The sequence below is a fragment of the Prosthecobacter gellanilyticus genome (genome assembly GCF_007992435.1).
Classification (GTDB): domain Bacteria; phylum Verrucomicrobiota; class Verrucomicrobiia; order Verrucomicrobiales; family Verrucomicrobiaceae; genus Prosthecobacter; species Prosthecobacter gellanilyticus.
In genome coordinates this window covers 1-115,343 of record NZ_BKAG01000017.1, presented here as the reverse complement: position 1 = coordinate 115,343, position 115,343 = coordinate 1, and the positions used below count along the sequence as shown (strand labels likewise).

The 115,343-nt window shown below is 61.1% G+C and carries 77 protein-coding genes and 1 tRNA gene (1 of these 78 running past the window's edge); 61 read left to right on the top strand and 17 right to left on the bottom strand.

From position 1 onward, the window contains the following. Positions 1–1,893, top strand: partial view of a DUF1549 and DUF1553 domain-containing protein gene (locus tag BGE01nite_RS13495; RefSeq protein ID WP_146851001.1) — the 3' portion only. Its footprint begins 318 nt before the window's first position; only the last 1,893 of its 2,211 coding nucleotides appear in the window; its start codon lies beyond the left edge, outside the window; it ends in the stop codon at positions 1,891–1,893. 19 nt (positions 1,894–1,912) lie between these two features. Here the strand turns inward: BGE01nite_RS13495 and BGE01nite_RS13490 are convergent, their stop codons facing one another. Next, a complete protein-coding gene (locus BGE01nite_RS13490) occupies positions 1,913–3,055 on the bottom strand; it encodes a thiolase family protein (RefSeq protein WP_146851000.1) in 1,143 nt (380 codons plus the stop codon). Next, on the bottom strand, positions 3,052–4,512 hold the full coding sequence (locus BGE01nite_RS13485) for an acyl CoA:acetate/3-ketoacid CoA transferase (protein WP_146850999.1): 1,461 nt from the start codon (positions 4,510–4,512) through the stop codon (positions 3,052–3,054). Before BGE01nite_RS13485 ends, BGE01nite_RS13490 begins: the two co-directional genes overlap by 4 nt. A gap of 221 nt (positions 4,513–4,733) precedes the next feature. Here BGE01nite_RS13485 and BGE01nite_RS13480 point away from each other — a divergent pair, with 221 nt between their 5' ends. From BGE01nite_RS13480 to BGE01nite_RS13415, 14 genes are all read left to right on the top strand, one after another. Continuing rightward, positions 4,734–5,867 (top strand): hypothetical protein, encoded by a 1,134-nt coding sequence (locus BGE01nite_RS13480; protein WP_146850998.1) that lies wholly within the window; start codon positions 4,734–4,736, stop codon positions 5,865–5,867. A gap of 11 nt (positions 5,868–5,878) precedes the next feature. Then, positions 5,879–6,766, top strand: a complete 888-nt coding sequence (locus BGE01nite_RS13475; RefSeq protein ID WP_170266776.1) for an MBL fold metallo-hydrolase — start codon at positions 5,879–5,881, stop codon at positions 6,764–6,766. Positions 6,767–6,947: 181 nt separating this feature from the next. After that, positions 6,948–7,259 carry a quaternary ammonium compound efflux SMR transporter SugE gene (gene sugE / locus BGE01nite_RS13470; RefSeq protein ID WP_146850996.1) on the top strand — a complete coding sequence of 104 codons (312 nt, stop codon included), beginning with the start codon at positions 6,948–6,950 and terminating at the stop codon, positions 7,257–7,259. Positions 7,260–7,335: 76 nt separating this feature from the next. After that, positions 7,336–7,965, top strand: coding sequence for a hypothetical protein (locus BGE01nite_RS13465; RefSeq protein ID WP_170266775.1), 630 nt, complete (start codon positions 7,336–7,338; stop codon positions 7,963–7,965). Between the two features lie 594 nt (positions 7,966–8,559). Then, positions 8,560–8,964, top strand: a complete 405-nt coding sequence (locus BGE01nite_RS13460; RefSeq protein ID WP_146850994.1) for a zinc-ribbon domain-containing protein — start codon at positions 8,560–8,562, stop codon at positions 8,962–8,964. Between the two features lie 10 nt (positions 8,965–8,974). Next, a complete protein-coding gene (locus tag BGE01nite_RS13455) occupies positions 8,975–9,265 on the top strand; it encodes a hypothetical protein (RefSeq protein WP_146850993.1) in 291 nt (96 codons plus the stop codon). Positions 9,266–9,297: 32 nt separating this feature from the next. After that, positions 9,298–9,867: an SMI1/KNR4 family protein gene (locus BGE01nite_RS13450; RefSeq protein WP_170266774.1), complete on the top strand. Its 570-nt coding sequence runs from the start codon at positions 9,298–9,300 to the stop codon at positions 9,865–9,867. A gap of 72 nt (positions 9,868–9,939) precedes the next feature. After that, positions 9,940–10,878: an ROK family protein gene (locus BGE01nite_RS13445; RefSeq protein ID WP_146850991.1), complete on the top strand. Its 939-nt coding sequence runs from the start codon at positions 9,940–9,942 to the stop codon at positions 10,876–10,878. A gap of 327 nt (positions 10,879–11,205) precedes the next feature. After that, the gene (locus tag BGE01nite_RS13440; protein ID WP_146850990.1) at positions 11,206–11,361 is read left to right on the top strand and encodes a small basic protein; all 156 of its coding nucleotides are present in this window, start codon (positions 11,206–11,208) and stop codon (positions 11,359–11,361) included. Between the two features lie 44 nt (positions 11,362–11,405). Beyond that, positions 11,406–12,848, top strand: coding sequence for a pseudouridine synthase (locus BGE01nite_RS13435; protein WP_146850989.1), 1,443 nt, complete (start codon positions 11,406–11,408; stop codon positions 12,846–12,848). A 393-nt stretch (positions 12,849–13,241) separates the two neighbouring features. Further along, entirely contained in the window at positions 13,242–13,919 is a 678-nt protein-coding gene (locus tag BGE01nite_RS13430) for a DUF4240 domain-containing protein (protein ID WP_146850988.1), read from the top strand. Between the two features lie 170 nt (positions 13,920–14,089). Continuing rightward, positions 14,090–15,085, top strand: a complete 996-nt coding sequence (locus BGE01nite_RS13425; RefSeq protein ID WP_146850987.1) for a mevalonate kinase family protein — start codon at positions 14,090–14,092, stop codon at positions 15,083–15,085. 90 nt (positions 15,086–15,175) lie between these two features. Then, positions 15,176–15,847, top strand: coding sequence for a preprotein translocase subunit SecG (gene secG, locus BGE01nite_RS29710; RefSeq protein WP_146850986.1), 672 nt, complete (start codon positions 15,176–15,178; stop codon positions 15,845–15,847). Positions 15,848–15,933: 86 nt separating this feature from the next. Continuing rightward, positions 15,934–16,770 carry a M23 family metallopeptidase gene (locus tag BGE01nite_RS13415; RefSeq protein WP_170266773.1) on the top strand — a complete coding sequence of 279 codons (837 nt, stop codon included), beginning with the start codon at positions 15,934–15,936 and terminating at the stop codon, positions 16,768–16,770. A 108-nt stretch (positions 16,771–16,878) separates the two neighbouring features. Here the strand turns inward: BGE01nite_RS13415 and BGE01nite_RS13410 are convergent, their stop codons facing one another. Both BGE01nite_RS13410 and BGE01nite_RS13405 read right to left on the bottom strand, forming a co-directional pair. Continuing rightward, positions 16,879–17,583, bottom strand: coding sequence for a thermonuclease family protein (locus tag BGE01nite_RS13410; protein ID WP_146850984.1), 705 nt, complete (start codon positions 17,581–17,583; stop codon positions 16,879–16,881). Between the two features lie 215 nt (positions 17,584–17,798). Continuing rightward, positions 17,799–19,031, bottom strand: a complete 1,233-nt coding sequence (locus BGE01nite_RS13405; RefSeq protein WP_146850983.1) for a S16 family serine protease — start codon at positions 19,029–19,031, stop codon at positions 17,799–17,801. Between the two features lie 141 nt (positions 19,032–19,172). Here BGE01nite_RS13405 and pyrE point away from each other — a divergent pair, with 141 nt between their 5' ends. The 7 genes from pyrE (at position 19,173) to pyk (ending at position 27,972) form a co-directional block, all read left to right on the top strand. Further along, complete coding sequence (pyrE, locus tag BGE01nite_RS13400) at positions 19,173–19,742, top strand: orotate phosphoribosyltransferase (RefSeq protein WP_146850982.1); 570 nt, start codon at positions 19,173–19,175, stop codon at positions 19,740–19,742. An 81-nt stretch (positions 19,743–19,823) separates the two neighbouring features. Then, positions 19,824–20,390: a hypothetical protein gene (locus BGE01nite_RS13395; RefSeq protein ID WP_146850981.1), complete on the top strand. Its 567-nt coding sequence runs from the start codon at positions 19,824–19,826 to the stop codon at positions 20,388–20,390. 45 nt (positions 20,391–20,435) lie between these two features. After that, positions 20,436–23,540, top strand: a complete 3,105-nt coding sequence (locus BGE01nite_RS13390; protein WP_146850980.1) for a hypothetical protein — start codon at positions 20,436–20,438, stop codon at positions 23,538–23,540. An 80-nt stretch (positions 23,541–23,620) separates the two neighbouring features. After that, entirely contained in the window at positions 23,621–24,001 is a 381-nt protein-coding gene (locus BGE01nite_RS13385) for a molybdenum cofactor biosynthesis protein MoaE (RefSeq protein ID WP_146850979.1), read from the top strand. A 228-nt stretch (positions 24,002–24,229) separates the two neighbouring features. Beyond that, complete coding sequence (locus BGE01nite_RS13380) at positions 24,230–25,327, top strand: aminopeptidase (RefSeq protein ID WP_146850978.1); 1,098 nt, start codon at positions 24,230–24,232, stop codon at positions 25,325–25,327. Positions 25,328–25,355: 28 nt separating this feature from the next. Then, entirely contained in the window at positions 25,356–26,408 is a 1,053-nt protein-coding gene (locus BGE01nite_RS13375) for a Gfo/Idh/MocA family protein (RefSeq protein WP_146850977.1), read from the top strand. 154 nt (positions 26,409–26,562) lie between these two features. Then, positions 26,563–27,972: a pyruvate kinase gene (gene pyk, locus BGE01nite_RS13370; RefSeq protein ID WP_146850976.1), complete on the top strand. Its 1,410-nt coding sequence runs from the start codon at positions 26,563–26,565 to the stop codon at positions 27,970–27,972. Here pyk and BGE01nite_RS13365 read toward each other — a convergent pair whose 3' ends face one another. Together BGE01nite_RS13365 and BGE01nite_RS13360 are read right to left on the bottom strand one after the other, a co-directional pair. Then, the gene (locus tag BGE01nite_RS13365; RefSeq protein ID WP_146850975.1) at positions 27,973–28,590 is read right to left on the bottom strand and encodes a hypothetical protein; all 618 of its coding nucleotides are present in this window, start codon (positions 28,588–28,590) and stop codon (positions 27,973–27,975) included. It lies immediately after the preceding gene. 43 nt (positions 28,591–28,633) lie between these two features. Further along, positions 28,634–29,398 carry an AAA family ATPase gene (locus BGE01nite_RS13360; RefSeq protein WP_146850974.1) on the bottom strand — a complete coding sequence of 255 codons (765 nt, stop codon included), beginning with the start codon at positions 29,396–29,398 and terminating at the stop codon, positions 28,634–28,636. Between the two features lie 187 nt (positions 29,399–29,585). Between BGE01nite_RS13360 and BGE01nite_RS13355 the strand changes: the two genes are divergently transcribed. The 5 genes from BGE01nite_RS13355 (at position 29,586) to BGE01nite_RS13335 (ending at position 34,074) form a co-directional block, all read left to right on the top strand. Then, complete coding sequence (locus BGE01nite_RS13355; RefSeq protein WP_146850973.1) at positions 29,586–30,647, top strand: HD domain-containing protein; 1,062 nt, start codon at positions 29,586–29,588, stop codon at positions 30,645–30,647. 128 nt (positions 30,648–30,775) lie between these two features. Beyond that, positions 30,776–31,513, top strand: coding sequence for a TerC family protein (locus BGE01nite_RS13350; RefSeq protein ID WP_146851037.1), 738 nt, complete (start codon positions 30,776–30,778; stop codon positions 31,511–31,513). Between the two features lie 194 nt (positions 31,514–31,707). Then, on the top strand, positions 31,708–32,298 hold the full coding sequence (locus tag BGE01nite_RS13345) for a hypothetical protein (RefSeq protein WP_146850972.1): 591 nt from the start codon (positions 31,708–31,710) through the stop codon (positions 32,296–32,298). Positions 32,299–32,328: 30 nt separating this feature from the next. Next, entirely contained in the window at positions 32,329–32,628 is a 300-nt protein-coding gene (locus BGE01nite_RS13340; protein WP_146850971.1) for a HigA family addiction module antitoxin, read from the top strand. 93 nt (positions 32,629–32,721) lie between these two features. Beyond that, complete coding sequence (locus tag BGE01nite_RS13335; protein WP_146850970.1) at positions 32,722–34,074, top strand: neutral/alkaline non-lysosomal ceramidase N-terminal domain-containing protein; 1,353 nt, start codon at positions 32,722–32,724, stop codon at positions 34,072–34,074. Here the strand turns inward: BGE01nite_RS13335 and BGE01nite_RS13330 are convergent. Beyond that, a complete protein-coding gene (locus BGE01nite_RS13330) occupies positions 34,037–34,708 on the bottom strand; it encodes a GNAT family N-acetyltransferase (RefSeq protein WP_146850969.1) in 672 nt (223 codons plus the stop codon). The two genes, BGE01nite_RS13335 and BGE01nite_RS13330, sit on opposite strands and share 38 nt — an antisense overlap. A gap of 81 nt (positions 34,709–34,789) precedes the next feature. On the opposite strand from BGE01nite_RS13330, the gene BGE01nite_RS13325 reads away from it, so the two are divergent. From BGE01nite_RS13325 to BGE01nite_RS13315, 3 genes are all read left to right on the top strand, one after another. Further along, on the top strand, positions 34,790–38,341 hold the full coding sequence (locus tag BGE01nite_RS13325; RefSeq protein ID WP_146850968.1) for an immunoglobulin domain-containing protein: 3,552 nt from the start codon (positions 34,790–34,792) through the stop codon (positions 38,339–38,341). Between the two features lie 62 nt (positions 38,342–38,403). Further along, positions 38,404–39,861, top strand: a complete 1,458-nt coding sequence (locus tag BGE01nite_RS13320) for a sulfatase (protein WP_146850967.1) — start codon at positions 38,404–38,406, stop codon at positions 39,859–39,861. A gap of 138 nt (positions 39,862–39,999) precedes the next feature. After that, entirely contained in the window at positions 40,000–40,941 is a 942-nt protein-coding gene (locus BGE01nite_RS13315; RefSeq protein ID WP_146850966.1) for a hypothetical protein, read from the top strand. A 6-nt stretch (positions 40,942–40,947) separates the two neighbouring features. Here BGE01nite_RS13315 and BGE01nite_RS13310 read toward each other — a convergent pair whose 3' ends face one another. Continuing rightward, the gene (locus BGE01nite_RS13310; protein WP_146850965.1) at positions 40,948–41,781 is read right to left on the bottom strand and encodes a hypothetical protein; all 834 of its coding nucleotides are present in this window, start codon (positions 41,779–41,781) and stop codon (positions 40,948–40,950) included. Between the two features lie 206 nt (positions 41,782–41,987). Between BGE01nite_RS13310 and BGE01nite_RS13305 the strand changes: the two genes are divergently transcribed. Beyond that, positions 41,988–43,325 carry a hypothetical protein gene (locus BGE01nite_RS13305; protein ID WP_146850964.1) on the top strand — a complete coding sequence of 446 codons (1,338 nt, stop codon included), beginning with the start codon at positions 41,988–41,990 and terminating at the stop codon, positions 43,323–43,325. Between the two features lie 383 nt (positions 43,326–43,708). Beyond that, positions 43,709–50,899: a S8 family serine peptidase gene (locus BGE01nite_RS13300; protein ID WP_146850963.1), complete on the top strand. Its 7,191-nt coding sequence runs from the start codon at positions 43,709–43,711 to the stop codon at positions 50,897–50,899. An 18-nt stretch (positions 50,900–50,917) separates the two neighbouring features. Here the strand turns inward: BGE01nite_RS13300 and BGE01nite_RS13295 are convergent, their stop codons facing one another. Then, positions 50,918–51,658: an RNA polymerase sigma factor gene (locus BGE01nite_RS13295; RefSeq protein ID WP_146850962.1), complete on the bottom strand. Its 741-nt coding sequence runs from the start codon at positions 51,656–51,658 to the stop codon at positions 50,918–50,920. Positions 51,659–51,771: 113 nt separating this feature from the next. On the opposite strand from BGE01nite_RS13295, the gene BGE01nite_RS13290 reads away from it, so the two are divergent. From BGE01nite_RS13290 to BGE01nite_RS13225, 15 genes are all read left to right on the top strand, one after another. Then, positions 51,772–60,708 carry a choice-of-anchor D domain-containing protein gene (locus BGE01nite_RS13290; protein WP_146850961.1) on the top strand — a complete coding sequence of 2,979 codons (8,937 nt, stop codon included), beginning with the start codon at positions 51,772–51,774 and terminating at the stop codon, positions 60,706–60,708. Between the two features lie 111 nt (positions 60,709–60,819). Further along, positions 60,820–61,455: a hypothetical protein gene (locus BGE01nite_RS13285; RefSeq protein WP_146850960.1), complete on the top strand. Its 636-nt coding sequence runs from the start codon at positions 60,820–60,822 to the stop codon at positions 61,453–61,455. Between the two features lie 15 nt (positions 61,456–61,470). Beyond that, the gene (locus BGE01nite_RS13280; protein ID WP_146850959.1) at positions 61,471–64,158 is read left to right on the top strand and encodes a serine/threonine protein kinase; all 2,688 of its coding nucleotides are present in this window, start codon (positions 61,471–61,473) and stop codon (positions 64,156–64,158) included. Positions 64,159–64,276: 118 nt separating this feature from the next. Then, a complete protein-coding gene (locus BGE01nite_RS13275) occupies positions 64,277–69,901 on the top strand; it encodes a PQQ-dependent sugar dehydrogenase (RefSeq protein WP_146850958.1) in 5,625 nt (1,874 codons plus the stop codon). A gap of 83 nt (positions 69,902–69,984) precedes the next feature. Further along, the gene (locus BGE01nite_RS13270) at positions 69,985–70,581 is read left to right on the top strand and encodes a group I truncated hemoglobin (protein WP_146850957.1); all 597 of its coding nucleotides are present in this window, start codon (positions 69,985–69,987) and stop codon (positions 70,579–70,581) included. Between the two features lie 154 nt (positions 70,582–70,735). Then, positions 70,736–70,933 (top strand): hypothetical protein, encoded by a 198-nt coding sequence (locus BGE01nite_RS13265; RefSeq protein ID WP_146850956.1) that lies wholly within the window; start codon positions 70,736–70,738, stop codon positions 70,931–70,933. Next, the gene (gene ccoN, locus BGE01nite_RS13260; protein WP_146850955.1) at positions 70,911–73,301 is read left to right on the top strand and encodes a cytochrome-c oxidase, cbb3-type subunit I; all 2,391 of its coding nucleotides are present in this window, start codon (positions 70,911–70,913) and stop codon (positions 73,299–73,301) included. Before BGE01nite_RS13265 ends, ccoN begins: the two co-directional genes overlap by 23 nt. A 5-nt stretch (positions 73,302–73,306) precedes the next feature. Next, positions 73,307–73,459, top strand: coding sequence for a hypothetical protein (locus BGE01nite_RS28990; protein ID WP_170266772.1), 153 nt, complete (start codon positions 73,307–73,309; stop codon positions 73,457–73,459). Positions 73,460–73,468: 9 nt separating this feature from the next. After that, positions 73,469–74,071 carry a cbb3-type cytochrome c oxidase N-terminal domain-containing protein gene (locus tag BGE01nite_RS13255; protein WP_146850954.1) on the top strand — a complete coding sequence of 201 codons (603 nt, stop codon included), beginning with the start codon at positions 73,469–73,471 and terminating at the stop codon, positions 74,069–74,071. Positions 74,072–74,080: 9 nt separating this feature from the next. Continuing rightward, positions 74,081–75,514, top strand: coding sequence for a cytochrome c oxidase accessory protein CcoG (gene ccoG / locus BGE01nite_RS13250; protein ID WP_146850953.1), 1,434 nt, complete (start codon positions 74,081–74,083; stop codon positions 75,512–75,514). Beyond that, the gene (locus BGE01nite_RS13245; RefSeq protein ID WP_146850952.1) at positions 75,489–75,674 is read left to right on the top strand and encodes a hypothetical protein; all 186 of its coding nucleotides are present in this window, start codon (positions 75,489–75,491) and stop codon (positions 75,672–75,674) included. Before ccoG ends, BGE01nite_RS13245 begins: the two co-directional genes overlap by 26 nt. After that, positions 75,671–76,363, top strand: coding sequence for a sulfite exporter TauE/SafE family protein (locus BGE01nite_RS13240; protein WP_146850951.1), 693 nt, complete (start codon positions 75,671–75,673; stop codon positions 76,361–76,363). Before BGE01nite_RS13245 ends, BGE01nite_RS13240 begins: the two co-directional genes overlap by 4 nt. Positions 76,364–76,373: 10 nt before the next feature. After that, positions 76,374–78,719, top strand: a complete 2,346-nt coding sequence (locus BGE01nite_RS13235) for a heavy metal translocating P-type ATPase metal-binding domain-containing protein (RefSeq protein WP_146850950.1) — start codon at positions 76,374–76,376, stop codon at positions 78,717–78,719. Beyond that, a complete protein-coding gene (locus BGE01nite_RS13230; protein WP_146850949.1) occupies positions 78,716–79,786 on the top strand; it encodes a sensor histidine kinase in 1,071 nt (356 codons plus the stop codon). The genes BGE01nite_RS13235 and BGE01nite_RS13230 overlap by 4 nt, the downstream gene beginning before the upstream one ends. Next, positions 79,783–80,439 (top strand): response regulator, encoded by a 657-nt coding sequence (locus BGE01nite_RS13225; protein WP_146850948.1) that lies wholly within the window; start codon positions 79,783–79,785, stop codon positions 80,437–80,439. Before BGE01nite_RS13230 ends, BGE01nite_RS13225 begins: the two co-directional genes overlap by 4 nt. A 58-nt stretch (positions 80,440–80,497) precedes the next feature. On the opposite strand, the gene BGE01nite_RS13220 is transcribed toward BGE01nite_RS13225, so the two are convergent. Further along, a complete protein-coding gene (locus BGE01nite_RS13220) occupies positions 80,498–81,382 on the bottom strand; it encodes a universal stress protein (RefSeq protein ID WP_146850947.1) in 885 nt (294 codons plus the stop codon). Between the two features lie 222 nt (positions 81,383–81,604). On the opposite strand from BGE01nite_RS13220, the gene BGE01nite_RS13215 reads away from it, so the two are divergent. From BGE01nite_RS13215 to BGE01nite_RS13190, 6 genes are all read left to right on the top strand, one after another. Beyond that, on the top strand, positions 81,605–82,420 hold the full coding sequence (locus BGE01nite_RS13215; protein WP_146850946.1) for a helix-turn-helix domain-containing protein: 816 nt from the start codon (positions 81,605–81,607) through the stop codon (positions 82,418–82,420). A gap of 191 nt (positions 82,421–82,611) precedes the next feature. Beyond that, on the top strand, positions 82,612–90,990 hold the full coding sequence (locus tag BGE01nite_RS13210) for an alpha-amylase family glycosyl hydrolase (protein WP_146850945.1): 8,379 nt from the start codon (positions 82,612–82,614) through the stop codon (positions 90,988–90,990). Between the two features lie 810 nt (positions 90,991–91,800). Next, positions 91,801–95,469: a hypothetical protein gene (locus BGE01nite_RS13205; protein ID WP_146850944.1), complete on the top strand. Its 3,669-nt coding sequence runs from the start codon at positions 91,801–91,803 to the stop codon at positions 95,467–95,469. Positions 95,470–95,583: 114 nt separating this feature from the next. Continuing rightward, a complete protein-coding gene (locus BGE01nite_RS13200) occupies positions 95,584–96,342 on the top strand; it encodes a PEP-CTERM sorting domain-containing protein (RefSeq protein ID WP_146850943.1) in 759 nt (252 codons plus the stop codon). Positions 96,343–96,499: 157 nt separating this feature from the next. Continuing rightward, positions 96,500–97,759 carry an NADH dehydrogenase (quinone) subunit D gene (nuoD, locus tag BGE01nite_RS13195; RefSeq protein WP_146850942.1) on the top strand — a complete coding sequence of 420 codons (1,260 nt, stop codon included), beginning with the start codon at positions 96,500–96,502 and terminating at the stop codon, positions 97,757–97,759. A gap of 40 nt (positions 97,760–97,799) precedes the next feature. Next, positions 97,800–98,303, top strand: coding sequence for an NADH-quinone oxidoreductase subunit NuoE family protein (locus BGE01nite_RS13190; RefSeq protein ID WP_146850941.1), 504 nt, complete (start codon positions 97,800–97,802; stop codon positions 98,301–98,303). Between the two features lie 257 nt (positions 98,304–98,560). On the opposite strand, the gene BGE01nite_RS13185 is transcribed toward BGE01nite_RS13190, so the two are convergent. Then, entirely contained in the window at positions 98,561–99,202 is a 642-nt protein-coding gene (locus BGE01nite_RS13185) for a type II secretion system protein (protein ID WP_146850940.1), read from the bottom strand. Between the two features lie 293 nt (positions 99,203–99,495). On the opposite strand from BGE01nite_RS13185, the gene ppdK reads away from it, so the two are divergent. From ppdK to panC, 4 genes are all read left to right on the top strand, one after another. Beyond that, entirely contained in the window at positions 99,496–102,480 is a 2,985-nt protein-coding gene (gene ppdK, locus BGE01nite_RS13180; RefSeq protein WP_146850939.1) for a pyruvate, phosphate dikinase, read from the top strand. Between the two features lie 196 nt (positions 102,481–102,676). Then, a complete protein-coding gene (locus BGE01nite_RS13175) occupies positions 102,677–103,570 on the top strand; it encodes an ABC transporter ATP-binding protein (RefSeq protein WP_170266771.1) in 894 nt (297 codons plus the stop codon). Beyond that, positions 103,567–104,415, top strand: a complete 849-nt coding sequence (locus BGE01nite_RS13170; RefSeq protein WP_146850937.1) for an ABC transporter permease — start codon at positions 103,567–103,569, stop codon at positions 104,413–104,415. The genes BGE01nite_RS13175 and BGE01nite_RS13170 overlap by 4 nt, the downstream gene beginning before the upstream one ends. After that, the gene (panC, locus tag BGE01nite_RS13165) at positions 104,412–105,257 is read left to right on the top strand and encodes a pantoate--beta-alanine ligase (protein ID WP_146850936.1); all 846 of its coding nucleotides are present in this window, start codon (positions 104,412–104,414) and stop codon (positions 105,255–105,257) included. Before BGE01nite_RS13170 ends, panC begins: the two co-directional genes overlap by 4 nt. 9 nt (positions 105,258–105,266) lie before the next feature. On the opposite strand, the gene BGE01nite_RS13160 is transcribed toward panC, so the two are convergent. From BGE01nite_RS13160 to BGE01nite_RS13145, 4 genes are read right to left on the bottom strand one after another with little or no spacing between them, the layout of a single operon-like run. Next, positions 105,267–106,139 (bottom strand): hypothetical protein, encoded by an 873-nt coding sequence (locus BGE01nite_RS13160; protein WP_146850935.1) that lies wholly within the window; start codon positions 106,137–106,139, stop codon positions 105,267–105,269. Positions 106,140–106,192: 53 nt separating this feature from the next. Further along, complete coding sequence (locus BGE01nite_RS13155; protein WP_146850934.1) at positions 106,193–107,698, bottom strand: sialate O-acetylesterase; 1,506 nt, start codon at positions 107,696–107,698, stop codon at positions 106,193–106,195. Positions 107,699–107,752: 54 nt separating this feature from the next. Continuing rightward, positions 107,753–109,492, bottom strand: a complete 1,740-nt coding sequence (locus BGE01nite_RS13150; RefSeq protein ID WP_146850933.1) for an ABC transporter ATP-binding protein — start codon at positions 109,490–109,492, stop codon at positions 107,753–107,755. Between the two features lie 48 nt (positions 109,493–109,540). Then, positions 109,541–110,422 carry a hypothetical protein gene (locus tag BGE01nite_RS13145; protein WP_146850932.1) on the bottom strand — a complete coding sequence of 294 codons (882 nt, stop codon included), beginning with the start codon at positions 110,420–110,422 and terminating at the stop codon, positions 109,541–109,543. Positions 110,423–110,521: 99 nt separating this feature from the next. On the opposite strand from BGE01nite_RS13145, the gene BGE01nite_RS13140 reads away from it, so the two are divergent. Both BGE01nite_RS13140 and BGE01nite_RS13135 read left to right on the top strand, forming a co-directional pair. Continuing rightward, the gene (locus BGE01nite_RS13140) at positions 110,522–111,148 is read left to right on the top strand and encodes a DUF2238 domain-containing protein (RefSeq protein ID WP_146850931.1); all 627 of its coding nucleotides are present in this window, start codon (positions 110,522–110,524) and stop codon (positions 111,146–111,148) included. Between the two features lie 65 nt (positions 111,149–111,213). Further along, positions 111,214–112,482 (top strand): Gfo/Idh/MocA family protein, encoded by a 1,269-nt coding sequence (locus BGE01nite_RS13135; RefSeq protein ID WP_146850930.1) that lies wholly within the window; start codon positions 111,214–111,216, stop codon positions 112,480–112,482. On the opposite strand, the gene BGE01nite_RS13130 is transcribed toward BGE01nite_RS13135, so the two are convergent. Both BGE01nite_RS13130 and BGE01nite_RS13125 read right to left on the bottom strand, forming a co-directional pair. Next, positions 112,479–113,225, bottom strand: a complete 747-nt coding sequence (locus BGE01nite_RS13130) for an HAD family hydrolase (RefSeq protein WP_146850929.1) — start codon at positions 113,223–113,225, stop codon at positions 112,479–112,481. The genes BGE01nite_RS13135 and BGE01nite_RS13130 overlap by 4 nt on opposite strands. Before the next feature lie 70 nt (positions 113,226–113,295). After that, positions 113,296–114,714, bottom strand: a complete 1,419-nt coding sequence (locus tag BGE01nite_RS13125) for a sulfatase-like hydrolase/transferase (protein WP_246145722.1) — start codon at positions 114,712–114,714, stop codon at positions 113,296–113,298. Positions 114,715–114,819: 105 nt separating this feature from the next. Between BGE01nite_RS13125 and BGE01nite_RS13120 the strand changes: the two genes are divergently transcribed. Both BGE01nite_RS13120 and BGE01nite_RS13115 read left to right on the top strand, forming a co-directional pair. Then, positions 114,820–114,896 (top strand) — tRNA-Met (locus BGE01nite_RS13120). 88 nt (positions 114,897–114,984) lie between these two features. Continuing rightward, a complete protein-coding gene (locus tag BGE01nite_RS13115; protein WP_308741216.1) occupies positions 114,985–115,335 on the top strand; it encodes a GIY-YIG nuclease family protein in 351 nt (116 codons plus the stop codon). The last annotated feature ends 8 nt before the right edge of the window (positions 115,336–115,343 follow it).

Sequence of the window (115,343 nt, the reverse complement as noted above, 5' to 3'; positions counted from 1 at the left end):
CCGAAAGGCTGGGAATATCAGGTGCTGCGGGACTGGATCGCCGCCGGCATGCCGCGCGCGAGCGAGAAGGATCTGCGCGTGACGAAGCTCGAGGTCACACCGCGTGAGCAGATCATCGATGAACCGCAGAGCGAGGTGCAGCTCAAGGCTGTGATCACGATGAGTGATGGCACGCAGCGTGATGTCACGGAACGCGTGGTTTATGAGCCACTGCAGAACGGTCTGATCGAGGTCTCACGGAATGGCTTGGTGAAACGCTTGCAGTTCGGCGAGCCGGGTGTGCTGGTGCGCTATCTGCAGCACAACGTGCCGGTGCGCCTGACCTTTGTGCGCAGCTCTCCGCAGTTCGTCTGGACCGCGCCGCGCCGATACAACTATGTGGATGCGCACATCTTCTCGAAGCTGAAGACGCTGCGCATCAACCCGAGCGATGACTGCGGTGATGAGGTTTTTATGCGTCGTGCGTATCTGGATCTGCTGGGCATCGTGCCGAAGGTGGATGAGGCGATGACGTTTGTGGCGGACAAGACTCCGGACAAGAGGGCTCGTTTGATCGACCGGCTGCTTGTGCGGCAGGAGTTCGCGGATTTCTGGGCGCTGAAATGGTCGGATGTGCTGAAGGTGGAAGGTCGCACGCTGGATGAACAAGGCATGAAAGCCTTCCATGGCTGGATTCGCGATGCCATCGCCCGCAACAGGCCAATGAACGAGTTCGTCAGCGAGATGATCTCCTCACGTGGGAGCACCTATCATGAGCCTGCGTCGAACTTTTACCGTGCCAACCGCACGCCGCAGGCCCGTGCCGTGGCGGCGGCGCAGGTCTTCCTGGGCACGCGGCTGCAATGCGCGGAGTGCCACAACCATCCCTTCGACCGCTGGACGCAGGATGACTACTACAGCTGGTCCGCGATCTTCAGCCAGGTGGACTACAAGATCCTGGATAACAAACGACGTGACAAGAACGACAAGCATGAGTTCAAGGGCGAGCAGGTGGTGTTTCTCAATCCGAAACTGAATGTGCAAAACCCGCGCACAGGGGATCAGGCGCGGCCGCGTTTCCTCGGTGCGGACATGCCAAAGCTCGCGGACAAGCAGGATGAGTTGCAGGCCGCCGCTGCCTGGCTCACGAGCCCCGCCAATCCGCTCTTTGCCAAGGCCCAGGTCAACCGTGTGTGGTATCATCTCATGGGCAAAGGGCTTGTGGATCCGGTGGATGACTTCCGCCTCACCAATCCGGCGAGCCATCCGCGACTGCTGGATGAGCTGACCGAGGACTTTGTGCGCAGCGGCTTCAATCTGAAGCATCTCGTCCGCACCATCATGCTGAGCCGCACCTATCAGCTCGACAGCGCACCGAACGCCACCAATGCGGCGGATGAGGCGAACTACTCCCATGCGCTGCCACGTCGCCTGACCGCCGAGCAGCTCTTTGATTCACTGCACAACGCCATGTGGGTGCGACCTTCTTTTGATGGTGCTGAACCAGGCACCCGCGCCGGTCAGATGGCAGGCCCGAAAGGTGGGCGAGGCAGTCCTGATCCGATGTCGCCCGAGGCTTTTCTCATTCAGTTCGGCAAGCCCAAGCGTGAGCTGAGCTGCGAGTGTGAGCGTGCGAATGACACCACGATCGGCCAGATTTTCCAGTTCATGAGCGGGCCGGTGGTGGGACGTGTGATTCGTGACAAATACAACCGTCTGCAGCACCTGGCCAAGATCGAGAACCCTGCGCAGATCGTACGTGATCTTTACTGGTCGCTGCTGACTCGTGCACCGACGGCGGATGAAGCGAAGGTGATGGAGTCTCTGCTCACCTCTTCTCAAGACAAACGCGGCACGCTGGAGGACATCACCTGGTCCCTGGTGAATGCGAAGGAGTTTGTGCTGAGGCGATAAGCGACGAGGTCGCCTTGGCTCATGACCGTTCGACGGCCATGGCGATGCCCATGCCTCCGCCGATGCAGAGGCTGGCGATGCCGCGGCGGTAACCTTTGTCTTCCATGAGGTGCAGGAGGGTGACGAGGACGCGGGCGCCGCTGGCGCCGATGGGGTGGCCGAGGGCGATGGCGCCGCCGCGCTGGTTGAGCTTCGCAAGGTCGAGGTCCAGCTCGCGGGCGCAGCCGAGGACTTGGACGGCGAAGGCTTCGTTGATCTCGATGGCATCGACCTCGTCCAGCTTCCAACCGGTGAGCTGGATGAGCTTTTGGATGGCTCCGACGGGGCCGAGACCCATGACGGCGGGATCACAACCGACCACGGCGGTGGCGATGATGCGGGCGCGTGAGGTGAGGCCGTGTTGTTTGACAGCTTCATCACTGGCGAGCAGGACCATGGCGGCACCATCGTTGATGCCGGAGGCATTGCCCGGGGTGACGGTGCCGTCTTTGCGGAAGGCGGGTTTGAGTTTGGCGAGGGAGTCGACGGTGGTGTCGGCACGTGGATGTTCATCGGCGGTGACCTGGCCGATGGGGATGATCTCGCGGGCGAAGGCATCGCGACTGGCGGCGACGCGGGCCTGGCTTTCGGCGGCGAAAGCGTCCTGCTCCTGACGGGTGATCTTGTGCTTGTCGGCGATGCGTTCGGCGGTTTCGCCCATGCCGATTTTCAGCAGGGGATCACTGAGGCCATCGACAAACATGGCGTCCTGCATGGAGAGATCTCCGAGCTTTTTACCGAAGCGTGCATCCATGACGTAATGCGGAGCGCGGCTCATGTTTTCCACACCACCGGCGAGGATGAGATGGCTCTCGCCACTGCGGATGGCATCAGCACCGAGGGCGGCGGCTTTGAGAGATGAACCGCAGGCGATGTTGACGGTGTAAGCGGGGACTTGCTGAGGCAGCCCGAGCTTTAAGCCGACCTGACGCGCCACATTCATGCCGCTGCCTGCCTGGAGCACCTGGCCGAGGATCACTTGATCAATGTGGTTGCGTAATTCGTTAGGTGTCACGGCCTCGGCGATGGCGAGGCCGAGGTCGGCGGCGGAGACCTCTTTCAACCCGCCTCCGAAGCGGCCGATGGGGGAGCGTTGGGCGTGGATGATGTGGACAGGATTCATGAGAGGGAAGAGGGGCGCAGGGCGACTTGGGGAGCGAACTGCATTTGATCGAGAACGTCTTTTTGCACGTCGAAGCCGGGCATGACTTCGATGAGGCGGAGGCCGGTGGAGGCGAGCTCAAAGACGGCGCGCTCGGTGACGTAGAGGACCTGCTGACCGCGTGAGACGGCGGTGGGACCGTGGAAGCAGACGTGCTGGATCTCGCGCACGAACTTGGGCTGACCTTTGGCGAGGAAGGTGCAGCAGAAGATGAGGCGGCGCGCGCTGTGGGCGATGTTCACGAAGCCGCCGACACCGGCGAAACGGCCGGCGAAGCTGGTGACGTTCACACTGCCCTGGGCATCCACCTCCACCGCGCCGAGCACGCCGATATCGAGACCGCCGCCATCATAGAAATCAAACTGCGCGGGCTGATCAATGACTGCTTCGGGGAAGTGGCTGCAGCCAAAGCTGAGGCCGGAGGCTGGCACGCCGCCGGTGGGGCCGCTTTCCACGGTAAGGGTGAACTCGTGCAGCCGGCCGGTCTCCGCCGCGACCATTGCCACACTTTCAGGTAGGCCGATGCCGAGGTTCACGATGTCCCCCTCGCGGATCTCTTTTAAAGCGCGGGTGCCGATGACCTTGCGCTCGGACTCTGCCATGGCGGGAAGTTCAAAGGTCAGGTTGCTCGAGACGACGAACTCCTCATTGAAGACCTCGCCAAAAGTCTGGTCATGTTGCAGGCCGCCGCTGGTGACGATGTAGTCCACCAGGATGCCGGGCACGCGCACGGCCTTGGGGTCGGGGAGGACGTCCACCACGCTCTCCACCTGGGCGATGACGATGCCGTCGTGGTTCTTTGCGGCCTGGGCGATGGGCAGCACCTCGCTGATCAGGCCCTCACACTCCATGCTGAGATTTCCGCGCGCATCGGCATGGGTGGCGCGGATGAGGCCGACATGGACGGGCACGGATTTGTAGCGCAGCCAGGTCTGGCCATCGATCTCCACGCGCTCCACGAGTGGTTCGGTGGTGCGCGCATTCATGCGGCCGCCGGTTTGCGCGGGATCAATGAAAGTGTTCAGACCGACCTGGGTGAACAGGCCGGGGCGTTTGGCGGCGATCTCCCGCAGCAGCACGCTGAGCACGCCCTGGGGCAGATTGTAGGCCTCGATCTCGTTCGCGAGCGCCAGGGTGCCGAGCTTCGGCGCGAGGTTCCAGTGGCCGCCGATCACGCGTTTCACCAGGCCGGCGTAGGCGAGGTGGTTCAGGCCGCGCTCGCAGCGGTCGCCCTGGCCGGCGCAGTAGTAGAGGGTGAGGTCATTCGGCGTGCCGGTTTGCAAAAAGCGGCGCTCCAGGGCAGAGGTGAGCATCTCCGGATGGCCCGCGCCCACGAAACCGCCCACGGCGACCGTCGATCCACTGGGGATGGCGGCGATGGCTTCGTCAGCAGTGGCGAGGATGGCTGGGGCGCGCATGAGGTGGGGCGGATGGAGAAAACGTGCATCATGGCGGGGTGGGCGGTGGCTGGTCAAGAAACAGCGCGAGGTTTGCGGAGGAGGCCAGGGGGGAAGGACGCGCAGATGCCAGACATCCCCGTTGCTTCCGGGCCGGTTGGAGGCACCTTGCGGGCGCTTTGACACTTACCAGGGACAGGGAATTTCAAATCGGGCTCGCAGGATCCTTTGTGATTCATGTGGTGGCTCTGCTTTTCCTGGCGTGGTTGTTTAACAGCGAGGCGGGGAGACGGCTGTTTGGTGTGGCGGAGGAGATGGTGAAGCCACCGGAGCCTGAGCCCGAAGTGGTGATGATCTTTCCAGAGCAGGTGCTGCCGCCACCGCTGCAGGTGAAACCTCCGCCGAAAGCCTACATCCGCACCACTCAAAACGAAGCCTCCACGGTGAAGCCGGCGAACTCGATGTTTGAGTCGGACCGCAACACCATCGCGGCGAGCAAGCTGCCGACGAAGGCGGATGCCACGCTGATGATGCCGACGACGGAGGGCACCGCGCCGAACAAGATGGAACTGGCGAGCCGTGATCATCGCGACGGCGAGTTGAAGAATGACGCGGTGGCCCCCTCCCCACCGCCGACGGCCACGCCGCTGAACATGCGGCCTCCAGCGCCGCTGACGCCGCCGAGCATCCTGAAACCCCAGCCTGAGGCACAACCCTCGGCCCCACAGCCGAAACAGGTGGCGAAAGCGGAGCCGAATGATGACTCGATGCTGAAGAAGATGATGGAGGAGCTGGACAAGGAGAGCGCCCGTCTGGAGACCGACCGCCTGCCGATTGAGGTGCGCAAGCCGGATGCGAAAGACGCGCCGGAGACTGCCGCGGTGAAGCCCCAGGTGCGTGTGCCAGAGGACGTGCCTCCCATGCCGCCGGCACCCAAGGCTGTCCCGGTGACGGATGAGGTGCAGGCCACGGCTGGAAAGCCGGAGGAGAATGCCTTCAGCCCCTTCACCCGCATGGGCAAGAATGATGGTGCCATCAGTCGCGAAGGTGAAAATGCGGTGGATGCCTCTGCCACGCCGCGCGGCATCTACATGAAGCAGGTGACGGGGGCGGTGGAGCAGAAATGGCACCGCTATGTGCGGCTGGCGCGTGACTCGGTGACCTTCGGGCGGGTGCGCTTCCGCTTCTATGTGGACAAGCGCGGGGAGCCGCAGGATCTGCGTATTTTGTCTGATGCTCGTGATGCGGATCCGCGCATGCGGGAGATCACGCTGCGCGCCATTTTGGACGCGGACATTCCGCCGATCCCTGCCGAGTTGATTCCGGAGCTTGAGGACGGGCGTATGAAGATCGAATACGAAGCCATTGTTTACTGACCGTTCTGACCGTGCGCATTCATACTCTCGACCTGCTGTTTCAAAATACCCCCGGCCTCATCGCGGCTTATGTCATCGAGTCGGGTGATGAGCTGACGCTGATTGAAACGGGGCCTGGGTCCACTCTGGAGACGCTGCGCGCGGGCATTCACGGGCTGGGTCTGGACGAGAAGAAGGTCAGGCATGTCTTGGTGACGCATGTGCATCTGGATCATGCGGGCGCGGCGGGCTGGTGGGCGCTGCAGGGCGCGCAGGTTTACTGCCATGCGAACGCGGCGCGGCACCTCATCAATCCTTCCAAGCTCATCGCGAGTGCGCGGATGATTTATCAGGAGCGCATGGACAGCCTGTGGGGCCCGATGCTGCCTGCGCCTGCGGACAAGGTGACCGTGCTGAATGATGGTGATCGCGTGCGTGTCGGCGAGGTCGAGGTCATCGGCTGGGACACGCCAGGGCATGCGCGGCATCATCTGGCGTTCATCATCGGCAACGTTTGCTTCACCGGCGATGTGGCCGGGATGCGGCTGCCGGGGACGGAGTATCTTTCGGTCACGGCGGCGCCGCCGCAGTTTGAGCCGGTGCCTTACGTGGCCTCGGTGGAGCGTTTGGCCGCGGCGGGGTTTGAGAAGCTTTACCTCACGCACTTTGGCGAGGTGACGGACGTGTCCGATCATTTGTTAGGCTATCGCCAGCGGATTCAGGATGTGCATGAGGCGGTGAAGGCGGATCATGCGGCGGGTGCAGATGAGGCGGAGATCCGCCGCCGGTATGCCGAGCGTGAGCATGCGCTGGCGGTGTCACTCGGCATCAGTGAGGCGGATTGGGTGCGCCTGGAGGCTGGCAACAACACGGCGATGTGCGCGGACGGGGTGAGGCTGTGTGTGGAGAAGGGGATGTGAGGGGCTTTCCCGAACCGTTGTTGTAGAATGATTAAGGTAGAAAGATTTCAGAAGGTGGAGGGGCTGGGTTTGGGTTGACTCAAGGCGATTTGCGGGCAGTGTGTTTCACCCGCGCAGTGGACGACCTCGGCGTGCTTTTTCCCAACTCAGGGACGGCCCTGAACTAAAACTACAAGCACGTATGTCATGGATTCTTCTCGTCATCGCCGGTCTCTTTGAGATCGCCTGGGCCGTGGGCCTCAAATACACGGATGGTTTCACGCGGCTGTGGCCGACGGTGGGCACGGTGGTCGCACTTATTGTTAGTGTGGTGCTGCTTGGTGCGGCGTCGAAGTCATTACCGATCGGCAGTGCTTATGCGGTGTGGACGGGGATCGGCGCCGTGGGCACGGTGCTGTGCGGCATTGCCTTCATGGGAGATCCGGCGACGCCGATGCGGCTGGTTTGCGTGGGGCTGATCATCCTGGGGATTGTGGGGATCAAGATGTCTTGAGGCCTGGCTTTGATGGTCCTCCAGCAAAGAGTTTGCGACCTCTCATGCAGGCTGGGGTTGGACGCGGCTCAGGCACATGCCGCGACTGATCATGAACACGACCAAGACGACCCGCAGGTTCATCTCTTCACTCACTGCCGGGGTCATGATGACCCTGGCTTTCTCTGTCCACGCCGAGCCGAAGGCCCTGCCTGCGGGAACTCAGCGCGTGCCGGTGGTTTTCTCCGGAGGGCATGAGACGGAAGGCGTGGATCACGGACGTCCGGTGAAGCTCATCGCGGCGGCACTCGGCGTGAAGGACGAGGTGTTTCGTGATGCGTTCAGCAACGTTCATCCTGCTGGTCCTGGCAGCGGCGGACCCACCGGCGAGGAGGCGCGGCGTAACAAGAAGGTGCTCATGGATGCCCTGGGCAAGCACGGCATCACGAACGAGAGGCTGGATGAGGTCTCGAACTTTTATCGTTATCCACCAGGCCGTGGGAATCTGTGGAAGACGAAGCCCGCCGAGGCGAATGCGCTGGTGAAGGATGGCAAGGTCGTGGGTTATGAGATCGTCAGTGGTGGCGCGGGTTACACGACTCCGCCGGTGGTGTCTGTGCCGGGTGTCTCGGGCGCGTCCGCGCAGGTGACCCTGTCTTTTGGCAAGGATTTTGACACGAACGGTTCGGTTTCTGCCATCGCGATTCCGAAGGCGGAGGCGAAGTGAGGGTGGGTTCGTCGTTCGCGACTTTCTGCGGTGTGTGCGCCTGTGGATGCTCTTGTCCGAGGAAGGCACTGTGAGCGCGTGAGAGCGGTGTCGACGAGGCGCGGCTGCTGTCACCCATGTGCTTGGGAGTTTCTGTCACCCATGTGATTGGAACATACCGCGCATTGGGCAACTCCTACGGAGTTGATTTTCAGAAAGCGATTCAACGCGACTGACCAGGGGTTGCGCTCGCTATCGCTTGCTTCACCCCTGGCTATTCATGGTGAACCACTCCGTGGTTCAAGGCCGAGACATCAGTGTGAGCGGCTCGAAGGACTGACGCACACTTGTGAGTAAGGCTCACTCTCTGCCACTGCACTCCGGGATGCTGCCGCGACTTCGACGTGGTTGTTGTCGCAAAAAATGATGGTCAGAGGCGAGGTGTTCGCGGTAGAAGAAGGGACCGTGAAATCTGAGTGCTGCTGATAACGAGCAAACCTGTCTCCCATCTGTGCTGCTGGGCGTGTTCAACAGGGTTGCTGGTTGTCATGGGCCGGGTTTGTTTTCATCCGTCAAGACACGCAGCGCACAGCCAAACTCTCACACACTCACGTCATGATCATCTGGGGCTCCAAAGCCAAGCAGAAGGAGATCGGTTCCGGTCAGTTCTATTGTCCACAATGCCGGCAGCAGTCGGCCTATGCGCACCTCCGTGTGTCGCAGTACTTCACGCTCTACTTCATCCCGCTGTTTCCGATGGAGACGCTGGGCGAGGGAGTTTGCTGCCGCTCGTGCGCCAGCGAGTTTAACATAAGCGTGCTTTCCTTCACGCCTGAGCAGATCGAGACCGCGATGCAGCCGTGGCTCTGCGGCAAATGCGGCAACCGCAATCCGCAGCCCGAGATCGCCTGCCTCGGCTGCCGGACTCCGAGATCGCTGGCAGCAACCGCCGCGCCTCCGCCTCTGCCTGCCGTGCCCCACGCCCTGCCGGATGATGACAGCCGATATCAGCCGAGGTAAGGTGGCCTGAATGAGTCTGCGAGCATCGTGGAAGCGAACCAAGGCGCATCTAGCTGATGCGCGCAGGGAGCTTCCTGCTCACCCTTTATCAGGTGAAGAGGGCGGTTCAGATTCTGGGTTTCAGGAGTTCATCGATCACAACGAGCTCGAGCTCGCACTTGATGAACTTGAGGGCATGGCGACCACCAATGCGACGACAACACACTTTTGGGTCAGCCTTCGTGCGGCTGCGGAGGAGATGCAGCTTGATCGGCATCGAGATCGTTACGACAAAATCATTGATCGAATGATCGACAAGTAAATATGAGTTCAAGTGCGCGGAATACCCCAGGCATGACGTGGCAAGGTGACGTCATTAATGACGTGGAGTTGTTAGGCGAGCTGCCCTCCAGTCTTGTTCGTGTTCTCCGTGAGGTGAATGGGTTCATTCTTCACGGGGGTGCGCTGCACATTCGCGGAGCCAGCATGACGCCGGAGTGGCATTCACTGCGCGCGGCGATGCAGGGGCCTGCGGCGTTTCACGGGCTTTATGAGGGTGTGCATGCTGATGACATCCCTTTTGGTCAGGACTTGTTTGGCGACCAGTTCCTGCTTCGTGACGAGGCTGTTCTCAAGCTGTCCGCCGAGAGCGGGGAGGTGGAGTCCATGGCAGACAGTCTCGATGACTTCTTCCGCCAGACTCTTGAAGACTTGGAGGGGTTTCTGAATGTGGACCTCAAGCATGTCATGCAGCCTGGCCAGCTGCTGCTCGCGTATCCGCCTTTTGTTTTTGCTGAGTCAGGTGCGGGGGCGTCCCTGAAACCTGTGAGTGCCGGGGAGGTGATTCTCTTCCATGCGGACCTGGCCCGCCAGATCCGGGATGTGCCGGAGGGTGGCCAGATTGAGATCAAGTGGGGCGCCTGATGAAGGGCCCGGCAGGTGTTTGCCCTTGCACGTGAGGCCTCGCCGCGCATTCTCCGCGCCCTTTTACTGACCATGTCTGATTCTCCTCGCACTTCTGTTGGCATTGATTTTGGCGGCACGTTTGTGAAGCTCGGCGTCTGCCGTGGCGGAGACCTCCTGGAGACGGATGAGCCGATCCCGACGGCGGACTTCAACGGGCCAGCGGCGCTGATCGGCGAGATGGCGGCGCGTGTGGCGAAGCTGCAGCAGAAGTATCCGGACATCTGCGCGATCGGCGTGGGTGTGCCAGGGCTGGTGGACTTTGAGCACGGGTTCGTGCACATCCTGACGAACGTTCCAGGGTGGAAGCATGTGCCGCTGAAGGCGATCTTGGGCGAGCGCACTGGTTTGCCGGTGGTCGTCGAGAACGACGCGAACGCGATGGCCTGGGCAGAGTTCCGCTATGGTGCGGGCCGCGGACTGCAGAATGTGGTGGCCCTGACGATGGGCACGGGCATCGGCGGTGGTCTGGTGCTGAATGGCAAGATGTATCGCGGCACGGGCTGCGCGGCGGGAGAGATCGGCCAGATGAGCATCGACTGCGATGGCAAGGCGGGTCACTACGGCAACCTGGGCGCCCTGGAGAAGTACACGGGCAACAAGGAGATCGCCGAGCATGCGGTGCAGCGCTATGCGGAGGCGCACATCACGAAGACTCTCGAGGAATGCACGCCGAAGAAGATCGCCGAAGCTGCGAAGGCGGGCGACGACATCGCGCGGCAGGTCTGGGACGAGGTGGCAGACTGGCTGGGCACGGCCATCTCCAGCATCGCCTGGCTGCTGAACCCGGATGCGTTTGTGATCGGCGGCGGTGTGGCGCAGGCCGGTGACCTGATTTTTGATCCGCTGAAGCGGAAGGTGCAGTCCATGCTGAGCACGGTGGTGTGGGAGCGCCTGCAGATCCTGCCAGCGAAGTACAGCAACGAGGCCGGGATCATCGGCAACGCGGCTTTGGCGGCGGATGCAGTGTGAGGCCGGTCCTGGGTGAAACTGGGTCCTGCGTCGTGCGGGGCTTTTTTTACAGGATTAACAGGATGCAGGATTAACAAGGAGAGTGGTTCCTGTTCATCTGGCAATGGGTGGTTTCGCGGCCTGGGCCAAGGACAGGAAGGACGACGTTGAGTGTGAACGCCGGGCGTTGAGCGGTGGCGACGTCTTTTGGGACGAGCGAGCTAAAGCCACGCTCATCCTACGTGGATGAGGCAGCCTATCCTTGAATGAACAAAGCCCTTGCGCTTCGGAGGGGGGGCGTCTATTCTTCCGGCCCCCTTTTTCAACCCCTCTCTCTTTTATTTAGCCATGTCGCAACATCGCAGCCTCAAATCGTCCGGCGGTTCCGTCGGCACCAAGCGTAGCGTTCTGAAGCGCGGTGAGCGCATCAAGCTCATGAAAGCCCGCGGTCAGTGGAAGGAAGGTCGCCTGCCGACCGGCCTGCCGAAGACCAAGTCCGAGTAACCCTTTACTAAAAGCCCGGTGGGAGGTCCTGCCGGGCACTTGTTGTGCGTCTTAACCGCTTCCTCAGCCAGTGTGGCCTAGGCTCACGCCGTGGCTGTGAGCAGATCGTCCTTGAAGGTCGTGTGACCATCAATGGCAAGATTGTGAAGGAGCTGGGCACCCAGGTGAACCCAGGAGATGAGGTCAGCGTGGATGGCAAGGCCACCCGCACCGAGTCACCCATCGTCATTGCGCTGAACAAGCCGAAGGGCTACATTTGCAGCCGCGCGGATGAGCGGGATCGCATGACGATCTACGCCTTGCTGCCGAGACAGCTGCAGACCCTGCATCATGTGGGCCGGCTGGACAAGGAGAGCGAAGGCCTGCTGCTGATGACGAATCGCGGTGACCTCTCCCACCACCTGATCCACCCGAGCAAGGGTGCGGAGAAGGAATACGAGGTGGTGGTGGACAAGCCGGTGGACCAGAATGTGATGGCGACGCTGGTGAAAGGCATGATGACCGAGGAAGGTCACGCCAAGGCTGAGCGCGCCTGGATGCAGACGGAATACCGCTGCCATCTGGTGCTGAAGCAGGGCCTGAAGAGGCAGATCCGCCTGATGTTTTACCAGCTGGGCTTTGAAGTGGAGCGCCTGACGCGCACACGCATCGGCTGGCTGGAGCTGAAAGGGCTGCCGAAAGGCAGCTGGAAGCAGCTGACCGAGGCGGAGGTGCAGCGCTTCTTCACGGAAGCTGGCACCACGGGCCGCACCAAGCCGGTCGGTGAGACGAAGCCCCGCGCCAAGTCTGCCAAAAAAGGCGAGGACGACGGTGATGATGGATTTTCTTCCGCGCCTGCACGGCGTGGACGTCCTGCGACGAAGCGCCCTTCCAGGGCTGGTTTCGGCAAGGGCGGTTTTGGCAAAGGCCGCGGCAAGAGTGAAGGAACCCAGCCCTCCAGCGGTCGTCTGGTCGGTCGTGCCCGCTATGCCCGCGCAGCTGCTGCTGAACGTGGTGGCGAGCGCCCGACGCCTCCGCCTTCTGAAGGTCGTGGTTCACGATCCAAGCCACCGCGCGGTGGTTTCAGAGGTCGCGATGAATCGTTTGAGCGTCCCTCGGGACCTGGACCTGGGCCGCGCCGTCCAAGATTTGAGAGTGATGAGCCTGCCTCTTTTGAAGATTCAGGGCCGCCAAGGCGCTCTGGGTTTGGTGGGCGTGGCCGTTCAGGTCCGCCTGATCGTTCGGGGCCTCCCCGGCGCTCGGGATCGGGCTCTGGTCCGGCACGTCGTCCGCGCTTTGGTGGAGGCGGTGGTGAAGATGATTTTTCCCAAGGTTCAGAGGGGCCACGCCGTTCTTCCTTTGGCGGTGATCGTCGTTCGTCGGGTCCGTCATCGGATCGCTCGGGACCGCCGCGGAGGTCAGGTCCTCCGGGACGCTCTGGGCCGCCGAAACGTGGTGGTTCAGGTCCGAAGAAGCCGGGTGGACGTGGTCCGCGCGGGAAGTTCTGAGGAATCCAGGTGGATCCAAGCAGATCCAGGGTGTTTTTGAAGGCTCAGCGGATAGGGCTTATAGGTCTGATGGGACGGATGAAGGTGGATCGCGGTAGATCCAGGTGGATCAGGGCTGGATTTTGGTGAGGGGGACGTGGGCGGGCATTCTGAGAAGGGCCTACGGAACACACGGGAAATAGAATACTCGATCCGAGTGAATCCGACTGGATCCGATCTGTTGGATGACGGGGGTATCGTCGAGATGGCGAGGCGGGCTCAACTTTCGGAGAAAGTTGGCCACTTTGGGTGATCCAGGTGGATCAAGATTTTAGTATGGACCGACTAAGTGCCATCTGACACGGTTCCGGGAGGGTTTTCAAAAAAGCCGCGCCTCACCATCCCGCCCATACCATGACCGAAGAAGAGTTTTGGCAGATCATTGACTGGAACGTCAGTCTTCAACCTCCCGGCAAGGCGGAGGTCGACACCCGCAAGATTGAGGATCACCTGACAACCTTACCCTACGAGTGCATTGTATGGTTTCAGGCCTGGATGGAGAAAGCGCATGCAAGGGCCAGCACTCGAAGGATCGCCGGCGCGGCCTGGTTGGTGAACGGTGGTTGTAGTGACGACTCCTTTGAGGACTTTGTGGCTTGGCTGATTTCCAAGGGAAGCCAAGCCTATTATTCGGTGCTGCGAGACGCCGAGTCCCTGGTTGAAGTTGGCTATGACGAGGACCCGGATTTTCTCAGGCACTCTTATCAAGCGGCAGAAAGGATCGGTCGCACGCTGGACGGGGTTGAACTGGACCTGGAGTTGTTTGAGATGGCGGATCCGGATTTGAGAGATCCTGGCGCTGAGCCTAGTGAGGATGATTTTGATGATTCGGAGGCGCTGGCTGCCTGCTACCCAAGGTTGTGGCAGCACTGCCTTGAGCAGGACGCCAGGGTCAAGTCACAGAAGGAAAACGCGGCCCCTGCCGATTCGGACCCGATGAAGGGCATCGTCAAACTGGACAGCCATCCTGACGCCATCACCTATGAGGAAGCGGTGTCCATGCGTGAAAGGATGCGAAGGCCTCGGGGCTAGGGCAGTGGCTCTACGGCTTGCCTGGGTCTCCGGCAGGTTAACCGTGACAGCCAATCTTCTTGCGCCGATATGCCGGAGTCGTAGCTTTCCGGCCCGGCTAGTTATTCGCCAGATTCCAGGTCTCTTTGTTGTTTGGGCTTTGGATTCGTCATTCTCCCGCTCTCTCCCACATGCTCATCCGCAAGAAAGCTCATGCCCGCGCCGGCTTGGTCGGCAATCCGTCTGACGGCTATTTTGGCAAGACGATCTCGTTCATCATCCGGAACTTCGGGGCGGAGGTGACGCTGTTTGAGTCGCCGGAACTGACGATCGAGCCGAATGAGCGTGACCACTCGGTGTTTGGGAGCATCGAGGCGCTGGCACGTGATGTGCGCCAGCATGGTTACTACGGCGGCATCCGCCTGCTGAAGGCGAGCGTGAAGCGCTTCTTTGAGCACTGCGTGAAGCACAATCTGCCGCTGCACGGACGGAATTTTACTTTGCGCTACTCGAGCAACATCCCGCCGCAGGTGGGGATGGCGGGGAGCAGTGCGATCATCACGGCGTGCTGGCGGGCTTTGATCGAGTTTTACCAGGTGGAGATCCCGAAGCATCTGCTGCCGAGCCTGGTGCTGAGTGTGGAGAATGATGAGCTATGCATCCCCGCAGGTCTGCAAGACCGGGTGATCCAGGGGTATGAGGGGGTGGTCTTCATGGACTTCAACCGAGCCCATGTGGAGAAGCTGGGCTACGGCATCTATGAGGAGCTGGACCCGGCTTTGCTGCCGAATGTGTACGTGGCCTACACGACGAAGCTGAGCGAGGGCACGGAGGTCTTTCACAATGACATCCGCGGGCGCTGGAACCGGGGCGAGCGCGACATTGTGAGCGCGATGTACCAGTGGGCGAATCTGGCCCAGCGGGTGCGGGACATGCTGGTGGCGGGGCGCGGGCATGAGATCGGGCCGCTGCTGAATGAGAATTTTGACCTGCGCCGGAGGCTGTACAAGATCAGCCAGGGGAACATCGACATGGTGGAGGCGGCGCGAGATTGTGGCGCGAGCGCGAAGTTCACCGGCAGCGGCGGAGCCATCGTGGGCACGTATGAGGATGACAGCATGTTTGAGAAGATGAAGGCGGCTCTGGAGCCGCTGAGCGTGGCGGTGATCAAGCCGCAGGTGCTTTGAGGGGGCTGAGGGGGAGCTTAGGGTCAGCCCTGAAACGGCCTGAGAAGCTGCTTGCCAAATGGGGGTCCTCCCCCATATTCGGCCCCCCTTATGGACATCCTGATCGGAATTCTCACGGTGGTCGAAGTCATCGTCTGCCTCCTCCTCATTCTCATTGTACTCATGCAGCGCCCCCGCCAGGAGGGGCTCGGTGCCTCGTTCGGTGACTCTGCCATGACCCAGCTTGTGGGTGCTCAGACGACGAACGTGCTGCAGCGCGGCACGGTGTATCTGGCTGTGGCTCTCTTTGTGCTCACCCTCTCGCTGGCCGTGCTGACGACCCGCAAGCAGAACACCCGCGCGACCAAAGTCTTTGATGAGCCGCCTCCGGCTCCTGCTGCTCCAGCAGTTCCGGCTCCAGGAGCATCTCCGATCCAGGTGACCCCGGGCGCAGCGGTTACTCCGGGCGCTCCGACCATTCAGGTCACACCGGCTCCTGCTCCCGGCACGGCCACTCCGGCCACGTCTGCTCCAGCGATCAAAGTGACGCCTGCCGCTTCTCCTGCCGCGCCGGTGCCTGCGGTGCCAGCTCCTGCTGCTCCGACGATCGAAGTGAAGCCTTCCGTGCCTGCCCCGGCTCCTGCGGCACCAGCACCAGCCGCTGCCCCGGCGCCAGCCCCGGCTGCCCCAGCCGTGACCCCTGCTCCGGCCCCGGCGACCGCTCCTGCTGCTCCGGCTCCTGCTGCTCCGGCTCCTGCTGACGCACCGAAGAGCAATCCGTGATTGCCTACTGCCCCAGCCTGAGCGATTAGGTTGGGGTTCCTTCGACCAACCGACTTCCAGCCATGACCGGTGGACCATCCTTGCCAATGCCCCTATACCGGACTGGTTTTGGGATTTTGGCGGTGTGGTGTCTGATGGGCCTCAGCGGCCTGCATGCGGCAGGCGGCACCATCCGCTGCCTGCTGGCGGACGGCTTTGACTTCCCAGTCGGGAAACCGAATGCGGACGGCTACTACAAGTTCCGCGGCTACTGGCCCAACGGCCACCTTGGTGAAGACTGGAACGGCAAGGGGGGTGGCGACAGCGACCTCGGTGCGCCGATTTATGCCACGGCACGCGGTGTGGTGATGATCTCTGAGAACATCGGCGCGGGCTGGGGAAACTGCATCGTGGTGCGTCACGCGTATCGTGAAAGCACAGGACAGATCGCCATGGTGGACAGCCAGTATGGTCACCTGCACCAGCGCATCGCGAAAGTGGGGCAGCTGGTCGAGAAGGGCCAGCTCATCGGCACCATGGGCAGCAACAACGGCATGTATGCGGTGCACCTGCACTTTGAGATGCGGAAGAACCTGCGCATCGGCATGAACCGCAGCCAGTTCGCCCGTGACAACACGAACTATTACAGCCCCACGGACTTCATCAACAAGCACCGTGTGCTCCAGGGTGGCCTAACCAAGTATCCGATTCCGACCGGTCTCTTCGCTCCCTATGGCCGCGCGCTGGCGGATGCCCGCAGCGATGGTGGTGCGCCGGTACAGGTGCCGACGCTGCCCACGGCGCCGACGGCACCGATAGTGCCCGCATCGCGCCCGAACCTGCCCGCCAGCGGACCTGCGGATGATGACGAGGACTTCTGGAGCAAGCTGCGCGACCGCCTGAAGCAGGGAAAGCTGACTCCGGGTGTGCCGCCGGAGAATTGAATCTGGCAGACCAAACCGTTTGCGATGGTTTGCCATAGTTGGCCGTTGTTTTAAAACAACTGCAAACCACCGCGAACAATCGCCAGCCACTGCAAACGGCATCCTTTCCTACTTCGCAGAAGGCACGGACTTTGACTTGGCCCAGATGCCGGCTTTGCCCTGGCGGGCTTTTTCATCGAGCTTCTTGAGCTCGGCGAGGTAGGTGGCCTGGTCACGGCGATCATCGGGAAGCTCGGTCATCACACTGCCCACACGGGCATAGCCACGGCGAACCAGAAGATCGGCGAGATACACGGGACCCTGGGGTTGCTGCACCAGGACCACGGCGTAGTAGCGCACGGTGTTAGGCACGCGCTCCCAGCGGGTCAGGACGTTGAAGTGATTGTCCTTCAAGAGCTGGGTGACATAGAGCGCCGCGTCCTGGCCTGTGCTGGTCACGTCATGCTCCGAAGCCTGGAACCAGCGTCCCTGCTCGGCGACACGCTGCGGATGATCCATGGTGGTCTCCAGCGCATCCACGTAGTAGAGCACGAAGACATACTCCTCGCTGCCATGCTTCACGCGCAGGGTATCTGCCTCGTTGGCGCTGCTTTCCACCAGGGCAGGGGAGGTGAGGATCTCAAACTTGGTCACGGGTGCCCTGGGCACGCCGCCTTCATCGGCCGTGGTCTGTCCAGGTACGCCTGCCACCGGGATCTTCCTGGCAGCGACAGGTTTGCCCTGCTTCCCGCGCATGATGACACCCGCGAGCACCACCACCAGGAGGAGCATGAAGGTGATGGCGAGGTTCAGCAGGGCGGTGCGGAAAGGCATGAGTCAGGAAAGCGCCAAATGTCCGGGAAACGGCGCGAGGCTCAAGTCATTATAACGCCGTGTCAGGCGCTGATAGATCGGACAATCAGACAGAAAGCAAAGGGCCCGCCTTGGACGAATAGTTCATCAGTGGGACATCAATGGCCACCCTATTTCCGCTCTCAGTTCGAAGGACGTTTCCTCCGTGAGTGTCGGAAGCAATGCCTCGGTGCCGATCAGAGCCCGAGTTCTTCGACCACCTGGGGATCACTCATCAGGGCTTTCTTGGCCGTCTCGATGGAGCTGCCAGTGGCGTTGACATTCTGGATGAAGCTCTGGAGACCTGCTCCCGAACGGGCGGGGTTCATGAGCTGGGCGCGCACCACATCACCAAATTTGAGCATGGAATCCACATAGGGCCAGACGCGGTTGTCGAGCTTGGGGCGGAGGTTGCGGAGGGTGTTCAGGGTCGTGCGCATCTCGTCCTCCTGCATGGCCAGCCCGCCGCCGCGTGCGACATCGCTTTTCAGAGCCTCGAGCAAGCCCCGGCCGTTGCTGTCCACGGTCTGGATGGATCCGGCGAGGGAAAGTGTCTTGGGTGCGCGGCCCTGCACGTGCATGAGCAGGTGCTTGGCACTGAGGCAGTGCGGAGCTTTTTGCACCACGGCCTGGAGTCTTGCCTGGCCCTGGGCGCTTCTCAGGGTGCTCAGCGCGGCACGTGGGTCACGCAGGCAGACATCGCGTATGATGGCGAACTCTGAGACGGCAGGGCCGATCACGGCATCACGCTCCTGGGAGGCCAGGGCCACTGCCTCATCGAAGGATTTGATGGAGAACACGCAGATCTTCAGCAGCGGCATGGGACCGTCCATGGTGAGCACATCCATCACGGAGGCCTCGTTCTTCGCGGGCACGGCCACCAGCTTGCAGGAACCCCTCGTGGCACCGCGGATCTTCGCGGCCACACCACCGATGGGCTGGACGCTGCCGTCCGCATTCATGTCACCCGTGACCGCGAACTCTGGATCCCAGGTCTTTCCGGTGATGGCGGACTCCATGAGCAAACCGCAGGCGACGGCTGCGGAGGGGCCATCCTTCCCGCTGTACTTCTCCTCAAACGAGATCTCGAGGTCGAAGGCCTGTGGCCTTGCGGGGTGCCTGATGGACATGAACTTCTGCACCTCCTTCAGCGCGGTCTGCATGTCCTCACCCACACTCTGGCTGAAGCGTGTGTCACCGTACCCTGAGACGGAGGTGGCATTCATTTTTGAGGCCTGTCCGGCCTCTAGGCCTGAGGCCAGTGGCATGACCAGCAGACCATTGACGAAGGTCTGCTTCAGCTTGAAGTCGAGCGGGCTCCCATCAGGCGCGGTCTGCGCCTGGAGGCTGCCGAAAGTGAGGCCCAGGAGAGGGTAGAGGAGTTTGGTCAAGGTGCGTACAGTGCCGTAGGCGCCAGAGATGCTTTCCATAGTCAGGTTCTGTATGGAAGGCACCGGGTTCAAAGTCAATTCATTGGGGCATGGACCCCGTGGAATATCCGTCACATTGCCGCTGCTGAAACATGGACCGCGCTTGCTTCCGGCTGACCTTCCGCTAAACCGGGAGCTGCCATGTCCCTCGAATCCGACCGCGCCGAACTCGCCCAGATCCTCCGCACCAAGTCCGTGAAAACGGGCAAATTTACCCTCGCCTCCGGGAAGGAGAGCGATCTGTATGTCGACTGCCGTGTGACCACGCTGGATGCCCGTGGTGCCGTGCTGGTGGGGCGTGTGCTGCATGACCTGCTGCGCAAGGAAGAGACCGCGCGCGGTCTCAGCATCGGCTCTCTGGGCGGTCTGACGATGGGCGCGGACCCCATCACCCTCGCGGTGGCCATTTCCTCCAGTCTCGCCGGTGAGGAAAAGCCGGTGCAGGCCTTCGTGGTGCGCAAGGAGCCGAAGGGCCATGGCCGCGGCAAGCGCATCGAGGGTAATTTCACGCCGGACCAGCCGGTGGTGGTGGTGGATGACGTGATCACCACGGGAGACTCCACGCTGAAGGCCATCCAGGCCATTGAGGAGGAAGGTGGCAAGGTGGCCTTCGCGCTCATTCTGGTGGACCGCCAGGAAGGCGGACGGCAGAACATCGAGAGCAAGGGTTACCCGGTCGTGGCCGCCTACACGCGTGCCGATCTGGTGTGATTTCGGGGCTTCGGCCCTCTCTTGGAAGCCTCACCATAAAGCTTGCCGCAGTGCCCCGTTGTGGTGCATGATGCGCGGCTCGTGAGGTTTCTTTTCCATTTCCTGCTGATGATCATGCTCAGTGCGCTGGCTGGCGCCGCCTGGGTGGCGCATCGGCCTGCACCCATCAAGCTGTCTGAGGCCGCGAAGGCAGGCGCCAAGCCGCGGGATTTGGTGGATGAACTCAAGCAGGCCGCCATCAAGGGCTCCGGCACTGTGGAGATCCATGAAGGCGAGCTGAACCGCCACCTGAGCCGTGTGCTGACGGGCAGGGTGGCACCCGCGCTCGGCCAGTCCGTGAAGTTTGACCGCTTGAATGTCGACTTTGAGCCGGAGGTGGCGCATGTGACCCTCCTCTGGAGCGTGCTGGGTCATGCCAGTACCGCCACGGTGGATCTCAAGGTGGACCGCCTGGAAAAGGTGTTTCGCGTGGAGGTGGTGGGCGGAGCTTATGGCCACCTCGCCGTGCCGCGTGGTTTTCTGCGTCCCCTGGCACCTGCCCTGCGGGGACTGAGTGATGCGCTGCACGATGAGATCCAGGCTCTGTTTCAGATGAATGAAGTGACCTTCGCCCAAAACAAACTGGTGCTCGATCCGCGCTTCCCCTGATTTCCGTCCACCGTTCACGTCCTGTCCTTTCCCTCTGATTTGCGCATGTCCAGCCGCATCCTTCATGTCCTCACCCTTCTTCTCGCTGCTCTTTCGGGAGCTGCGATGGCGCAGGAGAAGCTTCCCCTGCTCACCCCGCCTGCGGCCCCTGCCGCCAAGGGTGATGCAGCACCCGCGCCTCCCGTGGCTCCGCCCATGCCAGGGCAGCTGCAGGCCGAGCCCGCAGCGGCTCCGAGCCGCATCCCGGATCTGCCGGTGAAGCCCGCCGTGGTCCCGCCGACCACACTGAGCTCGAACAAGGGCATTCATTCCACCAGCAGCAGCGGCCAGTTCATCGTGCATGGAAATGACCTGCCTCTGCGCAGCGCCTTTTCCAGCCGTTGTGAGGAGATCCATCACGAGCTGCGCCAGCTCCTGCGTGACCAGCAGCCCTGGGCGCTGCCGGTGGTGGTCCTGCTGAATTCGGGTGATTCAGCGCGCAAGGCGGACAAGGCCGTTTCGATGACGCTTTCGGAGATCACGCATGGTGGCTTTCACATCCAGGTCACCGTGAACCTGCGCCCGGACCTGCGGCCCACAGACTTCCGCGCGGAGATCGTGCGCGCCCTTCTCGCAGAGCGCGTGCTGCGTCATCAGAAAGGTGGTGCCAAGCGCACCTCCGTGCTGCCTGACTGGGTCTTCACCGGGGTGATGGAAGCCTTGGACTACCGCAAGCAGGCGCGCCCGAGCACGCTCTTCGCAGCCATCTTCAAGTCGGGAAAAATCTTTGGCATCGAGGAGATCATCGAGGCCTCGCCCACGCAGATGGATGCGCTCTCGCGGACCATTTACCAAACTTCTTGTTGCGCGCTGGTGCTCGCCCTGCTGGACCAGCCGGAAGGTGGCGCGCGGCTGAACCGCTTCCTCTCCTCCATCGCCGGTGATGCGCGGCCTGAGCGTGAGTTGTTAGACCAGGCTTTCCCGAGCTTCACCACCAGCCCGGCCAGCCTGAACAAATGGTGGGCGCTGCAGCTCGCCAATCTCTCGCGCCCGGGAGTCTCGGAGCCCCTGAGCCCGGATGCCACGCTGGCTGCGCTGGAGGAAGCACTGACCTTCCATTATCAAGCCAAGGCCGCCGAGGTGCCGCAGCCGCGTGTCCGTCCAGTCGTGGCGAAGGTCAAGCTGACCCCGAGCGAGCCAGCGGTCGTCTCCACCCCCAAGCCTGGGGAGGGCACGCCTCCTGTGCTGGTGTCCGAGGCCACCCCCGACGCGGAGAAGAAGCGCGGCTTTTTCAGCCGACTGAACCCCTTCTCGCATCGCAAGAGTGATGAAGAGACCATGATCGAGTCCGCCATCGAGGAAGCAGCCAAGGAAGAGGCAAAGAGCCGTGTCGAGGAAGAATCAAAGGTGGTGGACAAACCGGTCGAGGTCGCGGCGAATGTCACCCTTCCAGAGGCAGAAGGCCCGCGTGCGGAAACAGGCGAGGAGCGCAAACCGTTGTTCAATCGTTGGTTCGGCAATGGCCGGAAGAAGCCGGAAGGAGACGTCACCCCGGTGGAGGAAAAAACGGAAGCCGCACCCAAGGTGGAGGAGCGGCCCAAGGCTGCCTCCAGGGGGAATGAAAAGCCGGTCGTGGAAGATGCTCCTCCTGCGCCCGCCGAGGAATCCGAGAAGCGTTCCAAGCTCAATCCCCTGAACTGGTTCCGGGGTGACAAGAAGAAGGAAGAAGATCCTTCAAAGATTGAGGAGCCTGCCAAGGAGAAGAAGGGCAGGACCGAGGGCGAGTCAGGCGAACAAGCCGGTGAGCAGACCCCCGGAAGCGTCTCCAGCCTTCAGCAGGACTGGCAGCTGACGTCAGGCCAGCCATTGGTCGCCATGGTGTTCCAGGAAGCTGCCGTGAGTGAGGAGGCGCCGAAGAAAAAGAAACGTGTGTTCGGCATTTTTGGCGGAGGCAAGAAGCCTGCGGAAGAGCCGAAGAACGAGCCTGCTCCCGAACCGAAGAAGGAGGAGGCCAAGCCTGCGCCCAAAAAAGAAACCAAGGAAGAGTCCAAAGAAAAGGCCAAGGCACCTGAACCCAAGCCCGAGCCAGCCGCGGAGAAAAAGCCTGACTCCAAGAAGCCGGCAGAGGCCCCGCCCCCTGCGGCAGAGATGCCGCCGGCTGAAACCGTGAAGTTCGCGGAACCTGCGGCGACTCCCGAGAAGCGCCGGGGCCTGCGCGGTCTCTTTGGCGGTGGTGAAAAGAAGCCTGCGGAAGAGCCTAAACCTGCCGAACCCGCTCCTGCACCTGTGCCTGCGCCCATGGCCGCTGAAGCCAAACCTGCGGAGAAGCCGGCCCAGAAACCCAAGGAGCCTGCGGAAGCGGCTCCCAAACCCGAGGCACCTAAACCTGCGGACATGCCTGCCGAGGCCAAGCCTGTGGCTGAGGGTGAAAAGACCAAGCATGAACCCATGCGCATCCGGCCGCTCTTTGGCGGCAAGAAAAAGGAGGAAGGTATCATGCCAGGCGAGAAGCCTGAGGAGGCACCGAAGGCTGAAGTCATGACGACTGAGACTAAGCCTGAGGAGACCAAACCGTCTGCCGAAAAGCCGAAGCCCAAGCCAGTGGCCAAGGAGGAGGCAAAACCCGAGATGCCCAAGCCAGAGCCCACCTCCGAGCCGAAGACGGAAGAACCCAAGATGCCCGTGGCCAAGGAAGAGGCCCCAAAGCCCAAGCCTGCCGCGCCAGCCAAGAAGCCTGAGGACAGCGAGCCAACCGTGGCTGCCGCTGTGCCGATCGAGGACTATGCCGCGATCATGAAGCGCCCGGACCGCAAGGAAATCCTCCAGCGCAATCTGGTGGCCCTTCAGGCCCTCCAGCAGCGCAGCGCGGTGCTCTTCCGCCCGATCGTGGTCGACTACACCGCCCTCGTCGGCGAACTTGTGGACGGCAAGACCAAGAACATGGACGAGCGCCTGCTCAAGCTTCGTGAGCGCACTCAAAATGCGCTGGATCAGAGCAAGGCCATCCGTGACCAGCTCGACCTTCATGAGGCGAACAGCTCCCCGGCGATGTCCGGCTCCTTTGAGGACTACCTGCACCTGCCTGAGACCATCCAGAAGGAGCTGCCCCCGCGTCAGGATGCCATCTCGAAATACCTCGACGCTCTCGACCGCGAGTTCTCGAAGCAGTGAGACCTAACAAGGGTTCATGCGGATCATCGGATGCGTGCGGTCTGGCATGCATCGCGTGATGACAAAGCCCCCACGGATGTATGTTTCTCCTTTCCCACGATCCCATTCCTGCGGAGCAAACCCCCGCCTTCGCCTCAGGTGAGGGCGCAGAGGTGCGCTTTCTGGGAACCGTGCGTGATCTTGAAGACGGCCGTCTCATCACCGGGATCGACTACAGCGTCTATCTGCCCATGGCGGAAAAGATGCTCGCGGAGCTGATCACCCAAGGGCGGCAGGATCACGGCCCACATGAGGTTTTCATCCAGCATCGTCTGGGTTTGGTGGCCGCAGCAGAGCCGAGCATCCTCATCCGAGTCCGCAGCAAGCACAGCGCGGAATCCTTTGATCTGTGCCGGTGGTATCTGAAAGAGGTGAAGACCCGCGTGCCGATCTGGAAGCGGCCCGTCTTTGCGGGTGAATGACAGGCCTCTGCATTCTGCGCAATTGAACACATGCGAGGGGAGGAGAGAGCCCAAGACTGCTGCCTAGCGCGCGATCGAGGGACGGGACTCAAGCGAGCCTAACAGGCGAGCATTTCCAAGAGGCCGTCTGCTTCACTCGCCCGGTCTCCGAACTTTTGAGCGGAATCAAAGAGGTCTTCATCATAAAAACCTGTTTACCATCCCGTCCCTTGCTCGTTATAAGCATCCATGCACGACCCACGCATCGACCAGCTCGCACGCACCCTCGTCCGCTACTCGACCCAAGTGAAAAAGGGCGACTTCGTGTGGATCGATTGTTTTGACGTGCCCGGCTACGTGGCCCAGGCCCTCATTCGCGCTGTGGTGGATGCCAAGGCGCATCCGCTGGTGCATCTCCATGACACCTCGGTGACTCGTGAGATGATGATGCATGCCGCAGACGTGCAGTATGACCTCATTGGCCAGCACCAGCTCGAGCTGATGAAGAAGATGGACTGCTACATCGCGGTGCGCGGCAGCAACAACATCACCGAAAACAGTGATGTGCCCGCGGAACGCATGAAGCTGGTCATGTCCAAACTGCGTCCGCTGCAGAACGAGCGCGTGAACAACACCCGCTGGTGTGTGCTGCGCTGGCCCACCTCCGCCATGGCCCAGCAGGCCGGTATGAGCACGCAGGGCTTTGAGGACTTCTTCTTCCGCGTCTGCCTGCTGGACTACGCCGCGCTCATTCCCTCCATGAATGCCCTCAAGAAGCTCATGGACAAGACCAAGGACGTCCACATCAAGGGCCCCGGCACGGATCTGCGCTTCAGCCTGAAAGGCTTGAAGGCCATCGCCTGCGGCGGTCGTCATAACATTCCGGATGGCGAGGTCTTCAGCGCGCCGGTGAAGGACAGCGTGGAGGGCGTGATCAGCTACAACGCGCCGACCATCTACCAGGGCATCGCGTTTGACAGCGTGAAGCTCGAGTTCTCCAAGGGCAAGATCGTCAAGGCCACCGCCAACAACACGGAGGCGATTAACAAGATCTTCGACAGCGATGACGGTGCTCGCTTCATCGGTGAGTTCGCCATCGCCTTCAATCGTGAGATCAAGGAGCCGATGCGTGACATCCTGTTTGATGAGAAGATCGCCGGCAGCTTCCACTTCACCCCGGGCCAGGCTTATGAAGGCCCCGCTGACAATGGCAACCGCAGCCAGGTGCACTGGGACCTCGTCTGCATCCAGCGCCCTGACTATGGCGGCGGGGAGATCTGGTTTGATGGTCAGCTCATCCGCAAGGATGGGAAATTCCTCCTGCCTGAGTTGAAGCCTCTGAATTGAAGACGCCTTCCGGCCGTCCCTGTGGTCCATGAGAGTCAAGATTTCCAACCTGAAGCTCCGCCTCGCGGCCGCCTGCGCGACCACGCTGCTGCTCCTCTCCACCTGTGCCATGGCTGATAACATCCGCATCGGGCTCATCGGACTCGACACCTCTCATTCAGAGCAGTTCACGCTTCGTCTGAATGATCCGGCGAACCCGAATCATGTGCCGGGCGCGCGCGTGGTCGCTGCCTTCGCCGGTGGCAGCCCGGACCTGCCGGAGAGCGCCACACGTATCGAAGGCTTCACGGCCACACTGCGTGACAAGTATGGCGTGAAGATCCTCCCCACTATCGCGGAAGTCTGCGCGGCCTCGGATGCGCTCATGATCCTCAGCGTGGATGGTCGTCCGCATCTGGATCAAGCGCGTGAGGTCATCACCAGCGGCAAACCCTTCTTTCTCGACAAGCCCGTGGCCGCCAGCCTCAAGGATGCTGTGGAGATCTACAAGCTCGCAGACGTGGCCAAGGTGCCCATCTTCAGTTCCTCCGCCACACGGTGGTGGCCCGGTGTCGTCGAAGTGGCGAATGCGGAGAAGGTCCCTGCACGTGCGGTGCTGGCTTATGGCCCCGCTCCCTTGCTGCCGCACCACCCGGATCTCTTCTTCTACGGCATTCATTCCACGGAATCTCTTTTCACCGTCATGGGCAGTGGCTGCCTTAGTGTCGAGCGCACTTCGGCACCCGACGTGTCCGTGGTCACCGGTTTGTGGGAAGGCGGCCGGCTCGGCACCTTGTATGCCCTGCACACGCTGCCCATGGGCTCCACCAACTACAAGCTCATCCGCTTCGGCCAGGAGAAGATCACTGAGCAGGCCAGCCAGGGCGACTACACGCCCATGCTGCGGGAGATCATCAAGTTCTTCCAGACCAAGCAGCCGCCTGTCACGACCAAACAAACTTTGGAAATCTACGCCTTCATGGAAGCCGCCCAGGAGAGCAAGCGCCAGAACGGCAAGGTCGTCAGCCTGCGGGACATGCTGCAGAAAGCCGGCGCCCCTGATGAGTGGCTGCCTGCCCCGCTGCCGAAAAAATCATCGTAGTGGAGGTTACTGGGACGGCGAACCCCGAGATCACGCTGGCGGGGTGTTTTTAAGAGCGCACTTCTCCCTCTCACACTGGCCCGTTGCCTGCTTGTGACTGCATTGCGTCTTGAGAAACCCGGCATTCGGGGCAAGGCGTGACGCCAACCTCCCCATGCGTAAAACTAAAATTCTTTGCACCCTCGGCCCGGCGACTGAAAGCGCGGCCGTCATCTCCACTCTGATCACCAAGGGTGCGGACATCCTGCGCCTGAACATGAGCCACGCCTCCCACGACTGGGTGCGCATGGTCTACGGCCGTGTGCGCGAGGCTGCGGTGAATGCCGGCCGCGAGATCGCCGTGCTCATGGACCTTACCGGTCCCAGCATCCGCACCGGTGATGTGGAGCAGCCCTGGCAGCTCAAGGTGGGTGATGAAGTCGAGTTCCGCTGCACCCCCGATTTCCAGCCCACGAAGCAGTATTCCTGCACCGTGAACTACCCGGAGCTCGGCAAGGACCTGAAGCCCGGAGACATCATCCTCATCGATGGCGGCATGATCCAAGTCAAAGCCACCGCCGTGACCCCGAAATACGTCCTCGGCACCGTGCTGACCCAGGGTGAGATGAAAAGCCGCCGCCACATCAACCTTCCTGGTGTGGATGTGCGCCTGCCCCCTCTGACCAAGAAAGACTACGCGGATCTCGATCTCGGCGTGGAACTCGGCGTGGACTACTTCGCGCTCAGCTTTGCCCGTGAGCCCGGGCACATCCAGCATCTGAACCTCCTGCTTGAGCAAAAGGGCAGCAAAGCACGTGTCATCGCCAAGATCGAAAACCAGCAGGCGCTCAAGAACATCGACACGCTCGTCGAGGCCAGCGGTGGCATCATGATCGCCCGTGGTGACCTCGGCAGCGAGTGCCCCATCGAGGACCTTCCTTTGATCCAGCGCCAGATCGTCGAGCGCTGCTCCTTCCATGGCCGCAAGGTCATCGTGGCCACGCAGATGCTCGAAAGCATGATCGAAAACCCCGTGCCCACCCGCGCGGAAGTCACGGACATCTTCAATGCCGTCATTGAGCAGGTGGACTGCGTCATGCTCAGCGGCGAGACCAGCGTCGGTCGCTATCCCGACAAGTGCGTGGAGATTTTGGACAACGTCATCCGCCGCATTGAGGACAAATATCCCTCTGGCCGTTTCGCCAGTGATGCCCCGCTGAAGACGAACAAGCACAAGACGGTGAAAGCCGCCATCCTGCTGGCGAACAGCATCCCCGGATCCAAGCTGCTAGTCTTCACCCTGCGCGGTGTCATGGCGCATTTGCTCGCGCATCAGCGTCCGGAGTTCGCGCCCATCTTTGCCTTCACGCCGAAGCTTCACGTCAGCCGCGCCCTCGTCAGCGCCCGCGGTGTGCAGCCCTACGTCATGGAGTTCGCCGAGGGCCAGCCCGACAAATCCATCCGCGATGCCATCGCCATGCTCTACCAGCACGGCCTTGTGAAGCAGGGCGACCCCCTCGTCATCCTCAGTGATGCCCTCTATGACGGCACCAATGTCGATGCCATCCTGCTCCAGGAAGCGTGATCACCTCACCAAGCCTGCGGGCAGTTCCTTCAGCCGCTCGATGCCCGTGACCTCGTGGAAGAACCACGGCTTCCCGCTGGCCTTCTTGTAGATGATGGTGCGGCTGGCGTATTTGGCACCATCATGCTCCTTCCAGTTGGAGAAGCGGTAGATGTCGCCACGCCAGTCGAGCCGGTGCAGCAGCTTGGTCTGTTTATCGAAGTAGAAGTCCATCGCCGGTGTCACGGATCCGCTGACCTTGAGACCGAGGCAGGTCTTGCCCTCGTCGGTCAGATCCGGGATGACCTCCACCTTCGACTCTGGCGCGGCAAAAATGCCGAGCGTCCAGGCCCAGACATCAAACTTGGCTGGCTCATCCTCACGCTCCTTCTTGCCCAGCCACCAGTACTTCGGCGGCTCGATCACCGAGATGCGGGTGGAGCGCTTCTTGCCCTCGGCAGGCTCGGGCGTGTCACCGAAATGAAAGATCTCCTCGATTTGGAACAGCGTGAGCAGCTTGTCCCTGCCACCCGCTGCGGCAATCACCTCATCCACGACCGGCTTGGGATCCGCAGCGCTCTGCGCGGATAGAGACAGGACAAGGCTGAACAGCAAAGAGGGAATGAGGAAGCGAGTCATGAGAGGCACAGCACCAACGCCAACTCCTCATCAAATATGTCGGTCAATCATCTCTTGGCCTGTCCGCGAACAAGCGTTTCATCATGCTGTGCCGGTCGTTCATGAACAGCCGCGTGATCTGAAAATGATCCGTGTCCTCATATTCCACGCGCTCAAACCCATCCGGACCAAACTGGTAGATCCACGCTTCTGGGTAGGCCATGAGGATGGGTGAATGCGTGGCAATGACAAACTGCGAATACTCACTGACCAGATCATGCATGCGCGCCAGAAGAGAAAGCTGCCGCTGCGGTGAGAGCGCTGCCTCAGGCTCGTCAAAAACATACACCCCGTTGCCACCGAGCCGGTGATTCAACGTGGCCAGGAAAGCCTCGCCATGAGACTGCTCGTGCAGGCTCTTGCCACCGTAGCTCCAGGTGCCGTACTTCTCCTCATCGAGCAGCGTGGCAAAATTATAGTAGCTCTCCGCACGCAGAAAGAAGCCATCCATCGGCCGCAGATGCGTGCGCGATAGTGTCAACGCCGAGCTCAATGGGGAGCGATACACATGCTGGGCCAGATTCGTGTTCCTTGTGCCGCCATCGATGCTGAACCCAAGCTTCTCCGCGATCGACTCGATCAACGTGGATTTCCCCGAGCCATTCTCCCCGACCAGAAAAGTGACCTTCGGATGAAACAGCAGCTCCTTCTCCCGAAGCTGCCGGATGGCAGGCACCTGGAAGTGATAAGGCCCATTCACTCCCGCCTCACCATCCAGCCTGATCGAATGCAGGAAGTGCGAGATGCCTGGGACGGATAGACGGGCCATGAGCGCAGTAAAACCAACCTTGCCCGAAGAACAAGATGAACAAGAACATCTAATCCTGTGAATCCTGTCCCCTTGTAAATCCTGTAAAAAGACCCCGATCTACCTCCAACCTCGAATCCACAAGCGAACCAACCGCCCGACAAGGTTCGCCTTGCATGACCCACCCCCTTCCGCTTTCACTTGCCGCATGGAATCAGACCTGCCCGACCTCATCACGATCACGCAACTGCGCCAGATCGCCGGGCCCACGCCGCAGCCTTACCGCATCCAGGTGCAGGTGGACAACCGCAACGAGAAACTCACCTCCGGCGGAAGCCCGTTCTTTGAGATCAAGCTCGCCGATGGTGGCGACTCCCTCCTCTGGCGGCTCTTCGACAGCAACCCCATCTTCGATGAAGCCCGCAGCCTCACTCGCGGCTCCTTCGTCGAGATCACCGCGCAGTGGGTGGACACCGGCAAGTACGGCATCGAGCCCCGACACCCGCGCCTCCGCCCGCTGACCGAGGAAGAAAAAGGCACCCTGCTCGGTGGCGATCCTGATCTCCTCGCACGCCAGCGCATCGACTACGCGGACATCGAGCGTTTCGTCGCCGCCATCCGTGACCCACGTTTGCGCGGTGTCTCCAGCCTCTTCCTGGAAAAGCATGGTGAGCGCTTTCGTCGCACCGCAGCTGCCCGCGAGAACCATCACGCACGTCGCGGCGGCCTGGTGGAGCATGTCGCGCAGATGATGCGCAGTGCCCTGGCCATCGCCAGCACCTATCCAACTTTGAATCAAGACCTGCTCGTCGCCGGCGTGCTGTTTCATGACTGCGGCAAGCTTTGGGAGAACTCCTACCCCGAAAGCAGCTTCGCCATGCCCTACCATCTGCATGGCGAGATGCTCGGCCACATCACCCTCGGTCTGGAGCTCATGAACAAGCTCTGGCGTGATCTCCTTGAGCGCCCTGAAGCCACTGCCTGGGCCACTCTGGAGCCTGCCAATGAGCACGTTCGCCTGCACCTGCTGCACCTCATCGCCTCGCATCATGGCGAGTATCAGTACGGCTCTCCTGTGCTGCCGAAAACACCCGAAGCCCTCGTCCTCCATCATGTGGACAACATCGATGCCAAGATGGAGATGTTCCGCCGTGGTTATGAGAACTCCCGCGAGCTTGCCCCCGGCATCTTCGAGCGCTTCCGCCCCTGGCCCGTGAATGTCGTCGCACCGCTGTCCTCCGTGCCCCCGGCATCGCCCGCGACTGAGTAAAGCAAAACCGGATTCCAAAATCCGCCGGATTTGAGAAGCCGCATCACCTTGCCAGCCCGTATTCCAGTCCTAGTCTCCGCGCCTCCATGACCGACTTCTTTCCGATTCTCGCCGCCAGCGCCTTCGATATCTCCTGGATCAACAGCCCGGAGGCCTGGATCGCCTTGGCGACACTGACCGTGATGGAGATCGTGCTCGGCATCGATAACATCGTCTTCATCTCCATCCTGGTGGACAAGCTGCCCGTGGCCGAGCGACCGCGCGCACGCTTCCTCGGCCTGGCCTTCGCCATGGTCACCCGCATCCTGCTGCTGCTCAGCATCACCTGGGTCATGCAGTTGAAGGAGCCTCTCTTCAGCGTCATGAGCCACGCCATCTCCGGCAAGGACCTCATCCTCATCCTCGGCGGTCTCTTCCTGCTCTGGAAGAGCACCAAGGAGCTTCACCACAAGGTCGAAGGCCATGAGGACGACAGCCCCGATGTCAAAAAGGGCCGCGCAAAGCTCGGTGTCATCCTGGTGCAGATCGCCATCCTGGACATCGTCTTCTCGCTCGACTCCGTCATCACTGCCGTCGGCATGGTGGACCATGTGCTGGTCATGATCGTCGCCGTCATGGTCGCCGTGGGTTTCATGATGATTTTCGCCGGATCCGTGAGCAACTTCATCAGTCGTCACCCGACCGTCAAAGTGCTCGCCCTTTCCTTCCTCCTGCTCATCGGCACCACGCTCATGGCCGAAGGCTTTCACTTCCATTTCGAGAAAGGTTTTGTCTACTTCGCCATGGCCTTCTCCGTTTTCGTCGAGATGCTGAACATCCGCATGAAGACCAAGTCCGACAAGGAAATTCTCACCGGCGACAACTGATCCTTGGTTAGGCAAAAGGCCCCGAAGTCGCGATAGCGTCCTGGAGTGCGGTGGCAGAGACGCACGGGCCGCCGTGCGTCGTCGACACCGCTCTCGTGCGCACGAAATGCCACCCCCCATCAAGGCACTTCCTGCGCACACAGTGCCATCACGACACACTTGTCCTCCACGCCAAAAACCCTCATCCTCCCCTCATGATGAGACGCACCACGCTCCTCGGCGGACTCGCCCTCCTGCTGGCACCAGGTCGGGTGCTGGGCTTCTGGAAAAAGAAGGCCCGCGCCTGCCTGCCCTCTGGTGGCACCGTCGCCATCCCCTCAGGCTATCTGGCCGTCGCCCCAGGCAAGAATCACAGCCGCGCCTCCATCGCCGCACTCGTCGCCTACCGAAACTACCGCTCCACCGCCGCCGGCACGAATGAGTGCGATGGCGTGCTCGTCATCGCCTCCGCCAAGGATCACAAGAGCCTCGAAACTTTCGAGCAAGAAGCACACGTGGCCCTCACCAACAGCTGGTCCTACTCCAGCCTGAAACCCGGCTGGTTCGGTGGCAAGCACGAGAGCTACGCCAAGACAAAAGTGGAAGGTCCCTCCGGCCCCGAACTTCAACAGCAACTCACCGTTCACCTCGTCGGCTTCTGGGATGTCTATGACGAGCCCGCCCACCTGTACGCCGTGAACCACCAGAGCGGCCTCCTGATTGCCTTCTGGATCTTTGATTCCCAAGGCGGCATCGCGAAAGCACGGAAACTGGCGGATGAGATTGCGGGTTCGTTTGCTGTATAAATGTGGCATACTGTCCAAGCCACGAACGCCATGAAAAAGCACCGCCCCATTCATCCAGGCGAAATCCTGCGCGAAGATTTCCTCATGCCGCTTGGCCTGTCCGAATACCGCCTTGCCAAGGATATCGGGGTTCCTCCTCGTCGCATCAATGAGATCGTGAAGGGAAAGCGTTCCGTGACGGCGGACACCGCACTGCGTCTCTCTCGTTACTTTGCATGGCCTGCCGAGGTCTGGCTGAACCTTCAAGGTCACTATGACCAGCATACAGCCGAGGCCCAGATGAAGCCCGCGCTGGCCCGCATTAAACCGTGCGCCCTGCTGGCGGCGTAATATAGGGCCGCAACTCATTCCAAGCCTAACAGTATCTTTTTCGCACCGAGAGGTATGCAAAAGACCTCGTCGTGGAGACGACTTTCTTCGCGCATGAAACTGCTCCTGCCTTTTCTCTTCGTGGCTGCCGTCATCGCCTTCGCGGCGGACAAGCCTGCACTGCTTTGGAAAGCTGGCGCGGCGAGTGCCAAGATCACGCCTGAAGGCCCCATGTGGATGGCGGGCTATGCCTCACGCACCAAACCGTCCGAAGGCGTGGAGCTGGATCTGTATGCGAAAGCGCTAGTGATCGAGGACCACGCAGGCGGCAAGTTCGCGCTCATCACCATGGACCTCATCGGCGTGCCGAGAAACGTGCGCCTGCATGTGGCGGAGCAGGTGCAGAAGCAGTTCGGCATTCCACCGGAACGCCTCGCCATCAATGCCAGCCACACCCACAGCGGTCCTGAACTCAGAACCAGCAGCGTGCATGGCACCGATGATCCCGCGAAGCGTGAAGCAGAAGCTGCTGCCTACACCAGCAAACTCCAGGACACCCTCGTCAGCCTCGTCGGCGAAGCCTCGAAGAAAGCGGTGCCGGCCACGCTGCACTACAGCAAGGCTCGCTGTGGCGTCTCCATGAACCGGCGCACACCCAATGGCAGCGGCGGTTGGAACAACTTCCCGAATCCTGATGGCCCTGTCGATCAGAGCGTCCCTGTCTTGAAAGCCGCGGATGCCGACGGCAAAGACATTGGTATCGTTTTTGGTTACGCCTGCCACTGCACCACGCTCGGACATCAGAAGTTCAGCGGCGACTACGCGGGCTATGCCCAGCAGGCCCTCGAGGCTGCGCATCCAGGCGCGGTCGCCATGTTCATGAACGGCTGCAGCGGCGATCAGAACCCCTACCCACGCCGCACCATGGAATTGGCGCAGACGCATGGGAAAAGCCTCGCCACCTCTGTGGAAGCTGCTTTGACCACCAACATGATCCCTCTCAGCGGCAGCATCCGCGCCGCGTATCGGGAGATCCCGCTGGCCTATGACGCCGCGCCTACTCGTGATCAACTTTTGGAGAAGCAGAAGACCGGCAACACGCTCGACAAAGCCCACGCCGGCCGCGTGCTCGAGCGCCTCGACCGCGAAGGCAAGCTGCCCACCGACTATCCCTATCCCGTCCAGGTCCTACGTGTCGGCGACCAGCTCACCTGGGTCACCCTGGCCGGCGAGGTCGTGGTGGACTATTCATTGCGGCTGAAGTCCGAGATCAAAGACCCCATCGTCTGGATCAGTGCTTACACGAACGATGTGCCCAGTTACGTCCCGAGCCTCCGTGTGTGGAAGGAAGGCGGCTACGAAGGGGGCGATGCCATGAAATGGGGCACCCATCCCACGCGCTGGAGCGCGAAGGTCGAAGACCAGATCATCAGCACTGTGCATGAGCTTCGGCAGACTCTGCCGTGAGCTCCCGCAAAGACGGAGCCCCTTCCTCATACAGCCAGCGCTCCATGGCCGCGCCGATGCGTAACCAGTCATGGTCCAGCATGGCAAACCAGGCCGTGTCGCGGTTCTCGCCCTTGATGACCATGTGCTGATGGAAGATGCCCTCAAAGCGGAAGCCCAAGCGCAGGGCCGCCGCGCGGCTGCGCTCATTGCGCGAGTCACACTTCCACTCCATGCGGCGATAACCCAGATCCTGGAAGCAGTGCCGGATTAACAAATAGTTTGCTTCCGTGTTCGCCTTGGTGCGCTGGAAGTCTGGTGCGTACCAGATGCAGCCCAGCTCCGCCACGCCATGCTTCGGCGTGATGCGCATGAGCGAGATGCTGCCCATGCGGCGGGCTGAGGCATTGTCCACCACGGTAAAAGCCACCACATCGGGCTGGCCCTGCCATTGCCGCAGCCAGTCCGCCATCGCGGCGGCATCCGCAAAGGGCCCTGCTGGCATGTAGCGCCAGATGTCTCCCGCAGCGGAGGCGGCGAAGAGGTCCTCCACATCGGTCTCGATGTTCAGCGGCTTCAAGGTGATGAACTGGCCGGCCAAAGTGTGGCCGGACGGTCCAGGCCAGCCATGACTGGGAAAGGAGGTCGTAGGCATCCTATCAAGATAGGCAGGGTCTATTGTTCAGTCATCTGGATTAAAGTTGTCAGAAAAGTGTCTCCGCTGCCAAAAGGAAGCATGAAGAGTCTCCCCACCCGGCTCCTGCCCACCCTCGGCCTCGTCCTGCTCCTTGGCAGTCAGGCTTTGCCTTCCCGGGCGGCGGAAGCCCTGCCAGACGAGCAGCAAATCACCGAGATTCAGGCGGGGGAAGGTCTTGGCACCTCCATCGCCATGCAGTCCAATGAGGTCTTCCTGGGCGCCCCCTACTATTCGAATGCCCGTGGTCGCGTGCAGGTGGGACAGCGCACGAACGGAGTGTGGAGCGCCAGCCAGACCCTCGAGTCCCCCAACCCCACCGTTTACAGCTATTTCGGTCTGGACGTGGCCGTGTCGGCTGGCTGGCTGGCTGTGTCGGACGTTTCCTTGCGTGACACCAGAGGGTTTGATGTGGGGCGGGTGCACCTCTTCCGCCGGATCCAGGGCACCTCCTGGCAGCTGGCACAGACCCTCACGGCCCCGGCGCGTCCGCCCTATGAGGAGACCGATGGATCCACCGCGTTCCAGATGCGGTTCGGCGCCGCTCTGGAGATGCACGGGAGCCGGCTGGTCGTTCAGGATGATAACCTGGCCGATGGAATGGTGACCACGACGCTGCGCATCTACCGTCTGGTTTTCAATACCTGGGAACCGGAGGCCGTGATCCAAAACGTCTCCACCCGGCCTGAGTATCAGATCCCCATGCCGATGCGCCTGCATGACAACAAGCTGGCACTCGGGGATCCTTGGTGGACGAACAAACTCGGCTGGAACACCGGCCGCGTGCAGATCTTCCGCTTCACGGGCACGGCGAAGAAGGGCAAGTGGGACCTCGACCAGGTGATGGAGCCAGGAGAGCTCTCAGACTCCAGCGGACTGGGTGCCGCCCTAGGGTTCACCGGCTTCAGTGGCGAAGAGATCATGATGGGTTCTTCCAAGGGCTTCTGGACCTCGGAGTGGGATGGCAAGCGCTGGAGCAAAGCCCGGCATGTGTCCGTGCCAGATGACCAGCGACCGCCCTACATGCCAGGAACGCCTGACATGGCCATGTACGATTCCAACATCGCCATCGGAAACCTCGGTGCCCTGGAGTTCTGCTGGCGGGGGCCTGAGGGCTGGGTGCGGGACCAGTCACGGCGTGTGCCCAATGCCCATGGTCTGGCCCTCACGCAGGACACCGTGGCCTTCTGGCGGAACCACCCCACGGGCCAGCCGCGCTCGGTGTCCTTCCTGCCGCTTTTGGAAATGTCCGTCTGGTTGGGAAGAGCACGCTCCAACAGCGACTCCACAGGCCGCGAGGCCGTTCCCTCAGGCACCTCCCTCCGCTGGCAGGCCTGGGCAGATGGACAGGTCCTGCCGCTGGAGGTGGATCTTCCCGCCCAGGCTGCCACGGCCCGCACCGCCCGCCTGAGCGGACCTGCGGCAGCGCTATTCAGCATCACTCCGCTGGACAATGGAGCCACCAAGACCTCACGCTTTGAGGTGCGTCCGCTCGGCCTGCTGCCTGCAGGTGATCAGACCTTCACCATCCACTTCGAATGGTTCGCCGCCAGTGAGTACACCGTGGATGTCACCTGGGAGCAGTCCTCCCACGGACAGGCCATCGTTTCCTTGCCTGCTGGCAAGGTTCAAAAGCTCGGCCAGCGCTTGATCCTGAGTCCGGTGATCAAGGGATTCACCGCACCCACCTTCATCTGGAAACGTGATGGCAAAGTCCTGGCTGATCAGACGGGCGCCGCGCTGGACATCGCCTCCGCCAAACCCGAGCACGCAGGGGCCTATGAGCTGGAGGTCCGGGGCTCCCAGGAGGGCGCACGCGTCGCCGGGCCTTGCCTTGTGGCCGTCTTCGAGCCCGTGGATGAGGCAATGACCGTGGCCGATGAGCAGACCGTGCAGCTCAAAACGAAGCTCTGGGGGCCGGCCCGCGTTCAGTGGCACAAAAGTCCCTCCTTTGATGATCCGACCAGTCCCTTTGTAGCAGGTGTCTACCAGCCCACGCTGACCATCATCCGCGGACGTTACATCGGCCCTGAACTCCGGGAGGAACTGATCGCCACGGTGGATCTCCTGGGTCCTGAGGGACAGTCCATTTACAACGGTGGCATGATCGCCCGCTACACCGTGCTTTCCGTGGACAGGCTGCCGCGCATCACGCCATCCCATCAGATGGACTGGGCCGTGGGAGACGAGATCCTCGATCCCTCCCCGCCGGTGAATCCCACTTATGCCAAAGACCAGACCGGCAACGCGAATGCCTGGCCGGGCAGCCGTCTCACCGCGAGCGGATTGCCTCCAGGCATCCGGCTGGAAGAAATGGGCTCGCTGACCGGCACCTTTACCAAGGCCGGCGTGTACAAGGTCACGTGGCAGCTCACGGATGCCCGCGGCTTGAAGAGCGCTCCCGTGACCTCCGTGTTCAGAGTCGGCCAGCCGCTGCGCATCGTGGAGCCGGGGCTGTTTGCAGGCCGTGTGACCGGCACAGAATCTCTGCAACACTTCAAGTTAGGTGGCATGGTGGAGATCAAGACCACGGAGAAGGGCTGCTTCTCCGGTGTGCTGCGCATCGGCGCTGACACGCGCCAGTTCGCCGGCAAGCTGGCGCCTAATCCAGACTCCCCGGAAGTGTATGAAAAGGTCATCATTCTGCCAGCTTTGCGCGGCACGGGGAAAAGCAGGCTGACCCTGATCACATCCCCTGCCGACGGAGTCTTCCAGGCCCGCCTGGGATTCAGCCTTCCCGGCGCTGGAGATGACGAAGAAGAGACTCTGGACAGCTTCCTTTATTTCCGCAGCTGTGATGTCACCGCAGCATCCTACAGCCCGGACACCTTTGGCCGCTACAATCTGCTGCTCACTCCGCAGCCTGCCTCCGAGCACGAGTCTCCCACAGGCACCAGCTTCATGTCCATGTGCCTCAAGACGACCTTGTGCGCCCACGTGGTCGGCACGCTGTCAGATGGCACCGGGTTCACCTTCTCCTCACCGGTCATGCCGGCAGAAAGCCCCATCCCGTTCTATTTTCACGATGCTTCACGCTGCAGCACACTCGCTGGAGAAGTGCAGCTGAACGCCATGATCTCACCCATCGCGCAAATGGCCGCCCGATGGATGCAGGCAGCCAAGCCCGTCTCCAAAAACTACCCGGCAGGCTTCATGGCAGATCTCACGGGCGAAGGTTCTCTCTACATCCCGCCACCACCGGGATTGATGCTCTTCAGCAATGTGCCGGATGCACCTGGCAACGCCATCTTCCAGACCGACTTCATCGAAAGCCATCTGCTGCGCCTCACGACGAATCACCGCGCCATCCCGCACACCACCGCCGCGCCGAACCGCCTCTGCAGGATCGACTTCTACCCGCCCACAGGCTTCTTCACCGGTCAGTTCGTGATGAATGAATGGGAAAATGAAATCGGCTCTCCACTGCCCCCGCGCAAAGTGGACTTCCGCGGCATGGTCACGCCCATGTGGAGTGTGGGCCGCGGCTTCTGCTGCTTCCCACGCGTGCAGGCCGGAGGTCCGCCGCTGCAGGTTTCCACGCCTGGCAGCGAGCCACCGCTTTCGCAGGATGTGCGCATCTTCGGAAATCCGTAAGCCGGGTTGAGTTGTTTTCGTGCAACAAGCGCGGCGTTGGTGCGTTTCAGCGCGCCCACGCCATGAAATTCGTCCGCCTGCTTCTCGCTGCCGCCAGCCTTGGCGCCGCTGCCCACGCTGCCACCACGCCTAACATCGTCTTCATTCTCGCGGATGATCTCGGCTACACGGACGTGGGCGCCTTTGGCACGAAGTACTACGAGACGCCGAACATCGACAAGCTCGCCTCGCAGGGCATGAAGCTCACCAGCCATCACCACTGCCAGAACTGCCAGCCCACGCGTGCCGCGCTCATGTCCGGCCAATACGCGCCGCGCACGGGAGTCTACACCGTCGGTGGCATCGGCCGTTTCGAGTGGGAGCAGCGTCCGCTGCGCCCGGTGGACAACATCACTGAACTGCCTCTGGAGAAGGTCACCCTCGCGCAGACTTTGAAGAAAGCGGGTTATGCCACCGGCATGTTCGGCAAATGGCACCTGGGCGAGGACGCGGAGCATCACCCCGCCAAGCGCGGCTTTGATGAGGCCATCGTCAGCGCCGGCAAGCACTACGACTTCAAGACCAATCCGAAGACTGAGGTGCCCAAGGATGCTTATCTCGCGGATTTCCTCACGGACAAGGCCGTGGACTTCATCCAGCGTCATAAGAGCGAGCGCTTCTTCCTCTACCTGCCGCACTTCGGCGTGCATTCACCTTATCAGGCCAAGCCGGAGCTCATCGCCAGGTTCAAGGACAAGCCAGCAGTCGGTGGTCACAACAATCCCACCTACGCGGCGATGATCGCCAGCGTAGATGAAAGCGTCGGCCGCGTGATGGCAGAGCTGGACAAGCAAGGCCTCGCTGAAAACACCGTGCTCATCTTTTCCTCGGACAATGGCGGTGTGGGTGGTTATACCCGTGAAGGCATCAAGAAGGGCGGAGACACCACGGACAACACCCCTTTGCGCAGCGGCAAAGGCAGCCTCTATGAAGGCGGCACCCGCGTGCCCTTCATCGTCCGCTGGCCCGGTGTGACCGCCGCAGGCAGCAGCACGGACACGCCCACCACCCATGTCGATATTTACCCCACCTTCAGCGAGATCGCCGGAGCCGCCGCCCCTGAAGGCCAGCCGCTGGATGGTGAAAGCCTCGCCCCTCTTTTCCACGATGCCAAAGCTCCGCTGAAGCGTCAGGCTATCTACCAGCACTTTCCCGGTTACCTCGGCGCTGGCGACAACACCTGGCGCACCACTCCCGTGGGCACCATGATCGCGGGATCTTGGAAGCTCATGGAGTTCTTTGAAGACCACCACCTCGAGCTCTACAACCTCAGTGATGACATCGGCGAGACCAAGAACCTCGCCACTACCAATCCCGACAAAGCCAAGGAACTGCACACCCAGATGCTCGCCTGGCGCGAATCCATCGGCGCCAAGATGCCCACCGCCAACACTCCCCAAGAACCCGCTGCTGCCAAGAAGGGCGAGGGGAAGGGAAAGGGTAAAGGCAAAGGGAAGAAGAAAATGAAGGCCGAGGAATAGCACACCGTGGACACCGCTCTTGTGCGGGCCTGGCATCTTCGTAGTTTGGAGCGTTCCATGCGCACACGGAGGTGTCGTGCTGGAGCGCCTCCTTCTGCATTCGCCACCACGCTTCGCGCCTTCTCAATACCCTCTCTCATGCCTATGTTCCGATTTGTGGTGATCTGCTGGGTGCTGTTCGTGAGCTTGCATGATGCCTCCGCTGCGGACATGCGCGGCATGTGGGTTTACAAGACGAGGGACATCGCGGCCTCGGCTGAGGCGAGCGAGCAGCTCTTCACCTTCTGTGAGAAGCGGCACATCACGGACCTCTTCTGGCAAGTGCATTTTGCGAAGAAGGAGGGAGACGTGCGTGTGCTGGAGGATGCCGAAGCATGGCGCTCGTTTCTGAAGCGGGCTCATGCGCATTCGCTGCGTGTGCATGCGCTGTTTGGTGATCCCGCGCATGCCTTGAAGTCCAGGCATGGTGTGGTGCTTGGCAGCATTGACGGAGTCCTTTCCTTCAACAAGGAGTCGTCAGCGGATTCACGGTTTGATGGCGTGCATCTCGACATCGAGCCTCATGGTCTCGCGCGCTGGAAGCTGGCGGATGTCTCGCAGAAATGTGATCTGCTCACCCAGTTCGTCGAGGTGAATCATGCGGTCGTGAAGAAACTCCAGGCAGCCGATGCGAAGCTGATCCTGGGTGTGGATATTGTCTTCTGGCTGGACAAGGCCAACGCAGACGGCTCAGCCGCTTATCCCGTGACGTTCAATGGCGTAACCAAGGATCCAGCAAAGCATCTGCTGGATGTGGTCGATCATGTGGCCATCATGAGCTACCGGGGCAAGGCAGAGGGGCGCAATGGCATCATCCCGCTCGTTTCGAAAACCATCGCATCGGCAGATGCGACGAAGGCCAAGGTTTTCGTCGGTGTGAAGATGGCGGACATCGGCCCGAAGATGGAGGGCTTCTTTGGGCAGACCGAAACGCAGATGATGAAGGCTGTGGCACCGATCGATGAGACCTATCGCTCTCATGCCAGCTACGCAGGCCTGGCCTTCTTCACGTACGAGGCCTACAAGACGATGAAGCCTTGAGGCGCTTCAGGCGATGGGCAGCGTGGAATCGCTCTTGCAGTAGTCATCGTGAATCACGCGGACAGCCTCGGCATCGGGATGAACCGCCGAGCTGCCGAGTTCCTCGATGAAGCGGCAGGAGGCGAAGCTCGCGGCGTGCCGATCGTAGCCTGCCACCCATTCTTCACGGATCTTTGTCTGCTCAGGCGTGAAGGGCCACTGCCTCGGCAGCCTGTTCTCGGGCCTGTAACCAGCCCGCCAGTATTTCGGGCTCACCCGGGCGCGGAAGCAGGACTGCAGGGCGCAGAGCATGGTGAACTGGTGATCCGAGTGCAGTGAATGCAAAGCTTGTTGGGCGGCTTCACTGCCGGGTTCAAACACGTCGTGCATGGCCAGGAGGCGGTAACCTGCGGGTGTTTCATACACGCGCAGATGCCACGCAGGGTTGCTGGCCACAAACTCATGGATGATTTGCAGGGCATGCTGGCGTGCATACGCCTCCCCTTCAGGGCGCGCTCGTTTGTTCCGGCTGTTCGTGATCCTGAGCAGGAGCCATGGGCCGCCGATCACGATGGCTGCGGCGAGCAGGATGGAGTGAAGCCAAAAGCCGGCGGCAATGCCAGCGATCACAAAGGCAAGACATCCCCCTGCGGAAAAGCTGTGCGGCGGAACCCAATGCGCATCCACATCGGCAAAGAAGACATTCGGTGTGTTCAGGCACAGCGAACCGTAGCTGTTGCGCGTGATGGCCATGTCCCCATGCCGGGCGACGACTTCCTCGCAGATTGGCACGCCTTTCTCTCCATAGGCCCAGCGGCCTTCCTGTCGCCGCAGCTTTTCACCACTGAGGATGCGCTCCATCGCATCACGCGTTCGTTCATGCGCATGAGCCTGGGCGGCGTCTGGCTTTCATCAGACCATCCCCAGCGTTTGACGGTAACCTGCCGCTCCTGCGTCTTGTGCTGCAGACGTGCCTCGGCCCAGAAGTAAGGGATGGTCATGCGCGCCAGCGTGTCGCGTGCGCATGGTTTGTCAAAGTTCCTTCCACCAGCCTGCGTAGATAGGTGATGCGATGGTTCCTCCTTGTTTTCCTGGGCTTCATGAATGCGGCTTCTGCCGCCTGGCAGGCCGGTGTGGCGAAGGTGGACATCACGCCGAAAGAGCCGGTGCCTCTGGCTGGCTATGGCGGGAAGACCCGCCTGTCCCAGCGGGTGGAGCACCCCATCTGGTTGAAGGCGCTGGCCTTGCGCGATGACACAGGCGCCACCTCCGTGCTGGTCACGGCGGACCTGGTGGGCTTGAGCGCAAAGATGGTTAGCCGAATCGCGAGGCAGGCCTTGGAAAAACACAAGATCCCAAGAGAGAGGCTGATCCTGAACACCTCGCACAATCACTCCTGTCCCGTGACGGAAGACGTGCTGTGGCTCTACTATGAGTTCACGCCGGAGGAAGCGGCGATGAAAGATCGCTACACCGCGATGGTGTATGCGAAGTATGACGAGGTGATTGGCACGGCGATCGCAAATCTCGCACCCGCGGAGCTGGCCTTTGAGCAGGGGCTGGCCGGTGTGGCGGTGAACCGCAGGCGCTCAAGGGGTGCGGAGAGCCGCGCCATGGGCGGCCAGGTGGACCAGGACGTGCCGGTCATCACCGTGAGGAGCGGAAATGAGCTGCGTGGTCTTGTTTTTGGTTATTCCTGCCACACCACGGCGCTCGGCGGCTTGAGCATCAATGGCGACTACGCGGGCTTTGCGCAGCTTGAGCTGGAGAAGTCCTTCCCGGGGAGTGTGGCCATGTTTGTGCAGAACTGTGGTGGCGATGCGAACCCGCTGCCGCGCATTCGCGGCAAGGACATGGAGGCCACCCAGCTCGCGGGCATGTATGGGCACATCCTGGCGGAAGCCGTGAGACAGGTCGTGGCGGCGAAGATGATCCCGCTCACCGGTCCGCTGAAAGCCGCGATGGGCGAGACGAAACTGTCTCTGAAGGAGGGTCTGCCGCTTGAGGAGTTGAAGCAGCGCCTGCCAAACCTCACCGGCATGCCGAAACGCGAGTTCGAGCACTTCGTCCGCCAATATGAGACGCTGGGCTCATTGCCAGATCATGTGCCGTATCCGGTGCAGGTCTGGAACCTCGGGCCGGAGCTCACCTTCATCGCCCTCACCGGTGAGACCGTGGTGGATTACTCCCTGAAGTTTAAAGGCTCCCATGGCTGGAACAACACCTGGGTTTTTGGCTACAACAACGACCTGCTCAGCTATGTGCCTTCTCTCCGGGTGCTCAGGGAGGGTGGCTACGAGGGCATCACCGGCATGTACGAGTATGGGCACCGGGCATCCTACACGGAGACGGTGGAGGATCAGATCACCCGGCAGGTGGAGGAACTGCTGGGGAAGGTGCGATGAGGCGCTGGGCGCTACGTGGCCTGGAATGATGAAGCAAAGCCGGCACTTTCGGAGGATTGTGCCGCCATTGTTTCGCGTTCAGAGAGTTGATGTGGTAAATGGACCGGAATTCGCTGCCCCGATGGCGGATCTGGTCTGAGAATCGCCTGGAAATCTGTAACTTCGTCCGCCGTTTTCGGTAGACAGTCATTGCTTTGAATACCGTGATCCGCTGCTCCCGAAAATGGTTCCAATCTGTTGTGCTTTTGGCACTTGCGGGACTTTCGTGGTTTGCAGCCAGGGAGGAAAAAACGACCTCCACCCAGCCTTCTCAGGCAGTGAAACCGGCTTTGACAGTCGTAGCTCCTGCGCGGAGCTCTAGGGAGGCCACCCCACCGGTGACGATGCCCGTTTCCCAGGCCGCACCTTCCGGACTGGACGAAGTGCCGGGTTTTGGAGGGATTGCCCGTCATGGAAAATGGGTTGAAGCCCATGCATCGGGCTTTGAACAGCGCTCCTGGGAGCCGCACCTGGAAAAGGCGCTCAAGCTCCCCCGTGGCGTGACCCTGGTGCGGAGGTCGGAGACCTATCGCATCACCGATTTCCCGTTCGAGATGATCCGGCTGGACCGTGTTTATCGCAGTGACCAGTTGCCTGAGCCCGCCTCGGTGAACGGCCAGCCCGAACCTGGAAAGGCGGCCCCAGAGCCGGTGTGGGAGAATGCCATGGTGGCTGATCACCTGATGGTCAGGGTGCAGGAGGGGGTGACGGAGGCGGAACTGAAGGCGGCTCTGCCCAAAGACTATCGCATCCGGCAGGCGGTCGTGGCTTCGGAGGAACTTTACCTGGTGGAAGTGCCGGCGAAGGGGCGCGCTGCGCTGGAGAGTGCGGTCGCACGGCTGGAAGCGCTCAGTGACGTAGTCTTGCGTGCCGAGCCGGACTTCCTGACCACGACGACGGCCACGGAGCCGAATGATCCCTTCTACGCAGGCGGTGCCAACCCCATGTGGCATCTGCCCAAGGTGCAGGCCCCATCCACCTGGGATGTGATCAAGGAGCCGCGCAATGCCCAGGAAGCCGCGACGGTGGTGGTGGCCGTGCTGGACACAGGAGTGGACTACGACCATCCGGATCTGGCGGAGAACATTTGGAACAATCCCTTCGAGACTGGGAGCGGCAAGGAGACCAACAATGTGGACGATGACCTCAGCGGTTTCCGTGATGACTGGCGCGGCTGGGATTTCATCTCCGCTCCCAACGACAACAACCCCATGGACGATGTGGGTCATGGCACGCATGTGGCAGGCATCATCGGCGCCGTGGGTAACAACAATGTGGGAACCACGGGTGCCTGCTGGAAGGTCAAGATCCTGCCACTACGCATCATCCGCAAAAATGGCGCGGGCACCTACGGCACTTACAGCGCGGCCGTGGCGGCGATGAACTACATCAAGCGTCTGAACCGCAACACGCGCCAGGTGGCCGTGGCGAACCATTCCTGGGGTGGCGCAGGCTTCAGCAAGGAGATGCTGGACGCGATCAATAACGCCACCAAGACGACCGATCCCAAGCCCGTCGGCCTCATGGGCACAGCGGCGTTGAAGTCGAATGAAGTCGTGCTGACCCCGAAGGACAAGAACGTGATCTTCCTGACGGAACTGCTGAAGATCCGCTCGGGCATGGCCATCACGGGCGCCGGTATTCCGGCCAACACGCAGGTGACCATCGTGCGCGGCGATCGCATCTTTTTGAGCAACTTCCCCACCAAGGCGCTGAACAAGCTGGCGCTGACTTTTGACAATCCATCGAGGCCGAAACCCTATGGTGTGCTGCATGTGGCTGCGGCGGGGAACAGCAAAAAGAACAACGACCTGATCCCGGTCTATCCCGCCTGTATTCCCAGCGGCTTTGTGCTGAGCGTGGGGGCCAGTGACCTGAATGATGTGCCTTCCAGCTGGAGCACGACCGCAGGCACGAACTTCGGCCCGCAGACCGTGGACATCTTTGCCCCGGGCACGAACATCCTCAGCACCTACTGGATTCCACTGAACTCGGCGCCACCTCCAGGGTATGTTCCGGTCGCAGACGCCACCGGGCTGCAGGCCATCCTCGAGGAGCATTCGGAGGATTCAGACGGCACTCTGACCACGCTCGCCCTGCCCGGCGCGCCTAACCAAGGATACCTTTCGCGCAATGGTACCAGCATGGCGGCACCGCTCGCCTCCGGTGCCGCGGCACTGCTCACCATGTGGCAGCCGGATGTCAAAGATCCGCGGCAGGTGCGCCAGATCATCGTGGACCAGGCGCAGCCTTCACCCGCTCTTGCGGGCAAGTGCGCCAGCGGTGGACGTCTGGACATGGCGCGCATGGTGGACAAGCTTTACCAGCCTCTCCTGGTGGACTCCGGCGGCAGCACCGGTGGTGTGGGCACTGCGAGTGGTGCCTTGTCCATGGGCGTGAGTCTCTCCGGCCAGGTGGCGAAGGGGGACGCCTTCACACTGGCCATCAAAGAGGGCCAGGTGCTGGCCTGGGGCTGGGGTTACTACGGCCAGGTTCCCGGTGCCGAGACCGCCACTGCGCAGGGGTATGCCAGCGCCACGCCGGTAGTGGTGCCCGGATCCGAAGATGCCGTGATGGTGGCTGCCACGGGAAACACGGCCTTCATGCTGAAGAACGATGGCACGGTCTGGGCCTGGGGTGGGAATAGCGACGGCCTGCTGGCCAGCGGCGGCACGGATCTCCTGGCGCATCCGGTGCCGACGCAAATCATGGGCCTGTGGTCCACACCAACGCCGGAACCTCAGGCGGCGTGGATTTCCGCTGGTGGTCTGCCCGGCAGCTCGCATGTGACGGTGGTGAATGTGGACGGCACCGTGTGGACCTGGGGCCGCAATGAGCGCGGACAGCTCGGTGACGCCACGCAAACAGACCGCTTCACGCCGGTGCAGGTCACCGGTTTCACGGACGCGGTGATGAGTGCTTCCGGAAGCCGCTATTCCATCGCCATGAAGAGTGATGGCACGGTGTGGCAGTGGGGCCACCGCATCGGAGCTGCTGAGACCGCGCTGCCAAACCTGGCTCCCGTGCAGGTGCCCGGCCTAACCAATGGTAGCTACATCGCCGCCGGTTATCAAACCGCCTACGCTGTGCTGGAGAATGGCGAGATGTGGTGGTGGGGCGCCTTTGATGGCGATGAAACGCAGACGGGCTACCCGGCCACCTCCCAGCCGCCGGTTCTCTACAGTGAAGTCAGTGACATGGTGGCCGTTTCCGCAGGGAATGGATTTGCCATCGGAGTGGACGGCATCGGACGTCTGTTCAGCTGGGGCCGCAATGACATGGGCCAGCTCGGCACCGGTGTGCCTTACTCAAAGAGCCGCCCGCAGGAGGTTCCTGGCATGGGTGAGGATGGTATTGGCGCGATGGCCACCGGACGTGAGTCCAGCGTGGTGCTGCTGAGTTCTGGAGAACTGCTGACCTGGGGCCGGAACCAGCGCGGCGAGCTTGGCGGAGGTCGTCTCGATGAATCCCTTCTGCCGATCCAGGTGCCTGGCATCTCGGGCGTGGCTTTGGCGCGTGCGGGCCGCACTCCGGCAGCGGCGGTGAAACTGTTTAATGGCTCCTGGCTGGCCTGGGGTTTCGCAGGTGCCGGACCTCTCTCACAACTGCCTGCGGCTTTCACGGCAGCGAATGGTTTTGTGGATCTGCAGGGCTCGTGGAACCGGAATTTTGTGGTCGCCATGAAGTCTGGCGGCACGCTGGTTTCCTGGGGGCAGGACAATACCTGGGGTGAGTTTGGCAATGGCACGACCGGCCTTCCTACCGGTGGTGTGGCTCCCGGCCCGGCGAATCCAGTCACGGTTCAGAATGTCGCGGGCGCGACCTTTTTCTCGGTGAGTCCCGGTGCTCATGCGCCACCTCCTGGAAGTCCGGAATGGCCCTATGAGTTGTCCCAGCACTGCCTGGCTGTGAATGCAGACGGCACCGTGCGTGCCTGGGGCCGGAATCATCGCGGCCAGCTCGGGGATGGGACGGTTGTCACACGCACAAAACCAGTCGCCGTGCCAGGTCTCACGGGTGTGGTCATGGTGGCGGCAGGTGGCGCGCACAGCCTGGCTCTGCGCAATGATGGTTCCGTCTGGGCCTGGGGTGCCAACCACTATGCGCAGCTGGGTGACGGCACGCTGGCTTCACGCTCATCACCGGTGCGCGTGACTGGCCTAACAGAAGTTGTGCAAATTCGCTCCGGTGGCGAGGCCAATGCCGCGCTGCGGGCGAATGGTTCTGTCTGGGTTTGGGGCCTGGGCGGTGGCATCACCAGCCCGGTGGCGAATGGTCCGACGGTGATGGTTCCCACGCAGGTTCCGGGTTTGCCGCCACTGCGCCGCATCGAGGTGAATGGTGATGTGGTGATGGGCCTGGATGCGCAGGGCAATGTCTGGGGCTGGAGCCTGTATGCAGGCCTGCTCGGCCGTTTCAGCAACAGTGCCCTCAGCTCCAGCACGCCGGCGCGTGTGGAAGGCATCTCACAGATCACGGATCTCTCCGTCGGCGTGGGCGGTGTGCTGGCCGTGCGCGCAGACGGCACGCTCTGGGCCTGGGGCAATGGTGAAAACGGACTGCTGGGCGATGGCAGCGCATGGTCCATTTTGCCGCAATATGTGTTAGGCTTCGGCGCCACCACGGAGAAGATCCTTTCCACCCTCGGCTCCGCAGATGCGCAGAACTCGTGGTTGCTCAAATACTTCACCAACCCCGATGAACTGCGCGATCCGGCCTTCACCGATGACACGGCTGATCCGGACGAAGACCGTCTGGCAAACCTCGTGGAGTATGCGTTGAACCTCGACCCGACCCAGGTGTCCCTGGACAACATCCCAACCCCTTTCATTGAGAAAATCCAGGAGGAAGTCGGCGTGGATCCCGAGGGTGAATCCGGCACCTTTGAAGTGACCGCCAGCCTCCTGAAGGGGCGTGATTATCTGGGCCTGGAGGTGCCTCGCCAGGGCATCCGGCGTGACGTGCAATACTTCGTCGAGGTGTCCACGGACCTGGTGAACTGGACCAGCGGAGATCCGCACACGATCACCGTTTCCAACACCTCCGGCCTTTTGAAGGTCTTTTCCACCATTCCGCTCACGGATGATGTGGACGCTCCTCAAACCCTGCCCCGGGGTGTGCCGGTGCAGTTCATCCGTCTGCGCGTGCAGCGAACAGGACCGGGCGGAGTCTCCGTGACCGGCCCTGCCTTCGGTTCCGATCTGCAGGAGGTGAAGCAGGCCGCGTTCGCGCTCGGCTCTTCCATCGTCTCTGAAGGTGATGGCGCAGTGCAGGTGAAGGTGACGATCAAGCCGGTGCCTGACACAGACGTCGTCATTCCCGTCACGCTCAGTGGCTCGGCCATTCACGGCACTGGCAAGGACTACACGGCGAACCCCATGAGCGTGACCTTTGCGGCAGGGCAGGGGGAGACCTTTTTCACGCTGAACCTTCTTCAGGACATCGTGCCGGAACCGGTGAAAAACATCAGCATCACGCTTGGCAGATCCACCAGCACCTCGGTGGCCCTGGGCCTGCCTGGGAGCCATGTGATCACGCTTTTGGATGACGAGACCAAGCCACGCATCACCCTGCAGCCGGAGCCGCGTTTGATCGCCCGGGCATCGCCTCTCACCCTGACCTCAGGCTTCACCGGTTCGCCACCGCCTGCATTGCAATGGCTGCTCAATGGCAAGGCGGCAGGTGCCGCCAAGGCTGCCCAGCTCACCGTGGCGAAGTCGGATCTGGCGAACGCAGGCAGCTACAGCCTGCGCGCCTCGAACAGTCTCGGCACCGTGCATAGCGAGACAGTGCCGGTGGGCATTGTGGACACGACCGCGAAGGTGCTGGACTTCAAGCCTGCGGCCACCACGACGCTGACCGTGCCCACAGCGGGTCCGGGATTGCTGCATCGCTGGCACAAGGATGGGCAGCCGATCTCGGATGGTGGCATCTACACCGGCACAGGCACCGCCTCCTTGAAGCTCACCCGGATGAATGCGGGCGACTCCGGCTTGTATAAATGCGTGGTCACCATGGGCGAGCTCACGATGGACAGCGGCGTGCACACGGTGCGTGTCATGGATCTGGCACCGGAGATCATCGAACCCGTGGTGCTGGACCCAAACCGCGTGGTGATTGGCAGCAAGTATGGACCGGTGGCACTGCCGATGAACCCGGACCTCAATCGCGCGGGTAACTCCTTCACCGCGAAGAACCTGCCTCCTGGCCTAACCATCGATGCCAAGACGGGTGTCATCAGCGGACGTCCGACGAAAGCCCAGGGGGCGGCGTATGGCGTGCAGTTCACCGCCAGAAACCTGGTGAACTCTGACACCGCCACGGGCAGCATCACCGTGCTTCCATTGCCGTCGGGCCTGGACGGAGTGTATGAGGGCTATGTGGAGCGCCATCCTGGGACGAACCAAAACCTGGGAGGAAGGCTCAATCTTGTGGTGACCACGGGAGGCGTGTGCACGGGTAAATTTGTCCACGGCACCACGGCTCTCAGCTTCACGGTTCCCGTGGAGGTCGAGCCTGACAGCGCGCAAGGAACGGTCACCGTCAATCTGACGCCGAAAGGCCTGCCGGCGCTGACTCTGAACCTCGTCCTGGATTCATCCGTGCAGACATTGGTGGATTCCACTCTGGTGGTCGGTGCCGAGTCTGCTCCGGTGCATGGCTGGCGTCTGCGAGCAGCGGGACTGGCCTCTTACACGGGTTACTACACCCTGGCTTTGAACCAGCCTGGAACGATCAGCGGCCAGCCGCGCGGCGCGGGGTACGCGAGTTTCACGGTCGATGCGAAAGGCGCCTTGAAGATGACCGGCAAGCTGGCGGACAATGTGGGTCTGACGAGCGCAACCTCCGTGGGAGAGCATGGCGAGGTGCTGGTGCATCAGGCCGTGGCCGGTGGTGATGTGATCCTCGGCGGGCTGACGATCACGCCCGGCACCGCGGTGGACTTCAGTGATACCGCGATCGCGGGCGGCCTGACGTGGTCACGCGCTGTGCAAAAGGCGGCGGAGAGGATTTATCAGCCAGGGTTCGGTCCTCTGCAGGTCACGTGCTTCGGTGGCCGCTACCTCGAGCCGCTGCCGGTGGCCACGTCACGTGTCATGGGACTGGGAGCTGGAACGAACAATGCCAGCCTAACCTATGGTTATGCCGATTTTGGGACACCTGAGAAGAAGCCGGACAGCGCCGTGACCCTTCTGGTGAAGAGCGCGGTGCAGCTGCCGCCGGTGGCAGACCCGGCCCGCAAGTTCACGCTCGTCGTCACACCGAAGACAGGTTTCTTTAAAGGTGATCTCACGCTGGTGGATCCAAATGTCACGGCTGCCGGCAATGTCACGCGCAAGAGCACCTATGAAGGATTTATAGTTAGGCAACCGAACGGCCTGCTGCGCGGTCATGGCTTCTTCATCCTGGAGGACCTGCCGGTGATCGGACCGCCGAAGACCACGCCGACAACCTCACCGAAGAAATCCGGACGTGTGTGGTTCCGGCACACGACGGACACCGTGAACGCAGACGGTTTTATGGAAGCCCCCTGATCCTCTTTCCTTATGATCTCAAGCAAACAGCCCCATCAGGTAAGCCAGCTCGGCGCGCACGTCGCCGTCGCTGGAGACCGTGGCTGCCACCTGCTCGAGGAGGAGGTCACGGTAGCGCTTGCGCATCCGGTGCAGAGACACGCGCACGGTGCCCACATCGATTCCCAGGTTTGCCGCGGCCTGGGCATGCCCGGTCCAGCGCTCTCCCTCCGCCAGGGCAGGGGAGAGATGGTCAAAGAGCTCGACCTTTCCTGCCTCCAGGTAGCTCGCACGGAGCTTCTGGCGCGTGGTTTCGAGAAGGGTGAGAGCCCACTTGCGCTCATAAGCCTGCTCCGGCGTGGCATCTGTGGCCGGGGGATCGTTCAGGTACCGGCCTTCGGCATCTTTGAGATCCAGGGAGAGGGTGGAGGAGCCTCCGCCGCGTTTTTGCGCCTGCTTCCGCTGCTCCTGATGCTGCATGATGTTGCGCATCACCGTGAGCAGAAAGGTGCGCAGCCTGCCACGCAGCGGATCCGCGGACTTCAGGTGATCTCCCTCGATGAGATGGGCAAAGCAGTCCTGCACGACGTCACGCGCCTCGTCCTCATTCTTGCCAAAGCGGCGCGCGAAGACATACAGCGGATACCAGTAGGTGCCGCAGATCGTGGAGAGCGCCGCCTGATGCTGCGCCGTGGGCGCGCCGTCCTGCATCTGGCTGATCAGCGTCCACCGCGTGGACGGAAAGACGCTTTGGGAAGTGGGGGGCGCAGGCGCGGACATGCGTCTCCTTTTCCGCAAACCTGTGCCCCGAGTCAAGATTTGTGCCTGCTGCCGGTAACATCGCCCCCGGCTTCCGCTAGAACTTCCCGCACCCGCTTTTCGAATTTGAATTGATGTCCAGCCACTCTCCCAGCTCCTGCTCCTTGGTGTTCCATCGTCTGACCCGGTGGCTGGGGCTGCTCGCGCTCATGTGGAGCGCAGGCATGGCCACGGCGCAGAGCCTGCCCGGAGATGCGGACCTGGGGTTCAACCCTGATGTGAATGACGACATCTGGGCCATGGCCACGCAGGCGGATGGGAAGATCATCATCGGCGGTTATTTCACCAGTGTGGGCGGAGTGCCGCGCAATCATATCGCCCGTTTGCATGCCGACGGTACCCTGGACAGCAGCTTCAATCCCAATGTGAATGGCCTGGTGACCAGCATCGCCGTGCAGGCGGATGGGAAGATCATCATCGGTGGCGAGTTCGCCACGGTAGGCGGCACATCACGGCCGAACCTGGCGAGACTGCAGGCCAACGGCAGCCTGGAGACGGCCTTCAACCTGAATGTCGTGGGGGGGCACGTTCACAGCCTCGCGATTCAGAAGGACGGCAAGATCCTGGTGGGTGGTAATTTCACGTCCATGGACAGCCTGCCGCGCAACATGCTGGCGCGAGTGACCCCGGAAGGTGAGGTCGACATGACCTTCAGTCCGCAGATCGAGTGCAGCCTTCCGGAACCGACAATCCGCTCCATCATGATCCAGGCGGATGGCAAGATCCTGGTGGGAGGAAATTTTGATGAGGTGGGTGGTTTCGGCCAGGCCCACATCGCCCGGCTGGAGCAGACCTATGGCCAGATGGACTTCACTTTCCTGCCCACTGTCAATGGCGGCCTGACCTCCATGCTGCTGCAGGCGGATGGCATGGTGGTGATCGCGGGCGTGTTCACGGACATTGATGGCAATCCCTTCCAGGGACTGGCCCGGCTGGATTCGGACGGATTCAGTGATGGCACCTTCCTCGGCGAGGTGGATGGCGTGGTCTATGCCATGACCCAGCAGGTGGATGGCAAGCTCATCCTCGGAGGTAACTTCACGCATGCGACTGGAGGCACGAGCCGCAATGGCATTGCGCGTCTTCTGACCACCGGTGGTTTGGACAGCACCTTTGATCCGAACGCAGACGGAGATGTGTTTGCGCTGGCTCTTCAGGCGGACGGCAAACTGCTGGTCGGGGGTGATTTTGCCACGCTGGACGGCCAGACGCGAAACCGCATGGCGCGCGTGCACAATGACGCGGTGACCGGAGCTGTGGCCGCCACCAGCGCCAGCCGTGTCGAGTGGCAGCGCGGTGGCAGCGGGCCCGAGGTCAGCGAGGTCGTCTTTGAAGTGAGCAAGGATGGCGGCACCGTGTATCAGTCGCTTGGGCAAGCCGTGCGCATCGTCAACGGCTGGGAACTGACGGGGGCCAGCCTGCCCGCAAACGGATTCGTCCGCGCACGCGGCCGGACGATCGATGGTGGCAATGGCTCCACAGGCTTCGTGCAGGCCGTGGCAGGATTCCCCGTGCCGGGATCTCTGGACCTGGCCTTTGCTCCCGCCATCAACACCCAGGTGCTGGCGATGGCCGTGCAGGCGGATGGCAAGATTCTCGTGGGCGGCACCTTCACGCAGATCAATGGAACCACTCGAAGCTATCTGGCCCGTCTTTTGAAGGATGGAACGCTGGACGGCAGCTTCATGAACAACAGCACAGGGCCTGACAACGCGGTGGGCAGGCTGGCTGTGCAGCCTGATGGCAAGATTCTCATCACCGGCTCCTTCCAAAACTTCAACGGCCAGCCGTGCGCGCAGATCATCCGCTTGAATGCGGATGGTACGCCGGACTCCTCGTTCAATGTGGGAAGCGGCCCGGCAGGCTTTGGAGACATCACGGTCATCCTGCCGCTGCCGAACGGCAAGGTGATGCTCGGTGGTTATTTCGATGCCTTCAACGGCCAGCCTGACAGCGGCGCGGTGCGTCTGAATGCGAACGGCAGCGTGGACACAAGCTTCGTCGTCAACGTGGGTGGCGATGTGTATGCACTGGCCGTGCAGCCGGATGGCAAGGTCATCATCGGTGGAGATTTCAGCACGGTGAACAGCCAGAGCGCGAACGGCATCGCCCGCCTGGATGCCAGCGGCGCGCTGGACTCTGGTTTCAATGTTGGTTCAGGCGCCAACGGGCTGGTGTTCGCTGTGGCACTGCAGGCGGATGGCAAGGTGGTGATGACAGGCACCTTCAGCGCCGTGAACGGGCAGTCCCGTCCCAAGATCGCGCGCTTGAACGCCAGCGGCACCGTGGAAAGCCTCGCGACTTTTGACCCAGGCATCGGTCCGGCTGGCACCACGTATGGAGGAGCCATGGAGTGCCTCGCCCTGCAGACGGATGGCAAGATCCTGATCGCGGGTGACCTGACCTATGTCAACGGCGAGTCGCGCAATGGCATCGCGAGACTGAACAGCGACGGCTCCGTGGAAGACACGGATACTTTTGACACAGGCACCGGTGTCGCGGCCACTCTGGGAGTCGGCACGCTGACGCTGGATGCAGAGGGTGGCATCCTCATCAGCGGTGCGATCACGGGCGTGAATGATGTGGCCCGCAGCGGGATGGCCCGGCTGGTGAATCACACCGCCACCCAGACACTCAGCGCGCCCAGCGCCTCCACCGTGCGCTGGCTGCGCGGTGGCACCGCGCAGGAGACAGCAGGTGTGACCTTTGAGCTTTCCACCAATGCCGGCTCCTCATGGACGGCGCTCGGACAGGGCAGCCGCGCCGCGGGTGGCTGGGAGCTCACGGGTCTCTCACTGCCAGCCAACGGCGTTCTACGTGCACGCGCGATCTTGCAGAGCGGCATTCGTGGCGGCAGCGCGGGCATCGTGGAAACCTTCGCCACCTTTGGCGCGGTGCCGCTGCCAGGCATCGCTGTCTATGATGGCAACAGCACCAGCCCGGCGGCGCAGCGCGGGGATAATGCCAATCCGGTGAACGTGGCCGCCACCCTAGGATCGGCAGGAGCCACACGCACCTTCACCATCGCGAACACCGGTACCTCGCCGCTGTTGATTTCGAGCGTCAATTTTGAAGGCGTCAACACGACTGATTTCAGCGTGACGGTGCCACCTTCTTCAAGCGTGGCCGCAGGCAGCTCGACCGTCATGCAGATTCGTTTCGCGCCGACGTCCTCCGGCTTGAAGACAGCCACGGCACGCATTCAGAGCAATGTGATCGGCTCCGCCAATCCGTTTGAAATTCCGCTGCGCGGCACCGGCCTCGCCGGGTCTCTGGGAGACAGCTTTGCCAACCGGTTGAACCTCGGCAGCCTGTCCCCCGTCTCGATCAATGGCTCCAACAGCACGGCCACACTGGAGGACGGTGAGAAGACCTTTGGCGGTCTCATGGATGCCACGGTGTGGGCGGAATGGACGGCACCTGCCACAGGCTGGTACACGGTGCACACGGCGGGAAGCCGGCTGGACACGGTGATCGCCCTTTACTCTGGCGGACCTGCCCTGGGGAACCTGACGGTGATGGGATTCAATGACTACAGCCAGCGCTACCTCACGGACTACAATCAGTTCGGTCAGCAGTTTGGTGTGTCACGCCTGGTGTTTCGCGCGCAGTCCGGGGTGAGTTATAAAATCGCCGTGGGGGGCAGCCGCCACGGCTACGAGACCAATCGCGGCACCTTTGTCCTGAACATCGAGCCTGAGCCCGAGCCAGTGATCCGTGTGACCTCGGCGGACTTCCAGCAGCCTTCGGTGAATGTCAGCACTGCAGCGCAGACGGTGACCCTGGATGTGACGGTGGAGTCCAATGGGGATCTCTTCACCTCGGGTACCATGTCTGCCTATGTGGAGGATGGCATCCAAAGCAATACTGGGAGGCAGATGTTCCTGGCGTACACTCCGCTTGATCGCATCTCCGGCACGGCCACGAACGGAGTCTATCGCAAGAGCACCAGTCTTCCGCGCTACCTGCCTGCGGGCCCTTGGGTGGCCACGGTCACGACGTATGACATGGCCAATCTCCAGACATGGACTCCGCAGGGGGACGACCTGGTTCAGGACTACTTTCTGATTCCTCCGCCCTCGTCGGGGCGTGTGGACGTCACCAACCCTGGATCTGCAGACACGGAGGGTCCTCAGGTGCTCGGTGTCACTGGCTTCCCGCCTGTGGTGAATGTGACCAGTGGAGATGTGACCTTTGATGTGGACATCACCTTCACGGACAATCTTTCGGGCCTGGGCTCCCTCCGCATTGACGCGGCGCCCGCCATCACCTTCTACAGTGTCGGCCTGACCTCCGCAGGTCCGGGCAGCCTGATTTCAGGCAATGCGCTCAGCGGTGTCTGGCGGCAGCCAGTGCGGGTTTCCGAGGAGACCACCTCCGGCACTTATTATGTGGACATCAACCCCACGGACCTGGCGCTCAACCAGTCTCACTTCACGGACAAACCAGACTACTACACGGACGCGCAGCCCATCCCGCCAGAGCCTGCCGCGCTGACTTTCCAGGTCATCGGCAAGGTGCCGCAGATCACTGTGCAAGGTCCGAATGGCACGCCGCTGACCGATGGCGGTTCTGTGGTGACTCTGCCCGCCACCGCCCCAGCGCGGACCACCGCCAGCTATGATTTCTCCGGCACGCTGCTGGGTGACGAGTTTGATATGGTCTCCAATACCGGTGGCGGCACCCTGCGCCAGTCAGGCGGCGCCTTGGAGTTCTTCTCCGCGGCTCCTGGAGCCACGAAGGCGATCCTCAAGCACCGCACGTTCAAGCCGCGTTATGACCAGAGCTGGAGCATCGAGGCCAACGCCACCATTCCAGCCTCCCTGACAGTGCCCACCAGCGGCAGCCCCTACGTTGACAATGGAGTGCTGGTGACCTTCACCACGCCGGCCGGAGACACCTATCTCTTCGCCTCTGCGCTCAGCATGGAGCCAGGTCGCAACTACATCGCTCTCTATTCCGTGACAGACAGCGAGGGCAACGAGTATGAGATGTCCCAAGATGCGCAGATCAACACCACGGACGTGTCCGGAGTGGTGCGTGTGCGGTTTGATGCGACTACGAAGCATCTCACCGCGGAGTGCGGCACGAAAACTCTGCTGACTCTCGATCTTTCCACCGCCGGTTGGGGCATGACAGCGGCAGATACCTTCAATGTGGGTCTGGGCGTGGGCACGTTGGGTGTGGCCATCCCCTCTTCGAGTCCCGTGACGCTGGACGATTTCAAAGCGACTCTCATCAGTCCTGCCACTCCTACCTCCACCTTCACCATCTCCAATTTCAACGAGGCGGAGATCTACGGGCTGGAGGTCAGCAAAACCGGACCAAACGCGGCGGACTTCATCGTGGAGGATGTCAGCTCAAGCTTCATGATGACCGGGGGCTCGCTGCAAATGGGAGACTCCGTGACCTTTGCCGTGCGCGTGGCACCCGGGGCTGCAGGGACCCGTTCCGCCACGCTCCACATCGCCAGCAATGATCCGGACGAGAGTCCTTTTGACATCCCCATCACCAGCACCGGCACGGCGCAGTCTCCCACGGCGCTGACGCTGGATGCACGCTCAGTCACCCGCACCTCGGGCACGCTGCGCGGTCTGGCGAATCCGAACGGTGCCGCCACCACGGTGACCTTTGAATATGGAACAACTGTTGGTTATGGAACGACGGTCGCGGCCACACCCGGTTCCATCGCCAGCAACGGCAGTGACACGATTGTATCGGCCGCGCTCTCCAGCCTGGTGCCGGGAACCACCTACCACTACCGCGTGAAGGCGGTGAGCACACAGGGCACCACCCTGGGTGCTGACCGCACCTTCACCACACCGCTGAACGTGGCGGGCGAGGTGGACGGCAGTTTCGGCCCGATGGTGAATGGAGAGGTGATCGGCGCCGCCGTGCAGCCGGATGGCAAGGTGATCATCACGGGGGATTTCAGCCAGGTGAACAGCGTGGCGCGTCCTGGCATCGCGCGCTTGAATGCGAATGGCACGCTGGACAACGGATTCAATCCCATCGTGGACATCGGTATTGAAGTGGCGGTGATCCAGCCGGATGGTAAAATATTGTTAGGCGGCTTTTTCACCACGGTGAATGGACAGACGCGCAACCGCATCGCCCGGCTGAATGCCGACGGCACTCTTGACGCGGCCTTCAATTTCAATGTGAACGGCCCTGTGCTGGCCATCGTGCCAATGTTGGACGGCCGGATCTTCATCGGTGGATCTTTCACCCAGGTCAACGGGCAGGCGCGGCCGAACCTGGCCCGGCTTCATACGGACGGCACCGTCGGCAATTTTAACACCGCGACACATGGGCTGACCCTCGACAACGAGGTTCACGGCATCTCCCTGCAGCCGGATGGCAAAATCCTGGTGGCGGGTGGATTCACCAATGCTGGCACCAGCAAGCGCGTGGCGCGGTTCAATGACGACGCCTCTCTCGACACGAGCTTCGTGACGGATGTGGATGACAATGTGCGTGCGATGGTGCTGCAGCCGGACGGCAAGGTGCTCATCGGCGGTGACTTCACTTCCGTGAGCGGAAACAATCGAAACTACCTCGCAAGGTTGCTGACGACCGGCGCGCCTGACACCACCTTTGTTCCGCAGATCACTTCCAGCATCGACGGTTACGTGGAGGGCATTGCCCTCCAGGCAGATGGGAAGATGCTCGTTGCCGGGCCTTTCAGTGACATCGATGCCCAAGCCTGGGGGCATGTGGCTCGTCTGTTGGCAGATGGCCATCTGGACACGAGCTTCGGAAATCCGGGGGTCAGCCATCTTCCGACGGGTGTCACCCTCAGGCCAAATGGAGCCGTGCTTGTCGGCGGGAGCTTCGGCCTCTGGGGTGTCGGCCAGCTGAGCAATGATGCCGCTACCAGCGCGCTTTCCATCAGCAGTGCCAGCCGTGTCCAGTGGCTGCGCGGTGGTTCGGCACCGGAGGCTTCGACGGTCACTTTCGAAGTGTCCACAAACGGAGGCTCAAGCTGGGTGCCGCTGGGAAATGGCACACGTATCACCGGAGGCTGGGAGTGCACGGGACTAACGCTTCCGGGCAGCGGACGCCTGCGCGCACGTGCACGGACGCATGGAGCCTACCATTCGAACTCCTCCAGCCTGATCGAGTCTGCGCTCAACTTCAGCGGCCTGCCTGCTCCGGAGATCGCGGTCTATGACGGTGCTGTCACGCCTGCCAATGAACGTCAGGACAACGTGCTGCTGGACCTCGGGCCACAAATCGTGGGCGCCGGGCACACGCGCACCTTCACCATTCGCAATTCGGGATCAGACGTTCTCAGCGGCATTGGTGTGAGCCTAACAGGAAGTGGTGATTTCACCATCACCTCCCCAGGTGCCACGAGCCTCGCCGCCGGAGCCACCACAAGTTTCACGGTCACCTTCACGCCGGCCACGCCAGGCATGCAATCGCAGACAGCGATCATCACCAGCAATGACGTGGATGAAGCCTCCTTTGAGATTCCCCTCTCAGGTCATGGGCAGATCCCGCCCTCCATCACGCTGCATCCGGCCTCGGTCATGCGCGGGCTCGGCCTGCCATTTAGTCTCACGGGCGCGGCCACGGGGACGGCGGTGCAGCTTCAATGGCTGTGCAATGGCAGCCCGGTGGGTGGTGCCGCCGCAGGCACGCTTTCCATCGCGGCTGCGTCCATCGGTCACGCAGGCGAGTGGCAGCTGCGTGCCAGCAATGGTGTCGGCACAGCGGTGAGCCAGGTGGCCCACGTGGGCGTGGTGGATCTCTCCACCCGCACGCAGAGCATCGCTGCCGGTGGAACGCTGATCCTGCAGGTACCTGCCGCGGCACCGCATGCGACGTATCGTTGGTTACGCGGGGGTGTGGCCATCCCGCGCGGCATCAATCCTGAATCACAGCTCATTCTTCCCGGCATCGCCAGTGATCAGGCAGGCTTGTACAGCCTGCAGGTCACCATGCCGGATCCGCAAAACACCGCCACGCCGCTCGTGATGACCAGCGGTGCGGTCACGGTGCTGGTGACGGGCGGCGGCAGTGGTGGCGGAGCCGGACTTGGCGCCTTGAGCAAACCGGTCGTGGCCAGCTTCGATCCCGAACCCTGGATCTCCGGTGCCGAGGTGCGTTCGCGCGTCGCGGCTTCGAACTCACCCACTCGCTACTCCGTCAAGGGACTGCCACCCGGCGTGAGATGGGATGCGCGCACAGGTGTGATCTCCGGCCGGCCCACAGCCCTTCTTCAGGCGCCGAAAAGCTATGCCCTCACTATCACGGCCACCAATGCGGCAGGTACCTCCGCCCCCTTGGAGGCAAGCGTGATTGTCCAGCCCTTGCCAGGCTTCACCGCTGGGAGCTTCCATGGTCTGGTGAGCCGTCATGAGGCTGTGAATGCAGGTCACGGCGGACGCTTCCAGCTCATGGTTTCACCCTTGGGCGCGCTGACTGGCAGGCTCGCCCTGGGTGCGGCCACACACGCTTTTTCCGGCAAAATTGATTCGCCAGAGATCGGCAAGGATGCCACCGCCACGGTGGTGATTCCCCGGGCTCGTTCGCAAACCGCGCTGACACTCAAGTTCACGATCAGCCGACTCACCGGAGAGCTGACGGGCAGCATCGGTGGAAGCGCGGACGTGACCGCTGCAGTGCAGGCCTGGCATCAGAGCACGGACGCGGCTCCTCTGGCAGGCATTTATCCCCTTGTGCTGACACCTGCGGCGGAAGTGGCGGGGGATGCACGCTTCCCGCAGACCACGGGCAGCCTTCGTCTCACCGTCAGCCGCGCCGGCACTGCCTCCTGGGCTGGACGTCTGGCAGACGGCAGCGGCTCAGTGGGCAGCAGCGGGCTGACAGTCCGCGGCAGTGTGCCAGTCTCGACCTTTAACATGGTGTATCGGAACAGCCTGCAGGGCTGGCTTCAGCTGGAAGCAGAGCCGCGCAGCTGCTCGGGCGCTCTGGACTGGCTGCGCCTTTCGGCCAAGCGCAGCTTCCCCCTCCACACGCTGGAGGCCACGATCCGCGACTGATCTTGTGCGCCGCCTGCGAGCAGGCTGGAAAAAAGTTCCGCCATCCTGTAACAAGGGCCCAGATTCCAGTTAGACCTTCTTTGTTCTCCGGATTTCGCTCTCTCTCCCATCATGCGTCGCTCATTGTCACTCCTTGTCCTGCTGGCCCTGGCAGGCTGCCAAACCGCGCCCGTGGGGGATCCCACGGAGCTCGATGGTCCCATGTTTGGCGCGAAGAAGGAGACGAGCTTTTACATGATGCCCGAGAAGGGAGATCTGCGCCTGCGTGACATCGCCACGGTCGCGCGCGTGATTCGCAAGCATCGCACGCTGGCTGCAGCGGAAAAGGAACTGCTGCGCCGCTCTGCGCAGATGCAGTTCAACGGCCTCATCGCCCTGGAGATCCAGCGTTTGGAGCCGAAGTATGAGCCGCTGAAAGCCGCAGCACGCCGCAGCCTGCCGCCGGAGCAGGCTCGCAAGAAAGTGGCGGAGATCGAGCGCGACCAGCAGCGTGAGGCGCTGAAAAACATCGCCGCGCGCATGGGTGAGAACATCGCGGTGCCCGTCTCCAGTGGCGCGAACAAATCCCTCATGGCCTTTGCCAGTGTGGATGAGGGCCGTCTCGAGATCGCGGATGCTCTCTATGAGGTGGATGTGCCGGTGGCGAAGCTGCCCGCGAAGTCTGCCATCTCCGGTCCGAAGGGCGAGGTCGCCGCGCTGCTCTCGGATGACGTCATCGATCTTCCATCCTCTCCGGGCAATCCCTGATCATCCTCGCTGCTCATGGACGAAGACACCTTCACCACACGCATCATTCCGAAGACACCTGCTCCGGTGGAGAAGGATGCGGCGGCGCTTTTTGGCATCGGTCTGGAAGATGAGCTGCCGATGGATGATGACAGCACGATCATCGTCTCCAAGCCCACTCCGACGGTCATGCCGAGGCTCTCGGAAGGTCCGGGTGACTACATCGGCCGTTACTGTCTGGTGAAAAAGCTCGGCGAGGGTGGCTTCGGCTTTGTGTGGAAGGCGGAGCAGTATGAGCCGATCCGCCGCGAGGTGGCGCTGAAGGTGATCAAGGCGGGGATGGACAGCCAGGAGATCATTGCGCGCTTTGACACAGAGCGCCAGGCACTGGCGCTGATGGACCATCCGAACATCGCGCGCGTGCTGGATGCAGGTGCCACGGACTCAGGCAGGCCCTACTTTGTGATGGAGCTGGTGAAGGGGCCGCCCATCACTGACTACTGCAATGAGAAGCGCCTCACGCTGCGCCAGCGGTTGGAGCTCTTCATCCCCATCTGCCAGGCCGTGCAGCATGCGCATCAGAAGTCCATCCTTCATCGTGACTTGAAGCCTTCGAACATCCTGGTGTCGGAGATCGACGAACGTCCGGTGCCGATGGTGATCGACTTCGGCATCGCGAAGGCGCTGGGCACCAATGGCACGGACCAGTTTTCCAAGGACATGATCCAGACGCAGGCGGGTGTGATCATCGGCACGCCGCAGTACATGAGCCCGGAGCAGGCGGGCCTGAACAACCTGGACGTGGACACGCGCAGTGACATCTACAGTCTTGGTGTCATCCTCTATGAGCTGCTGACAGACGAGACACCGCTGCCGATGGATGTCGCGCGCCGCTCGCCGATTGATGAAGTGCTGCGGCACATCCGTGAGGAGGAGGCGAAGCGCCCGAGCAGCCGGCTCATTCATGTCACAGAGAAGTCCCGGACCACCGCGCAGATGCGCCACACCCAGGTGCCGCGGCTCACGCAGGCGCTGAAGCGTGACCTCGACTGGATCGTGCTGCGCGCGCTGGAGAAGGACCGCGACCGCCGCTATGACACGGCCACAAGCCTCATGCTGGACATCCAGCGTTATCTGAATGACGAGCCTGTCTCGGCCACGCCGCCGAGCATGGCCTACAGGTTTATCAAGATGGTTAGGCGTCATCGCAAGATGGTGGCGGCTGCGGCCCTGATCGTGCTTTCCCTGGTGCTCGGGCTTGCCGGCACCACGTATGCCTTGCAGCGGGAGAAGGAGGCGCTCGGACGTGAGGCTGTGCAGCGCCAGGCGGCTGATGCCGCCCGTGTGCAGGCGGAGGAATCGCAGAAGCAGGAAGCCGCCGCCCGGTTGGTGGCGGAACAGCGTCGTTTGGAAGCCGAGAAGGCCCGTGCGGCTGAGTCGCAGGAGCGCGCCCGGGCCATGGCATCAGCAGAAGCGGAGCGCCAGGCGAAGGAAAAAGCGGAGGCTCTGATCGAGGACATGCTTATCGACCTCCGTGGGAAGCTGGTGCCGCTGGGCCGCACGGCCTTGCTCGCCAGTGTGGCAGAGTCAGCGGAGAAATACTTCGCCGATCTGCCGGAAGGCTCGCTTACGGATGCCCAGTGGCGGCAGAGGGCGATGATCGGCGAGTTCCGTGGCATGATCGATCTCAGTCGTGGTGATGAGAAAAGCGCCCAAACCAAATTTGATTCCGCGTTCACCATCCTCTCACGCCGTGTGCAGGAGAAACCACAGGAGGCCGACCGCCTGCGTGATCTCGCGGTCGCCAGCCAGGGAGTCGGTGTGGCGTATGAAGAGCGCGGGCTGCTGCCTGCGGCACGTCGCATGTTTACGCAGCAGCTGGAGCTGCTGGAGAAGATGCGCAGCATGCCTGCGCGCGGCCAGCTGGTGACGCATGATCTCGCGGTCGCCCATGCGGCGATGGCGCGCATCGAAGCTCATGAGGAGCATTGGGAGGAGGCCCGCCAGCATGTGGAGAAGTCGCTCGCGCTTTATGCCACGGATCTCGCGGCTGCCCCGTCCAATGCGATGCTCCAGCGTGACTATGCCACGGCCTTGGAACAGCAGGCACAGATTGAGAAAAAGAATGGAGACAAGCCCGGAGCCCTGAAATCTCTGGACCAGGCGCTGGACCTGCGCCGCCGTGTGGTGGCTGCGGGAGGCCAGGATCATGGTTATCAAAGGCAGCTAGGCGTGACTCTGGAGCGTCTGGCGGATGCGATGCAGGACTCAGGAAAGAACAGTGAGGCGCAGGAGCACCTCAAGGAACGTCTCCAGATCGCGACGAGTCTTGCCAAGGGGGATCCGCTGGATGCCACGCTGCAAACGGACCTGCTCTCCGCCCACGAGCACCTGGCTTTGTCCTTTGAGTCGGAGAAAAACTGGAGTGATGCCCTGCCGCACCGCCTGGCTGTGGTGCAGATGTCCCGGGACAAGGCGCGGTCGGATCCGAATGATGTGGAGGCCCTCGCCGCCGTGGTCGAGGCTCAGCATCATCTGGCGCATGTGCTGCTTTCCTCCGGGGATGCGGCCCAGATCCCTGCGGCCACCAAGACCCTGGATCAGGCGCATGCCATCTTGGAGCAGCTCGACCAGGCAGGCCATGGCAAGGTCGTGAAGCCTGCCGTGCGTGAGTCCATCCAGCAGGCCCGGGAGGGTCTGGCGAAGCTGAAGGGCAAGGGCTGAGGCAGGGGGGCTGGCGGCTGGTCATTTATCCAAACTTGTGAGCTTGGCACCCTGGGGTGCGTACCCCACCATCTGGACGCGACCTGCCGACCTGACCACCCGTCGCCCGATCCTGACCATGTCTTTCGCGCGCCCCTATCTCTTCCTGCTGCTTGCGTCCACGGCCTCTGCCGGGCTGCTGCCGCCTTCGTCGCCCTATGTGGTGACGGGTGGAGTGGTGGAAGGTCAGGCGGAGGACTACCACGCCAAGGCCACTGCGAACGGCGACCAGTGGCTGGAGGCTCCTACGAATGCGGTGGTACCCACAGGCGTGACCTTTGAGAATGCCACCGGCACGGGAAATCTCTTCATGCAGGTGCAACCGGACAATGGCCCGGGTTCCGTGCCTTATTCGGGCGCAGGTTCGGGACCTTCGATCGACTACTACGTGCAGTTCACCGTGCCGGGGACCTATCGTCTGTATCTGCGCTGGGACGGGCATGATGGCGCTTCAGACTCCATCTATGCAGGCATCACCGAACTCGCGGATGGTGTGGGAGGCACGAACCCGGACTGGTATGAGGACTACAATCACACGACCTCGGATTTTGGTCAGCAGAACTGGGATGGCAGCGGCGAGGCGGAGGCCAACGTGGCCGCGCCTGCGCAGAATGCCATGACCTTCACCATCCCTGGTAGCGGCATCTACACGCTGCGAATCGTCGGTCGTGAAGATGGCGTGGCGCTTGATTCCTTCCGCATCCAGCTCGCGAGCATGCAGGATCCGAATCCGGTGGCTGTGGCCGGGAACAACGTCATCATTGGCTCGGACAGTTTCACCTATGCAAACGGGGCCATCGCGAATCGCAACGGCGGCACGAACTGGGATTTCGACAACACGACGAACAACAACGCCTTCATTGGTTATACCCATGCGGCCCCCTCCACCTGGGATGCGGTGTTTGGCACGCCGACCATCGCGACGAACAAGCTGACGACGCAGGATTCCGCCGCGAAACGCGAGTATGGCTCGCCTTCGGAGATCAATGGCTCGATCAATCAGGACGGAGGCAGCCGTTACAAGGCCGTGTACTACCGTGTGCAGATGACCCGTGCTGCTGGCGCCACATGGAGCGGCGTGAGCTCGTATGACTTTGCCAATGAGCGTGTCTTCTTCGGAGTCGCGTTTGATCCCAACCCGACCAGCGGCGTGCGTGAGTTTGCCATCGGTGAGAACGGCACGTCTTACACAGGCATCCCCGTCGTGGATGGGCAGACCTACACGCTCGTGGCCAAGGTCGACTTCTTGAACGACAAGATATCGCTCTGGGTGAACCCCGACCTCACGCAGCCGGAAAGCGCGCCGAATGCGGTGCGTACGTACATCAGCGATAGCTGGAGCAGTGCTGTCCGGCTCGGCAGCGGTGGCGGCGCCGCCACGACCTGGGATGATGTGACCGTGGGCACCAGCTGGAAAGCGCTGCAGCGTGCCTATCCGCAAAACATCACTGCCACCGGACCTAACCAAATTGTCGGCATGGACAATTTTGATTACGGCGATGGTAACATCGTCGGCCACGACAGCGGCACGGGCTTTGATTTCGACAACCAGAACGGTGATGCCTTTGTGGGTCACACACAGGTCGCCAGCAACTGGGACAACGTGGATGGTTTTCCTTATATCTTCTCCAACCGTCTCGCGACCTGGAATACCAGCGTGAAGCGTGAGTTCAATGCCACGGAAGCCAATGGCACTTTCAGCAGCGCCGGAACCTCGCAGTACAAGACCTTGTACTATCGCTTCGAGATGAACCGCAGCGCGGCGAATGTCTCATGGAGCGGCCTGAGCCTCTATGAGAACAACACGGAACGTCTCATGTTTGGCGTGCCGTTTGCGCTGAATCCCTCCAGCAACCGCCGTGAGATCGGCATTCACAATCTGGGTGCGAACCAGTGGAGTTACACGGGCATGGCACCGGTGGCGGGATTGAAATATCAGATCGTGGCCAAGGTGGACTACGCGGCAGGTCTCGCCTCCATCTATGTGAATCCGGATCTGACGCAAGGCGAGCCAGCACCCTCAGCCACGCTGGCTTTTGCCAATGCGACAACCGCCATTCGTTTCGGCTCCGGTGGTGATTCGCCGACCTACTGGGACAAGTTGGTCGTGGCCACCAGCTGGGGCGCGGTGCAGGGCATCACGTATCCGACTTCTACCGCAACGACTGGCACGGATCTCATCATCGGTGGCGATACCTTCACCTATGCGGACGGACCCGTCGCGCTGCGCAAAGGGGGCGAGCATTGGGATTTCCAAAACACGGTGCCACCGGTTTACAGCAATGACGTTAGCGACTGGGATGTCTCTTTTGGTTCGCCGGTGATCACGACGAACAAGCTGACCACCTGGGAGAATGGTGCGGTCCGTCAGTTCAATGGTGTGGAGGCTGAAGGTGCCATCAATGACGCCGCCACGTCTGCGTTCCAGGGTGTGTATGTGCGCTTTGAAATGAGCCGCAGTGCCGGTGCTGCGTGGAGCGGCATGTCCCTCTATGATTTCGGCAATGAGCGCTTCCTCTTCGGCGTGCCCTTTGCGGTGAACCCGACCTCCGGTGTGCGTGAGTTTGCCATCCATGATCTGGCCAGCGGTCACACCTACTCGGGTGTCGCTCCGGTGGATGGACAGAACTACACCGTCGTCGCGAAGCTGGATCTCACGGCAGACAAGCTGACGATGTGGGTGAATCCGAATCTGAATCTTCCAGAGGCATCCAACACACCTGTGGCACAGCGCCCTTACACGGGTGGGAATTGGATCACTGGGCTGCGTCTCGCCTCGGGTGGATCTGCTGCCACGACCTGGGACAATGTGGCTGCTGGCACGAGCTGGCGCAGCCTGCAAAGTGCCTTCGGTCCGCCGACAGCTTTCCCGGATACGGTGACGATGCGGCATACGAAGAAGGCGCTGCTCGATGTGCGCCGCAATGATGCTGGCGCAGGGAGTGTGGAGATCGTCACACCTCCGACGAGCGGAACCGCGAGTGTGGATGGCAGCGGCCGCATCTTCTACCATCACACCACGGGCACGCCTGCGAATGACACACTGACCTATCGTCTGCTCGGCCTGAATGGGCAGAACTCGGCTCCGACGACAGTGACCTTCAATTTCACGTCGAACCTGCGGATCGCCAATGCCACGAGCGTGGTGCCGTTGACAGCGCCGGCGACAGGTCTTGCGGTGGTGGACTCCACGCCCGGAATCAACTTCACCGCGCCAAGCTGCTTCAGTGCGGTGCCTGGCAGCACGGACAAGGTCCTGGTCGGTGAACGTAATGGCAAGATCTGGCTCATTCCGAATATCCACGCAGCCACGCCTACCAAACAGTTGTTTCTCGATGTCGCTGCCGTGGTCAATCCGCGTGCGACGGAAGACTTTGAGGATGATGGCAATGAGCTTGGTTTGAAGGGGCTCGCGCTGCATCCGAATTTCGCGACGAACCGGCAGGTCTTCGTCACCTACAACTTCCTCATCAGTGGTGCCAAGTATGCCCGCGTGGCCCGCTTCACCGCGGTGAATGGAAATCTCGATCTTGGCGATGTCGCTAGCGAACAGCCCTTCGTCACACAGGCGAATCCCTCCAGCATTCATAACATCGACTCCTGCCATTTCGGGCCGGATGGCTATCTCTACTGGTCTGCAGGTGATGCAGGCGGCCTCAACGATGGCAACAGCAACTCGCAGCGCATCGACAAGGATTTCTGGGCGGGCATCTTCCGCATTGATGTGGATCGTCTGCCAGGCAACCTCGAGCCGAACGCACATTCAGCCATCGCGTTGAATGGCGGCGTGGCCTACTTCAAGGTTCCGGCGAACAATCCCTTTGTCGGCGCCACGACCTTCAATGGTCTCGCACTTACCGGCACGCTGCGCACCGAGATCTACGCCATCGGCTTCCGCAATCCCTGGCAGTTCAGCTGGGATCCGCAGGCACCCTATGAGATGTGGGGCGGTGAGGTGGGTCTGGATTCCTGGGAAGAGGTGAATGTCATCACGCCTGGTAGCAATTATGGTTGGGGCTACTTTGAAGGGAACGCGCAAGGTCCGCGCACCAGTCCTCCTGGAGGTTTCTCACCCACGGCACCACTTTGGACCTACTTCCACGGCGGCGGCGTGCTGGAAGGCAAGAGCGTCACGGGTGGTCTGGTGTATCGCGGCACTCGCTATCCGACTCTCACGGGCAAATACATCTTCGGCGACTTTGTCAGCGGTCACATCTGGTCTCTGACACGCAATGGGGTGAACCCTCCGACCGTGGAGCGCATCACGGGTGAGGCCGGTGTGGTGGCCTTCATGCTGGATCCTGATCCGGCCACGGGTGACATCCTCATGCTCGACTATGGTGATGGCAAGGTGCGCCGTCTCACCACACAGACCGTGGACACAAGCTTCCCGGCGAAGCTGAGTGACACGGGGCTCTTTTCCGATCTTAGCGATCTTTCCTTCAACCCGGGCATCGAGCGCTATGATGTCAACCTGGCCTTCTGGAGCGACTACGCTCGCAAATCCCGTTGGTTCATGCTGCCGAATAACAGTGACACCTTTGGTTATGTCGAGGAAGGCAACTGGAACCTGCCAACCGGCGCGCTCTTCATCAAACACTTCGACATGGATCAGACGCGAGGCAATCCCGCAACCGCGAAGCGGCTGGAGACTCGTCTGCTGGTGAAGAACGCCACGGGGAGCTATGGCGTGAGCTATCGCTGGAATGACGCAGGAACAGAAGCCTTCCTGGTGGATGATGGCGGTGCGGATTTTGACATGAACATCACCATCAGCGGCACGCCGACGGTGCAGCACTGGCGCATCCCGAGCCGCTCGGAGTGTCTCGCCTGTCATACACCTGCGGGTGGTCATGGTCTGAGCTTTGAAACAAGGCAGCTCAATCATCCAGGCACGCTGGGCGGAGTCTCGGGGAACTTCCTGGAGCTGATGAAGAACGCTGGCTACCTGAGCAATGCGCCGGTTCAGTTCAATAGCCTGCCAAAATATGCCACGCCGACAGACAGCTCACAGACTTTGGAGACGCGTGCGCGCTCATGGCTGGCGGTGAACTGCTCGTATTGCCATCAATACGGTGGCACGGGCATCGGTGCCTTTGACATGCGGCCAGAGCTGTCTCTCACACAAACGACCTTGATCGATGCTCATGTGGGCAATGTGCAGGCGGCGCATCATCGGGCCATCGTGCGCGGTGACAACACGGCGAGTGTGATCTGGAACCGTCTCAGCGCCTCCAATGGTTACACGCGCATGCCGCCGCTGGCCACTGCGGTGGTGGATCCGGAAGGTGTGCAGGTGGTGATGGACTGGATCAACTCCATCGCAGGCCGTCAGAGCTATGCGGAATGGAGGCTGGCGCAGTTTGGCAGCTCCAGCAGTCCACAGAGTGATCCGAACTTCGATGCGGATGGTGATGGCGTGAGCAATCGCGATGAGTTCCTGGCGATGACGCATCCTTTGAACGGAGCTTCGATCTTGAAACCTGAGATCACCGTCTCGTCCGGCAATGTGGCGATCCAGTTCCCCAACCTACAAGGCCGCCTGATGCGTGTGCAGACGACGACGGACTTCACCAGCTGGTCGATCTGGGATGTGGTGGGGAACAACGGGCTTCCTGCTGCGCCCTCAAACCCGACGCGCCAGTTTGTGGTGCCATTGGACGGCACGCGCCGCTTCTTCCGACTCTCGGTTGAAGAGCAGTGAGGACAATTCTGGGACACTGTCGCACAAGAGCGGGTTGGTTAGGTCGTGGATGAACGACGTTATGGGTTTCCAACCACCCAACCATGAAACTGATTCTTTCTTACTGTGCCAGCGTTATCCTGGTTCTGTCCCTGCTCGTGAATGCCGCGCTGGCCCTCGATCCAGCCAGCATTGCAGGCGAGACCCAAGCGAACACCCTCTGCCCTGTCAGCAACAAGGCCGTGAACCCGGCGATCACCGTGGTGTATGAGGGCCGAACCTGGGCCTTCGCGGAAGAGGCCTGCAAGACGCAGTGGGAGAAGGCGCGCGCCGAGAGCCTGTATCAGCAGCTCGGTGGCAAGGCCGCCATCGATGCCGCCGTGGAGGCCTTTTACGTCAAGGTGCTGGCGGATGAGCGTGTGAAGCACTTCTTTGATGATGTGAGCATGGAGAAGCAGCGCCGGAAGCAGAAGGAGTTCCTCTCCGCAGCGCTCGGAGGCCCTCTGCCATGGACTGGCAAGGACATGCGCAAGGCTCACGCAGGCATGGAGATCAAGGAGGAGCACTTCAATGCCATCGCCGAGAACCTGGTGGCGACCCTGAAGGACCTGAAGATCAGTGATGAGATGATCGGCAAGGTCATCGCCGTGGTGGCGACGACGAAGGATGATGTGCTGAATCGCCCCAAGAAGGCGGAATAAGCCTATCCTTGAAGCAATATTGGCAAGGCCTCGCAACGTGAGTTGCGGGGCCTTTGCGCAAGATGAGGGCAGGCATTGGCAAGGAGAGTGGAGCCGTGAGGAACGAGCTGCGCTTTCTTGGCAGCAAGCGTGAGCCGGGTCTCCGCACCATCCCATGGAAGTCTTTGCCGTCACCATCTTCGTCAGCCTCATGTTCGCCGTCTTGTTTGCGGCGCTGTTTCTGGCAGAGCGTGCGCAAAAGCGACGTGCAAGCCTCGAGCAAGTGGCGCTGCTGCCGCTCGATGATGCCGGATGTGGAGTGATCCCGGCCGCGAGCCGCCCCCTCTCTCATGAACGCCACCGCAGCTGCTAAAGTTCCCGTCGAATACAATGACAAGGTCGTGCGCCAGTTCCTGCTGGCCTCGGTGATCTTTGGCGCCGTGGCGATGCTCGCTGGTGTGTTCATTGCGAGCCAGCTGAACTACCACGAGCTGAATCTCAAGGAGTGGCTGACCTTTGGCCGTCTGCGCCCGCTGCACACCAATGCGGCCATCTTCGCCTTCGTGGGGAACATGATGTTCGCGGGCATCTACTACTCCACGCAGCGCCTGTGCAAATGCCGCATGGGCAATGATACGCTCTCATCGATTCACTTCTGGGGCTGGCAGCTCATCATCATCGCGGCGGCGGTCTCTCTGCCCCTGGGCTTCTCACGTGGCAAGGAATACGCGGAGTTGATCTGGCCCATCAATGTGGCCGTGGCGGTGATCTGGGTGGTGTTTGGCGTGAACTTCTTCCTCACGTTGCACAAGCGGAACGAGCCGAGCCTGTATGTGGCGCTGTGGTTCTACATCGCCACGATCGTGACGGTGGCGATGCTCTACATCGTGAACCATCTGTCGATCCCGACGAGCTGGACTCATAGCTACGGCATCTTTGGCGGCGTGCAGGATGCGCTGGTGCAGTGGTGGTATGGGCACAATGCGGTCGCCTTCTTCCTGACGACTCCGATCCTGGGCATCATGTACTACTTCCTGCCGAAGGCAGCGGAGAGGCCGGTGTACTCTTATCGCCTGTCGATCGTGCACTTCTGGTCACTGGTGTTTCTGTACATCTGGGCGGGACCGCATCACTTGCTGAATACAGCGCTGCCGAAGTGGCTGCAGATGCTGGGCATGTTCTTCAGCCTCATGCTGTGGGCACCGAGCTGGGGCGGCATGCTCAACGGCCTGCTCACTTTGCGGGGCGCGTGGGACAAGCTGCGCACGGATCCGGTGATCAAGTTCTTCATCGCAGGTGTGACCTTCTACGGCATGGCCACCTTTGAGGGGCCGCTGCTTTCGATCCGTGCGGTGAACTCGCTCTCGCACTACTCGGACTGGACCATTGGTCATGTGCATGCGGGCGCTCTGGGCTGGAATGGCTTCATGGCGGCGGGCATGTTTTACTGGCTGGCGCCGAGGCTGTGGAATACCAAACTTTACTCCACCAGCATGGCGAACTTCCACTTCTGGATCGGCACGCTGGGCATCCTGCTCTACGTGGTGGCCATGTGGATCAGCGGCATCATGCAGGGGCTGATGCTGAACCAGGTGACCGCTGATGGACTGGCGCTGAAGAACACCTTTCTGGACACGCTGCAGGCCATTCGCCCTCTGATGGGGCTGCGCGTGATCGGCGGTGCGATGTTCCTGGTGGGCTGGATTGTGATGATCGTGAACCTGTGGAAGACCATCCGCAGCGGCAAGCCGGTGAATGAAGTGCGCGAGGTGGCCGTGATCCAGCGCGGATCGGGAGACACGATGGGCGTGAAGGAGACTTTCTTCAACGCGCCCACGACCTGCACGCTCGGCGCGCTGTTCCTGCTCATGGGCTGGATCTTCCTGCCTCCGGGTGCGGATGTGGCGGCGCTGGTGGGCACGGTCATCTTCACTTTCATGGCCATCCGCCGTGCCACGCAGAACAGCGAGAACTGGGCCGGCTGGTATGACAAGCTGCTGAGCAACTATCTGCCCTTCACGGTGCTGACTTTCGTGGCGGTGGTGATCGGCGGGTTGCTGCAGATCGTGCCGACGGTGACGGTGAACAATGCGAAGAACGTGGAGGATCGTGTGCAGAAGCTGTATGAGCCGCTGGAGCTTGTGGGCCGTGACATCTATGTGAGCGAAGGCTGCTACAACTGCCACTCGCAGATGATCCGCACGCTGGTGCCGGATGTGATGCGCTACGGTGACTATTCACGTCTCGGCGAGAGCATTTATGATCACCCCTTCCAGTGGGGATCCAAGCGCACGGGGCCTGATCTGGCGCGTGAAGGCGGTGTGCGCCCCGATTCCTGGCACTACGAGCATATGATGAATCCGCGCAGCATGTCTCCGCAGTCGAACATGCCGAGCTACGCGCACCTGAAGGACAAGGCCTTTGATCAGAAGACGCTGCCGAAGAAGATCGCGGTTATGCGCCAGCTCGGCGCGCCGTATCCGCCGATGGATGCCACGGAGATCAAGATGAAGGCGCTGGAGCAGGGGGCGAAGATCGCCACGGAGCTGAAGAAATCGAACATCGTCGTACGGCCTGACAGCGAGATGGTGGCCGTCATCGCCTACCTGCAAAAGCTGGGCCAGTTCGATGCTGTCGAAGAGGAGGCGATCCAGGAACTGCCGAAGCCAGGCCTGCCCTTCCCGCTGAAGCCGGTGATCCCGGACAGTGTCCGCAAAGCCTCGCCACCCCTGGCCAACTAAGCCCCATGTACAAGCGCATCATTTACGAACACTGGCACGTGATCGTGCCGGTCGTCTCCTTCATCACCACGGTGACGGTCTTTGGCATCATGACCCTGCGCGGGTTGCTGCTGAGGAAGGAGAAGGCGCGGCGCATGTCCAACCTGCCTCTCGAATAACCCCAAGCCATGGACACGAAGAAACCTTCCGCACCCTCCGAGCCCGTGCTGCGCGAGCACGTCTACGACGGCATCCAGGAGTATGACCAGAAGCTGCCGAGGTGGTGGCTCTTCACGCTCTACATGGCCATCGCCTGGTTTGTGGGCCACTGGTTGTTTTACTATCAGTTAGGCTATGGCAGCAGTGACACGGTGGCGATTGACCAGGCCATGGCGGAGATGCAGACCGCGCGCGAGAAGCAGATGGAAAGCATCAGCGATGCGCAGCTCTGGGAGATGTCCCGTGACCCGAAGATCGTGGAAGCAGGCAAGGCCACCTTCATGACACCGGGCATGTGCGTGACCTGCCATGCGCCGGATCTGAGCGGCACTCTGGCCGGAGCGAAGCTGCCTGGACTGCCGCTGAGTGATCAGGAGTGGAAGCACGGCGGCACACCGCTGGAGATCTTCAAGATTGTACGCAGGGGATCACCTGACGTCACGAAGGGCATGGCCGCCTGGGAAGGCGTGCTGGGAATGCAGCGCGTGGGGGAGGTGGTGGCCTTTGTGCTGAGTCATCACCAGGAGGGCGAGCCCATCACCCGCGCCCCGGATTCGCCGCCTGCCAAGTAACCACCAGTCATGCCTGTCAACCGTCCCAATCTCGTCACGCTTGGCTCCATCCATGAGGATGGCCGGAAGAAGACGCTGCACCCGGCGGATGTGAGCGGGAAGTTCACCCGCGCACGCAGGCTCGTCGCGCTGCTGCTGATGGTGATCTATGTGGCGCTGCCATGGATTCCCGTGAATGGCTATCCAGCCGTGTTTCTGGATGTGCTGAACCGCCGGTTTCACTTCATGGGGCTGACACTGGCCGTGCAGGATCTGTGGGTGGGATTCTTCCTGGTCACGGGGCTGGGCTTTGGGCTGTTTTACGTCACGGCTTTCTTTGGACGTGTGTGGTGTGGATGGACCTGCCCTTACACGGTGTTTCTGGAGCATGTGTATCGCCGCATTGAGCGGATGATCGATGGGGATGCCGCGGCGCGGCGGAGGCTGGACGCGGCGCCTTGGGGTGTGGGGAAGATCACGCGACGGGTGGTCAAGCATGCGCTGTATGTGATCGTGTCACTGATCGTGGCACATGTGTTTCTGAGCTACTTCGTCTCGCTGCGCGGGCTGTATGACATGATGCAGGAGTCTCCGCAGAAGCATGCGGTGGCCTTTGGCGTGATGACGGTGATCACGGCAGGTTTCTACGGAGCCTTCAGCTGGTTTCGTGAGCAGTTCTGCGTGATCCTTTGCCCCTATGGCCGCATTCAATCCGCCTTGAGCGATGACCACACGGTGACGATCGGCTATGACAAGAAGCGTGGCGAGCCGCGAGGCAAGGTGGACATGAAAGGCGCGGGTGATTGTGTGAACTGCCTGCGCTGCGTGCAGGTGTGCCCCACGGGCATCGACATCCGCAACGGCCTGCAGATGGAGTGCATCGGCTGCGCGGCCTGTGTGGATGCTTGCGATGACATCATGCTGAAGCTGGGGCGGAAGCCCGGGCTGGTGCGCTATTCGTCCTTCGTGGCCTTCATGGGCGGGAAGACGCGCTTCGTGCGCGGCAGGACCATTCTTTACACGGCGTTGCTGCTGCTCGGCTTGGGTGTTTTTGGTTACGCCGCGAACCGCATCGAACCTCTGCGCGCGAATGTCCTGAGGATGCAAGGATCGCCCTACTATGTGAATGCCGGTGTGCTGAGGAATCAGTTTCTCGTCCGCCTGATCAACAAGCGCAATGAGGCACGCACCTTCACCCTGGCCATGGAGGGTGATCTGCCAGCGGGCCTTGCAGCGGCAGGGGCAGATGCGCCGATCACGATCTCCGCCCTCGGTGAAGAATTGAAGCCGCTGATGATCACGCTGCCGCAGACGGGCTTCACCAAGCCGTTCATGATCAGCCTGCGAGTGACGGACACGGCGGATGCCAAAAGCTACGTCACGAAACCCTTTGAGTACACCGGGCCGGATCCACGGCTCAATTCTGATGCCTACCTCGATGCCCGACAATACCTCCAGCAGTGATGGGGTGCTTCCCCACGGCGTCATCGCCTCCAGGCCATGGCTCTGGGTGGTGCTGGCCTTTCTGGTGCTGCTCAGCGCCTGGTCGACGCTGTTCTACATCGCCTATCACAACCAACCTGAGTCCGTGCCGCTGGTGAAGGTGGCGCCTGTTCATCCATGATGCAGATCGACACCAGCGCCGCAGCCTTCATGGCGGGCATCGTGACCAGTGTGCACTGCGTGGGCATGTGCGGACCGCTCTCATGCTCCTGGGCCATCTCATCGAAGGATGGTGGCTTCATGCGCAACACAGCGTTCTATCATGCGGCGCGACTGCTCTCTTATAGCATTGTGGGAGCCATCGCGGGTGGTGTGGGCAGCGTGCCTCTCGGGTTTTTCCAGCATGGCGCGGGCATCGTGCTGCCGTGGTTGATGGTGCTGGCTTTTGTCATCGTTGGCCTGGGGCTGGATGCGTGGCTGCCGAAGCCGCGTCTGCTGAGCCGCGGGCTGCGCAGGGTGCAGACAGCGGCCTTCCGGCTCAAAGGTGGTGTGCGGGCGAGCCTGCTGGGCTTTGCGACTCCGCTGCTGCCCTGCGGGCCCTTGTACATGGTGTTTGCGCTGGCGCTGGCAAATGGTAGCAGCGTGCGCGGCGCGGAGTTCACCTTGTCCTTTGGGCTTGGCACGCTGCCGCTGCTGTGGATCGCGGAGACACACCTGCACTGGCTGGGTGGCCGGCTGCAACCTGCGACGATGAAGAAACTGCAGCGGGGACTGGCGCTGGTCACGGCGGTGATCCTCGCCTGGAGGCTGCGTGATACTCTGGACTTCAGCAGCACAGAGGTGCCGAGCTGCTGCCACGCGCTGAACTGAAACACGAACCATGAGTGCCCTCTGCCAACACTGCGGAACTCCGGTGCCTGCCACGCGGAGTGATGGGTTCTGCTGCTCAGGCTGCCTGCATGTGCATCACATGCTGCATGAGCATGGACTGGAGCATTTTTATCATCTCAAGGCAGGGCAAGCGGTGCCGCCCGTATCGGCGCAGGCTTTGCGAGAGCAGGACTACGAATGGCTGGAGGCAGCCAGCAAGACGGCTGAGGCTGTGCGAGTGAATGACAGCACGGCCGTCGAGCTGAGTGTGTCCATCCAGGGGCTTTCGTGCATGGCCTGCATCTGGCTCATCGAGCGTGTGTTTGCCAAGATGGGCGGCACGCAGATCCATGTGGACATGACCCGTGGCGAGCTGCGCTTTGGCTGGGAGCCGGGGAAGTTCAGTCCGGTGGAGTTTGCACAGGAGCTGCAGCGCTTCGGGTATCTGCTGGGCGCTCCCCGAACGGATGCAGGAGGTGCGGCTGACAACGATCTCGAGCGGCGCACGGGACTCTGCGGAGCCTTTGCGATGAATGCGATGGCGTTCTCGCTACCCGCTTACTTTGGTATGCCGGCGGACTTTGCCTTTGCGCGTTCCTTTGATCTGGTGGCGGCTGCTTCAGCCACCCTGGCGTTGCTGGTCGGTGGCAGTTATTTTGCCATGCGTGCCTGGCGTGCGCTTCAGGCCGGTGTGCTGCATATCGACACACCGATCACGCTGGGTATCCTGGCAGCTTATGCGGGATCGATCATTGGCTGGCTGTGTGGGGAGGGCGGGCTGAAGTACTTTGATTTTGTGGCGATGTTCATCTTCCTCATGCTCGGAGGCCGGCTGGTGCAGCAGATGGCCGTGGCGCGGAATCGCCGCAGGCTTTTGCGTGATCCATCGATCCCCGAGGAGAGCCTGCTGCGAGAATTGCGTGCAGGTGCTGAGTTCACCGTGAAAGCCGGGCAGGCCGTGCCTGTGGCGGCAAAGCTGGAGGATGCGCATGCAAGCATCAGCCTGGAGTGGATCAATGGAGAGAGTGATACGTGCACGCGCTCTGCGGGACAGCTTCTGCCTTCCGGCGCGCTGAATGCAGGCACGCAGGCGCTGCATGCGATTGCTCTGGAGACTTGGCGGGAGTCGACTCTGTGCACACTGCTGGAGGCCAGGCGTGGTGGTGACTCGCGTGATCTGCGATTGGAGAGACTGTTGCGCGGTTATCTCATCGTGGTGGTGCTGGCGGGAGTCATCGGCGGGCTTTGGTGGTGGCTATCGACGGATGATTGGACACGTGCCGTGCAGGTGATGATCTCGGTGTTTGTGGTGTCATGCCCGTGCGCGCTCGGTGTGGCCATGCCGCTGGCGGATGACATCGCCGCGAGTCGTGCGGAGAGGCATGGTGTGTTTGTGCGCAGCCTGGGTTTGTGGAAGAAGCTCACGCAACTGAGCCAAGTCGTGTTTGACAAGACAGGAACGCTGACGCTGGAGAATCCGGTGCTGGTGAATGCTGATGCTCTGGACAAGCTGGATGCATGTGCGCAGCAGGCGCTGCGTCATCTCACGAGCGGGAATCTGCATCCCGTGAGCCGATCGCTGTTTGATGCGCTGGCGCATGTGCCTGATGCGAGCCATGAGGCGGAAGTCCTGGAGGAGGCGGGACATGGGCTGAGCTTTCAGGATGCGGATGGCCGGATGTGGGCTCTCTCTCGGCCTGTGGACGCTTCTGCGGATGCGGTGTTTACTCGCGATGGCGCGGTGATCGCGGCGTATCGGTTTCGGGATGCGCTGCGGGCGGAATCGCGTGATGAAATGGCGGCGCTTCGAGAGAGAGGGCTTCAGGTACGGATATTGAGTGGTGACCGGGAGGCCAAGGTGGCGGCCACGGCGGCGCAGCTGATGTTGCGTCGTGATGAATGGCAGCACAGCCTGACGCCTGGAGACAAGGCGGCGTGGATCACGGCGCACGATGCGCCGCACACGGTGTATATTGGCGATGGAGCCAATGACAGCCTGGCCTTTGACGCGGCCTTGTGCGCGGGCAGCCCGGTTTCAGGGAGGAGCTTTCTGGAGCACAAGGCAGACTTTTATTTCCTGGGTCACAGCATGCGCTTCATGAGCCGGCTGCTGGGAATCGCGGACACGCATCGGCTCGCGGTGCGGCTGGTGTTTGCGTTTTCGGTGACCTATAATGTGGTAACGGCCATCACGGCCCTGATGGGGCATTTGAGTCCGCTTTTGGCGGCCATTCTCATGCCACTGAGCTCAGCGGCCACGCTGTCACTGGTGGCGCTGATCTTTCGCTCGCGCACAGCGCGTGAAAGCAGTGATGGCATGGAGGCTGTGACTGTGCAAACTAACCTCGCCGCATGAGTGACCCCACACCGAGCATCGCCGACCTGCATCGAGAGCTGGAAGCCAGCCAGATGCGGGTGCACGGCATTTTGGAGACGGCGGTGAATGCCATCATCACGATCAGCGAGCGGGGCATCATCGAGACGGTGAACGCCGCGGCGGAGCGCATCTTCGGCTACACGCGCGAGGAGATGATCGGTCAGAACGTGTCCATGTTGATGCCCACGCCCTACCGTGAGCAGCATGATGCCTATCTGGCGAACTACCGGCACACGGGCCAGCCCAAGGTGATAGGCATCGGGCGCGAGGCGATTGGCAAGCGGAAGGATGGCAGCACGTTCCCGCTCGATCTTTCGGTGGGGGAGGTGAAGCTGCCAACGGGACGCATTTTCACGGGTATCATCCGTGATCTCACGGATCGGCGGAAGCTGGAGGAAAAGATCCTCTCCATCAGCGAGGAGGAGCAGGCGCGCATCGGAAGAGACATTCATGATGATCTCTGCCAGCAGCTTGCGGCCATCGGCTGCCTAACCAAGGTTGTTTATCAGAGGTTGACGGCTTCGAACAGTCCCGAGACATTGCAGCTAGCGGAGATTGCGCGCCTGATCACCAGTGCGAATGTGCGTGCGCGGGAGATGTCGCGCGGATTGATCCCGGTGGTGCTGGATGCGGCGGGGCTCATGGCGGCACTGGCAGACCTGGCCAGCAGCACGGAGCGCATCTTCCGCATTTCATGTCCTTTCCGCTGTGATCTGCCCGTCGAGGTGGCGGACAATAAGACGGCCACCCAGCTTTACCGCATCGCCCAGGAGGCGGTGGCGAACGCCATCAAGCACAGTCATGCGGAGCGCATCGAGCTCAGCCTGGAGCTTGAGGATGGCATGATCGTGCTGACGATCCGAGACAATGGCCGTGGCATGCCTGAGGGTGATGTGCGCCAGGGCAGCGGGCTGGGACTGCTGACCATGAATCATCGCGCGCGCATGATCGGCGGCACGCTGACGATCATGCCTGATCCTCTGGGCGGCACCATTGTGCAGTGCCACGCGCCTGATCTCTCTCCTCATCCAAGTTCTGACTCATGACTCCCTGCCGCATCATCCTCATCGACGATCATCCCATCATGCGGCATGGCCTGGCGCAGCTCATCCGCATGGAGCCTGGGCTGGACGTGTGTGGCGAGGCAGGCAGCGCGCATGAAGGTCTGCAGGTCGTGGAGAAGCTGAAGCCTTGCATCGCCATCGTGGACATCACGCTGCCGGACAAGAGCGGTCTGGAGCTGATCAAGGACATTCATGCGATGTATCCAGAGACGCAGACGATCGTGCTCTCCATGCATGATGAATCCTTGTATGCGGAGCGTGCATTGCGCGCAGGAGCACGAGGTTACATCACGAAAGAGACGGCTGCGGAGACCTTGATCCATGCGATCCAGCGGGTGCGCGGTGGCGGCATCTATGTGAGTGAAGCCGTGGCGAGCCGCATGCTGGAGCAAGTGACGGGTCAGCGTGGCAAGACGGGAGCGGCCGGTGTCGAGCAGCTCACGGATCGTGAACTCGAAGTGCTGGCCATGATTGGCAAAGGCACGCCGACGAAGATCATCGCGGAGAAGCTGTGCATCAGCGCGCGCACGGTGGAGGCGCATCGCGCGCACATCAAAGGCAAGCTCGGGATCACGGATGGGCCAGCACTGGTACGCTATGCGGTGCAGTGGGTGGAGAGCCGGGTCACGACCTAGAAAGACGCGGAGAGGGGAGACACGGAGACGCGGAGAGCCAGAAGAAGAGAACCTTCGCTTATGGCTTCACGGCGAGGATGGAGCAGGGGGCGTACTGGATGATGTTCTCGGCGGTGGTGCCGATGAGGAGCTCGCGGAGGCCGGTTTTGCCACGGGTGCCGAGGACAACGAGGGTGGCGCCAGAGTGCTTGATGTAGTCCAGGATGGCCTCGCGGATGTTCACGCGTTCGATCACTGCCTGATTGATGGTTAGGCTGGAATGTTCGGCGATGAGCGGCTGGAGGAACTCATCCAGCTTCTTCTCCCAGCGACCTTGCGCCTCGGGATCGATGGCACCGGTCATGGAGGGCATGAGGCCTCCGTAGTCCAGGGACATGGCGATGATGGACTGGAAGACGTAAAGACAGTCCACCGAGGCTCCATCCTGCGAGGCGATGCGAAGGGCATGCTGCATGGCCTTGGCGGAGTTTTCCGAGAAGTCGATGCAGGTGACGATCTTCTGGAAGGGGCCGCAGGCACTCTCACGCACGACCAGCACATCCACCGGGGCTTTGCGGACGCATTTCGCGGCGATGACACCGATGCGGCCGGGTTCGTCCTTGGAGCCTTTGGCACCCATGACGAGGAGATCAGCCTGATGGTGCTGACAGGCCTGCACCAGGCCGACGAAGGGATGGCCGACGCGAATCTCGGCATCAACCTCCTCGGTAGAGAAGCCGCTTTCGATGATGAACCTTTCCAGACGCTGACGCCACTCGCTTACAAGGGCCTCCTGATCGAGCGAGAGCTCCTTTTTCAGTTCATGAAGGAGGAATTCGTCCATGACATGCACGGCGGTCACGGTGACGCCTTCATGAGAGCCCAGGAGCACGGCTTCCTGCAGGGCGCAGCGGCAGGACGGGGTGAAGTCGACGGCCGCGATGATGTGATGGTAGGCCTTCATGGCTGGCAAAGTTGGTTCGTCTCCAAAGTAGTACGAATATGGAGTGGTTCTCAGCCTTACTTGTTCAGGAGTACGCCCTTTTTGCGGAAAGCGGGGCGGGTGAGCGTCTCATGGTTTCCATTACGCCTGGATTGCGGTGGTCCATGAGATGTCGGGTGGTAGTCGTGAACAATATCGGAGAGGTCAGGCGGGGCGCATGATGGGCGCACCACCCACCAACCCATGACACCCGCGTCACACCAACACAGCCGTATCCACCTCGCTGAGAAACTGAGCCGCAGTGAGTTTTTCCAGACCTACAGCTCCGCCTACCAGAAGCTGACCAACCTGCCGCTGAGCCTGGAAGCGGCCCGCGAAGGTGCTGAGCTGATGAACAGTGAAACGACGTATTCCCTGACCGGCGTGGCCAGCACCCGAGTGCCGGTGCGGGTGGGAAAGACACTGGTGGCCGTGCTGAACACGGGAGGCGTGCGACTGGCTCCGGCGGATGCGAAGGCCTTCACGCCGGTGGCGAAGGCGCTGCTGGAGGGAAACTACAGCGCCCGGGAGATCCAGGCTGAGCGGGATGCCTTTCATGAACTGCCCACCATGGCCCCGGACCGCTATGAGGCGGCTTTGGCGATGCTGAAGACTTTTGCTTTTCAGCTCGGCGAGACGGCGCACCGGCTGCTCTTTGCCTCGGCCCAGACGGAACCCGAACCGGTGAGACAGGCGAAGGCCTACATCATGCAGCATCTGGCGGAGCCGATGCTGCTGGAGACAGTGGCGCGTGAGGTGCATGTGAGCCTGTTTCACTTCTGCAAGGTGTTCAAGCGTGCCACAGGTACGACCTTCACCGACTATGTGAACCGCGCCCGTGTGGAGAAGGCGAAGCGCATGCTCATGCGTCCGGATGCCCGGATCACAGAAGTGGCCTATGACGTCGGGTTCCAGAGCCTGTCGCACTTCAATCGGAGCTTCCGGCGTATCGCCAGTGAGTCGCCGACGGAGTTCCGGGCGCGGATGAAGTCCTCGCGTGGGACGGCTTTGGCGGCTTGATACTCCTTCTAAAACTTATGGCGGGAGATCGGCGCGAATGTCGATTTGTCTAAAAGACGGGGCGGGGAGACGGGCCAAGGATGGACAGGTAGCCTGGAAATATGCTTCTTTTGAAGGGTAGCTATTCCGGGTGAGCCTCAACCACCCTTGGAACCGCCGAGCTTTTCGGCGGTTCCGTCACCGCCACGTTCATGTCTTTGAAACTCCAACCTCTGACCGCATGCCGGTGTGTGCTGGGCGGGCTGCTGTGCCTGTGGGCCGTGATCGTGCCGCAAGCTCGTGCGGAGACGATGCTGCAGTATTTCAACACCTCCTGGGTGGAGATCACGAACAAGATGCCGGAGCTGGCGGAGGCTGGGTATACCTCGCTCTGGCTGCCGCCGCCAACAAAGGGATCGGGCGGACTCTCGGTGGGGTATGACATGTGGGATCCGTATGACCTGGGATCGAAGAACCAGCGGAACTCCGTGCGCACGCGCTACGGGACGGAAGCAGAATTGATTCGGCTGGTGGAGACCGCGCACCGTTTCGGCATCCGCGTGTATTTTGACAACATCATGAACCACCGCGCCTTTGATGTGCCGGGGTACAATGAGAACACGCCGATTGATATCTATCCGGGTCTGGTGCCGGAGGACTTCCATCTGCGGAAGACGCAGGACGGGTTTTACCGCAAGTGGGACAACACACGCTCCTGGAATGATGCGTGGCAGGTGCAGAACCTTGGGCTGGCGGACTTGATCGACATCGCGCAGGAGCCGGGGAACACGAACTATAACTTTGGCACTTCGGAAGGCAGCACGGCACCGAAGATCCAGTTCATCCGTGATCTGACACGTCCGGAGAACTACTGCTATCTGCCGAATGGCACGTATGTCGGCTTCGGGCCTAACAATGGAATTAGCACAGCGTTGCTGCAGGCGAACCCGGGGTTCTATTCGGAGCGTGTGGAGGACTATCTGAACCGTGCGGCGAGGTGGCTGATTGATCGCACGAAGGGCGATGGCCTGCGCCTGGATGCGGTGAAGCATGTGAAGGCGGACTTCTTTGGGGCCACCTATGGCGGTGACAAGGACTCGAGCGACTACGGCTACACGGGGCAGGTGCAAAGACAGTTCAACATCTCACGCGGGTTCACGGATCCGAATCATCGCGACACGGTTTTCAGTCTCGAGAATGGTCGTGATGACGCGATGCTCTTTGGTGAGCATCTGGGAGAGCCTCCGGCTTATGGGCCTTACATCGACTCAGGCATGCGGCTGGTGGACAATGACCTGCGCAGCCAGCTCAACAGCCGCCTGGGGAATCCTTCCAGCGGACTCGAAGGCTATGACAATGCAGGTTACGGTGGCTTCGGTGGCAGCGTGGGTGTGATGCATGCGCAGAGCCACGACAACGACTACGCGGCACGCAAGGAACTGCAGCATGCCTTCTACTTTCTGCGTGATGGCTTGGGGTTGCTCTACACGGATGGCAACTACCAGGCGGAGACGCTGGGTGAGAGCGGCGGTGCCTTTCCGCGACATGCGAACACGGCCTTCCTTGGTCAGTGGAATGATGCGCGTGTGCCGAACCTTCTTTATGTGCATGAGCAGTTCGCGCGTGGGTATCAGGCAGGGCGCTGGAGCGATGGAGATGTGGTTGTGTGGGAGCGTATCGACAAGCGTGAGAATGCCTCCATGACCGATGCGGATGGTGTGACGCTGCTGGTGATGCTGAGCGATAACTACTCGCAAGGTCTGGCGCGGAATTTTACGAGTGCGTTTCCCACGGGAGCTTATTTGTACAACTACTCGACCTACGGCGGCGGCTTCTACAAGTTCAAGGAAGAGCTGGCTTCCACGGTGATGCCAGCGGGCGGCTATTTCCTGTTCTCGTGGAAGAATCCAGATCCTTCGGAGCTGTGGAAAAACCATGGAGGTCGTACGATCACGGTGACGCAAAATGGTGTGGAAGCAGGCACGGTGACGGTGAAGCGTCGTGATGGTCCGAATGGTGACAAAGCCTTCAATGGCGGCACACTGCCGGAGGCCTCACGACCTGTTCTGCCCACGGACAGCAATGTCACGGACTACACTTACAGCGCGGTGATTCCGCGGGTGACGAGCACGAGCGGCGTGCGCTTTGTAGCGCGGGTGGATGGTTCGGCGGAAAATGTGCTGATGAAACTGGATGGTGGCATCGACCTCAATGGCACAAGGCCGGTGGGCAATACGGACCCGGCTTTCCGCGACAATCCTCCGGCGCTGACCAATGACATGTTCATGGGTTATGAGCAGCCGAATTTCATCAACCGCATCCACCCGGAGTTGTTCGCGGCGAAGGACACGGCGCGCAATGCCACGGGGTCCGCAGGCGCGGAGACTTTTACCACGACCACGACGGTGAACGGTAGCTCGCCAAAGTTCATCGATGGGAACACGGCGGCGTTTTTGTATCACGATCCGGCGAATGTGGTGGGGAACAAGGCACCGACGCGGAACCAGTATGATGCCTCAGGCAGCGAGCTGTGGGCAAAGACGAACAGCGTGGGTGGTGGCTACAAGGCCTTCCTGTATTTCACCACGGATGGCAGCAATCCGGAAGGCGCGGGCGGTCGCGGTCGTGGCACCACGAAGATCGCGGAGATGAGCTTCCGGCATAATGACGACGGTGGTGCGAGCGACTGGTGGAGCGTGACGCCGCTGCCGGTGGGCTTCACGGCGACCTCGAAGTACAAAATCAGTGTGTTCAAGGAAGGGGCTGCCTCCTGGTTCCCGAGCAATGCGGATGCGGTGACACGGAAGCAGAAGATGATGGGCACCTTTGAGACCAATGCGCTGAACCTGGCCACGCTGCCTGTTAGACCGCACAGCGACTATGGCATGGTGCAGACGGGCCTCAGCGAGGGCATGCATGTCGTCCGCGCGCGTGCCTTCCTCCAGCGTGACGGACGGGCAAGCATCTACAACACCTTCACGCAGTCCTTTTACTATGATGCACAGCTTCCCACCGGTGAGGTGCGGTTTCCTGCGGCGGACAATGACACCGTGGGCGGCAGCGAGTACGGCATGGTGGCGCGCACGGATGCGAGTGTGACGGAGGTGTGGTATCACATCGATGACGGTGTTAGCTCGAATGATGATAGCGTCACGCGCAGTCAGAATGGCAATGGTGGTGGTTTTGAACCCTTCACGGATGCGAACCGCAATGGCACGCGAGATGTCACGGAGAGCTACACGGATCTCAATGAGAACGGAAGCTGGGACGGGGCGATCGGCACCTCCTGGGTGAAGGCCACGGAGGTCACGCCGACGGTGGAGCCGACGAATGCGAACTACGTGAAGGAGTGGCGCTTCAACTATGCGAACATCCCCGCGAGCGGCACGGCCACGATCAAGGTGCGTCTGCGTGAGGTGAGCAGCTCGGCTTACAAGGACTTTGCGCTCAACGATGTCAGCGGGCACTACACCACGCTGCAGCGCGTGGTGAACTGCGAGGGGCCGAACATCCGCATGTTTGTGGCTTGGCCTCCAGCGGACGGGGATCTGGTCAGCGCGGGCTATGTGATGAAGGTGTACTTCACGAAGTCGCTCGCGGACGGGCTGACGGGAACCCAACTGCGGGATCGCTTCACCATCCGCATCGGTTCGAATGAGACGAACCAGTCTGTGTCGTATCCGCGTGAGAACTATTCCATCAACTATGATGAGACGAGCGAGTATCACGCGCTGGCCTTCACCCTGCCGAATCTGTACAACGACCAGCCGGATTACCTGCACAAGATCGAGGTGCTGCATGACCGCCCATCGCCGAATCCGGATGTGATCGGCACACGGCTGGTGAAGGCGGAGCCGTCCATCATTCCGAGGATCAGCATCGTGACGCCGCCGGAGCTGGACAGCGATGGCAAGCCGCATGAGATCGTGCTGCCGGATGTGGCCTCACCCACGGCGGACCAGCGGAAGTTCATCATCCGTGTGGCGACATCGCCTGCGGCGGACAGCGTGGTTTTGACCGTGAACAACGGGCCGATGAACATCGTGACACCGCCGGTGACGAGCATCGAAGGGAACAGCAAATTCTGGGACTTCACCTGGCAGAACATGACGCAGGGTGAGTTCCAGTTCACCGCGACGGTCTTTGACAACGGCAACGAGAATCATGAGACCCGCAGCGCCCGTGTTTTCTTTCGCCAAGTGACACCGGCCAGTGAGGCGGATCCGGATGATGACGATGACGGGCTGCTAGATGCGGATGAAGGCACGGCCACGCCGCTGCCGAACGGTTTTCCTGCGGATGATGAGCGCTACAAACCGAACGCGGAGCAGTGGACGAATGGGGAGGTGCATGTCTCGAATGCCTTTGGCAAAACGGAGCCGCGCAATCCGGACACGGATGGTGACGGACTGCCGGATGCGCTAGAGGTCGGCTGGCGTGCGGCGGTGACGGTGGGCGAGTCGTTTTCAGACACGGGCTATGGCTCGCCCACGGTGACCGGCGCAGGCAATGGTGTCTTTGACTGGAACGATGCGAATGACAACGGCCTGCATGATGTGGGCGAGGCCAGCGAGAGTTTCACGGATACTGACACGGACGGGAAGTTTGATTTTGGCACCATCCTGACGGCCGATACGAATGGCGATGGCGTGACGAACTTCCGCGGGGACATCGACCCGCCGTTTTACAACACTCTCGATAACCTGAACAAGGTCCCCAGTGTGAACACGGCGAGCGAGGGTGGAGATCGGTCCAAGCAACTGCGCGGCTCGACGACGAATCCTGATGATCCGGACACGGACAAGGATGGCATTCGCGATGGTGTGGAGGATGCCAACAAGAACGGCTGGCTGGATGGAGACGGCGCGAGTTTGGCCGCAGGTGTGGCGCCGACGCTGGCGCGCAACTGGCCTAACAAGGTGCGTGATCCGGGTGAGACCTGGACCGAGACGGATCCGAACAATGCTGACACGGATGGTGATGGCGCCCGCGATGGCACCGGTGAGGACAAGAATGGCAACGGCGTGATCGATGGCGACACGAACAACAACCGCACCTGGAACGCCGGCGAGATGTGGACCGAAACAGACCCGCTGAAGGCGGACACGGATGGTGACGGGCTCACGGATGGCTGGGAGATCCGCTATGGCCTGGATCCACTGGACAGTGGTACGGTGAGCCTGAGAGGGCTGGTGGCGCTCGCGGACAATGGTCCGGCAGGTGATCCAGATGATGATGGCTTCACCAACCTGCAGGAACTGACGAACGGCACGAACCCGATGGAGGACAACACGATTCCGCCTTCACCGCCTGGGCAGATTGTCATCGGTCCGCAGACACCGGTGGTGGCCGGTGGGGTGTCAAACCTGCGGGAGTTCACGGACTGGCAGATTGGTGATCTGATCTCGCTGGACGAGTATCAGGGTGACGGGCCGAACAACCAGGGGGGTGACCTTTATCGCGCTTACGATGGTTTTGACAGCAGTCGTGACCTCGTGGCTTTTTATGCGCATGATGGAGGAGCGATCACGAATGGTGGGGATGATCATTTTTACTTCCGCGCGGATTTCCAGGACCTGAAGGCTCTGGCGGAGGAAGGGAGCCTTGACTTGTATGTGGTGATTGATTTTAACTCGCCTGCGAATGGTGAGTCGGCGCTGCCGGACCAGCTCGACACGCGCACGAACATGCGCTGGGAGGTTTGTGTGGCGGCTTACAGCACGGACAATGGCGCGGTGTATGTGGACACGAATGCGGGAAGCAACTCCACCAGCATCAACCAGGACCTGACGACCTTTGGCGTGGTGAAGCGCAGCCAGCTGGAGGCGGATGGATTCAAGAAGTCCTGGTATAACAGCACGCTGGATGCGGTGGAGTTCAGCATCAGCCGCAAGGCATTGCTCGATGCAGGCTGGAATGGCAATGCGGGCACACTGAACTACCAGGTCTTCACCACGCGGGATGGCACGCAAAACACGCCAGCCGGGGCAGGGGAGATCGCGAATCGCAGTGACATCCGCGACAGCATTTCGGATGACGGCATTGCCAGTGACTACTGGCGCGACCAGAGCACGCTGAGTGGTTCTGGGAGCGTGCTGAAGAGCTGGTTTGGCCCGAGTGGCACGAATGACATGTGGAAGCGGGTGAAGGTGGCGAGCCTCGTGCATGAGAGCCGGCCGCTGATGGCGGGAAGCGAGATCCATGCGCTGCTGAACAATGGTGCGGGCGCGGGGTGGTATCGGCCGCTGGAGGTGCATCAGGCCTATGCGGCGCCGATGGCGCTGCATGTGACGCCGATGCTGGCGAGCGCGGTGCAGTGGGCGAAGGTGGATCCGGCGGTGAACAAGCCCTGGCGCGATGGTCCGGCATTGAACGCACGTCTGACGGCCCTGGCAGGCAGCGGTGTGCTGCGCTTCACGGGCACGACGTATAGCGATCACATCCTGCCTTACTTCCCGCTGGGTTTCACACAGACGAACATCGCGGATGCTTCCGCCATGCTGATGCAGATCTATGGCGTGGCTCCCTCCACGAGCGTGCTGTATCCGCCAGAGCGTGTGCTGAACGCGGCGGCCCTTGACATCATCAGTGGCAGCGGGTTTGGCTTCACTTTCGCGGATCAGACCAGACACATGGAGAAGTGGTTTGGGCGCACGAGCTCTTTGAGCAATGATGGTTACCGGCTGAACCGCATCCATGGCGTGAAGACTTTTGTCATCAACGACCAGCCGAGCCAGTTCCGGTTTGATAACACGGATGGAGGTCTCAACACCAGCCTGCGCGAGCTTTTCAGCCGCAAGGCGCGCAGTGCCACGCAGGATCAGGTGGTGGTCCTGGGCAGTGACTGGAGTGATTTTGTCTCCAAAACCAAGGCGGATGGCTATGACGCCAACATCGCCTGGATGGCGAGTCGCCCGTGGATCCAGCTCACGACACCGCAGGCCATTGCTGCGGGTGAGGTGGACTCGAATCGCGATGGCACGCCGGAGGTCTGGCCGTTTGTGGAGAGGAACTCGCCTGCGCTACCGACGGTTTCGAAGGACTTTGTGCACTACGCGACGCAGGAGAACTACGACAACTGGTACTTCGGTCAGTCGGGACGTGAGGAGAGCTTGAGTGCGAAGGTTTTCAATGTGCGTCATTCGGTGCCGCTGCCGGTGGCTTTTGGTCAGGTAGGTGTCTCGGGTTTGGCAAACACGGCGTGGACGGCTGGCACGACGCTGTCGGTAGCGGAGCCGCAGCTTGGAGCGCTCTCACGCAATGCTTTCCACAGTGCCATGTGGCTCACGGCTTTTCATGAGCAGCCGACGGCAGACCTTTCGAAGTACAGCACGGGGGATTACATCAACCCGGACACGAGCAACAACAACCTGGCGGGTTTCGCGAAGGCTGCGCAGGGCCAGTTGCGCTGGGCAGCGGTGTATCAGCGGGTAAGCCAGTGGGCAGCTAGTGCGGGGACTTTGACGAACAGCACGGTGGCGACCGCTGCGGATGCGGACCTGGACGGGGAGAATGAGTATCTGCTCTACAATGACCGCGTGTTTGCGCTGTTTGAGCGCATCGGCGGACGTCTGACCTGCGCGTTTGTGCGTGACCTGGGCACGGGTCGCGTGTTGCAGACGATCGGCAATCCGCACAGTTACTCGGGTTTTGAAACCGAGGAGGAAGGTGCGGTGAATGTGATCAGCGGCGCGGTGGGGAGCTATCGCACCAGCGGGTTCAAGGACTGGTATGCGGCAGGGACGAACAGCATCGCGTATAACAATGCGCTGTACACGGCTGCTGCCACGACGAATGGATTTATTTTCACCAGCCCGGACGGGAAGGTGGCGAAGGCGATCACGCTGGGGGTGCGGGCGAATGTGCTGCATGCGAGCTACACGCTGACGGGCGGGGTGACATCGCTTTCGCAACGTCATGGACTGAGTCCGCATCTCTCGAACCTGCTGGCGAAGGGGCAGACGCATCTCGGCGGGCTTTCGAATGTGGGTAGCATCGTGTCGCTGACGAACAATGCGCCGGATGCGGTGGTGCGTGCCTATGTGCGCGGGATCAGTGGCGTGACTTACAATGCGAGCGCGATCGATGATGATCCAGTGACCCAGTTTGACACGATCAACCTGCGCAACCAGGCGCAGACGCAGCAGGTGGAGTTCACGCTGACGAGTGGCGCGAGCTTTGACCTCGGGTTTGAGACGGGGCCGACGCTGAGCGAGTCGCTCGATGGCGATGCGTTGCCGGATGCTTGGGAGACGTCGCACCTTTTGAATGCGGGGGATGGCACGGGTGCCAATGGCGACAACGGCAATCCGGACTTTGATGGTTACACGAACCTGGAGGAGTTCATCCTGGGGCTGAATCCGCAGGCGGCGGATGCGTATCTGCCGACACCGACGAAGACGCCGACGGGCTTCCGCGTGACTTTTGCGACGGTGCCTAACCGGTGGTATCGCGTTTTTTATAGCGATGATATGACGGGGTGGAGTCCGGTGACCGGGGATTTGCTGGGGACGGGGGCGACACAGGTGGTGGATGATACGACGAATCAGACGCGGAGGTTTTACAAGGTTGAGGTGAGGAGGGTGGAGTGAGTGATGGAGTTTTGCGGTGTCCAAAGGGGATGCTTGGGTCACTTTCGTGCTGTGGGAGAGTGGTGGAGAGTGCGGGGCTATGAGTGCGTACTTTCACAGGAGATTTGGAGATGGGGAGACGGAGGCAGGAGACGTTTGCGGTTGTTTACCGTGGTTGATTCCGCGTGAGGGATTGACGGTGGTTTCAGAGGAGAGAGGCGATCCGAGCGAATCCGACTGGATCCAACCTTGTGGGTGGAGGAGGTGCGAATGGAGGTGGCGAGGTCGTGGGCTCATCACACAGAATGTGATGGCTACCTTGCTGGCGCGCTTCGCTGCGGGGTGCTCAAGGCGAATCCAAGTAGATCCAACCAGATCCCGGCTGGTTGGAGGGAAGTGGATGGGCGAGATGGCAGGGCGGTCTCAACTTTCGGAAAAAGTTGGCCACGTTGGAGTGGATCCGAGTCGATCAGACCTGATCCGACCTGCTCGGGGTGCTGGGAGGCTGCGGAGCTCGTGGGGTGATCGGACGTACAACCCCATTGGAATGGGGTTGTACGTCCGGCCGGCCGGTCTTCGGAAACCCAGGGGGTGATCCAGCCTAATCCAAGTAGATCAAGGTTGGTTTGGCTGACGAGGGTCTTGGGCTCAACTTTCGGAGAAAGTTGGCCACGCTGGGCGATCCAGGTCAATCAAGGTAGATCCAGGCTGGATTTGAAAATAGACGGATGGCCAAAAGACTTGGGGGTGGTTTTCTCGTAGTGCTTGGGGCGCTTCATGGGACTGGTGGAATCCAGGGCTCTGTGAGGCGGCGATCCATCCAACCCTGTCATGAAACTGCTGCTGCCATTGCTTCTTCTGGCGTCGTCCGCATTCGCCTGGAATGCGAACGAGGTGGATTTTCCGGGGGATGGGCAGGGGTGGGATCTGGGGACGACGAACTGTTATAAGTTCACGGGACCGGATGGGAGTGCGGAGTGGTTTCGCTATGAGTGGACGGCGGGAGCGAATGACAGCGACTACAATTTTAAGATGGTCGCGGGGAATGATTTTGCGAAGGACTATGGAGGGAATCTGATCTTTCAGAAGAATGAGCTGGCGATCCTGTACTACCAGCCTTCGGGGGATTCGGCGGCGAAGCTCTCGGGCGGGGTGACGAGCGGGAAGCGCTATGTTTTCACGGCAAAGGACCCGGGGCTGGCGAACACGTTTGTTTCCGTGATGGAGATGAGCGCGGCGCCGGCGGCGATCACGGGTGTTTCGCGGAATGCGACGAGCGGGCTGATCACGATCAATCTGAATGGAGCGCCGTCGGCGGAAGAGAAGGTGTATGTGCGCTACACGGACTCGAACTGGACCTATGCGCAGGTGGTGCGGGCGAGTGTGGCTGGAAGCACGGCGACGGTGACGATTCCGGACATCAAGGATGGGAAGACCTATCAATGGTATGTGATGACGAGCACGGCGACGCCGGACAAGTTTCACAGCGGATTTGCGACGAATGCGCTGACGCTTTCCTGGAACAACAATGCGGGGGCGAACTACACGATCAGCGGGGTGCAAAGGATCAGTGACCTGACGATCAATGGCGCGAGCGGTGGCTATAAGACGACGAAGTTTTTCATCGATGAAATCGCGGGGGAGGCGCAGTCGCTGAATGTGAGCACGACTTTCAATGCAGGCACGCCGCCGACGGAGGTGGAGGTGGTGACGAACTTGAATCGTCGTGACAAGGCGGATCAGGATAACAATGGAGATGGGATTCCGGATGGCATCTTGCCACCGGCTCGAGATGTGGCGGGGCAGAATGAGACGCACTACTACAAGGCGTATGCGATGACGAACAGCAGCGGCAGCACGTGGACGGCGGTACTGCCGGTGACGCGGACGGGGGCGTATCGAGCCACCGTGCGGTATCGGTTTTCACCGACGGGGCCGTGGTTCTACTATGGGGATCGCGATCATGCGGTGGTGGTCTCGCCCAAGAAGGCGCTGGAGATGACGCTGTATGAAGTGAACCCGCTGACGATCGAGGCGACGGCCGCGAACCAAGGCGGGCGCAGCACTTTTGTGGATCTGCTGGGTGCGGCGGATGGCGACGGCGATGGCAATGACCCGCTGAGCTTGGACTATTTCAACACCATCCAGACGAACTGCCTGTGGTTCCAGCCGATCCATCCGACGGGCGGTTTGGGTGTGGAGAATGATCCGGCGACGTCGACGCCCTACATGCCGGGGAGCCCGTATGCGACGAAGAATTTTTTTGCGGTGAGCCCGTATCTCGGCAGCGCCAACACGGAGGCCTCGGCGATGAGCGAATTTCAGACTTTCGTGACGAAGGCAGACAACTACAGCGGCACGGTGGGCACGATCAATGTGATGCTGGATTTCGTGGCGAATCACTCGGCCTGGGATGCGGTGTATGGGCAGGGTGGTGTGGACTTGGGTTTCACGGGCAGCACTGCCACAAGCATTCCGGCGAACTGGTATTCGCGCACGGGTGACTATGGACAACCGGCGACGTATTTCACGAGTCTGGCGGACAAGGACAAGGCCGTGGCACCGGATCGCAATGACTTCGGCAAATGGAGTGATGTGAGCGAGCTGTACTATGGACGCTATTCGGCGCAGTGGCGCTTTGATTCGTATCCGGAAGCGGATCGCCCGCACAAGAACGAAGACGATGTGATGGACTGGAACTCGATCAGTCCGGAGGTGGTGAAGGCCTGGCGCTACCTGGGTTACTACCCGGTGTATTGGCTGCAGCAGACGGGGCATTCGCTGTCGAACTCAACGAGCGGCACGTATGCGGCGCGGCTGGCGGCGGACAACAAGGGGATTGATTCGCTGCGCTGTGATTTCGGCCAGGGTCTGCCGAACCAGCTTTGGGAGTATGTCATCAACAAGACCCGCAGCGCGAAATGGAATTTTGTGTTCATGGCCGAGACGCTGGATGGCGAGCAGCCGGGATACCGGAGCAACCGGGTGTTTGACATCCTCAACGAGAGCCTGGTCTTCAACTTCACGGCTAGCCACGTGAACAAGGAGTCGGACATCCAGAGTGCGCTGGAGACGCGGAGGAGCAATTACCGCACGGGAGCCATCCTGCTGAACATCACCGGACATGACGAGATCCTGCCGGACAATGATGCCTGGCTGAATGCCACGCGCTATGCGGTGATGACGACGGTGCCGGGCCTGCCGATGATCTTTTACGGGCAGGAGCAGGGGATCCAGAACTACAACACGAACGCAGGCACCTTTCACTACGACGGGTTTGAGACGGATCACGAGCTGAACTTCGGCAAGCGCATCCCGCACTTCAAAAAGTGGAACCGGGCGCAGTTCTGGTATGGAGGCACGCAACCACCAAACAACACCGGCATGGCGCAGTGGCATGGACGGGTGAACTGGGCGCGACTCAACAGCCCGGCGATCAAGTCGCTGAACCAATATTATCTCGATCTGAAGATCGGTGGTGGAGCGCCAGCGGATAATATCTTTGCCATCGCCAAGTATGAGCAGGCGAATGCCTCGCCAGCCTTCAAGGATGTGGTGCTGTGCTTTGCTAACCTCTTTGAGCATGGTGGCGCGCATCTGGCCACGAGCAGCACGTTTGATGTTCGCGGAGGTGTGGGAGATCCGCTGTGGAACCTGCTGGGGCTGGTGAACTCGGGCGCGAGGCAGTACAACATCCGCAACCTGGCCAGCAGCAATGCGAATGCGAATGTCTGGGGCACGGCACGCACAGGAGCGGACATTTACAGCAATGGCATCTTCGTGAACCTGGGCGGTGGCACGGTGAACCCGATCACGAATGACGGGGAGCTGGCGCAGTATCTGAAGGTCGTGGACGTGACGCCACCGCCCTCGAGTCCGCCTAACGCGGTGTATTACCAGATCGGCACGCAGGGGACTTTCCTGTGGACGAGCAACGCCGGGCCGCATGACAACATCACAGGCTGGAGGATCAGCATCGGCACCACGCCGGGAGGCAGCCAGGTGGTGAGCAATGCGATTGTGAGCGGCACGAGCTATCAGTTCACCGGGGTGCCGGGCACGGTGTACTATGCCACGCTGAGGGCGGTGAGCGCGACGGGGGTGGAGTCCGGCGCGAGCCAGTCCGATGCAGGGGCGCCGAATGCGGGCAGCCAGACCTCGCCCGTCATTTTGCTCAGCGCCGGAGCTGACCAGGATGGGGACGGCACGAGCAATGAAGATGAGTCTGCCGCAGGCACGAACCCGCTGGACCGAAGCAGCCGCTTCGCGATCTCTGACGTGACGCGGAGCGGCAACAACGTGACGGTAAGCTTCCCGACGGTGACCGGGCGCTACTACCATGTCTCCAGCAGTGTGGATTTGGTGAATTGGCTAATTGAGGACGAGCCCACGGCCCGCAACCGTGCCGGCACGGGTTCCAGCCTCAGCTTCACGGACACCAATCCCGGGGGTGGCCGCAAGTTCTACCAGGCCGAAGTCACGTCAGCGCCGCTGCCCTAACCATGTATTATTTCCATCATTAGAGTCCTGGGTGACCTCATTTCAGCTTTGACTTCGCATTCCGTTTTTTGTTAAACCCTTCTCCGCCAACCGTTAATTCAACCGTTCCGTCTCATGAAAGCGTCCCGATTCGCCGCCATCCTGGTGCTTGCTGCTGCGTCCTTGTCCCAGGGAGCGACGATCATCTCGTATACGGCGACCTCCGACCCGGCAGGCAGTCCTGATGGCACGATCACGGCAGGGGGCAGTGGAACAACGAACGTGTGGAGCACCTCCACGACGGCACCTGGCGGTAGCTTCGCAGGCAACTCAGGGGGCAATGGCGATGGCGCCGGCGCAGGTGCCGGAGCCAATGCATGGGGCATCTGGTCGAACACGAGCGGGCAGTCGAATGCCATCCACACGTTAGCAGGTGGAGCCCTGTCGGTCGGGCAGGACATTGGGCTGGACTTTGACAACGGCTTTGTGGACGCCGGGGCCACCGTGGGCGTTTCCCTGCGGAATGCGGCGAACAATAATCTGTTCGAGTTCTTCTTCACCGGCGGCAATTCCACCTACAGCAAGAATGATCTGGCAGGCGCTCTCTCCACGGGGCTGGGCTTCACGGATGACGGGTTCAAGTTCTCCTTCCGGCTGAACAGCACCAGCGGCTACAGCGCCTCCCTGGGTGCCACGGCCTTCTCAGGCTCCCTCACGGCAGGCGGCGGTGACCAGGCCATCACGAACGTCCGGGTCTTTACCGTTGGCAATGGAACCGGGGGGGCTCAGCGCGACCTGTTCTTTAACAACCTGACGATCACCCCTGAGCCGTCCCGGCTGATGCTGGTGGCACTGGGAGTGGTCCTGGTGGGCGTGCGCCGTCGCCGGAAGTAGTCCTGACCGGCTCGACGGGCCTCTTTTGCCTCTCTAATAGAGCAATGTGAAAAAGTGGGCCCGGATGTGAACAAACCCGAGCTTGTGAAATTTTTCACAAATTGGGGTTGCCGCTTCTTGGGGCCGTAGAATACTCCCCGACCTCCCCCATTATCTGATGCCCACCGTCACGCGAGAATACGAAGCCCCTGATGTCGCCGCCAAGGCTGCGATGCAGGCGGAGAGCATGGAGGCCACAACCTCCGACATCGTGGGAGAGAAAATGGTGCTGAACATGGGGCCCTCCCACCCGGCCACGCACGGCGTGCTGCGCCTGGTTTTGGAGATGGATGGCGAGATCATCACGAAGGCGGATCCGGATGTCGGCTTCCTGCACCGTGGTGACGAGAAGATCGCTGAGAACATGCATTACAACCAGTTCGTGCCCTACACGGACCGGCTGGACTACCTGGCCCCCCTGGCGAACAATGTGGCCTATGCCCTGGCCTGCGAGAAGCTGATGGGCTGGGAAGTGCCTGAGCGTGGCCGCGCGATCCGCGTGATCTGCTGCGAGCTGGCCCGTATCTCCGCGCACATGCTGGGAGTCGGGGTGTTCGCGATGGACGTCGGCGCGATGACCGTCTTCCTTTATACCTTCACCGAGCGTGAGAAGATCTACAATCTGTGCGAGCAGCTCACCGGAGCGCGCTTCACCACCAGCTACACCCGTGTGGGTGGCCAGGTGCGTGATCTGCCAGATGGCTTTGTCTCCGCCGTGCGCAAGTTCCTGGATGAGCTGGAGCCGGTGATCGATGAAGTGGACAAGCTGCTGACCCGCAACGCGATCTTCATGGCCCGCACGCAGAACCTGGGCGTGATCACGAAGCAGGAAGCGATCGACTGGGGCATCTCCGGCCCGAACCTGCGTGGTTCCGGCGTGGCGCATGACCTGCGGAAGAGCAATCCTTACCTCGACTACGAGCGCTACGACTTCGACATCCCTGTGGGCACCACCGGTGACTGCTATGACCGCTATCTGGTGCGCATGGAAGAGATGCGCCAGAGCGTGCGCATCCTGCGTCAGGTGATGGACAAGCTGCCTGGCGGTCCGATCAATGTGGCGGATGCCAAGGGCCTGCTGCCGAAGAAGGAGAAGGTGCTCATGAAGATGGAGGAGCTGATCCACCACTTCATCATCGCCACGCAGGGCATCGATGCGCCTCCGGGTGAAGTTTACTTCGGTGCCGAGAACCCCAAGGGTGAGCTCGGCTTCTACATTCACAGCAAGGGTGGTGGCGTGCCTTACCGGCTGAAGATCCGCAGCCCCTCCTTTATCAATCTGAGCATCTTGTCCAAGATGATCCCTGGCCATCTGCTGAGTGATGTGCCTTCCGTTCTGGGCAGCCTCGACTTCGTGATGGGCGAGTGTGACCGCTGATCTCCCATCGCCCCAACAACCTTCTTTGAACTGACTGACGATGGCCCTGGCAATCCCCGCTGAACTGGAAAGCAAAATCGATGAGGTGATCACGCATTACCCCGTTTCGAAGCGCAGCGCTGTGCTGCCGCTGCTGCATCTCATGCAGCATCAATTCCGCTTCATCAGCGATGAGATCGTGAACTGGGTCGCGGCGAAGCTGAGCCTGGAACCGATCCAGGTGCTGGAGGTGGTGACGTTCTATCCCGGCTTTCGCCAGACCGCTCCGGGCAAATATCATATCCGTGTCTGCCGCACGCTTTCCTGCGCCATGGCGGGTAGCTATGAGCTGATGGACTCCCTCTGCCAGGCGGCAAAGATCGACCGCAGTCATGTGGATCATCATCACCCCATCGCCGTGAGCGAGGACGGGAAGTACAGCATCGAGTTCGCCGAATGTCTGGCGAGCTGCGGCTTCGGTCCCGTGTGCATGGTGGAAGACGATTTCTTTGAGAAGGTAGAACCTGCCAAGGCGGGCGAGCTGCTGGCGCGCTACAGCGCGTGAGGCACGCCGGGCCATTGGTTTGTGCGGGCGTGTCCGCCCTGCCACGTTGAATGGATCACCCTCGGAGACGGAGGTCTCTGTCGTTGATCCCGCCCTTGTGGCAGGAACATGCGGATGCCCATGCGCTGCTTGAAGTCCGGGCTTTGACCTACGCCTTTTGGAACAGCAGTCCCGTCGTGCGGGATCGGCGCACAAAAAAACGCGCGCCAGAAGCTGGCGCGCGTTGCTTGCATGAAGTTTGAAAGGTGAGGGCTGGATCAGCGCCAGGAGACGATGTCGTCCTTGGTATTGATGATCTTGTCAGGGCCGAGGCATTGAACCGCGGTGCTCGCCGGCAGATACTGCGGGGCGCGGGAAGAGATGCGCTGGTCGATGTTCTGAGCATCCGGATTCTCGATGCGGTTGTCCAGATTGGTGTCGAAATAGATGTGGTAAGGCTGCCCCCAGATGTCAATGAGGCGCACGTTGCCACCACCGGAACCACCGCTGGTGTCGACAATGCCGAAGGACTGGCCGTTCTTGGCGATGGCAAGGTCGATGAACTTGATGCCGCGAGGATTGAGGTTAGGCCCGCCCGAGTTGGGGTCGACCATGGCCATCAGCACGCTGACGAGCGAATTGGAATCATTGGTGATGATGGGGTCGATGTCGTCACCACCGCTGGAGCCGGTGAGATCGACAGGGAAGCGGTTATACTCCGTGCGGAAGTGGCCGATGGCGACCTGCAGGTCTTTGAGCACGGCCTTCGTCCGCACTTCATTGGCACGCTTCATGACGATGTTGGTGACAGGAACCGCGAGGGACGCGAGGATGGCGATGATGACGATGACGACAAGAAGCTCGACCAGCGTGAAGCCCCGCCCGGACGGGCGTTGAGCAGATGCGAATGTTGTTTTCATGGTTTGTTAATGGGGGGTGGCTGGTCGTTGAACCGGCGCACCTTGGAGACAGGGCGTGTGATTTAATTTCCAGCGTTGAATGCTTTAAATCATAAAGACGCATTGTTCGTCAAGACTGCTCAATTCAATCACATGATGGATGAGTTCATGTTCGGCGAGCGGCGGCGACCCCTCTGGACGGGGTGTTAACTTTTGATTGTCAACTTGTGCTTGCATCCTATAATCAAATGATAATTATCGGCATCCGATTCGCAAACAACAAAACCACACGCCGGTAACGACAAACAAACTCTATGGCAAAAGCAGCGAGCAATAGCAGCAAAGCAGTGAAATACGTTTATTCCTTTGGAGCAGGAAAAGCGGATGGTGATGGCTCCATGAAAGCACTGCTCGGAGGTAAAGGCGCTAACCTCGCTGAAATGAGCCGCATCGGTCTTCCGGTGCCTCCTGGATTCACGATCACGACGGAAGTTTGCACCTTCTACTACGCGAACAAGAAGAGCTATCCTGAGAGCTTGCAGAAGCAGATGGAAGCCGGTGTCTCCGCCATGGAGAAGATCATGGACGCAAAGTTTGGTGACGCCAAGGGCATGCCGCTCCTCGTCGCTGTGCGCTCCGGCGCCCGTGACTCCATGCCAGGCATGATGGACACCATCCTGAACCTGGGCCTCAACGACCAAACCGTCCTCTCCCTCGCCGCCGCCACCAAGAATGAGCGCTTCGCCTGGGATTGCTACCGCCGCTTCGTCCAGATGTATGGTGACGTGGTGCTCGGAGTGCAGAAGACTGAGAACGAAGATCACGAGCCCTTCGAAGTGGCGATCGAAACCTTCAAGCACGAGAAGTATCACAAGGACATCGTCGACAGCGACCTGACCGCCGACGACCAGAAGGAACTGGTGAAGCGCTTCAAGGCCCTCGTCAAACAGCGCACTGGCAAGGTGTTCCCGAACGATCCATGGGATCAGCTTCGTGGCGCTGCTGGCGCTGTGTTCAGCTCCTGGATGAACGACCGCGCGATCGTGTATCGCCGCAAGTACAACATCCCTGCCGAGTGGGGCACCGCCGTGAACGTGCAGGCGATGGTCTACGGCAACACCGGCAATGACTCCGGTTCCGGCGTGGCCTTCACCCGTAACCCAGCCAACGGTGTGAACGAATTCTACGGTGAGTTCCTCATCAACGCCCAGGGTGAAGACGTCGTCGCTGGCGTGCGCACTCCAGAGCCAGTGATTGAGCTGAAGAAGGCGATGCCGAAGTCCTATGCCGAGCTTCTGAAAGTGCGCTCCACTCTTGAGAAGCACTTCAAGGACGTGCAGGACGTCGAGTTCACCATCCAGCAGGGCAAGCTGTTCATGCTACAGACTCGTAACGGCAAGCGCACCGCCGCTGCCGCGCTGAAGTTCTCCATGGACATGGTGAAGGAAAAGCTCATCGACCAGGAAACCGCCATTCTGCGCAATCCTGCCGACCAGCTCGAGCAGCTTCTGGCTCCTGATTTCGACATCTCCGAAGTCAAGAAGGCCAAGGAACTCGCCAAGGGTCTGCCTGCAGGTCCTGGTGCCGCTTCCGGTATCATCTACCTGAACGCCAACCGCGCCGCCGCCGCTGCTGAAGCCGGTGAGACCGTCCTCCTCGTCCGTAACGAAACCTCTCCAGAAGACCTTCGCGGCATGATCGCCGCCGCTGGTATTCTCACCGCCAAGGGTGGTGTGTCCTCCCACGCGGCTCTCGTGGCCCGTCAGATGGGCAAGGTTTGTATCTGCGGCGCCAGCGCTGTGGAGATCGACTACGACAAGAAGACTGTGACCATCGCCGGTCAGGTTTTCAAGGAAGGCAAAGACAGCCTGAGCATCGACGGCACCGCCGGCACCATCTATGGTGGCAAGATCAAGACGGGCCCTTCCTCCATCGTCATGGGTCTCCTCCATGGTGACAAGGCCGCCCAGGGCACTGAGAAGTTCAAGAGCTTCAAGACCCTCATGGACTGGTGTGGCAAGGCTGCCCGCCTTGACGTCCGCACGAACGCTGACAATCCGGAGCAGACTGAAAACGCCATCGCGTTTGGCGCTGTCGGCATCGGCCTCACCCGCACAGAGCATATGTTCTTTGAAGGTGACCGCATCGACGCCGTCCGTGAGATGATCCTCGCTGATAACGTGGCTGACCGTGAGAAGGCCCTCGCCAAGCTTCTGCCTTACCAGCGTGAAGACTTCACTGGCATCTTCAAGGCCCTCAAGGGCATGCCTGCGACCATCCGTCTGCTTGACCCGCCTCTCCACGAATTCGTTCCGCATGAAGAAGCCGCCCAGGCTGACCTTGCGAAGAAGATCGGTGTGTCCGCTGACAAGGTGAAGAGCCGTGTGGCCGCGCTGCATGAGTTCAACCCCATGCTCGGTCACCGTGGCTGCCGTCTCGGCATCGCCTATCCGGAAATCACCGCCATGCAGGCACGTGCCATCTTTGAGGCCGCTGCTGATGTGGCCAAGGCCAAGATCAAGGTGAAGCCTGAAGTCATGGTGCCTCTCGTTGGCTTCAAGAAGGAACTCGACCTCCAGGTTGAGATCATCCACAAAGTTGCCAAGGCCGTCATGGCTGAGAAGAAGATCAAGTTCGACTACATGGTCGGAACGATGATCGAGGTGCCACGTGGCGCGCTTACTGCTGATGAAATCGCGCACACCGCAGAGTTCTTCAGCTTCGGCACGAACGACCTGACCCAGACCGCCCTCGGCATCAGCCGTGACGACATGGGTTCGTTCCTCATGCCTTATACGGAGAACGAAATCTTCAAGAAGAACCCTTTCGCCACGCTCGACACTGTCGGCGTCGGCCAGCTTATCCAAACCGCCATCACCAAAGGCCGCAGCACCCGTCCAGACATCAAGCTGGGCATCTGCGGTGAGCATGGTGGCGATCCAGACTCCGTGAAGTTCTGCCACCAGGTGGGACTCTCTTACGTGAGCTGCAGTCCTTTCCGAGTCCCCGTTGCCCGTCTTGCCGCTGCGCAGGCCGCCATCGAGGAAAAGCGTGCCACTGCGAAGGCCGCTGCTGGGAAAAATGTCCGTGGTGCCAGCTCCGCTGCTGCCTCGGCAAAACAAAACAACAAAGCAACCAACAACAACAACAATACCATGGCTAAGAAAGCTGCAAAAAAAGCCGCCAAGAAAGCTGCCGCTCCGAAGAAAGCCGCTGCTGCTCCGAAGAAAGCCGCCAAGAAAGCTGCTGCTCCGAAGAAAGCCGCTAAGAAGGCTGCCAAGAAGGCTGCAAAGAAGTAATCTGACTGATCTCTAAACGAGATCAAAACCACGGCGAAGTGATTCGCCTCAAAAGCCCTGTGGAGAGCAATCTTCACAGGGCTTTTCTTTTCCCGGCAGGGCTTTTGATCAAGGAGCCCGGCGTCGCTCAGCCAGCCGCAGGAATTCATGTGCAGAGTTGCAGGCTCACGCGCGCATGTCACACTCGCCGCCTCACATGGCCCTCATCGAAGTCCGGAATCTCACCAAGCGCTGGCGCGCTGACCGCCTGGCTTTGGATGATGTGAGCTTCGATCTGCGGCAGGGAGAGATCCTGGGCCTGCTCGGCCACAATGGCGCGGGCAAGAGCACCATCCTGGGCATCACGCTCGGCATGGTCAGGCCGGATGGCGGGCAGGTGGTGATCGGTGGGCATTCGGTGCAGGATGATCGCGCGCGTGCCCTGGGGCAGATCGGCGCCATCTATGAGGCGGCGCATTTTTATGACTACCTCACCGGCTGGCAGAATCTGCGTGTGCTGTGCTCGCTCTCCGGCTGGTGGGATGAAGCCGAGGCGAAGCGTGTGTTAAAGTTGGTTAACCTGGAGCAGCGTGCCGGGCACAAGACGAAGACCTACAGCCATGGCATGAGGCAGCGCCTCGCGCTGGCGCAGGCATTGCTGCCACGACCGAAGTGTCTTTTGCTCGATGAGCCGACGGATGGCCTGGATCCTGAAGGCATCCGCGAGTTCCGTGAGCTGGTGCTCAAACTGCGCGCGGAGTTTGGCATGACCATTTTGCTGAACTCACACCTGCTGGCCGAGGTGGAGCAGATGTGTGACCGCTGCGTGATCCTGAAGCAGGGGAAGAAGATGTATGAAGGCATCGTCCCTTCGCAGCAGAAGAAGCAGACGGTCTTTCAGCTCCAGACCCGTGATGCCACAAAGGCGCGCGAAGTCATACGCACGGCGGGAGCCACGCAGGATCCCACCACCAATCTCATCGAGCTGCCTTCGCATATCGTCGGGCATGAGCTGCTTCAGCAGCTGGTGCAGGCGGGTGTGCGTGTGGATGCCTGGCAGCCGCACAAACCTACCTTGGAGGAGTTTTACCTCGGACTCACCGGCGCATGATCCTCTTCTTCCATCAATGGCAGGGTGAACTGCTGAAGCTCTTCGCACGCCGGCGCACTTACATCGGCTTTGGCGCCTTCCTGGGCCTGGAGATCGTGCTGCTCATCGTGTTCCGGCTGCAAGGTGTGGAGCGCATCTTTGAGCGCCTGATCTCGCGCCAGGGCCAGGCTTTTGGCGAGTACTACTCCGCCATCACGCTGGCACAGATGATCCTCGGTTTCTCCGTGCTGCTGCTGGGCGCCATCTACCTGGCGCTCGTGGCGGGTGACATCGTGGCGAAGGAGGGTGAGGACGGGCACTACCGCCTCCTGCTCGTCCGGCCCGTGACGCGTCTGCGCCTGCTCTTCATCAAATATCTCACCAGCACCTGCTACACCTTCGTGCTGATCCAGTTCATTGCGTGGACAGCCTTTTTGTTGGGCCTGGCCATCAAGGGCTGGGGCGGAGGCTTCTTCGTGATGATCCCGGAGGCAGGCATTCTGGAGTTTTATCAGTGGGCAGAGGGCATTGAGCGCTACGCCCTGGCTTCCTGTTTTCTGGCGGTGAGCATGACCACGGTGAGCAGCGTGGCCTTCTTCCTCTCCTGCTTTCCCATCAAGCCTGCGGCGGCCACCATCGGCGCGCTGTCCTACATCCTGGTAGACCTCATCCTGCGAAACACGGGGTTCATGGATAATTACGACCACTTCCTGCTGACGAAGCACATGTCCGCCTGGGGCCGGATCTATGCGGAACACATCCCGTGGCCGGTGCTCGTGCGGAGCTTCACCATCATCGCCGCGGCGAATGCGAGCCTCTTCATCCTTGGCACCGCGGTGTTTGAATCTCGCGACCTGAAATCATGACCCTGATCGAAAACGTGAACGACCTCCGTGCCTGGAGGAGAACCGCCGGAAAAGTTCTTTTCGTGCCCACCATGGGCGCCCTGCATGACGGCCATGCCACGCTCGTGCGGGAGGCCCGCAAACTGGCTGGTAAAGAGGCCACCGTGGCTGTCAGCATCTTCGTGAACCCGCTGCAGTTCGGGCCTAACGAAGACTTTGACCGCTATCCACGGACGCTGGAGGCAGACATGGCCCTGTGTGAGGCTGCCGGGGCAGACATGGTCTTTGCTCCGCCGGTGAAGGAAGTCTACTACCCGGACCGCAGCATCCAGATCCTGGAGAAAAGCCTCTCCACCGTGCTCTGTGGTGCCAGCCGGCCCGGGCATTTTGACGGTGTCTGCACGGTCGTGGCCAAGCTCTTCAACCTGGTGCAGCCGGACGAGTCTGTGTTTGGCAAGAAGGACTACCAGCAACTCGCCATCATCCGCCGCATGGTGCGTGACCTGGATTTTCCCGTGACTATTCATGGCGTGGAGACCGTGCGCGAGGCTGACGGCCTGGCCATGAGTTCGCGTAATCGCTACCTCAGCGCTGATGAACGTGCGCAAGCACCCGCTCTGCGTGCGGCTCTGGTGAAGGCACGTGATGCCTGGCGCGGTGGTGTCACTGGAAGCAGCAGGCTGCTTTCGCTGATCCATGAGCACCTTGCCAGCGCTGCTCCTTTGGGCCGTGAGGACTATGTCAGTCTGGTTGATCAGCAGACGCTGCAGCCGCTTGAGCTGGCTCGCCCGGGTAGCCTGATCGCGCTGGCCGTGTTCTTTGATCGTGCCCGGCTTATTGATAACATCGAGCTGGATAAGTGATGCTGTGGTCTAGTGCTCCAGGATGCGCTGGGTGCGCTTTGCCTTGAAGGTTGACTTCAGAGTCAGCGTGCCGGCATCACCTCCGGTGGTGACAGGCCCTTTGAAGTTCACCGTGCCAGTCACTTCAGAATCGAGGTTCAATCCGTCGCTCAAGCGTCGCAGATGAATGCCGGTGAAGGTGACATCGAGCGTGCCCTCATAGGTCGGGCGTTCGAGCTGGAGACTGCCGGTGATGGTCAGCCGCGCGCAGCTTTCGCCCTTGAAGTCTTCCACTCCGGTGAAAGTGACCTCGTAAGAGCTGGGCACCAGCATGTCGCGCGCTTTGCCGCGCACCTCGCGGAAGGCAGGCTTCCAGCGATCGCCAGGTTTGCGAGGCTCATTGCCGATGCCCCAGGTGCTGGCATCCAGCAGGTCCGTGAGCACGCCGAGCTCCACCAGAGAGCGCTGCTGAAGCTCGCCAGGCTTCTTGTCGGCCAGTTCGAAGCTCCACCGTCCGAGCTTCTGCCGTGCGCGCAAGCGTGTGGCTTGCAAAGGACCGGGCTGCGTGTTCTCCGGCGGTCCAGGAGGACCGGGATAGGCCACGCAGTCCTCACCGTGATCACTGACTTCCACATCCTCCGCGGCGTTTCCCTGCACGCGACGAATCAGCGTGAGCCTCTGATGATAGCGGGTGATGGCATCCTGAGTCCGCTTGGGGGCAGTGAAATGAAACTCGCCATCGCTGGAGTCGATCTGGCGTTCCTCACGCAGCATCGTGCCGGAGCGGAGTGGCTTCGCGGCCAGCGAGACAGGGCCAGGCGGGCGTTCGGCGCGCTTCTTGTCCGACGGTGCGGCCACCTGGGCAAACAAGGGCAGAGCAAGAAAGAGAAGACACCATCTCATGGCCTTATCATGCCATGAAGTAGCTCACGAATCCATGATCTCTTTTGGGTGGCTCACCAAGTGTCTGTGCGGAACTGGGTGGCAGGAAGACCCGCGCTGTTCCAGAGTGTCACGTCAGGGAGCTCAGCCCAGGCGTAGCGTGCTGCCAGAGGGGCTGGTACAGCTTTGCTGGAAAGGATCACTGAGTTTCCCTCAACACGCGCCTCGGCAGGGTGCCACGCCTTGTCCTCGCCAGCGATCACAAAGCCGCTGGTCGTCGCGGATTTCAGCTCCAGGCCATTTGCCACATGATCAAAGGTCACGATGATCTCGCTGCCTTTGACCTCATGTTTCACGGGCAGGGGACCGCTGCTGGCGTTGGGTTTTTCGTACACAGTGGCCAGCGCCCATTGAGCCAGGCGATGCCCAACCATTTGTTTGTTCTTGGGGTGGATGTCCTTCGCCTCGCCAATGTCCAGTGTCACCGCCATGCCGCTCTTGGTCACGTTCTGCACGGACTTGAGCATGGCCTCACGAACCAGCATCCATCCTTCGCCACGATTGGCCGAGAAGTTTGGCAACTGCACCCAGGCCATGGGAAACTCATAGCCCCAGCGTGTGCGCCAGTCCTTCACCAGGAGCGGGAGTTGATGCTGGTAGAAGTTCGCCTTCTCGCCATTGCTATTTGCCTCGCCCTGGTACCACAGGGCACCACGAATCGCATAGGGGATGAGCGGCGCGATCTTGCCATTGAAGAGACCGCCGACATTGCCTTTGCGCTCGCGCACCACCAGGGGGTTCCTCGGTGCGCGTGGCGCGGGCTTGCCCTCCGCCTTGGCCTTCTTCGAGTTCTCACGCCACCTGGCCAGTTGCTTCTCATGGTCGGCTTTCGCCTTCACCGGATCAAAGGCGGCGTCAGCCTTGCTTCCCATCTCAAAGAAGGGCTTCAATTCAGCGCTCGCTTTCTGCACTTCCGGGCTGATCCAGGATTCGATCGGCGTGCCGCCGACGGAAGAGTTGATCAGGCCCACGGGCACGCCGAGCTCACGATGGATCTCTTTGCCAAAAAAATACGCCGTGGCGGAGAAACCGCCCACTGTCTCGGGAGAGCAGACCACCCAGGCGCCTTCGCAACGTTCCTGCTGCTGGGTGTTGGCGTGGCTCTTCACCACAAACATGCGGATCTCTGGCAGCTTCGCCTCAGCCTGTTCCTTCTCGTAATTCATCGCCCGGCTCACCGTCATGGCCATGTTGGACTGGCCGGAGCCCAGCCAGACTTCACCGATCAGCACGTCCTGGACCGTCTTGGTTTCGGAGCCGCTGGTGATCGTCAGTGTTTGGGGTCCCTTGGCCTCCAGCTTCGACAGGTCGGCACGCCACTGGCCCTTCGCATTCGTCGTGGCCTTCACACTCTGATCTGCGATGCTCACGCTCACTTCGGTTCCCGCGTCCGCCCAGCCCCAGACAGGCACCGCCTGGCCTTGCTGAAGCACGGCATGATCCGAGAAAATCGCAGGCAGCTCCAGAGCCGCATGGGCTGAAGCACTGGCAAGAAGGGCGAGACAAAGTGGGAGGCGCATGGCCGCCTCTAAACGGTGTGCTGGACCCTCTTTATCACACTCTCGGAGATCACCTCACAGCAGCGCCAGGCTGGCGAGCTCACGGTAGTAGGCGCAGCTTTCCACCAGCTCCGCGTGGCTGCCTTGAGCGAGGACCTGCCCCTGGCGCATGACGTAGATCACATCCGCACTGACCACGGTGCTCAGACGATGAGCGATGACGAGGCAGGTACGGTCCGCGCGCAGCTTCTCCAGCGCTTCCTGGATCGCGGCCTCGGATTTGTTGTCCACGGCGCTGGTGGCTTCATCCAGGAGCAGGATGGGCGCATCCTTGAGAAATGCTCGCGCCATGGCGATGCGCTGCCTTTCGCCACCACTGAGCATCACGCCACGCTCGCCCACCTGGGCATCAAGGCCATCTGGATGCCGCCGAACAAACTCTTCGGCACTGGCATGGGTCAAGGCGGCCCACATCTCGTCATCCGTGGCATCAGGATCACCGAGGCGGAGATTGTCGCGAATGGTTCCGGCAAAGAGAAAGGCATCCTGCGTCACATAGGCCAGCGCATCACGCAAAGACACGCGGTTGTAGTTCGTGATGGGATGTCCATCCAGCAACACCTGGCCGGACTGCGGTTCATAGAAGTGTGTGAGAAGCTGGAAGAGCGTGCTCTTGCCAGATCCCGTGGCTCCCACGATGGCCACAGTCTGGCGTGGCAGCACGCGCAGGTTCACACCTTGCAGCACTGGCTTGTCAGGCTGGTAACCAAAAGTCACATCACGGAACTCCACTTCGCCACGCACGTTGGTGAGAGTGGCTCCGCGTTCCAGATCTTCCTCGCCCTCTTGATCCAGGATCTTGAAGACTCGCTCCGCGCTCGCGAGTCCGGTGACAATGGTTTGATTCACGCCGTGAAGACGTGCGATGGGCTCAAAGAAGAAGCCGAGCAGGAAGATGAACTTGAAGAGCTCGCCCGTGGTCATCTCACCCTGGATGGCGCCATATGCGCCGATGCTCAGCAGCAGCACGAGTCCAAAACTGCCCAGGAAACCCATGAGCGGGCTGTAGACGGCCCACGCCGTCATCAGCCGCTGCTGGGAGCGACGGAGCTCATGACTGGCGCGGTTAAAGTCTTCCTGCTTCGTGTCCTCGGCGGTGTAGCTTTTTACCTGGCGGATGCCGGTGATGGTGTCATGCAGCAGTGAGTTCATGCGGCTGCTGGCCTCACGTGCCTCGCGTGAGCGCGGTGCAATCCAGCGTGCGAAGAGCCAGCCACCCGCCGCGATGAACGGCGTGGGCACCATGACGATCAGCGCGAAGGTCGAGTTCGTGTAAAACATGACCACCGCGCTGATGATGATCTGCAGCACCGCCGTGAGACCTTGCTCGATGCCTTCCAAGATCACACGCTGAGTCGCAGGCACATCATCCGCCATGCGCGTGAGGATATCACCCGTGCTTTGACGGTCGAACCAGGCCAGCGGCAGGCGCGCGATCTTGTGGTGAAGCTGCCCGCGCAGGTCAAAGATCATGCGCTGCTCAAAGGCGCTGTTCACCCGTGTGCGGATGTAGAAAAGCAGCTCGCGCAGGAAGAAGGCCGCGATCGCCAGCGCGCCTGCCTTCCAGATTCCCGGCACATCTTTGCGTGGGATGAGATCATCCACAAACCACTGCACCACGCCTGGAAAGACCACGATCAAAGAAGTGCCCAGAACCGCGAGCACGAACTGGATCAGCGCCATGCGCCAGTGAGCGCGCGCAAAGACGAGCAGGCGGCTGCCGGTGGCTCGGAGTGAGGTGGGTTTGTCTGGCATGTTAGGCGGCCACCTCTGACGCAGATCGTCTTCAGGAATTCGGATTTCTTATCGCGCTTTGTACACCACGGTATCCATGGCCTCCTCCAGCACCAGCGTCTTCAAGAACGGTTCAAGCTGCGGATTCGCGGCCGCACGCGCTACTTGTGGGAGCTGCATCAGTCCGGCGAAGTCCTGCCGCTCGATGGCCTGACGAACTTTAGCATCTTGTCCCAGCGCGGCGATCTCCGGATGATTCAGCGCATTCGCCGTGTCCTGACCACGTGAGGCAAGCTGCTGCCACACACGACCATCCGGCCAGAGAATGAGCAGGCGCGCCAAGTTGGCCCGAGCGCGCATGTCATAGGGATCCAGCTTCTCCACGAAACTGCCCACGGAGGTGCGGTCGATCTTCTGCGCCATCTCGGAGATCCACTGGCCGAACTCGCTCTTCACACCTTTGCCCTGAAGCTCCACGTTCGCGTTCTCCAGGCTGTACACACTGCCGAGCAGACGCATCACCATGGCCCCCAGCCAGACGACGACGCCGGAAGGCACCAGGCTCAGCAGCCCCGCCTTCCATCCCGTGAAGCTGGCCAGCAAAGAAATGATGCCGAAGCCCGCGACGAAGTTCACCAAGCCGCGCACCAGAAAGTAGGTCAGCACCGCCGCGGCACCTGAGAGGCCCAGCAGCGTGTTTGTGGTCATGTTCGAGGCATAAGCTCCAAACACATCCGTGCGATGCTGAAAGACAAACAGCCCCGCCATCACCGAGATGGCCAGCGTGACCATCATGAGCATCTGCGAGACGATGCCGCGCGCCACGGCCAGCCCGGCAAAGAAAGCCACGATGGCCAGCCCCCAGGCGTTCATGCCCTGGCTCGAGATCGCGTTCTTCACGCTTTCGACCGTGCCGCCGAGATCGGGCATATTGAGGGCGAGGAAATCCATGGGCAGCCTATCAAAAGGGCACGCGGCAGGGCACGCAAGCCGTTTATCGTCGTCGTTGCCCGCTGGACATCTGGCCTTCTTTGTGGTGGCATCCCGGTCATGCCTCCCGAACGCAAGCCGCGCCTGCTGCCTCTCGCCCTGTTCACCGCTGCCTACATGATCGCCGCCGTGGTCAGTTCCATGGTGCAGGGAAACACCGAGTTCATCTTCTACATCGTGGTCATGGTCGTGCTGATCTCGGTCATGACCTGGGTGCATAAGAGCGTGGGCCTGACCACCGGGCTGCTCTGGGCCCTGTCCGTCTGGGGGCTGGCCCACATGGCCGGTGGCCTGATCAAGCTGCCTGCGGGCTGGCCCTACAATGGCGAAAACCCCGTGCTGTATAGCTGGTGGATCATCCCGCAGAAGCTGAAGTATGACCAGATCGTCCACGCTTATGGCTTCGGCATCACCACCTGGCTGTGCTGGCACTCGTTGCGCTCATCCTTGCGCAAAAGCTGCGGCATCGAGCTTCAGCCCACCTTTGGTCTCATGGTGCTCAGCGCCGCCGCAGGCATCGGCTTCGGGGCGCTGAATGAAGTGGTGGAGTTCATCGCCGTGCTGACCATCCCCAACACGAATGTCGGCGGCTATGAAAACACCGGCTGGGACCTCGTGGCGAATCTTGTGGGGGCTACGACGGCCGCCATCATCATCCGCATCGCCTCCAAGCCCGCGACGGCCTGAAAGCATCGAAACGGGCCATATTCGCGGCGATAAACGGACACTGTCGTGTCGATACTTCGCCTGCCATGAACCGCCGCACGCTTCTCACTCAAACATCCGCCCTCGGCCTCGGGGCCGCCCTTTCCGCCGCCACGAAACTCCGTGCCGCTGACAAGGCCGGAAACAAGCTCAAGGTCGCCGTCATCGCCCTGGGTCGCGGCATGGGCCATGTGCAGGCACTGCTGGCCTTGCCGGACGTGGAGATCGCCTATCTCGCCGAGACTGATTCAACACGTCTTGAAAAAGGTCTCCAAGTGGTCGCCAGCAAGCAAGCCACCTCCTGCCAGGGCGTGCGGGACTTCCGCAAGATCCTCGAGGACAAAACGGTGGATGCGGTGTGCATCGCCACGCCAAATTTCTGGCACACACCCATGGCCATCATGGCGCTGGAGGCTGGTAAAAATGTGTATGTGGAGAAGCCCGGCAGCCAGAACCCTGGCGAGGCCGAGGCACTCGTCGCGGCGATGAAGAAGAGCGGCAAAGTCGTGCAAATGGGCAACCAGCGCCGCACCTGGATGAAGGAAGCCATCGCGGCTCTGCATGGTGGTGCCATCGGTCCCGTGCGCTTTGCCCGCGGCACCTATTACAACTCGCGCAAAGAGGTGGGCAAACTCGCGCTGCCGCCCTCCGCGGATCTCGACTGGAATCTCTGGCAGGGACCTGTGCCGGATGATGCCAGGCACGACATGAAAAAGTTCGCCCACTATGACTGGCACTGGCTCTGGCATTGGGGCAATGGCGAGCTCGGTAACAACGGCATCCACACGCTCGACATCATGCGCTGGGGCCTGAAGGGCGACTACCCGCTGAAGGTCACCTACAACGGCGGCCGCTACTTTTATCAGGACGAGCAGGAGACCCCTGACACTGGTACGGCCGTCTATGATTTCGGTCATGCAGGCTGCGAGTGGATCCAGAGCTCCAGCCATGCTCGCGCCGCCGAGAAGCCCATCGGCGAAGTCATGTTCTATGGCGACAACGGCACCATGGCCATCGCCCGCGACTCCTACACCCTCTACGATCCGAAAGGCGCCGAGATCAGCAAGACCAAAGGCGCCGGTGGTGGTGATCCCGCGCATTTCGGTAACTTCCTCAATGCCATCCGTGGCAAGGCCCAGCTCAACAGCCCCATCGAAGAAGGCCAGAAGAGCACCATGATGTGCCACCTCGGAAACATCGCCTACCGCACCAACACCGTCGTGCGCTGTGACCCGAAGACCGGCAAGCTCATCGACAATCCCGAAGGCGAGAAGCTCTGGAAGCGTGCTTCTTATCGCGAAGGCTGGGGCATTTAACCCGGCCCACGCTCGCGATGCACACCCAGGATCTGCCGGACCATCGCAAAAATATTCCCGACCGCACCCCAGTAAGGCCGCGGCGGTGTGAGCACCGTCACGTCATGGCCGGGGAAATGCGCGCGCAGCTTGTTGCTCGGATGCACCAGCACACGATTGCCCACAAACTCCAGCAGCGGAATGTCCGCGGAGCTGTCGCTATACGACCAGCAGTGAAAGCGCTCCTCGTCATTCATGCCAGCTACACCGGGCAGGCGCAGTTTCATCGCCGTGATCTTCGCCTCACGCTTGTTATTGCCTCCGGGAATCGCCGGGCGCAGCGGCACCTCCTCGCCGATCTTGATCTGCGTGGCGATGCAGTGATCAAAGCCCAGCACCTCGGCGATCTGGTCCGCATAAAAGTCCGGGCTGGCCGTGTTCAGCACCAGCTTCCGGTGCTGATGCTTGTGCCGCAGGATCTCCGCGCGCAGCTCCGGATAGATCCACGTGTCCACACAGTCATGCGCAAAGTCGCGCGCCAGCTTGCGCAGATGCGCCCGCTTCATGCCCGCGAGATAGGAAAGGAAGGCCCGCTTCGCCGTCTCCGTGCTCACCAGCCCGACCGCTCTTCCAAGCGCATATGGGACGAACCAAAGATGCAACACAATGCGCCACGGATGCCGCTTCAGCACATAATTGCAAAACAGCGCCTGCGTGTCGAAGGGCAGGAGCGTGTGGTCGAGGTCGAAGAAAGCGTAGCGCATGTGAGCGGGGAAGGGGAAACCACGAATGGACACTAATAAACACGAATGTGAGAAACTCTTCCGGGCAGGCTCACTTGTAGTCCTCCCCGTTCAGACTCTTCGCCACACTTTCCAGCCAGTTTTCCAGAGCCTCCTGCATCTGCGGCACACGCTCGGGCTGCTCGGCAAAAAGCACACGGCTCTCATCAGGATCAGCGCTCAGATCATACAGCTCCCAGTCCACATCACCCGTCTTCTTGTCCTCGATGCGGTGCAGCTTCCACGGCCAGTCCAGCCACGCCGAGTGACCCGGAAACTTGGTGAGTGATACCGGCTTGCCGATCTTTCCGGCATCTGGTGCCAGACGCTGCGGATCATTCGGCTCCTCACCACGTTCCTGCGCCGCCAGAAGCTCCCGCATCCACACCTCGGAAGAGGCACCCATGCCTTTCACTCCCATGTCCCAGAAACCGATCGGCTTCTCGCGCTTCTTCACCTCGCCTTTGAGCAGCGGCAGCAGGTTCACACCATCCAGCGGCGGCGTCTTCTCCAGCGTCACATCCGCGATGTCGAGCACCGTCGGCAGGATGTCTGAAGTCACACATGGGATGGAGATCACCTTCGGTTCCTTGAACTGCGAAGGCCACTCAAGCAGGGCTGGAACCGCCAGACCGCCTTCATAGATGCTGCCCTTGTTGGCGCGTCGTCCACCCGTGGAGCCGATCTTCGGCAGCGCGCCATTGTCACTGCAGTACCAGAGCACCGTGTCTTGCTCGATGTCCAGCTTGCGCAGTTCCTCGCGCAGCTTGCCAAAGGCACGATCCATCGCGGTGATCTCGCCATAGAAGTTCTGCTCCGCTTTCGGCAGCCCTTCATACGCTGCCTTGTCAGACTCCAGAGCCTTGTGTGGATTGTGCGGCGAGCCAAACCACACCACCGCCAGGAAGGGCTGCTTGTCCCTCGCGCACTGGCGGATGAAGTTGACCGCCACCTCAGCGGTGACATCCGAGCTGTCGCCTTTGAATTGGGTGGCCTTGCCCTTCACACTGAGGATGGGGTCGAGATCAAAGTAGTTAGGCGCAGACACCCATTCATCAAAGCCGCAGGCACCCGGGCTCACGGGGCTGTCTTTCTGCACGGACCCGAGGTGCCATTTGCCAAAGTGCCCGGTGCGGTAACCCGCAGACTTCAGCGCCTCCGCCACCGTGATCTCCTGCGGCCGGATGGGATGCCCCCAGGAGAAGGTGCCGTAGCGGTTCGGCGTGCGCCCCGTCATCACACTGCCGCGTGTGGGCGAGCACACCGGCGCCGCCGAGTGAAACTGGTCAAAGCGCACGCCCGCCTTCGCCATCGCATCAAAGTTCGGTGTCTTCACTTTCGGATGCCCGTTGTAGGCCATGTCGCCCCACCCCTGGTCATCCGCCATCACCAGCACAATGTTCGGCGGCGCGGTCGTCACAGCTTGGGCCGTGAAGGCGGCAGCACAGAGCAAAGTCAGAAAGGTTTTCATGCGAGGAATTCTAGATAGACCGCCCATGCCGATACAAGACTCGAAGAAACCGGTTTTCGAGGTTGCAATAGGCCCAAGAGCCTCCACCTTAGCCGTCCAACAGAACGCGGGGTGGAGCAGCCCGGTAGCTCGTCAGGCTCATAACCTGAAGGTCACAGGTTCAAATCCTGTCCCCGCTACCAAATGAAGGCCGTGCAGCAATGCACGGCCTTCGCCATTTATAGTTTCGTGTATTTTGTCTACGTCCGCTCATCAGGCGCATAATCCCGCATGCGGGATCACAGGTTCAAATCCTGTCCCCGCTACCAAATGAAGGCCGTGCAGCAATGCACGGCCTTCGCCATTTCTAGGTTCATGTATTTCGTCTATGTCATTCAGAATGATGGAGGCCGCTTTTACATCGGCCTATCGGATGATGTTGAGAGGAGGCTTGTAGATCACAACTCGGGCGTCTCCACGTGGACGCGACATCGTGGGCCGTGGAAATTGGTTTGGACCAGCGCTCCCATGAGCCTGACCGATGCCCGAAAAGTGGAGAACCTTCTCAAAGCTCAGAAAGGCGGCGATGGATTTTACCGCCTGACAGGCCTCATCCGACAAAACCGCTCGTCAGGCTCATAATCCCGCAT

Excerpts from the sequence above, each read along its gene's own strand:
- BGE01nite_RS13490 (WP_146851000.1), bottom strand. The coding sequence starts at position 3,055 with ATGAATCCTGTCCACATCATCCACGCCCAACGCTCCCCCATCGGCCGC.
- BGE01nite_RS13485 (WP_146850999.1), bottom strand. The coding sequence starts at position 4,512 with ATGCGCGCCCCAGCCATCCTCGCCACTGCTGACGAAGCCATCGCCGCC.
- sugE (WP_146850996.1), top strand. The coding sequence starts at position 6,948 with ATGTCATGGATTCTTCTCGTCATCGCCGGTCTCTTTGAGATCGCCTGG.
- BGE01nite_RS13465 (WP_170266775.1), top strand. The coding sequence starts at position 7,336 with ATGCCGCGACTGATCATGAACACGACCAAGACGACCCGCAGGTTCATC.
- BGE01nite_RS13460 (WP_146850994.1), top strand. The coding sequence starts at position 8,560 with ATGATCATCTGGGGCTCCAAAGCCAAGCAGAAGGAGATCGGTTCCGGT.
- BGE01nite_RS13455 (WP_146850993.1), top strand. The coding sequence starts at position 8,975 with ATGAGTCTGCGAGCATCGTGGAAGCGAACCAAGGCGCATCTAGCTGAT.
- BGE01nite_RS13450 (WP_170266774.1), top strand. The coding sequence starts at position 9,298 with ATGACGTGGCAAGGTGACGTCATTAATGACGTGGAGTTGTTAGGCGAG.
- BGE01nite_RS13445 (WP_146850991.1), top strand. The coding sequence starts at position 9,940 with ATGTCTGATTCTCCTCGCACTTCTGTTGGCATTGATTTTGGCGGCACG.
- BGE01nite_RS13440 (WP_146850990.1), top strand. The coding sequence starts at position 11,206 with ATGTCGCAACATCGCAGCCTCAAATCGTCCGGCGGTTCCGTCGGCACC.
- BGE01nite_RS13430 (WP_146850988.1), top strand. The coding sequence starts at position 13,242 with ATGACCGAAGAAGAGTTTTGGCAGATCATTGACTGGAACGTCAGTCTT.
- BGE01nite_RS13425 (WP_146850987.1), top strand. The coding sequence starts at position 14,090 with ATGCTCATCCGCAAGAAAGCTCATGCCCGCGCCGGCTTGGTCGGCAAT.
- secG (WP_146850986.1), top strand. The coding sequence starts at position 15,176 with ATGGACATCCTGATCGGAATTCTCACGGTGGTCGAAGTCATCGTCTGC.
- BGE01nite_RS13415 (WP_170266773.1), top strand. The coding sequence starts at position 15,934 with ATGCCCCTATACCGGACTGGTTTTGGGATTTTGGCGGTGTGGTGTCTG.
- BGE01nite_RS13410 (WP_146850984.1), bottom strand. The coding sequence starts at position 17,583 with ATGCCTTTCCGCACCGCCCTGCTGAACCTCGCCATCACCTTCATGCTC.
- BGE01nite_RS13405 (WP_146850983.1), bottom strand. The coding sequence starts at position 19,031 with ATGGAAAGCATCTCTGGCGCCTACGGCACTGTACGCACCTTGACCAAA.
- pyrE (WP_146850982.1), top strand. The coding sequence starts at position 19,173 with ATGTCCCTCGAATCCGACCGCGCCGAACTCGCCCAGATCCTCCGCACC.
- BGE01nite_RS13390 (WP_146850980.1), top strand. The coding sequence starts at position 20,436 with ATGTCCAGCCGCATCCTTCATGTCCTCACCCTTCTTCTCGCTGCTCTT.
- BGE01nite_RS13385 (WP_146850979.1), top strand. The coding sequence starts at position 23,621 with ATGTTTCTCCTTTCCCACGATCCCATTCCTGCGGAGCAAACCCCCGCC.
- BGE01nite_RS13380 (WP_146850978.1), top strand. The coding sequence starts at position 24,230 with ATGCACGACCCACGCATCGACCAGCTCGCACGCACCCTCGTCCGCTAC.
- BGE01nite_RS13375 (WP_146850977.1), top strand. The coding sequence starts at position 25,356 with ATGAGAGTCAAGATTTCCAACCTGAAGCTCCGCCTCGCGGCCGCCTGC.
- pyk (WP_146850976.1), top strand. The coding sequence starts at position 26,563 with ATGCGTAAAACTAAAATTCTTTGCACCCTCGGCCCGGCGACTGAAAGC.
- BGE01nite_RS13365 (WP_146850975.1), bottom strand. The coding sequence starts at position 28,590 with ATGACTCGCTTCCTCATTCCCTCTTTGCTGTTCAGCCTTGTCCTGTCT.
- BGE01nite_RS13360 (WP_146850974.1), bottom strand. The coding sequence starts at position 29,398 with ATGGCCCGTCTATCCGTCCCAGGCATCTCGCACTTCCTGCATTCGATC.
- BGE01nite_RS13355 (WP_146850973.1), top strand. The coding sequence starts at position 29,586 with ATGGAATCAGACCTGCCCGACCTCATCACGATCACGCAACTGCGCCAG.
- BGE01nite_RS13345 (WP_146850972.1), top strand. The coding sequence starts at position 31,708 with ATGATGAGACGCACCACGCTCCTCGGCGGACTCGCCCTCCTGCTGGCA.
- BGE01nite_RS13340 (WP_146850971.1), top strand. The coding sequence starts at position 32,329 with ATGAAAAAGCACCGCCCCATTCATCCAGGCGAAATCCTGCGCGAAGAT.
- BGE01nite_RS13335 (WP_146850970.1), top strand. The coding sequence starts at position 32,722 with ATGAAACTGCTCCTGCCTTTTCTCTTCGTGGCTGCCGTCATCGCCTTC.
- BGE01nite_RS13330 (WP_146850969.1), bottom strand. The coding sequence starts at position 34,708 with ATGCCTACGACCTCCTTTCCCAGTCATGGCTGGCCTGGACCGTCCGGC.
- BGE01nite_RS13325 (WP_146850968.1), top strand. The coding sequence starts at position 34,790 with ATGAAGAGTCTCCCCACCCGGCTCCTGCCCACCCTCGGCCTCGTCCTG.
- BGE01nite_RS13320 (WP_146850967.1), top strand. The coding sequence starts at position 38,404 with ATGAAATTCGTCCGCCTGCTTCTCGCTGCCGCCAGCCTTGGCGCCGCT.
- BGE01nite_RS13315 (WP_146850966.1), top strand. The coding sequence starts at position 40,000 with ATGCCTATGTTCCGATTTGTGGTGATCTGCTGGGTGCTGTTCGTGAGC.
- BGE01nite_RS13310 (WP_146850965.1), bottom strand. The coding sequence starts at position 41,781 with ATGGAGCGCATCCTCAGTGGTGAAAAGCTGCGGCGACAGGAAGGCCGC.
- BGE01nite_RS13305 (WP_146850964.1), top strand. The coding sequence starts at position 41,988 with ATGCGATGGTTCCTCCTTGTTTTCCTGGGCTTCATGAATGCGGCTTCT.
- BGE01nite_RS13300 (WP_146850963.1), top strand. The coding sequence starts at position 43,709 with ATGCCCGTTTCCCAGGCCGCACCTTCCGGACTGGACGAAGTGCCGGGT.
- BGE01nite_RS13295 (WP_146850962.1), bottom strand. The coding sequence starts at position 51,658 with ATGTCCGCGCCTGCGCCCCCCACTTCCCAAAGCGTCTTTCCGTCCACG.
- BGE01nite_RS13290 (WP_146850961.1), top strand. The coding sequence starts at position 51,772 with ATGTCCAGCCACTCTCCCAGCTCCTGCTCCTTGGTGTTCCATCGTCTG.
- BGE01nite_RS13285 (WP_146850960.1), top strand. The coding sequence starts at position 60,820 with ATGCGTCGCTCATTGTCACTCCTTGTCCTGCTGGCCCTGGCAGGCTGC.
- BGE01nite_RS13280 (WP_146850959.1), top strand. The coding sequence starts at position 61,471 with ATGGACGAAGACACCTTCACCACACGCATCATTCCGAAGACACCTGCT.
- BGE01nite_RS13275 (WP_146850958.1), top strand. The coding sequence starts at position 64,277 with ATGTCTTTCGCGCGCCCCTATCTCTTCCTGCTGCTTGCGTCCACGGCC.
- BGE01nite_RS13270 (WP_146850957.1), top strand. The coding sequence starts at position 69,985 with ATGAAACTGATTCTTTCTTACTGTGCCAGCGTTATCCTGGTTCTGTCC.
- BGE01nite_RS13265 (WP_146850956.1), top strand. The coding sequence starts at position 70,736 with ATGGAAGTCTTTGCCGTCACCATCTTCGTCAGCCTCATGTTCGCCGTC.
- ccoN (WP_146850955.1), top strand. The coding sequence starts at position 70,911 with ATGAACGCCACCGCAGCTGCTAAAGTTCCCGTCGAATACAATGACAAG.
- BGE01nite_RS28990 (WP_170266772.1), top strand. The coding sequence starts at position 73,307 with ATGTACAAGCGCATCATTTACGAACACTGGCACGTGATCGTGCCGGTC.
- BGE01nite_RS13255 (WP_146850954.1), top strand. The coding sequence starts at position 73,469 with ATGGACACGAAGAAACCTTCCGCACCCTCCGAGCCCGTGCTGCGCGAG.
- ccoG (WP_146850953.1), top strand. The coding sequence starts at position 74,081 with ATGCCTGTCAACCGTCCCAATCTCGTCACGCTTGGCTCCATCCATGAG.
- BGE01nite_RS13245 (WP_146850952.1), top strand. The coding sequence starts at position 75,489 with ATGCCCGACAATACCTCCAGCAGTGATGGGGTGCTTCCCCACGGCGTC.
- BGE01nite_RS13240 (WP_146850951.1), top strand. The coding sequence starts at position 75,671 with ATGATGCAGATCGACACCAGCGCCGCAGCCTTCATGGCGGGCATCGTG.
- BGE01nite_RS13235 (WP_146850950.1), top strand. The coding sequence starts at position 76,374 with ATGAGTGCCCTCTGCCAACACTGCGGAACTCCGGTGCCTGCCACGCGG.
- BGE01nite_RS13230 (WP_146850949.1), top strand. The coding sequence starts at position 78,716 with ATGAGTGACCCCACACCGAGCATCGCCGACCTGCATCGAGAGCTGGAA.
- BGE01nite_RS13225 (WP_146850948.1), top strand. The coding sequence starts at position 79,783 with ATGACTCCCTGCCGCATCATCCTCATCGACGATCATCCCATCATGCGG.
- BGE01nite_RS13220 (WP_146850947.1), bottom strand. The coding sequence starts at position 81,382 with ATGAAGGCCTACCATCACATCATCGCGGCCGTCGACTTCACCCCGTCC.
- BGE01nite_RS13215 (WP_146850946.1), top strand. The coding sequence starts at position 81,605 with ATGACACCCGCGTCACACCAACACAGCCGTATCCACCTCGCTGAGAAA.
- BGE01nite_RS13210 (WP_146850945.1), top strand. The coding sequence starts at position 82,612 with ATGTCTTTGAAACTCCAACCTCTGACCGCATGCCGGTGTGTGCTGGGC.
- BGE01nite_RS13205 (WP_146850944.1), top strand. The coding sequence starts at position 91,801 with ATGAAACTGCTGCTGCCATTGCTTCTTCTGGCGTCGTCCGCATTCGCC.
- BGE01nite_RS13200 (WP_146850943.1), top strand. The coding sequence starts at position 95,584 with ATGAAAGCGTCCCGATTCGCCGCCATCCTGGTGCTTGCTGCTGCGTCC.
- nuoD (WP_146850942.1), top strand. The coding sequence starts at position 96,500 with ATGCCCACCGTCACGCGAGAATACGAAGCCCCTGATGTCGCCGCCAAG.
- BGE01nite_RS13190 (WP_146850941.1), top strand. The coding sequence starts at position 97,800 with ATGGCCCTGGCAATCCCCGCTGAACTGGAAAGCAAAATCGATGAGGTG.
- BGE01nite_RS13185 (WP_146850940.1), bottom strand. The coding sequence starts at position 99,202 with ATGAAAACAACATTCGCATCTGCTCAACGCCCGTCCGGGCGGGGCTTC.
- ppdK (WP_146850939.1), top strand. The coding sequence starts at position 99,496 with ATGGCAAAAGCAGCGAGCAATAGCAGCAAAGCAGTGAAATACGTTTAT.
- BGE01nite_RS13175 (WP_170266771.1), top strand. The coding sequence starts at position 102,677 with ATGGCCCTCATCGAAGTCCGGAATCTCACCAAGCGCTGGCGCGCTGAC.
- BGE01nite_RS13170 (WP_146850937.1), top strand. The coding sequence starts at position 103,567 with ATGATCCTCTTCTTCCATCAATGGCAGGGTGAACTGCTGAAGCTCTTC.
- panC (WP_146850936.1), top strand. The coding sequence starts at position 104,412 with ATGACCCTGATCGAAAACGTGAACGACCTCCGTGCCTGGAGGAGAACC.
- BGE01nite_RS13160 (WP_146850935.1), bottom strand. The coding sequence starts at position 106,139 with ATGAGATGGTGTCTTCTCTTTCTTGCTCTGCCCTTGTTTGCCCAGGTG.
- BGE01nite_RS13155 (WP_146850934.1), bottom strand. The coding sequence starts at position 107,698 with ATGCGCCTCCCACTTTGTCTCGCCCTTCTTGCCAGTGCTTCAGCCCAT.
- BGE01nite_RS13150 (WP_146850933.1), bottom strand. The coding sequence starts at position 109,492 with ATGCCAGACAAACCCACCTCACTCCGAGCCACCGGCAGCCGCCTGCTC.
- BGE01nite_RS13145 (WP_146850932.1), bottom strand. The coding sequence starts at position 110,422 with ATGGATTTCCTCGCCCTCAATATGCCCGATCTCGGCGGCACGGTCGAA.
- BGE01nite_RS13140 (WP_146850931.1), top strand. The coding sequence starts at position 110,522 with ATGCCTCCCGAACGCAAGCCGCGCCTGCTGCCTCTCGCCCTGTTCACC.
- BGE01nite_RS13135 (WP_146850930.1), top strand. The coding sequence starts at position 111,214 with ATGAACCGCCGCACGCTTCTCACTCAAACATCCGCCCTCGGCCTCGGG.
- BGE01nite_RS13130 (WP_146850929.1), bottom strand. The coding sequence starts at position 113,225 with ATGCGCTACGCTTTCTTCGACCTCGACCACACGCTCCTGCCCTTCGAC.
- BGE01nite_RS13125 (WP_246145722.1), bottom strand. The coding sequence starts at position 114,714 with ATGAAAACCTTTCTGACTTTGCTCTGTGCTGCCGCCTTCACGGCCCAA.
- BGE01nite_RS13115 (WP_308741216.1), top strand. The coding sequence starts at position 114,985 with ATGCGGGATCACAGGTTCAAATCCTGTCCCCGCTACCAAATGAAGGCC.